The organism is Bradyrhizobium sp. HKCCYLS3077, from assembly GCF_051167555.1.
Classification (GTDB): Bacteria; Pseudomonadota; Alphaproteobacteria; order Rhizobiales; family Xanthobacteraceae; genus Bradyrhizobium.
On the sequence record NZ_JBNPTH010000010.1, the window covers coordinates 115344 to 212849 of the forward strand.

The window sequence follows — 97506 nt, forward strand, 5'->3', positions numbered from 1 at the left end:
TGCTCGAGAATGTCGCCGAGTTCGGGTGTACGAACCTGTCGCCGAGCAATTTCGTTCAACTCAGCGCAATGACGCGCAATATCGCAAGCAGCGAGGCGGCCTATCCTGCGCTTGTAGAAAAACATCTCACCGACCCGATCGCTCCGTACGCCACGCCGGCTCGCCGGAAGCGCTCACCCTTTCAGTTGCGAAGGCGCGGACCGAGCGATCGTCCCGATGACAGAGTCGTACATGGAAAACACGGCCAGCGTGGAAGCGCGGCAGCCCTCCGCTCCCGGAAACCGCGCGCTACGCGGCGGCGCGACGGCGGTCCCCTTTGCCATCGTGGTGCTGATCGCGGCGGCCGTGGCAGGCCTTTCCGTGTTCTACCTATTGAAGCCGCAGCCGCTGCTCGTTCAGGGCGAGGTCGACGCCACGCGGTTCGATATCGCGGCGCGCGTCGACGGCCGGGTGAAGGACGTGCCGGTCGCGCGCGGCGAGAACGTCGCCGCCGGAGCCGTTCTGGTCAGCATCGACAATCCGGAGACGGTCGCCAAGCGCGATCAGATGAAAGCGGGCAAGGCCGTCGCGGAAGCCCAGCTCGCCAACGTCATGGCGGGGACGCGGCCGGAAACCGTCGCGGCGCGGAAGGCCGAGCTGTCGCGGGCGCAGGCCAACAGGGTTCTCGCGCAGAAGACGTTCGATCGCGTCCACACGCTGACGGAGCAGGGCAATGCGCCACAGGCCCGTCTCGACCAGGCAACCGACTCTCTTCATGAGAGCGAGCGGGCCGTGGACCAGGCCCAGTCCGCCTACGAACAGGCCGTCAACGGCTATACCAAGGAAGAGCGCGACATCGCCAAGGCGAACGTGGAGAAGGCCGAGGCGGATATCAAGGCTGTCCAGTCGATCATCGACCAGCTCGTCGTCCAGGCGCCGATCGCCTCGCAGGTCTATCAGCGCAACGTCGAGCCTGGCGAATATGTTGCCCCCGGCGTGCCGCTGATGTCGCTGATCAATCTCGACGATCTCTGGATTCATTTCGATCTCCGCGAAGATCTCATGAAAGAGGTGAAGGTCGGCGACCGCTTCGATGTGCGGATCCCCGCGCTCGGGGACCGCAAGGTCACGGTGGCCGTCAAGCTGATCGCGTCGAAGGGAGAATATGTGAGCTGGCGCGCGACGCGGGCCACCGGTGACTTCGATCTCAGGACGTTCTCGGTCCGCGCCTATCCGGTGCAGCCGGTCCCCGAGCTGCGGCCGGGCATGAGCGCCTATCTGGATTGGCGGTCGCGCTGATGGCAACGTCATCCGCGTCCGGCTTCCTGCGCGTCGCCCGGCGCGAGTGCCGATGGCTGATTCATGATCGCGTCGCCCTGATCCTGATCTTCGGCGTCCCTCTGTTTGCGTTCCTGGTTCTCACGACCGTGTTCAGCCAGTCGGTCATTCGCGGGCTCGGCGTCACCGTCGTCGATGAAGACAGGTCGGATGCATCGGATGCACTCACCGAATATATCGCGGCATCGCCAAGTCTGCGCATCGTCGGCCGCTCTGCGTCCTTGTCGGACGCGGTGGAGGATCTGAGGTCCGGCAAGTCGATCTCCGCGGTGTATATCCCGCCCAATTTCGAACGCGACCTGAAGGCCCAGCGGCGGCCGCAGGTGGTCGGCTTCTACGACCAGCAATTCCTGACGGCGGCGGGCATCGCTTCCGCAGGAATTAGTGACAGCTTGTCGGCGGCGGCCGCCGCGGCCGCTCCCGCGGGGCGCGCCGCGCCACAGCCGACCGCGATGGGGACACTGGTCAGCGAGACCATCACGCTGGTCAATCCGCAGAAGAACTACGCCCAGTTCCTGCTGCGGACCTTGCTGCCGATGGTCATCCACGTCATCGTCGCCGTGGCCGGCGGCTACTCGGTCGGCTCCGAATTCCGCCGGCGAAATGCGCGGGAATGGATCGCGTGCGCGGGAGGAAATCCGCTCGTGGCCCTGGCCGGGAAGCTGGCGCCGCTGCTCGGCCTGTTCGCGGTGATGATGTTCGCGGTGCCGCTCTTGCTGGAAGGCGTGCTGGAGATTCCCTTCAGGGGCGATGTGCCGTTGATGGTGGCCTCGGGCATCCTTCTGATCGTCTCCTATCTCTCGCTTGGTGCGCTTCTGCAATTGCTGGCGCGTGACCTGGCGACCGGCCTGGGCCTGACGGGCCTGCTGGTCTCGCCCGCCTTCGGTTATGCCGGCGTCGGTTTCCCGATCAGCGGCATGAACATGTTTGCGCAGGGCCTGAGCGTGGTGCTGCCGTTGCGCTGGTACATGTCGGTGCTGCTGGGCCAGGCCGCGCGCGGTCTCCCGGTGGCGGAGGCCGCCGCCTCGTTTGCCATGCTCGCCGGCCTGACGGCGCTCTACGCCACGCTGGCTCTGTTGCTGATGCGGCGCGTAATCCGGAGCCTCCCGGCCGCCCCCGATGATGCCGGCGAGCCAACCAAGGACGACATGCGCACTTCCGGCGTCGGCGGCGCCTTTCTGGCGGAGTGGCGCCGCGTGCTCGGCAACCGCAGCGCCTTCATGGTCATCATCCTCGCGCCGATCATCTATGGCCTCTACTACCCGCAGCCCTATCTCAACCAGATCCTTCGCAAGCTGCCGATTGCCGTCGTCGACAACGACATGAGCGACGTCAGCCGCCGGCTGGCCGAGACGCTGGACGCAAGCGGCGCGTTGCACGTGGTGGCGCGGCCTCGAACCCTCGCAGAGGCTCGCGACGTCATCGATCGCGGACTGGCCTTCGCGGCCGTCGAGGTGCCGCCGGGCACGGAGCGTGATCTCCTCAAGGGGCTCAATGTCCACATTCCCGTCTATGCGGATGCGACTTATCTCTTCATCTTCCGGTCGACCGCGAGCGGTGTGGCGACCGCCATCGGCAGCTTGACGTCCGAGCTCGTGTCGAAAGGCGGCCGGTCCGAAGGCAGTCTCGTCAAGGCGAAGCTCGCCGCGACCAGCCCCGCCGATGTGCTGTTGCAGCCGATCTTCAACCCGGTCGGCGGCTATGCCAGCTATATCGTGCCCGCCGTCTTCATACTCATCCTGCAGCAGACCCTTCTGATCGGCGCCGCGATGCTGACGCGCGAGGCGTTGAGTCATGGCGGCAACGTCTTGGCCGGGGTGGCGGGCCGCGGCTGTGCGCACCTGACCCTCTGCCTGCCCTCGCTTGCGCTCTATCTGATCGTGCTTCCGCACGTCTATGGTTTCTCGACCCTCGGGCAGCTGCCGCAGCTGTTCGCTCTCGCGTCGCTGTTCGTGCTTGCGACCAGCTTTCTGGGACAGGCGATCGGTACGCTGATCACGCGGCCCGAGAATGCCACGCTCCTGCTGTTGGCGACGAGCTTGCCGCTGTTCTTCATGACCGGCTTCGCATGGCCGCGCGAGGCAATACCCGACATCGCACTCGCCTTCGGTCGGTTCTTTCCGGCTGATTTCGCGATCGACGGCCTGGTCCGCATCAATCAGCTCGGTGCGAATCTTTGGGACGTCGCATCCAGTTGGCTCGGCTTGTGGTGCCTGGCAATTTTGTATTTCGCACTTGCCGCAGGCCTGACCAGGAAGAGACTGGCACAATGAAGGTCAAATACGTCCTCACCGCTGCCCTTGTCGCTGTCATCGCCGCCGGCCTCGTGATCTACCAAACGGCGGCTGACGAGCCGGTGCCGCCCATCGTGGGTGTCGTTCGTGCGACCGAGATCGGCCTCGCCCCGGAGATCGGCGGCCAGTTGGCCTCGATGGAGGTCCGCAAAGGCATGCGCGTCCATGCCGGCGATGTGTTGGCGACATTGTCCGCGGTGGAGCTCACGGCACAGATCGACCAGGCCCGTGCCGCATTGGCGGCGGCGATCGCGAACCGAAACCATGTCTTCGCAGGCGTGCGGCGCGAGCAGGTCGATTCCTTGAGAAGCGGAATTTTGAAGGCCAATGCCCGGCTCGACTTCATGCAGATGCAACTGGCGCGGACGAGCTCGCTGACACGCCAGAACGTCGAATCGCTGCAGGCGCTCGATCAGGCGCAACACGACGCCGACACCGCCCTGATGGATGTCGCTCAAGCGCAGGCTCTTTACGATGCGGCGGTGGCCGGGCCGACGCCCCAGGAGCGCGCGATTGCGGAGGCTCAGGTCCAGGCCGCGTCGGCGGCGGTGGAGGTGCTCGCGCGCAAGCTGGACAAGACCGTGCTGCGCGCGCCGGCGGACGGCATCGTCAGCGTCGTCGTTGCGGAAGTGGGCGAGAACGTGCGAGCGGGGCAACCCGTTCTGACGCTCGAAGCGAGCGGCAGGACATGGCTGTCCTTCAACGTGCGCGAGGATCATCTCGAAGGACTTGCGGTCGGGCGCGGTGTCAGGGTCGGCCGTGCAGGAAGCCGTGAGATCGTCACCGGATCCGTCACCGAAATCCGCCGGCTTGGCGCGTTCGCGACATGGCAGGCCCGCAGGGTCGTCGGCGATCATGACCGAAACACCCTCAGGCTGCGCGTCGATCCTTCAAGCGACAGGGCCGACCTGGAGCCCGGAATGACGGTGTGGATCGAACGATGACGCCGACCTCCCGACATTCGCGCGAATCGTCCTTGCGCATCGATCCACGGTTGCAGCAAGGTTTCAGGCCGAATTGGCTTGCGGGCAACCGCTGTGGTAGCCGATCGCGTCCGATGGTGGCACGGCCGGCGCGCGCCGATCACTTCGCCCTTGGTTGCTCGTTCCTGATCTCGCTCGGCGTCTTGTTGGTCCAGCGCTGGAAGGCGCGCCGGAATGCCGCGGCATCGCTGAACCCCAAGGCCACCGCGATGTCGTCGTTGGTGAGGGCGGTGCCGCGCAGATATTCGAGCGCCAAGCGGCCTCTCAGTTCGTCCCGGAGAGCCCGGAACGACAGTCCTTGTTTCTCGAGCGCGCGGCGCAGCGACCGCTCATTCGTTCCGAGCCGACGCGCAACGGCCTCGAACGAGGGAGGATTGGCGATGTCGCGCAGCAGGATCTCGCGGATCTGGCCGGCCACGCCTGCGCGTACCGTGAGATCGGCGAGCAAATTGTTGCACATGTCGACCATGTGCGAGAACGTCGTCCGGTTGCCGAGTACCGCCTTGGAGTCCAGCCATTCGCTCTTGAAGATCATCCGGTTGGCGGTCTGCGAAAAGCGCACCTCGCAGCCGACGTCACCCGGGTTGATCCCGAAATCAGTCGCCTTGGCGTATGTCAGATGGATCGCTTCCGGAACAAAAGCCGTGCCCATGATGTCCCGCATCACCGAGATGTGGACTCCCATCTGCTTCTCCATCACGAAGCGATAAAGCGGGGAGTCATCGACCGTATGGGCGTTGGGTTCGAAGATCCAGGTGGCCAGGCCATCCTTCTCCGTCAGCCCGACCGAGGCGAGCGGCGTCGCGAGCACGTGGTAGCGGATCGTCACATCCACGGCCGTCCGGAAGTCCGGGCTGCAGAGGATGGCATAGCCATACATGCCATAGGCCGATATGTGGATGGTCTCGCCGATACGATAGGCAATATGCGGGTCGGCCGACAACCTGATGGCGTTCCGGTAGGCGGTCATCAGCTGACTCAGCGAGATCCGCGTGTCCGGCGAATGAACGTCTTCTGGTCTGAGGCCGATACCCTTCAAGGCGTCCGACGGTGAGTGACCTTCTTTCACCAACGCGTCGTAGACGGAGGCCAGCTTGGTAGGAGTGTATAGCCGCTCATGGAGCCCGACGGCCGGCGCTTCCATCGCGCCCGGTCCTATTGATCCGTTTCGACGCGAAGACGTGCCCGGCTGCTGCAATGATATTGGCCTCTCCAACTGAATCGGTTGCCCGCGCGACGACGCGCTGTCCCCTGGGCATAATTTGCCAAGGAGCCGGCAAAGCCCCCGCGGCCCGAATTGTTCTTAGTGGCGTGCCGGGCGACAATCAAGATGGTAACATGTGACAATCGGGATCGACGGAAGCTGTTGTTTTGGGCAGATGCCGGACGGCTCGCCACCAATTGCGACAGTGGCTGACGACCGAGATCGCCATCAGCCACGCTGGGAGCGCCGGCCGATCATGTTGGGACGACTGGTTAGTTGCATCGTCGGCAATTAGTTGACGAGAGCTGTACGATCGCGGGTCCCCTGATGGGAAAAGTCCCATCCTAACGCTTGGCCCGCCGTTTGCGTGGGGATCGTCGAGCGGGGCAGACTGAGTTGGCCGTGTCAGGAGAAAACTCATCTCTGGTCGAGGCGGATCTGACCGGTCGGGTATGCCAACTGTCCGCTACGAGCCTTCACAACAAAAGTCAGCCAGAGATAATCGCGCGGAGATCAACGAATTCGACGAACCTTGGAAGTCCGCGAAAATGCTCATGGATTATCGACGCGAGGATGATGGGGGCAGCGGCATCAATCTGGTGCGGCGCGAGCTTGGTGACCGCCCCCGCGTGGCGACGAGCGAAGGGCGGTGCTGGGACGGAATCTGGCTGGACGAATACGGTGCGTTTCACGCCGGCGGTACTGAGCCGATGCCGCCGCGTGATCATCATGTCGTCCTGGTCGCGCGGGAGCATTCGTCCTACGTCCTTCAGCAGCGTCTCGGCCAACGCTTCGAAAGCGCGTGCAGGCCTGGAGACCTGTCGATTGTGCCCGCGGGTCATGAAACGACGTTTCGCGGCCGCTTGCCGGCTCATTTGCGCATCGGTCTGTCGCTCGAACGCCTCAGGGAGGTTGCCGAAGAATTGGGCAGGAGCGGCGTCTATGCGCGGCCCGAACTGGCCAATGTCTTCCGCGCGCAGGACTGTGTCGTAGATCGCCTCGGGGCCATCATGTCTGCCGAGCTTCTGCGACCGGCGCATCCGGCGCAGGATCTTCTGATGGAGTCGGTCGCGACAGTGCTGTCGACGCATCTTCTCCGAAGCTTCGGCACTTCGATGGAACGGGAGGGACGCTCCGCCGCGAGCAACGTGGCGGCGATCCGCCGCGCTCTGGAGTTCATGCGGCAGCCGCTCGATATCAAGATCACCCTGGCTGAGCTCGCCGATGCGTCGGGCATCAGCCGCTTCCATCTCAGCCGCATCTTCAAGAAGCATTTCGGCCTGTCGCCCATCGCTTACCTCGAACGGACGCGGATCGAGCGGGCCAAGGACCTGATCCGGCGCGCCGAGATGTCGCTCGCCGAGGTGGCGCAGACGGTCGGTTTTGCCGATCAGAGCCATTTCACGCGCCGCTTCAAGCACTACACCGGACATACGCCGGGTGCGTATTCGCGAGAGCACGCACGCAAGCGACTGCCATCCTAGTCATCACGCCTCCATTCGTCGCGTAACCACTGCGCAACAGGGCACCTTCGAGGGACCGAGCCTTCCGGAGGTCGCCTCTCGTCGCGCATGGCCCAGTCACGACCATTCCTCATCACCCAGATTGCCAACACGACGAAGATTGAAGACGAGCCGTTCAAATGCCACCCGGACCTCAAAGATACATTGCACCCACCCACCAGAGCGTCAGAAGCCGAGCCACCGCCGGCTCGCGCAGACTGCTGATCTCAAGCCTTGCGGTGATAAGCCTGTTGTTGCCGCCTGCGGCGAGGGCCGATGTCGGGCGTGACCATCCCACAGCCGCGGCCGGCGAGCCTGCGCCGCGCGCGGAGCCCTCCGAGCAGGAGGCGACCGAAGCCGAAATCCGCCGGTTCAAAACGGCATCGATCTCGCTGCGCGATGCGCTCGGGATCGCGCGCGAGCGTCATAGCGGCTCCCGCGCGGTCGACGCGAGTTTCGACGGCGAGACCGGCGTGCCGATCTATCAGGTGCGGATGGTGAGGGGAAACCGCCTGTGGGAGACCACCATCGATGCCCGGACCGGCGCCACGATCAAGACCGAGGTGCTGTCCGCGATCCCCGATCTGGAGACGCACGATCGCGAGCTGCTCGTCCGGCTGCGCGCGGTGCGGCAGGACCTGCCGGACGCGATCGTGGTGGCCGAACGAAGCACGAATGGACGGGCGATCAGCGCCGGCCTGATGGTGGAGCAGGGCCGCCTGCAATTCGTGATCGTGTGTGTTGCCGGCAGTGATCTGAAGCAGGTTCTGCTCGAGCCGCCGGTGGCGGCCGGTGTGAAACGATGATCGGCCCGGAAGGTGATCGAGACATGACGGATGCACTGACAATCGAACGGCGTATTGCCCCGCGCAAAGGTGTGTCGGCCGGCCCGGGCTGGCGCGCGAGATGGACCTGTGCGGCCGCCTTCGTGGCGATCTGCGGCGTGCTGATCGGATGGGCAACGCCGCTGAGTGCGCAGGGAACGGCGGAGGAACGGGAGGCCTGCACCCCCGATGTCTTCCGCCTGTGCAGTTATTTCATCCCCGACCCGACCGCCATCGAGGCCTGCCTCAGGAGGAAGAAGCCGGAGCTGAGCGTTGCGTGCCGCAGGGTGGTGTTTCCGGCGACGCGACCGGACGAACTTGGCGCGAGCCCCGCCGTCCAGGGCGGCCGCTGAGCAAGATCAGTCAAATCACGGCGAGGGCGTGCAAGACGCGGCGAGCACAGCACGTGTAGTGCGCAGTTCGCCACCGCGCCGCGGACGGGTGTCTCTCCCGACAGAACTGGCACAGAGAGCGTTGATCCGATGTCTGACGAGAAGCATCACAACTCGGCTTGCCCGGCGGCGCCCCGCAGAAGGCAATCGTCGACGGCGTTCCTTGCGCTGAGCTGGCTGACGGCCGCCATGGCTGTGTTGCTGGGGGGGCTTTTGCCGTCCGCCACCGCGCAGACGGCGGCTCAACCGCCCGACACGATGGCGGCGCGCGTCGAGGCCTGCACGCCCTGTCATGGCAACCGGGGCGAGGGCACCAACGACGTCTATTTCCCGCGCCTCGCCGGCAAGCCGGCGGGCTATCTCCACAACCAGTTGCTCGCCTTCCGCAGCGGCCGCCGGAAGTATCCGCCGATGAACTATTTGCTGGAGTTTCTGCCGAACGATTATCTGCAGGACATGGCGGATTATTTTGCCAGCCAGCGTCCGCCGCTGCCGCAACCCGCCCCGACCGCTGTGAGCGCGGAGATCCTCAGCCGCGGCGAGGCGCTGGTGACCGGCGGCGATGCGGCCGCGCAAGTCCCGGCCTGTGCGAGCTGTCACGGTCCGGATCTGACCGGCATGGAGCCGGGCATTCCGGGGCTGCTCGGCTTGCGGCCCAACTATGTCAGCGCCCAGCTCGGCGCCTGGCGCTACGGCACGCGGACGGCGAAGTCGCCGGACTGCATGCAGCGGGTGGCGGCAAAGCTGACCGAGACCGACGTGACGGCGGTCGCGGCCTATCTCGCGACCCTGCCGGCATCGGAGAACGCAGCGCCCGCGCCGAAGGGCAGCTACGCCTTGCCGTTCGCCTGCGGCAGCGCGCCGAATTGAGGGGCAGGGTCATGCAAGGGACGCTCCGTCTGTTCTCCATCGTCGCGGGTCTTCTGGTTGCGACGCCGATCCTGCATGCGCAACCCGGCAGCGATGCGGCCGGCAGCGACATCATCGCGCGCGGCGAATATCTGGCGCGGGCCGGGGACTGCATCGCCTGCCACACCGCCCCGGAGGGACGGCCCTTCGCTGGCGGCCGTGCCATGAAAACCCCGTTCGGCGCGCTCTACACCTCCAACATCACGCCGGATCCGGCGACGGGCATCGGCCGGTGGAGCGCCGACGACTTCTACAAGACCATGCATACCGGGCGCTTTCCCGATGGCGGCCTGCTGTATCCGGCGATGCCGTTCGCCTCCTACACCAAGGTGACCCGCGGCGACAGTGATGCGATCTTCGCCTATCTCAGGTCGATCCCGGCCGTGAACCAGAAGAACCGCAACCACGAACTGCGCTTTCCCTACGACAATCGCGAACTGATCCTGGGCTGGCGCACGCTGTTCTTCCGCGAGGGCGAGTTCAAGAACGATCCGTCCAAATCGGCCGAGTGGAATCGCGGCGCCTATCTCGTCGAGGGACTCGGCCATTGCGGCATGTGCCATTCGCCGATCAATGCGCTCGGCGGTAGCTCGCAATCGGACGCGTTCAAGGGCGGCCTGATCCCGATGCAGAACTGGTACGCGCCGTCGCTGACGTCCAACCGCGAGGCGGGGCTCGGGGATTGGAGCATCAAGGATATCACTGATCTGCTCCAGACCGGCGTCTCCAACCGCGGCGTCGTGTTCGGCCCCATGGCCGAGGTCGTGCACAACAGCCTGCAATATCTCAGCGACGACGATGCACGCGCGATGGCGGTCTATCTGAAGGGCATCGCCGAGCCGTCGCCGAAGGCGCCGCCGGTGTCGAGCCTGCCGGGAACCGAGAGCAGCCTGCTGATCAGCCTCGGCAAGACCGTTTACGACGCGCGCTGCGCCAGCTGCCACGGCACGAACGGCGAGGGCAGGCCGCCGCACTGGCCGCCGCTGGCCAACAACCAGTCGATCAACATGGCATCCGCGGTCAATCCGATCCGTATGGTGCTCAATGGCGGCTATCCGCCGGGGACAAAGGGCAATCCCAGGCCGTACGGCATGCCGCCCTTCGCAGGCCTTTTGTCCGACAACGAGATCGCGGCGGTCGTGAGCTATATCCGCACCTCCTGGGGCAATCGCGGCACGCCCGTGAGCGCTCGCGAAGCCAACGAGCTGCGCTCCGCACCGCTCGACTGAGAGGCACCATGCTGAACACCGACTCTTCCGAGCGAGACGGCCCAGATGAGAAGGCGGTCGCGCTCGTCGTTGCCAGGGGGCCGCATGGCGCGCTGACCATCGCCGGCATCGCGACCGCAATCGTCGTCGCGCTCTGGCTTGCGTTTTATCTGTTCGTCTTTCTACCCCGGGGAGCCCTGCAATGAGCGTCGAGGAAAGGGGCGACGTGGCTGCGATCGCTGCGCGCACCGAGCGCAATTGGGCGATGATCTCGGTCGTCATCATCGTCGTGATGACGGGGCTCGCCGCCGGCGCCGGCCTGCATCGGGCGACCATGCCGCAGGCCCAGCTCCAGACCATCGATCCGGCGCGGCTGCATCTCGCCGGCGAGTTCGTCGAGTCCAATCTCGGCACAGAGCTCGGCGCCGATGGCGTGGTGACCGTGCGCGCGATCGGCCAGCAATATTCCTTCACGCCGGCCTGCATCCTGGTGCCGACGGACACGCCGATCACGTTGCGCGCCACCAGCGCCGACGTCGTGCACGGCATCCTGGTCCAGGGCACCAACGTCAACACCATGCTCGTGCCCGGCTACGTCTCGGAGCAGCCCATGCGCTTCACCAGGACCGGCGATTACCTGATGCCGTGCCAGGAATTCTGCAGCTTCGGCCATGAGGGCATGTGGGGCAAGGTGAGGGTGATCGACAAGGCCGCGTTTGCCGAGCGTGCAAAGGGCGGGGGGAGGCTCAGCTGTGTTGGCGAATAGGAAGCTCATCCTCGCTCATTTCTGGCTGGCATTCGGGGTGTTCTCGCTGGCGCTGCTGCTCGGCGCCTGGCAGATGTTCATCCGCAGTCCGCTGCACACCTGGCTGTCCAACCCCGAATGGTACTACCGCTCGCTGACCGCGCATGGCACCGTCATGGCCTATGTGTTTCCGACGCTGGTGGCGATGGGCTTCGGCTATGCGATCAGTGAATCAGCGCTGTCGCAGCGCCTGGTCGGCGCGCGCTGGGCGTGGGCGGGATTCGGCCTGGTGGCCGCGGGATCGGTCATAGCGATGGTTCCGGTTTCGCTCGGCCGCGCCTCGGTGCTCTACACCTTCTATCCGCCGCTGATCGGCAGTCCGCTTTACTACATCGGCCTCGTGCTGATCGTGGTCGGCTCCTGGATCTGGGTCGCGCTGATGGCGATCAACCTGCGGGTCTGGAAGAAGGCCAATCCGGGCGCGCCGGTGCCGCTGGCGATGTTCGCCAATGTTGCCGGCGCCTCGCTCTGGGCCTGGACGGCGGTGGGGGCCGCGCTCGAACTGCTGTTGCAGATCATTCCGGTGGCGCTCGGATTCAAGTCGACGATCGACGCCGGGCTCTCGCGCGTCTTCTTCTCCTGGACCCTGCATGCGATCGTCTATTTCTGGCTGATCCCGAGCTACATCGCCTATTACACCATCGTGCCGCGCGCCATCGGCGGACTGCTCTACAGCGACACCATGGCACGGATATCCTTCATCCTGTTCCTGGTGGTCGCGATGCCGATCGGCGTCCATCATGTGTTCGCGGATCCGATGGTGGGCGCCGGCTTCAAGTTCATCCATTCTGCCTTCACTGCGCTGGTGGCGCTGCCGACTCTTCTCACGGTGTTTACGATCTGCGCCTCGGTCGAGATCGCGGCGCGGCTGCGCGGCGGCCGCGGCCTGTTCGGCTGGGTGAGGGCGCTGCCCTGGGACAATCCGGTGATGCTGGCGGTCGCCTTTTCCTTCGTCATGCTCGGTTTCGGCGGCGCCGGCGGCATCATCAATATGAGCTACCAGCTCGATGCCTCCATCCACAACACGCAGTGGATCACCGGCCACTTCCATCTCATCTTCGGCGGCGCCATCGTCATCATGTATTTCGCGATCGCCTATGATCTCTGGCCGCATCTGACGGGGCGCGCGCTGGCCGATGTCGGGCTGATGCGGCTTCAGCTCTGGCTTTGGACCGCCGGCATGGTGGTGACGACGTTCCCCTGGCACTATGTCGGGATCCTCGGCATGCCCCGCCGCATGGCCTATTTCGAGTTCAGCCATCCCGCCCTGGCGCCGGAAGCGCTGTCGGTGATCATCTCGGTGATTGGGGCCCTCATCATCCTGGTCTCCGGCGCATTGTTCCTGGTGATCCTCGCGCGGGGCCAGATGACGCCGAAACAGGATGCCGGCGCCTATCGCTTCAGCCGGGCGCTGCATCCGCCGACGCGGCTTCCGGTGGTGCTCAACAGCCACGGGCTGTGGATCGCGCTGATGATCGTGCTGACCATCACCAATTATGGCGTTCCGATCCTCAACCTTGCGGTCCGGTCGGATACGGCCGTGCCTGCGGTCTATGTGGGAGCGCAGCGATGACGGAGCGTGAGGTGCTGTCGCTGCGCGATCGCCATGTCAGGATCAGCGTCGGGCTGACGCTGGGGCTGCTGGTGCTGACGGTGCTGGTCGGCTTCATCGTGCTGCCTTATGCGCAGCGCGAGTTCGAATTCGCCGGCCTGTGGGACGTGATCTGCCGCGCCGCCGGACTGCCGCGGGACACAGTGGCCGGCTCGGCCAAGCCGGCCGCGCCGACCTCCAAGGTGGTGCTGACCGCGGCGACGCTGGCCAAGCCAAGCCCGCAATCGATCGGCCGCGGCGCAACCCTGGCGCAGCGTTGCGCCATGTGCCACGGCCCGACCGGGATCAGCCGCGCTGATTTCCCCAATCTGGCGGGCCAATATGGCGCGGTGATCTACAAGCAGCTCGAGGACTTCCGCTCCGGCGCGCGGGTGAATGCGGTGATGTCGCCATTCGCGGCCCATCTGTCCGACCAGGACATCGTCGATCTCGCAGCCTACTATGCCTATCTGCCGCGATTGCCGGCCTATCACCCGGAGCCGCAGCGCCAGCCGACGCGCATCGTGGTCTATGGCGCGCCGACCCGCGGCATCGCACCCTGCGGTGCATGCCACGGGAGCCTCGACAACAAGACCGGCAGCCCGTGGCTCGAAGGGCAGTCGGCGGTCTATCTGAAAGCCCAGCTCGAGGCCTTCGCGTCCGGTCAGCGCCGCAACGACATCAGCTCCCAGATGCGCAACATCGCGCGGGCGATGACCTCCGAGGAGATCGACGAGGCCGCGGCCTACTACGCCTCGCAGCCGGTCGAAGCGGTGAATGTGGCCGAATAGGCCGGCCCGCCGCGCTACATTGACCGTCCATTCCTTTGCGTCATCAGGCGAAGAAATGGCCCGTTGACATCTTTCCCCTTTCGGGACCTGAGCTTCCAAAAGCTGACGTCCATTCGGGCGGCGTTTGCCACGCGGGTGCGCGATGGGGCCGGGACGCCGGAGAAATGCGTTGGGCCACGACGGAGAGGGTGTGCACATGGCGCCACCGGATGACTTGAAGCCGCTCGAATATTGCTGAAAATCGCCGTGACGCAGCGATCGCCAACGTCGTGTTTCCAAGCGGCTCGGCGTTGAGCGGGAACGTGTCGGCTTTCCCAGGGGCGGACGAGGCCGATGCCATGCCGCGGCAAGCCGGATCAGAAGAGAGGAGACGTGAGGTCGATGCGCAAGCAATCCTCGATCGGGACTTTCGGCAGTGCCGGCATGGGCCACAAGGCAACTCGGAGCGCAAACACCACGTGAACGTGGCGGTCGGTCTGGTTCAGCACCAACACAGGCGAGGAGATGGTGATGCAGCCGTTGCCGCACCAGAAACTCCCAGACGGCGCGCGACACGCAGCGGCAGCCTGGATCATCTCTCTCGGAATGCCTTGGAAAGCTGGTCCTCGAGCGGCTTGATGAGGTAGGACAGCGCCGTGCGGTCACCAGTGCGGATGTGAATCTCCGCGGGCATGCCCGGGACGAGTTTCTTGCCGTCGAGGCGGGCGAGTTCGAACTCGGGAATCTCGACGCGCACCGTGAAGTACGGCTCGCCCGACCGCTCGTCCTTGCTGAGGTCGGCCGCCACCGAATGCACGAGGCCTTCGAGCTCCGGCGTTCGGCGCTGGTTGAAGGCGGCGAAGCGGACCAAGGCCTGCTGGCTTTGCAGAACCTGATCGATGTCGTGCGGCGCGACCTTGGCCTCGATGACGAGCTTGTCGCCTTCCGGCACGATCAGCATCACCGGCTCGCCGGCATTGATGACCCCTCCGACCGTGTGCACACTGAGCTGGTGGACGATGCCGGATTGAGGCGCGCGGATGTCGATCCGCTTCAACTGATCCTCTGCGGCGATGCGGCGCTCGACAAGGCCGGCCTGCCTGGACTGGTTCTCGGTCAGCTCCTGGAGCACCTGTGACTTGAAATCCTGGTCGATCCGCAGAATTTGCAGCTCGATCTCGGCCACCTTGCCCTTGGTCTGCGCGGCCGAGGCCTTCAACTGCGCGTATTCCCCCTCGAGACGCGCGGCGTCGCGCCGAAGCGCGAGCATCTTTGCGCTGGTCACGAGCTTCTGCACTTCGAGGCCGGCCAGGCTTTCGAGCTCCTTGCCGATCAGCGCGATTTCCTTGGCCTTCGCGGTGATCTGGCCCGTGACTCCCCGAAACTCCTCATTGAGCTGGATCACGCGTTCCCTGAGCTGGGATTTCTGGCCTTCGCGCGAGTCGCGACGACTCGCGAACAGGCTTCGTTCCGCACTGCTCAGCTCGGCAATGGCAGGCTCACCTTTGCGCGCCTCCAATGCCGCAGCCAGCCTGACCTCGGCGAGACCATCCCGCTCCGCCTTCAATCGTGCTTCGCGCACCATGAGTTCGTCGAGCTGCTTGGTGACCGTCTCGAGGTTTGCACGCGTCACGGTCTCATCGAGGCGAAGAAGGAGCTCTCCCTCCTTCACCTTTGCGCCGTCCCGCACCTTGATGTCGCCGACGACGCCGCCGGTCGGATGCTGAACCTTCTTCACGCTGCTATCGACCACGACGAGGCCCGAGGCGATCACTGCGCCGGCGATGTCGGTGCTTGCCGCCCACACGCCGATCCCGCCGAAGAGCAGGAACAGGGCGGCAAGGCCCGACAGCATGTAGCCTTGCACCCGGCCGTTGGCGCTGATCGTGAGCCGTTCGCGCGGCTTCATGAAGCGGCCTCCGCTGTGACGTCGTTGACGACCTTGAGATTGGCGGCTCCGGCGGCCGCCGTGCGTTGAGCAGCAGGCGACGCAGGCTGCAGCATCCGCCGCAGGATCTCCTCCTTGGCACCGAAGGCCTGGACACGCCCGTCGATCAGGGCCAGCACCTTGTCGATCCCCGCGAGAGCCGAGGGCCGGTGGGCGATCACGACGACGATGCCGCCGCGCTCACGCACCGAGCGTATGGCATGCGTGAGCGCGACATCCCCTGCGTGGTCGAGATTCGCGTTGGGCTCGTCGAGAACGATGAGGAATGGGTCGCCGTAGAGCGCCCGCGCCAGGGCTACTCTCTGACGCTGGCCGGCCGATAGTGCACAGCCGCCTTCGCCGACCTCGGTCTCGTAGCCCGCCGGAAGATGCACGATGAGTTCATGGACGCCGGCGGCGCGTGCGGCTGCAATGATCCGTTCGCTCGTTGCGGCCTCATCGAAACGACAGATGTTCTCCGCCACGGTCCCTTCGAAGAGCTCGATCGACTGAGGCAGATATCCGATGTGCCGTCCGAGCTGCGCAGGCGCCCACTGGTCGAGCGCCGCCCCGTCGAGGCGCACGCAGCCGCCGACACCGCTGCCGCTCGATCTCAGCGGCTGCCAGACTCCGACCAAGGCCCGCGCGAGGCTCGACTTCCCCGAGGCGCTCGGTCCGATGATCCCAAGCGCCTCGCCGGCGCTGAGCGCAAAGCCCACGTTGAGGAGAACGGGCCTGGCCGCGCCGGGCGGTGCGACCGAGAGATTTTCGACGGTCAGCGAGGATCTGGGCGCCGTCAATTGGAGGCTCGCGATCGGCTCGGATGGCAGCGCCATGAAGAGCTCCGATAGCCGCCGGTAGCTCTGGCGCGCGGATACGAACCCGCGCCAATGCGCGATCGATGTCTCGATCGGGGCCAGCGATCGAGACATGATGATGGAGGCCGCGATGATCGAGCCGGCGGAGAGGCCGCCGATGATGACCAGATAGGCTCCGAGGCCCAGCATCCCGGATTGCAGGAGCAGCCTGAACACTTTCGAGACGGACGAGATGCCGCCGATTGCGTCGGACGCTTGCAGCTGATCGGCGATATGGACGGCATTCAACTCGTTCCAGCGGTGCGAAAGACGCTGCCCGAGGCCCATCGCCCGCACGACCTCCGAGTTGCGCCGCGCGGCCTCGCCGAAGGCGAGTCGGCGCGAGGCCGAATGTGCGGCGGCCTTCAACGGTCCCTTGCTCCTCATTTCCGTGACGAAGGTCAGCGCCACCAGGACGAGCCCGCCCGCGACACTGAACAGGCCGAGGAGGGGATGAAGCAGGAAGATCACGGCGAGATAGATCGGGATCCAGGGAAGATCGAACAGCGCGGTCGGCCCGAGACCGGAGAGATACGAACGGATCTGATCGAGGTCGCGCACCGGCTGCAGTCCGTCGCCGGACGGCCGTGATCTCAGCGGCAGCAGCTGGACGAGGGCAAACACCCGCTCTCTCAGCGCGTCGTCAATCCTGACGCCGACCCGGCTCATCACGCGTCCGCGGATGAAGTCGAGGTAGCCGTTGCCCAGATAGAGCCCGGCCATCAGCAGCGACAGGCCCACGAGGGTCGGCACGCTCCGCGACGGCAGAACGCGGTCATAGACCTGGAGCATGTAGAGCGAGCCGGTCAGTGCGAGCAGATTGATCGCGCCCGAGAACAGCGCAACGCCAGCAAAGATCGGGCTGCAGCGGGCAAGCGCCTGTTGCAGCGGCCCGCCGAACATGCCTGCCGCACGACGGTCATGCATCGACCATTTTCCGCGCCGGGGGCGGCTGCGGTGCGCCTGCCGCCGTTTGCTTCACCTCGAGATGGCCAACGGACAGCTTGCCGTCAGTTCCGCGCATCCGCATCTTGGGCTGGCGGCCCTCGAACGCGGCTTTGGGTAGCCTCTGGATCAGGCCGGCGAGCACCTTCGCGTCTCCGGCTGCGTGGATGATCCAGGGAACGTTCCCCGCTCGCCATTCGTCCGGTTTCAGGCGCAGCGGTGTCGAAAGATCTGACAGGCGCTGATCGACCTCCTCGGAGACGAGCGCCCACAGGACGGCTGCGACGGGAGCGGTGGCCCCCGTATCCTTCGACTGGGCATCGGCGAGCGCGTACTGCCCGCGCACGATCGCCGGCACCACCAGCCATTCGAGGTCAGCCAGCGATTGATGCTTGTCTCGCGGAGAGCGCATGAGAAGCGTGACGATCTCGCCGAAGGCCGTACCCATCTGTTTGGACGCGATCATCCGCTTCCTGATCTCCTCGGGGGGCAACGCCGCATGGACGGGCGGTGGCTTGCCTTCGTGCGCGGCCACGGATGCAGGCTCGGTCACGGAGGCTCCATTGATCCGCTCCGCGCTGGTGGGACGGGCGGCCGCGTCGTCGCCGCTGCTCCTTTTGCCGAACAACATTGCGATCTCTCCTCTTCCATGAGTTTTGCCACGTCCCTCGTCGCGCAGGAGGGCGATCGGCGGAGTCCTTGATCGGATGTGCTTCCGCGCCCGTCAGCTACACAAGGAGGAAATCCTCGTTGGTCATGGCGAGCCCCTTGGAGAGGATTGCGATCTCGACCGCGCCACCGGCCTTGCTGCCGTTCGCGTCATAGATCAGCACGCCGGTCTCCGCGTTGTAGATGATGTGGTCGTCGGCATCGAGCGCCTTCGACCCGATGCGGAATTCGCAGGCCGATAGGGTCTCGCCCTCCTTGCCGTGAAGCGCCGTGAAGATGTTGCGGTCGAGCCAGATCGTGTCGTCGGCAACGGAGAAATCCGTGATCGTGTCGCGGTTCTCCGCTCCGCGATGGCTCCAGCCGCCATCGTGACTCCAGGCGTTCCACTGACAGCCCGATGACAGCTTCGAGCTGAACACGAAGGCATCGGCGCCATCGCCTCCCGTGAGGACGTCATTGCCTGCCCCGCCGTCGATGAAATCATTGCCAGCGCCACCATCGATGACGTTTGCCTTGCGATCGCCCTCGAGATGATCGTCGAAGGCCGACCCCTTCAGGTTCTCGAAGCCTCGAAGCGTATCGACGCCGGTAGCTTCGCCGGTATCCTGCGCGTCTGTCAGCGCAAGGCTGACCGTGACGGCCGATGTCGCATGCTCGTAGGAGACGGTATCGAGGCCGGAGCCGCCGTCCATATGGTCATCGCCGGCACCGCCCTCGATGACGTCATTGCCCGCGCGGCCGGAGAGATAGTTGTCGCCGGCATTGCCGGTGATCTCGTTGGCCTCGGAGTTGCCGGTGCCGGTTTTGGCGCCGTCGAGCAGCACGAGGTTCTCGACATTGTGCGCAAGCGTATAGCTGATGGCCGCGCTTTTCACCGTGTCGGTGCCGTCGTGACAGCGTTCAATGACCTTATCGTTCCAGCTGTCGACAAGATAGGTGTCGTCCCCACCACGGCCGATGAAGGTGTCGCGCCCGCCACCGCCGTCGAACAGATCGTTGCCGTCGGTGCCAATGAGCCTGTCATTGCAGGAGGTGCCGTGGATGACGGGCGTCTCGTTCACATCGGCGATGGCGAGCGTGTAGGACGCCGAATCCTCATGCCCGCCGGGCAGCGACGCGTCGTCGACGACGACCGTCACATCGACGCTCTGCATCTGCTCGTAATCGAGCTGAACGCCGGCCTTCAGATAGAGCCCGGCGACGCCTGCAATGGTGAGGATCTCGAACATGGCGGCTTGGCTGCCGGACAGGGACAGCGTGTTCTGCCGGAAGGTGCTCGCCGTGTCGGGATCGTTCAGGACGATGTCGGCCACCTTGAGCGGGGTGGTGACGGTCGTATTCTCCGCAATCGACGCGAGCACCGGCGTCAGCGAGATCGAGGCCTTCTCGTTGACGTCGGCGACGTCGATCGCAATCGTCCTGTCGATGCTGAGTCCGCCCGCATCGGTCACCTTCACCGTGATCTCGTGCGATGCGTCCGTCTCGAAATCAAGCGCGTCACCCCGGGCCAGCACGAGCTCGCCGTCGACGATCGCGAAGCGCCCTCCGGCGTCATCGGTCAGCGCGTAGCTGATGACGTCGCCGCTGTCGGGATCAGTTGCCGACAGGACGCCGACCACCGTGCCTGCCGCCGCGTTCTCCGCGACCGGGTTGCTCGCGAGCGCGACCCCGGTCGGCGCCTCGTTCACGTTGGTGACCGCGATGGTCAAGGCGACGCTGGCGTCCGGCGTGGCTCCGACCGCGGCGTCGTCAACGGTGATGACGACGTCGAACTGCGTCTTTCCGCCTTCGAAGTCGAGCGCCGCCCCGGCCTTGAGATACAGCGCGTTGCCGTCGATCTCGAACGAGCCGCTGTCGTCGCCGGCAAGGCCGATCGCGTTCGTGCCCTTGCCGTCATCGGTGACCGCGATGTCGGCGACCTTGATCCGTACGTCGGTTGCCATGTCTTCGGCGATCGACGTCAATAGGTTTGCGAGGGAGATGCCGCTGGGCGCCTGGTTGGCGGCAGGGAGCCCGATGTCCTCGCCGGTCAGCGTTCCGTCGTCGAACTGGAACCGCTCGACGTCGGTGACGGTGTCGATGCTGCCGTCTTGGCGGTTTGCGACGCTCACGACGTTGCCGTCGACGCTGATGGTATAGTCGGAGATCTTGCCGGCGAACACTGCCGTGTCCGTCCCCGCGCCGCCATCGAGAACGTCGTTCCCACCGGCGCCACCCGCGAGCGTATCGTCGCCGGCATTGCCTGTGAGCGCGTCATTGCCCATGCCGCCGGTGAAAGTGACGGCCTCGCGGGTCTGTGCCATGGCCTTCACGGCGCCGATGGCACCTTCACCGGTGACGCCCGAGGCGTCGAGCGTCCGCAACTTGCCAATATCCGTGCCGTCGACCGTCAGATCCCAGCCGGTGTTTCCCGCGATCGTCAGCGTCGTCGTGGCGTCCAGATCGAGCACCTGCGCGAACGCATCCGTCGGCTGCTGGGACAGAGGCGGCTGGTCGATGTTCGGATCGAACGGCGCGTCGTGATAGGAAGCGTCGCGCGAATCCGTCGTGATGGCGACGGTTTCGGCATCGGCCACATGGATCGTGCCATAGTCCACCCCATCCGTCGCCAGTCCGATGAAGCGGAGCGTGATCGAATCGTTCCCTGCGTCGCCAGCGAGATCGAGGTTGAGCGTCCCGAACGCATTCCCGTAGCTCGTGAAGACATAGCCTCCGAGGCCGTCGACGTTTTGCGCTGGATCGGAGACGGAGCGAATGGTCACGTCCGCGTTGTTGACGAGGCCGACGACCGAGTTGTCGACATCGGCGTACGCACCGCCGATGAATCGCAGCTTGGCGAGACTGTCGAAGTCGGCAACGTCGACGACCTGGTTGGTCAGCGACGTCGCATCGAGCTGGAGGATCTCGAAATTCTGGATGCGGTCACTGATGTCGCCAATGGCCGCGGCCACTGCAAAGGTCATGCGCAGCGTGTCACCTGCCACTTCGGTCTCGACCGTCGTGGAGTCCGGCTGCGTGAATGTGGAGACGCCGCCATCGAGCATGCCGCCATTCTGGAACGCGCCACTTCCCAGAATACGGGCTTCATCGTCGCCCGCGCCGAGATCGATGCTGCCGCGCAGCCCGCGGCCGGCATTCGTGGCGGCCTCGTCACCTTGCGTGCCGTCATTCGACAGGTTGACGTCGCCGAGATTCCCGAAGCGGATCAACTCGCTCCCGAAACCGCCCGAGAACGAGTAGTTGGCATTGCCCCCTGCGGTGGCGAGTATGGCATCGTCCAGCGGCGTCTCGATGGTGAGAATTCCGGACTGGCCGTAATAGGAGAAGTGCTCGACCGGACTGAAGCCTGCGAACGGAGCGGCAATCGTCGTGACGTTCGGAATGTACCATTTGATGGCGCCTCCGGCGACATTCTGAAAGGTGAACGATGTCGCGGACGCAAATGACAGGTTGAAGTCGTTGACGGCGGCGCCGTTCCATTTGTCCGCCAGCAGGCCGGAGCCGACCGAGTCCGATATCAGATAGATGCTCGTTGCCGTGTCGTCGATGATCTTGGCGTCGGCGCCCATGTTCAGGCCGAACGACATCAATGTGAGATCGCGCGCGCCCTCCGCAGCGTGGACCGTCACGGTTTCCGTCATCTCCTGGCTGAGATAGTTGTCAATCTGCGCGTAGGATCCGAGCCAGGTCAGCTTCAGCAGCGTCAGCGCATCGCTCTCGATGTCGACTGAACCATAGGTGTGCTCGATGCCGACGGTCTGCAGCATGTCACGCCCGCCGTGCTCGGTTCCGAGGTCGGCAATGGTGACGTCCTGCGCCCAATCGATGACGGCGCCGATCTCGTAGCCGTCATATTGCCGCACGATCGGATCGTAGCTTGGCTGGAAGAACGCGTTCTGGATGACGTCGACGAGCGGGTGCGGAAGTTCCGTCGTCCGGTCCGCAAACTCGATCTTCTCGACATCGTCGAACTTGATGCCGGTGCGCTCGACGACGCCATCGACGACTCTCTCGAAATAGACCGTCTGATTGTTGAACCCAGGGTTGACCGCGTCGAGCATATAGAGGCGGTATTCGGATCGCGCGCCGGCGAGCACCAGCGTATCGATGCCCTCTCCGCCAGAGACGTAGTCGACGTCGCCGGTGCCCGGCAGCAGCCGGTCGTTGCCGTCGCCGCCGATGAGCTGATCGCTGCCGGAGCCGCCGACGATGAGGTCGTTCCCGTCACCGCCGACCAGGAGGTCATCGCCGCTCAAGCCATAGAGCTTGTCGTTGCCGGATCCGCCATTCAGGGTGTCGCCGTGGGCGCCGAGATATTTCCAGGTTTCGTCGTTGGTCTGATCGTCGCTGCCGATGATCAGGTCGTTGCCGCCGCCGCCGAAGATGGAGTCTCCCAGCAGCGGATAGGCGCCGCCGCCGATCAGCGTATCGTTGCCGTCGCCGGCGATGATGGTATCGAGACCTGCGCCGCCGTCGACGAAATTGTTGCCGCTGCCGGTGAAGATGATGTCTTCCCCGCCCAGACCGTAGATCTCATTGTCTCCAAAATCGCCCCTGAGCGTCTCGCTCGCGGCAGTGCCGGTGATGGTCCCGGCGCCCTGGCGGTCAGCCTCGGAGGTGGTGACCGTTGCTGTTGTATCGGCGGTTCGATCGCCGGCGCTGACGATAGGTTGCGGAGTGGACGAGACGACGACGATGTCGTCGAACGACAGGTCCGCCGGTGTCTGGGCGAGCAGCGCGAACTGCACGGCAGCGCTGCTGCCACTGCCGTCGGCATCGAAGAACAGGGCGCCGGTTGCCGCGTCGTAGATGATGCGGTCGGCAGCCGTCTCCGCGCCCTGGCCGATGACATAGAAGACATCGGCATCGAGCGTTCCGAGATTGAGCCCTGCGAAGATCGACGAGTCCAGCCAGATCGTATCGACGTGATGGGCGAAATCGAGAATGATGTCGAGATTGGTCGCAGCGTTCAGGGCGCGGTCGAACAGGAAGTGGTCGGCGCCCTCGTCACCCTCGAGAATATCATTGCCGGCACCGCCCGAGAGGGTGTCGCTGCCTTCGCCGCCGCTCAGCGTATCGCCGCCGCGCATGCCGTACAGCCGGTTGTCGAGGGCGTTGCCCGCGATATCGTCGTTGCCATCTCCGGTGACGGCGTTCTCGATCTCGGTGCCACCCGCCAGCGTCAGGAATGCGGCTCCGTTCACGGTCGAGGTGGCGCCTTCCGCAAGCGAGATGACGAGATTGCCGGACATCGCGGCCATGTCGAGCCAGTCTGCGCTGCCCCCATCGTCGCTCAACGTCTGGCGGGAGCCGTCCTTGGCCAATGTGGTCAGGATCTCGTTGGTATAGTGATAGACGTCGCTGTCGAGATCGTTGCCGCCGGAAGCGCCATCGCGGCCGTGCAGTGTGACCGTGGCCGCGCTGAGAAGGCCCGGATCGTTGCCGAACCAGGCGTCCGTGATGCGCAAGGTCCAGACGCCGTTGGCATCCTCTCCCCGGAAGGCGTTTGCGCCGAGTGCGAGATGCACCCCACCGGTCGCGTTGTCGAACAGGAAGTCCCGGTTGAAGTCGGCGAGCTCGACGACCGTCCCGTCGGGAGATATCAGCGAGATGCTGAGGTCTGCGAGATACTTCGTTCCGATACCCTCGACACCGCCGAAGATGTCGATCACGACCGAAGCCGTCGCCGAACTGTGGGCAATGTCGAGGTCGATGTTGACGAACTCGACGTCGAATTCATTGCCCGAGAAGTCGAATGTGATGTCGGTGTTGGTCAGGTCGTTGATCACCGCGCCCGTGGAGAACGTCGACGAGAACGACATTTCGTTGGCGCTGACCTGGGGAGCCGCAAACAAGCCCCACACCTCGGCCATGCGCACGGCGTTGTAGGCGTCGATGGCGCCAAAGCCGTAGTCGGCCGAAAAGTGCAGGCCGCCGCCGTTCCAATTGCCGGCATTGTTGTAGAACCAGCTGTTATCCTCGGACGCCGTGCGATTGCCGCCGATACCGCTTCCGATCTCCCGCGCCGAGTAGGCGAGGATGGTCTGCACGTCGCGCCAGCCGAGATCGGCGTTGGCATCCAGCATCAGGGCGACAGCGCCGGAGACGATGGGCGTTGCTCCGGAGGTGCCGCCGAACTGGTTCGTGTAGTCGGACGGCACGATGACATCGCCGCTCATGTTGTATCCGAGCTCGCCTTGCAGGTCGGTCGTGACGAGGCCGGGATCGATGTGTACGCCGGGCGGGTCGAGGAAGCCGCGGCGATCGCCGCTCGACGGCGCCGAGACGAGCAGATTGGCGCCGAAATTGGAGTACCAGGCGGCGTCGCCAGTCGCATCATAGGCGCCAACCACGATCGTCGCGCGTGATGTGTCCGCGGCGTCGCCGTTGGCGTTGAGATCGTCGTTGCCGGCCGCCTTGGTAATGATCGTTCCTAGTCCGCCGCGGCCGGACTCGACCGCCGCCATCCAGCCCGCAACGATCTGCGCGTTCGAGGCGCTGGCCGCCTGGTAGAAGATCGGCTGCGCGCCCCAGCTGTTGGAGATGATGTCGAACTGCCCGGCATGGCCAAGTGCCTCGATGAACCCCGTGAAATTGCTGTTGATGTCGGCGGCTCCGCCGAAGATCGGGACACCGGTGATGCTGCTGCCATAGGCCACGCCGACCGCGCCGAAGCCGTCGCGTGCAGCGGCGATCAATCCTGCGACCGCCGTGCCATGCGCACCGCCGTATCCCAGCGTGACAGGGAGGCTGGCGTCGAGATGCTCGCCGCCGACGACGACTTCCAGGCTGGCGTCGTAGTTCGATTCAAGGTCCGGATGTTGCGTCTCGATACCGTCGTCGTAGATGCCGACGTGGACACCGCTGCCCGTGAATTCTTCCCAGATCTTCTGAATGTCGCCGAGAAGGCCGAAATGCCATTGATCGTCGAACAGGTCATCGGTGGGAGGCGGCTCTGTGGATGACGTGGCGGTCGAGACCGCCGTCGTGACCGCGCTCGAGCCGTCGGAGGGCGGCTGTTTCGAGATGACCGGCGCTGGCAGCGTTGCGTAGACCGGGGCAGTCTCGCCGGAGGGAGACGACGGAGAGAGCGGAACGGTGCCGGTTGCCGAAAGCTCGCTGTCGACTGCGAGATCGATGCGCGGAGCATTCCGAGAGGCTGCGTCGGTCGTTGTCATCAGATCTTTCCCGTTCAAAGGCGTCATGTCGGGCCGACGTGATCCGGCCGTTGCGAAAAGCGCTCGGTCGTGTGGGGGGCGTTACCCACCGGTCGTGGTCACCGTCGTCTTACCGTCCAATCGCAGCGGTGGTTCTGCGCCGTAGCCTGATAGCCGAGCGTACGCTTGGAGAGAGTGCGCGCGCCCCGCAGCTCGTCCGTGGGTGTGCATGTCCCAAATGCGCTGCCTCCTTTGGTTCCGTTGTCGAACGTGCGTGACTGCAGCATTCGCGGCTTCACGTATTCCGGCTCTCGGCCGAAATACGTCGCAGCGCTCGTCAGAGCGCCAGTCGGTCTGATGACGGCGCATTGTTGCGACGTCTCGTCGATCAGTTAGTTCATCGACCTATGTGGCAAAAATTCGAGAGATGATTGCGATGTATGGCGTTCGAGGCGCGTTGCCGATCCGTCGATGAGATGTCTCTGATGATGAATGACGTGGCAAAGAAACAGCCGGACGTTCGAGAATGTCCTGTTCGCGCAGCTATTTGTAGCCGGGCACGAAGCAAGACTGATCGTAAAGTTTGGTGGGAAGCTTCACGCGAATAATAAAAATTAGAAAGCCTGAAGACTTGGCGTGATACGGGATCGTCGAAGATGGCCTGGGAAAACGACGTGGCACCGTCGGGAAGTGCATCGCCTGTTGATCGGGATAAATCTCACCAGCGGCGGGTGTGAGCTCCAGGTGAGAATGAACGCGCCGGCGATTCTCGCCGAAGCCGATTGGCGCGGTCCGAAATCAGAAAAGGCCCCGGCCACTTGGGGAGCCGGAGACCGGGGTGGGTTTTGGAAAGATGATGATTGAAGGAAGGATCGTCTGCCAGGACTCGCGCGTGAAGCCCGAAGTCGCGACTACATGTCAGGACAGAACACGCTATTCGAATCGGGAATTTCTCTATCTCAGTTCGGGAAGATGTTGGTGTGACGAAGTCCATCGCGAAACAATGAGCTGCTGAATGGCGTTGGGAGTAGCTGGCGCTGGGCCGCAAAACCGATCATCTGGCGCGGCAGATCGGCGTCCGGGGTCTTCTCCACCAGCGTGCGCAGGTTCATCATGCCGCCGGTCATCGGTGGTTCCTCGGCGAGGTCGGTCTTGGCGGTCATCCGCCGCGCGATATCGATGACCCGTTCGTCGGCGCCCGCTCGGCGGAGAAACGTCCCGTTGACATATTTTCCCTTTCGTCGGACTTGGGCTCTCCACGAGCCGGATTTCAGTCCGGTGAATGTTGCACGTGTGTGCGCTCCGTGTGCGCTGAGGCGGCGAAGAGCCGGAAAAAGCATCGCGCCGTGGCGTAGAATAGGGTGCACACAAGGCGGCCCAACGAACTGAACATGCTAAAAAATGAAGCGATATCAATCACATAGATTTTCCGTGGCGCCGATGATGGATTGGACGGATCGGCATTGCCGGGTGTTCCATCGGCTGCTGACGCGCCGGGCGCTGCTCTATACCGAGATGGTCACGACGGGCGCCGTCATTCACGGCGACCGCAAGCGGCTACTCGGCTTCGACGCCAGCGAGCATCCGGTGGCGCTGCAGCTTGGCGGCTCCGATCCGGCGGATCTCGCCACCTCGGCGAGGATCGGCGAGGACTTCGGCTATGACGAAATCAACCTCAATGTCGGCTGTCCGTCGGACCGGGTGAAGGACGGGCGCTTCGGCGCGTGCCTGATGGCCGAGCCTGCGCTGGTCGCGGCCTGCGTTGCGGCGATGAAGCGCGCGGTGACGATTCCCGTCACCGTGAAGTGCCGGATCGGCATCGACGATCAGGATCCGGAGATCGCGCTCGATGCGCTCGCCGATGCCGTGGTGGACGCCGGCGCCGACGCCCTGGTCGTGCATGCGCGCAAGGCCTGGCTGAACGGCCTGTCGCCGAAGGAGAACCGCGACATCCCGCCGCTCGACTACGACCGGGTGTACCGGTTGAAGGCGCGGCTGCCGCAGGTGCCGGTGATCATCAATGGAGGCATCACCAGCATCGAGGCCGCGCAACGGCATCTTGCGCATGTCGACGGCGTGATGCTCGGGCGCGCGGCCTATCAGGAGCCGTGGCGGCTGCTCGATGTCGATCCCGTGCTGTTTGGCGAGGCTGCGCCGCATGCGTCGATGAAGGAGGCGCTCGCCGCGCTCGAACCCTATATCGCGCGTCAGCTCGGGCAGGGCACGCGGCTGCACGCGATCACGCGGCATCTCGTTGGTGCCTATCACGCGGTGCCTGGCGCCCGCGGCTTCCGCCGTCATCTCGCCGAGCGCGGCGTCAAGCCCGAGGCCGGCATCGAGGTGCTGCGCGAGGCGGTGGCGATGGTCGAGGAGCGCACGCCAGCCGCCGCGCTCGCTTGAGTCAACGGTCGGCGGACAGCAACTCGGCCACGGCCTGCCGCGCGACCGCATTCTCTTCCGGCAGGCCGATCGAGATGCGCAGCCAGGTGTCGAAATGCGGCTGGGCGCGGCCGATGATGATGCCGCGAGCGGCGAGCGCCGCGGCAGCTTCGGCATGTGGACGGCCGCAATCGAAGAACACGAAGTTGGCCTGCGAGGCGCTGAAGCGACGGCCGTGCCCGCGCAGCAGCCCATGCCACGCCTCGCGCTCTGCGGCGACCTTGGCCCGGACATCGTCGACGTAGTTGCGATCATCCAGGCTGGCCATGGCGGCGACGAGGCTCAACCGGCTGAGGCCGAAGAAGGCGCCGATGCCCATCTGCTTCAGGCCTGCAGCCAGCGGCTTCGGCGCCAGCGTGGCGCCGATGGCGAGGCTCGCCAGTCCGTAGATCTTCGAGAATGTCCTGAACACGGCGACATTGGCGCCCTCGCGCAGCAGCGGCGCGACGGTGCGCGCGGCGAAGTCCGGCAGGAATTCGAGATAGGCCTCGTCGACGATCACGAGCGTGCGCGTCGACAAGGCGCGAACGGCTGCGATGAAGTCTGCGGCGTCGCTGACGGTGCCCGACGGATTGTGCGGGTTGACGAGATAGACCGCGCGCGTGGTGCTGTCGACGGCGGCCGCGATGGCCGGCAGGTCGTTCTCGAGCCGCGCGTTCAGCGGCACGCCGACCACGCGTCCGCCCGCCGGCGCCACCGCGTCGATCAGCGCGGTGTAGCCCGGCTCGGAATAGACGAAGCTGCCGCCGGGACCGTCCTGTGCGGCGAGGTAGAGGCCGAGCACGTTGAGATTCTCGCCGAGCACGATCTGATCCGCCGGGATGTTGTCGCGCGCGGCGATCGCAGCCGTGAGGTCGTCGACCTCGCGGCCGGTGTAGCGCGCCAGGCCGGCGAGATCGGCCCGGATGGCGTCGACAGCCGCGGGCGCGGGGCCGAACGGGTTTTCGTTCAGCGAAAGCTGGATCGGAGATCGGGGCAGGGTGTCGGCCATGGGATGCGACCCTAGGCCGACAGTCGCCGTCGCCGCAAGCCAATGGCCGTTGCGGACACACTCTCAGCTGCGATCGGGATAGCCGTGCAGCATCAGCCGGTCGGAGCGGACCTCGAAGCGCTCGAGCCGGTCGAGAAAGCTCATGCCGAGCAGGTTGGTCTTCATCTGGCCGTGCGGCACGACCAGCGCGGGAACGGAGCGCTCCACGAGCTTGCCGATCGCGAGCCGATCGAGCGTCAGCCGGGCCGCCTTGGTGTGGCCGCCCGCGGTCTCGACGTCGACGTCGTAGTTCAGCAATTCGAGCGGCAGTCCGGCGGCCTTGGCGGTCTCCCAGGTCAGCACCACCGAGGTCGCGCCGGTGTCGACCACCATCGGCGCGGTGACGCCATTGATCTTGGCGCGCAGCGCGAACTCGCCGCCCCTGGTCCGCTCGATCTCGACGGCGTTGGTCGGAGGGCTCGCCTTTGCCCTCAAGGCCCGGCTGCGCAGCATCTCCGAGACGGTGTCGCTGGCCAGCGCGGCCTGCTCGGGATCCTTGTAGACGATCACGGCGCTCGCGGTGACCACCATGGTGACGAGGACCAATGCGATCTTGTTCATGCCCGGCCTCCGACGGATGCGGAGGCGCTCAGCCGCGCTTGCGCGCCATGGCTGGCAGGCCGGCGTCGTTCATGCGCGAGGCAAGCCCGTCCATCACCGCGAGCCGTTCGTCGCGCGACATGCCGCCCCATCGCGCGATCTCCGGCAGCGTGCGGCCGCAGCCAAAGCACAGCTTGGTCGTCGGGTCGATCATGCAGACGGCGATGCAGGGCGTGTCCTGGCTCATCCCGCCAGTCAAAGAGGGTTTGGTCCGGCTTTGCAAGTGCCATCATCTCACAGTCCCGTTCCGGCATTCATGATCGGTTTGCGCAGCAGTCGCCGCTTCTCCTGGGCGGGCGCGGTGGCAGGGTCAGGTTGCAGCGGCGGCGCCTCGTCGGACAGCGGCGCCAGCGCCGACATCACCCGCTCCGGCGGGAAGGTGACGATCACCTCGGTGCCGATGCGGACCTTGGATTTCAGCGTGAAGGTGCCGCCATGCATCTCGATCAGGTTCTTGGCGATCGGCAGGCCCAGGCCCGCGCCCTGTTCGGCCGATTTGATCGAGTTCGAGCCCTGGCCGAACGAGGCGAGCACGATCGGAATTTCGTTCTCGGGGATGCCTGAGCCGGTGTCCCTGACGCTGAGATATTGCCCGCCCGACGCCGTCCAGCCGGCCTTCAGCCAGATCTCGCCGCCCTGCGGGGTGAACTTGATGGCGTTGGACAGCAGATTGAGAACGACCTGGCGGATGGCGCGCTCGTCCGCCCACAGCCGCGGCATCTTCTGCTCGAACACCTCGTGGATGGTGAGGCCACGGCTGGAGGCGCGCAGCTTGAGCAGGTGATGGCAGTCGGCGATGACGTGCACCAGCGCGACGGCTTCCTCGTTCAGCTCGTAGCGGCCGGCCTCGATGCGCGAGAGATCGAGGATCTCGTTGATCAGGTTGAGCAGGTGGACGCCGGAGTTGTGAATGTCGGCGGAATATTCCTTGTAGACCGGCACCGCATGCGCGCCGAAGATCTCGCTCTTCATCACCTCGGAGAAGCCGAGGATGGCGTTCAGCGGCGTGCGCAGCTCGTGGCTCATCTGCGCGAGGAAGCGCGACTTGGCGACGTTGGCGGCCTCGGCGCGGTAGCGCGCCTCGTCGGAGATCGCCTTGGCCTGTTCGAGCTCGCCGATCAGCGCGTCCTTCTCGGCGCGCGCCTCGAGCGTCGCGAGCGTCGTCGCGTGCAGCTGGTGCGCCAGCAGCACGAAATAGCCTTCGGCCGCGACAGCAAATCCGGCCAGGAGATAGTTGTCGAATGTGCCTGACAGCGCGAGGCTGAGCGTGATCGCGACCGTCACCGGCGCGGTGACCGCAACGGCTGCGATCGGCAGGTTGGCGGCGAGCATGCTGGAGACGGCGATCACCAGCAGCATCAGGAACATCATCAGCGTGCCCGACACCTCGGCAAGCGCGGGGTGGATGAGGATCGCCATCCAGCACACGCCATAGAGCAGGTCGAGCAGCACGAAGCGCGTGCGCCAGCGCCGCGTCGCCGCCAGCGACGGCTGGTCGGCGAGGAAGTTGTTGCAGTTGCGGACGATGGCGGCGTGGATGCAGAGCACGCCGAGCGTCCAGGCGCCGGCAGCGATCGTATGCAGCCAGACGCTCAGCATCAGGCCGGTGGCGACCACCAGCAGAATGACGATGTAGGACGCGGAGATGCGGGTCTGCGCGTATTGCCGCAGCAGCTCGCGATCGAAGGCGGGCCGCGTGCCCGAGGTCGACGTCAGCCGGTCGCGCGCCTCGCGCACCCGCTGCTGCGCGGCCCGGCGCTGGGCCGCCGGTGCAAGCGCCGGCGGATCGGCCGGAAGCTCGACGACTTCGGGCTTTTCAGCGGGTGTACTCATCAACAACACAAATCCTGCCCGGGGCCGCACGGGCTGCTTTCTGCATCCTCTATAACTGGCTCGAAATCCTTAAGACGGATTATAGACAACGAAAAATTTGCGTTAACCCGGCGTTAAAATTAACCATTGCGGCGAGCAACGGCGCCACGCACACGCAGCCGTCGCCAGCCGATCACGATGCCGGTGATGCTGAAGGCAAAGCCTGCCGCGCACAGACCGACGATGAGGACAGTGCGCAGCGTCCTGTGCGCGAGCAACGTCGGAAAGTTCAACGTATGCAGCGCCTGGTAGAGCCAGCGGTAGGCGCGTCGGGAGGGATCGAGCTTCTCGAGCACGGCGCCGGACGCGGCATCGATGTGATACCAAATGTTGCCGCACACCGCGCGATACACCGGCGCCCCCGGCACATTCGATGTGAACGGATAGTCGTCGCTGGCCTCGATCTCGGCGGACCGCGCGCAACCGGCGCCCAGTCGTGCCGTCGCTTCATTCACCTCGGCCGGCTGTAGAAATCGGCCGACGATCTGCGGCGAGTGGCCCTCGATCACCGCGATCTGCTGCTGCGTGGCAGCGCGCCGGATGCGCTGATGCAGGCGGCCGCCGAAGGCGAACCAGTCGACCTCGCGGACATCACCGTGCACCGCCGACAGCGTGTCCGGCATGAGGCTCTGCCAGTCCGGCGTGCCGACCAGGACGGCCTGTTCCGAGTCGGTCAGACGACCGGTCGTGAACAGCCGGCCGTGGTCCATCGACAGCCAGCCGCTGACGATCCAGGTCAAGACGAACTGCATGCAGACGAGGCCCGTCCAGTGATGCCACTGGTGCCAGCCACGGTAACGCGACGACAGCCGCGCCCGGCGCAGCTTCAGCCTGATCGGGCCGAGCAGGGCGCCGGTCAGGGCGGCCATCACGCCCGCCAGCGAGAGCCACCAGACGGTGACGTTCCACGCCGCCCAGTCCTTGCGCAGCACGGTCGGATAGATCCAGTGCACGACGCTGCCGACGTAGTTCCAGCCGCGTTCGTAGCGCGTCGTGTCGAGCATCACCTCGCCGGTCCGGGAGGAGACGTAGAGCTCGGTGCCCTCGGCATCGTTGAGCGCGACCCGGTAGAGCGGGCGGTGCGGATCGAACCGGTTCGGCACCGTCCATTGATCGTAGCCATCGCGTGCGACGACCGCGGCGCTCGTGGTGTCGAGCCCTCGGCGTTGCGCGGCCGCGCTGGCAACGGACAGCGCGAGATCGGGCGAGGTGACATCGGCCGCCGCAAGCGTGTCGGCATGAACGGCCATGCTGCGGCCGGCGGCGGAGATCACATAGATAGGGCCGTCCGGCCGTTGCGCCAGCCGGATGCGGTTGGGCTGGCCGATCCCGCTTGCAGCGAGCGCCTCTGCCGGGCTGCGCAGCGGTGCCGCGAGATCGAGCGGCGCCAGTCCGGCGAACCGCTCGCTCTCCGTCTGCGCCGGAAACGGCACGAAATGCATCACGATGCCGGTCGCGAACCACAGCACGAACAGCGGGCCGAGCGGAATGCTGAGCCAGCGATGCGTGAGGATCAGCGCCCGGATCATGCGCTAGAACTTGAACGAGGCTTCGACCTCGTAGGTGCGGGGCGCGCCCAGGAAGATCTGGTCGGGATAGAACGGATCGCTCCAGGCGGCGTAGCGCTTGTCGGTGACGTTGCGGACGCGGAAGGCGAGGCGGGTGCTGGTCGCGGTGGCGAACAGCGGCACCTTCGGCAGGTCGACGAAGGCGAACAGGTCGGCCGTGGTGTAGGCCAGCAGCTTCACGGTGTTGGCATCGGTGCTCCAGCGATCGCCGACATGGCGCACCGAGAAGCCGAGCTCGACCGGCCACCAGCCGGGATTGAGGAAGCGGTAGGAGCCGCCGCCGTTGACGATCACGGCGGGGATGTTTGGCGGCGTGTTGCCGGAGAACGAAGCGCTGCCGTCAGCCAGGTCATAGTCGGCATAGCGGGCGCGGACGTAGGCGACATTGCCCCACAATCTGCTCTCCGGCGTCGGCCGCACCGCGGCTGAGAACTCGACGCCCTGCGACTTGACCTTGCCGGCCAAGTTGAGCTGCTGGCCGGCCTGCGCGCTGTAGACATTGTTGCGCTCGATGTCGAACGCCGAGAAGGTCCATTCGGCGCGGCCGTTCCAGGCGAGCTGCTTGACGCCGGTCTCGTAGCTGCGCGAGTCCGACATGGTCAGGTTCTGCGTCGGGCTCAAGAGAAAGATGCTGTCGGCCGAAATATCGCTCGCCGTCGCGTATTGGCTGTAGAAGATGGTGCCCGGCAGCGCCTCCCAGGTATAGCCGATGCGGCCCGTGACCGGCTGCCAGCTCTTCGAATAGGGGAAGCCGGGCCGCTCGGCGCCGTTCCTGATCCAGTTGCGATCGAGCGTGAGCGGGTTGTAGCGCAGGCCGCCGACCAGGGCGAAGGTGTTCGTCAGCTTGAGCCGGTCCTCGAGATTGAGCGCGACGCTGTCGATCGTGGCCGTCTGCAACTGCGTTCTCAAGTCGCCATAAAAGCCGCGGTCGAAGCCGACCAGCGGAACGGGCTCGCCGGGAAAGTTTGCCGCGCCGGGGCGCGTAAAGTCGGTATGGGAGCTCTCGACCGAGCCGACCAGGCGGTTGTCAAGACCGAAGATGCTGCCGTTCCAGGTGACGTCAGTGATGTTGCCGACGATGTTGTGATTGTGGTGGACGAAGAAACGTTCCCGATCGACTTGTTTGGTGAGCGAGTTGTAGGCCGAGATCTCGTTATTGTACCAGTCGCGGCTCGCATTGTAGTTGTAGATCTGGCTCCGCAAGGTGACGGCATTGTTCAGGTCCCACTCGAAGCCGCTGCGGACCCACGACTCCTTGATCGTCTTGTGGCCGTCGACCACATTATAATTGGTCGACAGCGTGCGGCGGTCGATCGTCACGGCGTCGAGATTGCTGCTGTTGTAGGCGGATATCTTGCTGCCCGAGACGATGCCGGCGGTCGCATTGGTGCCGCTGTCGGCCGCCGGCACCAGCGGCGTGCCCTCATAGGGCTTGGCCTTGTAGTCCTTGAACTCGGCGGCGACGAACGTCCTGAAGCTGTCCGACAGGCGATAGTTCAGCTGGCCGGAAACGTGGACGTTCTTGAACTCGGTGTCGTCGATGAAGCCGACTTCCCTGGTCCGGCTGATGTCGAAACGATAGTCGAGCCCCGGGACGGTCGTGCTGCCGCCGGAGCCGAAGCCGCTGCGGAACGTGCCGCGCTGGTCGAAGCCGACGAACGCCTCGTTATGCACCGGGCCCGTGTGCGGCGCCTTGGTTACGAAGTTGATGGTGCCGCCGACCGCGCCCTGGCCCGAGATCAGCGAGGAGGGGCCCTTGAGGAACTCGACGCGGTCGAGGTTGTACGTCTCCATCGTCAGCGCGGTGAAGCCGGTCGGTCCGATATTGATGCCGTTGTAGAGGACGCTGATCTGGTTGCCCTGGAAGCCGCGCATCGCGAAGCCGACATCATTCGGCGCATCGCCCGCGCTGACGCCGGTCGCGCCTTTCACCGCGTCCACCGTCGTGTGGTAGCCCTGCTCGCGCAGCGTCTCGGCGCCAACCACTTCGACGGTCGCCGGCACCTCGCGCGCGGTGAGACCGAGGCGGCTGCCGGCGGCGGCCGGTGCATTGCCGTTGAGCGGCGTCGCCACCGCCGTGGCGGAGGAGGGGACGGTCGGTTGGGTAGCCTGCGACGGCGCCGTGACGCGCCGGGATGCCGCCCGGCGTACCGCTGGAGCGGTGTTCCTCGCCGGCGACGGGGTCCGGCCGGCGGTCGGCCGCTGTCGGGGAGCGTCAACGGTGACGTCCGGCAGCACCGTGTCGGCCGCTGCCCTGCGACCCGGCTCGAACGCCTGCTGCGCGCCGGCGCTAGTGGTCGCGGAGCAGCCCGCCGCCACCAGTGCCGCCAACGATACTGATCCCCACAAACTCCGCACGCTCATGTCGATTCCCATCGCGGCTCCCGATCGTGCCGGACGCCGCGTCCCCTTGCGTTCACGATGACAGTCCAAGCGTTAGCCCAACTCCGCCAATATGTAATGTTATAACATTACATATTTGGCATTCTGCTGCGGCGTGTCTCGATCTGGCAACACATGCGAACGGCTAGCGATTGGAACAGGTATCAGCGCGTTGTGGGGCGTGCAATCACGCGACACTGGCGGGAAGCGCGCGGACAGGTCGCGCGCGGGATCGGCGATGCCGGAGATCGTGGCGGGCAGCGATGATCCTGCCGCCGCCCGAAGCGGCGGCGACAGGGAGGGCCGTCGCGACGACGGTTTACTTCTCCAGCCGGGCCAGCAGGCTCGACGTGTCCCAGCGCTTGCCGCCGAGCTTCTCGACCTCGGAGTAGAACTGATCGACCAGCGCGGTCACCGGCAGATGGGCGCCGTTGCGGCGGGCTTCGGACAGGCAGATCGACAGGTCCTTGCGCATCCATTCCACCGCAAAACCAAAGTCATATTTGCCGTCGTTCATGGTCTTGTAGCGGTTCTCCATCTGCCAGGACTGGGCGGCGCCCTTGGAGATGGTCTCGATCACGGCGGGAACATCGAGGCCCGACTTCTTGGCGAAATGGATGCCTTCGGACAGGCCCTGCACGAGGCCGGCGATGCAGATCTGGTTGACCATCTTGGTCAGCTGGCCGGAGCCGGCCGGTCCCAGCAGCTTGCACATGCGGGCATAGGCGGCGATGACCGGCTCGGCGCCGGCATAGGCGTCGGCCGTGCCGCCGCACATCACGGTCAGCACACCGTTCTCAGCGCCCGCCTGACCGCCGGAGACTGGTGCGTCGATGAATTTGAAGCCGGCCTTGGTGGCTGCGGCGTCGAGTTCACGTGCCACTTCAGCCGACGCGGTGGTGTGGTCGACGAAGGTCGCGCCCTTGGTCATGCCAGCGAAGGCGCCATCCGGGCCGATGGTGACCGAGCGCAGGTCGTTGTCGTTGCCGACGCAGCACATCACGAAATCCTGGCCCTCGGCGGCCTGCTTCGGCGTCGCGGCGGTCTTGCCGCCGAACTTGTCGGCCCATTCCTTCGCCTTGGCCGCGGTGCGGTTGTAGACCGTGACCTCGTGACCACCCTTCTTCACGAGATGTCCCGCCATGGGGAAACCCATGACGCCGAGACCGATGAAAGCGACTTTAGCCATGTGAGCTACCTTGACCTTGGGGTTCTGCCGACGGCCTTGAACGGGCCGGGCTGTTCTTGGAAGGAACACATCAGCATCCGGCGCGGATCGCGGCGGCCTGCTGGACGCCGCACCATAACGGCTTGTCGGGCAGGGGCAACGGCTTCGTGACGGATGCGAAAGCGCGCGGCCGTGCTAAAGAGGCATCATCATGACGGCTTGCAAAGCCGTCATCGGGCAACGAAATCCGAAGATATCAACCAGCCAGGGAGTGTCTCGCATGGGCGTCAGCGTCGGCGTGCTCGATCATTTCAACATCCGGACCCGCAACCTCCAGGAGACGGTGCGCTTCTATCAAGACGTGCTCGGGCTGGAGAACGGCGCCCGGCCGAACTTCGCCTTTCCCGGCGCCTGGATGTACAGCGAGGGCCGCCCCGTGGTGCATCTCGTCGATATCTCGCCGACATCGGAGGCCCAGAAGCCGGACTCCGGCGTCGTCCATCACGTCGCCTTCGTCAGCCGCGGCTTTGCGGGGATGAAGGCCCGGCTTGCGGCCAAGGGCATGCCGTTCGAGGCGCGGCAGGTGCCGGGCGGCGAGCTGTGGCAGATCTTCGTCCGCGACCCTAACGGCGTGATGATCGAGCTCAATTACGAGGCAGCGAAAGAGCAGGCCGAAGATGCGCCGGACGAGACCGCTGCGGATATCGGAACCATGGTGGCGTTTTGAGCCGGCCGGGCTTATGAAGCAGCGCAACAGAAGGCTGGAGCGATCCCTTTCGCTCGTGCGGAAGATCGCGTCCGGCCAAGACGATAGGACGCGATGATGTGGCGCGTTCTGAACTTATTCAGGAGACGCGCCGTGAGCGTGACGCAAGAGCAGGTTGTCGAGGCACTCAAGCGGGTCCGCTCGCCGCGCGGCGTGGCGCTGCCCGATTCCGGCGTGCTGTCGCCGATCACCGCCAATGACGGCAAGGTGTTCTTCTCAATCAATGTCGAGGCCAGCGAAGCCCGCGCCTGGGAGACCACCCGGGCGCAGGCCGAGGCCGCCGTGCGCGCCATTCCCGGCGTGACCATGGCGATGATCGCGCTGACCGCCGAGCGCAAGGCCGGCGCAGCGCCGGCCCCCGCGCCGCGGCAGGGCGGCGTGCAGCCGGTCTCGGCGCATCGTCCGCATCAGCACCAGCATCCTTCCGATTCGCCGATGTCCCGGCAGGCGCCGATTCCCGGCATCGCGGCCGTCATCGCCGTGGCCTCGGGCAAGGGCGGCGTCGGCAAGTCGACCACCGCGATCAATCTGGCGCTGGGCTTGCGCGATCTCGGCCTCAAGGTCGGGCTGCTCGATGCCGACATCTACGGTCCCTCGGTGCCGCGCCTGACGGGCCTGCAGGAGAAGCCGCAGCTCACGCCCGAGAAGAAGATGATCCCGCTGACGCGCTTCGGCCTGTCGATCATGTCGATCGGCTTCCTGGTCGAGGAGGACTCGGCGCTGGTCTGGCGCGGGCCGATGGTGATGTCGGCGATCAACCAGATGCTGCGCGACGTCGCCTGGGGCACGCTCGACGTCCTCGTCGTCGACATGCCGCCCGGCACCGGCGATGCCCAACTGACTCTCGCGCAGAACGTCCCGCTGAAGGGCGCCGTGATCGTCTCGACGCCGCAGGATCTCTCGCTGATCGACGCCCGCCGCGGGCTTGCGATGTTCCGCAAGGTGAATGTCCCCGTGCTCGGCATCATCGAGAACATGAGCTACTTCCAGTGCCCGCAATGCGGCACGCGTTCCGACATCTTCGGCCATGGCGGCGCGCGCCACGAGGCCGAGCGTCTCGGCGTGCCGTTCCTCGGCGAGATCCCGCTGCACATGGACATCCGCTCGACCTCGGATGCCGGCAATCCGGTCGTCGAGAGCGAGCCGAACGGACCTCACGCCGCGATCTACCGGACCATCGCGTCCGCCGTCCGCGACCAGCTCAAGGGCGCCATCGCTGCGGCTTGATGCGCTGCAGCATTTTGCGTGCGACCATTCGGCTGTTCGTCATCCCAACGTCGCGTTTTCGCTTAACCGGTTCCGTGCTAAGCCCGCCGCGGATCGCCTTCGACCTGACGCGGCCAATCGCGTCGGCGGATAAAGTTTTCAACGGGAAACGCCCCCAACAAGGAGATGCCTTAATATGAAGCGTCGTGATTTTCTGAAGGTTTCGGCTGCGGGTGCCGCGGCGTCGGCCGCAGTGGCCTCGCCTGCGATTGCGCAGTCGATGCCTGAGATCAAGTGGCGGTTGACCTCGAGCTTCCCGAAGTCGCTCGACACGATCTATGGCGGCGCCGAGTACATGGCGAAGCAGGTCGCCGAGATGACCGACAACAAGTTCCAGATCCAGGTCTTCCAGGCCGGCGAGCTCGTCCCCGGCCTGCAGGCGCTCGACGCAACCTCCAAGAACACCGTCGAGATGTGCCACACGGTGTCTTACTACTACGTCGGCAAGGACCCGACCTTCGCGATCTTCGCCTCGGTGCCGTTCGGTCTCAATGCCCGGCAGCAGAACTCCTGGCTCTACCAGGGCGGCGGCAACGAGCTCGCCAACGAGTTCTACAAGAAGTCCAACGTCATCGGCTTCCCCTGCGGCAACACCGGCACCCAGATGGGCGGCTGGTTCCGCAAGGAGATCAAGACCGTCGCCGATCTGTCGGGTTTGAAATTCCGCATCGGCGGCATCGCCGGCCAGGTCCTGCAGAAGCTCGGCGTCGTGCCGCAGCAGCTCGCGGGCGGCGACATCTATCCGTCGCTGGAAAAGGGCACCATCGACGCCGCCGAGTGGGTCGGCCCGTATGACGACGAGAAGCTCGGCTTCCAGAAGGTGGCGAAGTACTACTACTACCCGGGCTTCTGGGAAGGCGGTCCGACCGTTCACGCCTTCGCCAATCTCGACAAGTGGAACGAGTTGCCGAAGCACTACCAGTCGATCCTCACCAACGCGACGGTCAACGCCAACACCTGGATGGCCGCGCGCTACGATCAGGTGAACCCGGCGGCACTGAAGCGCCTCGTTGCTGGCGGCACCCAGCTTCGTCCGTTCACCAACGAAGTGCTCGAGGCCTGCCTCAAGGCGACCAATGAGCTGTGGGGCGAGATCTCGGCCAAGAACGCCGACTTCAAGAAGGTGATCGACGCGATGCAGGCCTACCGCTCGGATGAATATCTGTGGTGGCAGGTGGCCGAATACACCTACGACAGCTTCATGATCCGCTCGCGCACCCGCGGCTGATCGCAAACGTCAGATCGGCGGATCGACATCAAGCCCGGCCTCGCAAGAGGCCGGGCTTTTTGCATTGCGTTGCGACAACGTTTCGCAATGGCACTCTGACGCACTTTGATCCACACTGGAACTGAAGCCTCACAAAGAAGGCGGCTCGGAGAACGAACAAACATCACCCTAGGGAGGGAAAATCATGAAGCGGAGAGACTTCATCAAGGTCACCGGGCTCGGCGCGGCCGGTGCGGCGGCGATCGCGGCGCCGGCCATTGCGCAGTCCATGCCGGAGCTGAAATGGCGCATGCCGACGAGCTGGCCGAAATCGCTCGACACGCTGTATGGCGGCGCCGAGATGATGGCCAAGATCGTCGGTGAGGCCACCGACAACAAATTCCAGATCCAGCCGTTCGCGGCCGGCGAGATCGTCCCCGGCCTGCAGGTGCTCGACGCCGTGCAGAACGGCACCGTGGAGATCGGCCATACCGCCTCGTACTACTATTTCGGCAAGGATCCGACCTTCACCTTCGGCTCGTCGGTGCCGTTCGGCCCGAACATGCGCATCAACCAGGCCTGGTACATGCTCGGCGGCGGTCGCGAGATCCTCAACGAGTTCTACGCCAAGTACAATGTGGTCTCTCTGCTCGCCGGTAATACCGGCTGCCAGATGGGCGGCTGGTTTCGCAAGGAGCTCACTGGCGTCAACGATCTCAAGGGCCTCAAATTCCGCGTCGGCGGCTTCGCCGGACGCGTGCTGCAGAAGCTCGGCGCGGTGCCGCAGCAGATCGCCGGTGGCGACATCTACCCGGCGCTGGAGAAGGGCACGATCGATGCGGCCGAGTGGGTCGGCCCGTATGACGACGAGAAGCTCGGCTTCGTCAAGGTCGCGCCGCACTACTACTATCCGGGCTGGTGGGAGGGCGGGCCGATGCTGCTCTCCTTCGTCAACCAGGATCGCTGGAATGCGCTGCCCAAGCACTACCAGAAGATCCTGGAGCAGGCCGGTCACTACGCCAACAACTGGATGATGGCGAAGTACGACCAGAGCAATCCGGCGGCGCTCCGCCGTCTGCTCGCCGCCGGCGCCAAGCTGCATGCCTTCTCGCCCGAGATCATGCAGGCCTGCCTGAAGGCGGCGCGCGAGCTGCACGGCGAGGTCGCGGCCAGCAACCCCGATTTCAAGAAGACCTACGAATCGCTGTCGGCTTTCGCCGGCAATGGCTACTCCTGGTTCCAGGTCGCGGAGATCGGCTACGACGCCTTCATGGCGCGCAATCCGCTGAGCTGACCCGTCCGTCCTTCGGGGCGATCGGACGCAAAACAAAACCCCGGCGCGTTGCGCCGGGGTTTTTCGTTGTCTCGCGCGAGCGCCGCATCACTGCTTCGGCGGATCGGTGTCGAATTTCGGCGGCCCGAAGTCGAGCGGCGGGGCGTCGATCTGCGGGATGTCGATCTTGATCGAGTTCGGATCGACGGTCGAGGCGGTGCCCTTGTAGTGCATGACCATCGAGGGGAAGATGATCACCAGCATCACCATGATCAGCTGGATCACCACGAACGGCACCGCGCCCCAGTAGATCTGGCCCGTCGTGACCGGCTCCATCCGCTTGCCGGTGACGCGGTCGAGATAGGAGTCCTTCGGCGCCACCGAGCGCAGATAGAACAGCGCGAAGCCGAACGGCGGATGCATGAACGAGGTCTGCATGTTGACGCCGAGGATGACGCCGAACCAGATCAGGTCGATGCCGAGCTTCTCGGCCGCGGGTCCGAGCAGCGGGATGATGATGAAGGCCAGCTCGAAGAAGTCGAGGAAGAAGGCCAGCACGAACACGAAGGCGTTGACAAAGATCAGGAAGCCGATCTGGCCGCCGGGCAGGGAGGTCAGGAGGTGCTCGACCCAGACATGGCCGTTGACGCCGTAGAAGGTCAGCGAGAACACGCGCGCGCCGACCAGGATGAAGACCACGAAGGCCGACAGCTTGGCGGTGGACTCGACCGCCTGGCGGACCAGGTCGAAGCTCAGCCGCCGCTTGATCGCGCCGAGAATGATCGCGCCGGCCGCGCCCATCGCACCGCCTTCGGTCGGCGTTGCCAGGCCGATGAAGATCGTGCCGAGCACCAGGAAGATCAGGAACAGCGGCGGCACCATGACGAAGGTGGTTTGCTGCGCCATGCGCGACAGGAAGCGGTATCCTGTGGTGCGCTCGAGCACCCAATTCACCACCGCGACCGCGAAGGCGAACACGATGCCGGAGAACATGCAGAGCACGACGAAATCCGCGCCGTGATACGTGGAGCCGCGCATCACGTACCAGCCGAACACGCAACTCGCCAGGAACAGCACGCCGAGCGAGCCGAGGCCGCGGCTGCCGGAATCCTCGCGGAAGCCGATCGCCTCGGGCGGCAGGCCCGGCGCGGCCTTCGGGAAGATCATGCTGACCAGGAAGGCGTAGCCGGCGTAGAGCGCTGACAGCACGAGGCCGGGAATGAAGGCGCCCTCATACATGTCGCCGACCGACTTGCCGAGCTGGTCGGCCATCACGATCAGCACCAGCGACGGCGGAATGATCTGCGCCAGCGTGCCGGAGGCGGCGATGACGCCCGAGGCGAGGCGGCGGTCATAGCCGTAGCGCAGCATGATCGGCAGCGAGATCAGGCCCATCGAGATCACGGAGGCCGCGACGACACCGGTGGTGGCGGCGAGCAGCGCGCCGACGAAGATGACCGCGTAGGCGAGGCCGCCCCGGATGGTGCCGAACAGCTGCCCGATGGTGTCGAGCAGGTCCTCCGCCATGCCGGATCGTTCCAGGATCAGGCCCATGAAGGTGAAGAACGGAATCGCCAGCAGCGTGTCGTTGTTCATCACGCCGTAGACGCGTTCGGGGAGTGCCTGCAGGAAGTCAGGCCGGAATTCACCGAGCTCGATGCCGACGAGGGCATAGAACAGCCCGACGGCTCCCAGCGAGAATGCCGCCGGATAGCCGAGCAGCAGCATGACGACCAGCGAGCCGAACATGATCGGCGCCATATTGGCGATCAGAAACGCAGTCATTGAAGTATCCCCCCAGCCCGCCGTTTATTTCTTTTCGATCGCTTCGACGAGGTGCTCGACCTCGGCCTCGATCCCGTGGGACTTCGAAGCGTGGGGATCTGGGATGAGCCCGCGCATCACCGCGATGCGCTTGATCAGCTCGGAGATGGCCTGCACGAGCAGGAAGACGAACCCGATCATGATCAGCGATTTCGCCGGCCATTGCGGCAGGCCGCCGGCATTGCTGGACTGCTCGTTGATCTCGACCGAGCGCAGGAAGAACGGCACGCTGGTGATGATCATCACGATGCAGAGCGGGATCAGGAACAGCACGTGACCGACGACGTCGATGGTGTCACGCAGCCATTTCGGCAACATGGCGTTCACGATGTCGATGCGGATGTGCTCGTTGTCGAGCAGGGTCCAGGGCGAGCACAGCAGGAAAACCGCCGCGAACAGCACCCATTGCAGCTCGAGCCATGAGTTGGACGAGGTATCGAGTGTCTTGCGGACAATGGCGTTGACGGTCGAGATGATCACCGCCAGCAGGATCAGCCACGCCAGCCGCTTGCCGGTCCAGCTCGTGAACGCATCGATCCCGCGGCTCAATTTCAGCAACGCTTGCAACGCAATCCTCCCCCAATGTCTTGCGACGTCCCGCATGGCCCGCTATTGGCTGCGCGGCATGCGGCACAGCGGCCTATCCCCGGCAGGCGCCAAGCCGGATCACCATTCCAGCGCGTGGTGGTACCGTCAATCGGAAAGTAGAGGAATTGACTGCGGAACCAATGACTTGTAAGGCGTAGATAGCATCCGAATGTCGCAGCGCAGCTGCTTCGGACGGTCCCCGAGCAGCTTGGCTGCCTTCCACCAGCTTTGGCGTTCCGTTCGCACGTCCAGATTGTCCTATCGTTCATTTCTGCTGACCATGCAACGCTGGCCTCGCGGCGCTGTCAGCGTCCGAGTTTTGCCGATGAGCGTGCCCTTTTTCCCGAAGAGGGCACGGGGAATGCCGGGCGCTGGCCGCACCCATGGCCCGCCTGCGAAAAAAATGCAGGCGGCAGGTACCACAGGTTCAGCCGAGACATCCCGGCATTCCCCGCGCGATGGTTTGACGGCTTATACGTACTCTCCCCGGGGACCGGCTTGTTTGCCCCCGTCACGGACGGATCATCATTACCGTCCACTTGACCTCAGCATCGGGAGGCCAGGACCATACGACTTCACCGGCGCATCAGCCCGTTCGTCCGCATGAACGATCACGCTGCGATCCGACGCGCCCACCGCATCCCACATCCAACGTCTCGTGACGGTCGCGAAGCGCCCCTCGGCGGATACAGGATGGCGACAGTCAATCACAAATTCCGATAAAGCGAAACAGAAATTTCGCCGCGGATGGCGGCGGAAACAGACAGTCGATTGGACAAGCTGACGAAATTAGTTTTTTGGCGCGGCTCAGATTCGCTGCGACCGCGTCCTGCGCGGCTCCGCGACGTCTCACGGGTGGGAGATTCCGTTCCGCGATTTGCCCGACGAGTAGACCGCATTAGGCGTCGGCGGAGTGAGGGGCATAGATTCCGCGCGCGGCGGTGTCGGTCGATATGGCGCCTGCGCGTGTTCTACTTAGCCGAGTAGATTGATGCAGGTAGCCCGCCTTCATTGTGGAAGGTGTGGCGGAATCGGCAACCTGTCGGACGATTCCTGCGCTGCTCAGCGATGGCTGCGACAACATGTCCACTTTTGGGTTGACGCGGTTCCAGCGCTTTGCCATGCAACGTCCTTCCACGCTTGCGGCCTGCAAAGGCAGCGACACCCGCTGATGTCGTCAAGACGAGCTGGATACGCCGCCGCAGCACTGGGCAGCGTGGTGAGGTCGGCGTGAGCTTCGTGTCGCGCGCCGGCCATCGCCGAGAATACGATAGGGGGAGGCATGCGCGCATTGCTGGCGGTCAGCGCCGCGATCGATTGGCTGAACGAGAAGATCGGCTACGTCTGCAACTTGCTGGTGCTCGCGGCCTGCATCGTGAGCGCGGTGAACGCGATGATCCGGTACGCCTTCAGCTACAGCTCGAATGGCTGGCTCGAAGCGCAGTGGTATATGTTTGCCATCATCGTGATGCTCGGCGCCGCCTATACGTTCAAGCGCAACGAGCATGTGCGCGTCGAGATCTTCTATTTGATGCTCTCTGAGCGTGGGCAGCTCTGGCTCGATCTGGTCGGCACGCTGTGCTTTCTGATCCCAGTCTGTCTGCTGTTGGCCTATTTGTCATGGCCGGTGTTCTACAACTCCTACATCATCGGCGAGTATTCGGGAAACGCGGGAGGGCTGCTGCGCTGGCCGATCAAGGCGGTGCTCCCCGCCGGCTTTTTCCTGCTCGCTCTCCAGGGTGTCTCTGAAGTGATCAAGCGTATCGCCGCACTGAAGGGCGAGCTTACCATCGACGCAAAATACGAGCGGCCGACCCAATGATCACCATCGAGATGATGCCGCCGCTGATGTTCGGCGGCCTGGTTGTCGCCATGCTGATCGGCTTTCCGGTCGCTTTCACACTCGCTGCTGTCGGCTTGTCATTTGGCTTCCTGGCGATCCACGAAGGCTTCTTCGGGCTAAGCTTTCTGCAGGCCATTCCGGAGCGCGTCTACGGCAACGTGCTGGGGAATGAGCTGCTGCTGGCGATCCCGTTTTTCACGTTCATGGGCTCGATCCTCGAACGCTGCGGGCTCGCCGAGGACATGCTGGACTCGATGGGACAGCTGTTCGGTCCGATCCGTGGCGGACTCGGCTATTCCGTGATCATCGTCGGATTCATCCTGGGAGCGATCACGGGCACTGTCGCGGCGCAAGTCATCGCCATGGCGTTGATCTCGATGCCGGTGATGATTCGCTACGGCTACAACATGCGCTACATCACCGGTGTCCTGGCGGCGTCGGGCACCATCACCCAGCTGGTGCCGCCCTCTCTGGTGCTGATCGTCCTTGCCGACCAGCTCGGCAAGTCCGTCGGTGACATGTATCTCGGCGCCTGGGGGCCCTCGATCTTCCAGATCGTGCTGTTCGCCGGCTACACATTCGTTCTCGGCCTGATCAAGCCCGAACATGTCCCGCCCGTTCCGAAAGAGGCGCGGACGCTCACCGGCTGGCCGCTTTGGCGCAAATGTCTGCTCGGCATCATTCCTTCGGCCGTTCTGATCTTCGTGGTGCTCGGCACCATGATGCTCGGCCTTGCGACCCCGACCGAAGCAGGCGCCATGGGTGCGGTTGGCGCGATTGTCCTTGCGGTCATTCACCACAAGGATTTCAGCTCCTACGGGCGCAACATCCTCATCATTGGAGTGGTTGCCGGAGGGATCGGTACCATCGTCGCGATCTTCGTCGCCGAGAATCTGGTTTTCCGGCTGAGCTTCGCGATCGCCTACCTCGCTTTGGCGTGGGTCTGTGTCGAGGCGGCCAAGATCACGGATCTTCGCGGCTTGATCAGGCAGGGTTACGAGACCACGATGCGTATCACGTGCATGGTCACGTTCATTCTGATTGGTTCGACCTGCTTCTCGGTCGTGTTCCTCGGCTGCAATGGCGGTGTCTGGCTCGAGCATCTGCTGACTTCGCTCCCGGGCGGCGTCTGGGGCTTCCTCATCTTCATCAATATTTTCATTTTCTTCCTGGCCTTCTTCCTCGATTTCTTCGAGATCGCCTTCATCATCCTGCCGATGATTGCGCCCATCGCCCAGAAGATCCTGGCGCCGGTGGTCGGAGCGGATGCTGCGCTGATCTGGTTCGGCGTCATGTTGTGCGTGAACATGCAGACCTCCTTCCTGCATCCACCCTTCGGCTTTGCCCTGTTCTATCTGCGCGGCGTCGCCCCCAAGGAGGTCAAGAGCTCCGACATCTATTGGGGAGCCATGCCGTGGATCGGCCTGCAGATGGTCATGGTCGCTCTCGTGATTGCATTTCCGATCACGGTGACAGGGCTGTTGGATGGACCGAGCAAGGTGGATATCGACAAGGTCAAGATCGAGGTGCCGCAGATCGACCTGCCACCGCTCAACTTCGATTCGCCGAAGAACTAGCTGGGAAATCCACGAGATGAGCAAGCCGGGCAAGTCCGAAGCCGAGCTGATTGCGATGGCGCGCGCTGAGCTGAAGGCTCACGTGGATTGCCCCGAGGGAATTGAGATCTTCATTGTGCGCGACGGGAACTCCTGGGAGTTTCGCGCCAGCGCGGACAGGGCCACGATCAGCAAGCCCGGCTACCCGGAATGTGTGGCCATGCTGGTGCAGATCGGGGATCACCTTTCGAAGCAGTACGCCGTCCAGGATTAAAAGGGGCGTATAGCCGCGGCGATGCGGGTCCGGGTTCGACACTCGTCCCGCGGCGGTGCTTCTCAGCATCCGCCCATCGTGCGGCCCGCAACGCTTCCTCCCGTGGGCATGCCGGAGCGTGCCCGGTATCGGGTTCCAACCATATTGGATCGCCGTACTCGTGCTCGGCCGGGCTACAGTACGACCACGCCGGAATGCTTGGCCTTGTCCTCCGGCTCGACGTGGATGGTGATCCAGCTATGCTCGTCGTCCTCGCGTAGCGCGGCTTCGATCCGGTCGCAGATGTCGTGTGCCTGACGGACGGACATCTCGCCGGGCACGACGAGATGAAACTCGATGAAAGTCAGCTTGCCGGCATGGCGTGTCCGCACGTCATGAGCCTCCAGCGCGCCGCCGGCATGCTGGCCGATGATCTGGCGGATGCGCGCCAGCGTCGCCTCCGGCACGGCCTCGTCCATCAGCCCGCTGGTCGATTCCTTCAGCACCTGCCAGCCCGACCACAGGATGTTGACGGCGACCAGCAGCGCCAGCGCCGGATCGAGCACGGGCAGTTGCAGTATCACCGCGAGGCCCAGGCCGATCACGACGCCGCCGGAGGAAATGACATCCGTCAGCAGATGCCGTCCGTCCGCGACCAGCGCCGGCGACCGCAGCCGCTTGCCGCGGCTGATCAGCATCCAGCACCAGACGGCATTGAGCGCGCTCGCCCCTCCGTTCACGACGAGGCCTTCGAGCGGCGCCGAGAACGGCCGCGGGTTGAGGAAATTGCCGTAGGCCTCGTGGATGATGAGCAGCGCCGCGACGACGATCATGACGCCTTCGATGACCGCGCTGAAATATTCGACCTTGTGGTGACCGAACGGATGGTTGGCGTCGGCGGGCTTGGCGGAGATCCGCACCGCCAGCAGCGCGACCGCCGCCGTCACGACGTTCACGATGCTCTCCACCGCATCGGAATAGAGCGCGACCGAGCCGGTGATCCAGTAGGCCAGATATTTGAGGCCCAGGACGATCGTCCCGACAACGAGGCTGCCGATGGCGAGCGTGATGGATTGTGAGGGCATGTTGTCCTGATCCCGGCGAAACGATGGGGTACTCAAGACAGGGGTGGAACGCAACGCCCGTTGCTGCGAGCGGATGGCAGGAGGAACCATCGCGGCCGCGCCGTCGCGCGGGGATCGCGACCTCACTGGAGCGGTCGAGCGAAGGGCCGCGCCCATTGCGATGAGCACGGCCCCCGGGCCTTGGCGGCGTCCCGCCTGAACGTCTGGCGCCGGCTACTTCTCGCGGATGATCGTGGTGGTGCTGGTGCCGGTGCTTCCGACCGTCCCTGCATCCTCGCAGACCTTGGTCTGCCTGATGCGATCCTCGGCCTCTACGCGGCTCGTAAACGCCATCGGGCCGATCTGCGTGACCACCTCGCGATCCGCGGGGCGGGTGGTGGTGATGGTGCAGCGATGGCTCGGTCCCTGCACGACGTAGTACTCGTCAGCGAGCGCCGGAGCGATGGATCCGACGATCACCGCGCCGGCAAGAAGAAGGGATGCTTTCATTGTCGCCTCCGTCTATCTGATAGATGCATGCTCGAAGTCAGGACGACGCGATGCCAATGCCATCACGGTGTCCTCTCAGCGGCTGAGCAACTCGCTCGCGCGGCGGCAGTTCCGGGCTAGCCGGAGAAGCTGCGTGTTGATGCGATGCACTGTCCGCCGCGATGGACGCCAGCGCGCGTCAGGTGATGAGGACGATGTGCGCCGTCGATGACGATGAAACCTGGGACGGCCTTCGCAGGAGGCGGCGCGCCATTGTTAGGGCAACGCCGGCGGCCTCGACCAGTCGGAGGACGCATCGTAGGTGTTGAGCGATGAGGGCGCGGAGGTGAGGAGTCATGATGAACAAGGTCGCCAGGCTGCTGGCATCTGTGCCGACATTCGGTCTGGCCGCCGCCCTCGGCGGATGCCTCGCCAGCGCGCAAGGTGTCGAGCGGCCGGCGGTCGCGCCGGCGACGCCGCCGGATCTGGCGCAGACCGGTCGCGCTGGTCCGGCCACCTACGATCCGGCTGTGTGGTTCAAGAACGACTTTTGGGGCCGCGAATGGCCGGACGGGTTCACCGTGGACAAGGACATCACGCTCGCCGTCCGAACGGAGCCCGAGATCGGCGCGCCGAAATCAGTTTCCTGCCTGCTCAGGAGAGGCGCGACCTATCATCCCTGGAATACCAAACGGGTCAAAGCGGACCGCTTGCGCTTCGTGACGTTCAGCCGGATCAGGACGTATCAGCTCACACGCGATTACTCGTCCGAGCTGCCGAGATGGCCGAAGGGCGAGGAGGTCAAGGTTACGTTGAAGGCCGGCGACCGGTGGTCTGCGGTCGGTCCGGGAGCGGAAGGCTTCTTCCTGATGCGCATCGGCACCGAGGTCTATCAGGGCTATCAGGACATCTTCGACGCGTCGACGGAGGTCGCTGGCGAGCCGGCCGCCCGCCCGGAGGACGACGACCACGAGTGGCTCCAGCTCAGATGCGCCAACGGCATGACGGGCTGGATCTTCTACGCCGACGTCAAGGATGCACCGGGCTTTTCCAGAACCAAGGAGTGCGGCTTCGGCTGCGCCGAGGATCGCAAGCCGGCGCGGCGGGGGTTGTCGCGATCGCCATCGGACGCCAATCGTTAGGTCGGACGTGCGGCTGGACCCGCTTTGCCGGAGACGACGAACGTCTCGATGAGGTGCGGCGCCAACGGTGTCGCGGGGGCGAAGCGGGGCTGCTGCGGCTGGCCTTCCCGGTATTGCAGGTTCTCCCGCCACTCGTGGCGGTCAGGCACGCGGTCGAGGCCGATGGCGTGGACCTGGACATCGTCGCCTTCGATGCGCAGCCGCAGGAAATTGTTATAGTGGCCGATGCGCAGCGCGCTGAAGGCGTCGTTGCGGTTCATGCGCAGCCAGCCGCATGTGATCAGCATGTTGAGGCCGAAATAGGTGCTGCCGAGCACGAAGCCGACCGCGCCCATCTCCAACGCGAGCCGGCCGAGCCAGGTCCAGACGCTGTACCAGGGATGGCCGGCGGGGAAGGGGTCGCCGTTCATCTGGCTGAAGACGGTGGCGGCGCCGAGCGCCGTGCAGACATGGGCGGCCGTGTGAATCACGCTGGTGCCGATGACGACCAGCGCCTTCTTGAACTGGATCGGCACGTTTTCGCGATCGATGTCGTCGAACTCCGTCCTGATGTGGCGGCGTCGCCATTTGTTGAAGATGTCGGTGAGCGAGACGTGCTCCTGCCGGGTGGTATAGCCGATGATGCCGGCGCCGAACGCCACCGCCACGAGGATGGCAATGTCGGGCTCGTTGCGCAGGCCGACCAGGACGCCGACGACGAAATACACCAGCCCCATGAAGATCGAGAAATCCCAGTTCGTGACCGCGAACCACAGATTGCGCCAGAGCAATTCGCGGCTGATTGGCATCGAAGGGTAGGCCGCGGGCTCCCTGCCGCCCTCCTTGTCGGCGAGCGTCAGCGGCAGCTTCGTGCCGGTCCAGCGCACGCTGACGGTCTTCTCCAATTGGTGGGTCGGGTGCAGGAAGGCGCCACCGCCGCCCGAGGTCACGAACTGCGTGCCGTCCTCGGCCTGGTAGCGGCTGTAGTGATGGGTGTCGCCGGACAGCAGCAAGGGGATCGTCAGGGCCTTGTCCGCCTTCTTCGCGATGCCGAGGACGTAGTCGACGATCTCCCACGATCTCATGTTGGTGTCGGTATAGAGCCAGCCGGGCTCCGCGGTGCAGAGGATGATCTTCGACCCCGGCTTGAGCTGGTCCGACTGGGCGACGAGCTTGAAATAGTCCGCCTGCGGCTGGTCCATGTTCTCGGCGAGCTGGATATCCATTCCCCACAGCCACCAGCTTTCGGTGAGCTGGATCGCGAAATAGCTGCGCTTCTGCTGCGTCCGCCACGAGCCGAAATGGGTCGGCGCCGGCCGGGTGAAATAGGCGAGGAACTGCACCAGCCCGTCATACCAATCATGGTTGCCGGGAATCGCGAACAGCGGCACTCCGCCATCATCCGTCTTGTCGTGATCGGGAGAGGCCCATTGATACGGCCGCCGCAACTGATTCCTGTAGGTCTGCGCATTGGCGAGCGGGTAGACCTCGTCGCCGCCCATGATCAGCATCTCGCCGCGTGGCAGGGCTTGGCCGTCGAGCTCCAGCGTCTCGCGGGCGAGCAGGCAGGCGACCGCATAGGTGCTGTCAAAACCGTCGCCGAGATCGGCGACGAAGTCGATCCAGACCGGCCCCTTCGTCGCAGGGCTTTGGCTCCGGGCGAACGCCGTCGCGCGCGTCATGTGCTCGTCTGACGTCACCGTGTCCAGCGCGGCGACCATCAGCCGCCGGTCGGCATACTGCCCGAACATCGCCGACGTGACGACGTTGTTGAGCAGCTTGATCAGCAGCAGCGGATTGAACCAGCGCGTCATCCGCGGATAGGTCTTGGTGTCCTTCAAGAGATCGACGGTCATGTCGGCAGGTCTCGTCCAATGGCGCAGGAGAAGAGAACGGTTTCGGCTGGCCCAGCAGCGCTACAGCAGCTTCACGGTCACCTTCGCCTTGCCGGCGTTGTTCGGATAGAAGGCGTCGTACACCCAGGGCAGGCCGATCACCGCGTCGTTGACATAGAGGAACAGTTCGCCGCCTCGACTGGCCTTGAACGTCGCCTTGTAGGCTTGCGGCGTCGTGCTGGGGACCGGAATGGGATCGAGAAAATACTCGTCGACGCCGGTCTCTCCGATCCGGGCGATCAGGCGATACCAGGGGCGGAAGAGAACGCGGCGCAGCAGGATGGCGGCATAGAACTTCAAGCGTGCAAAACCCTGAACTGTGGATGTGCGATATCCGGCCGGCGTGACCGGATGCCCGGCATCGTCCCATGGCTCGCTCATCGTGACGATGATCTCGTACCTGAAACCGGAGCGGACACTCAATCCGGTGGGAGCGCAGATGGCGTTCGTCGAGAACTCCTTGGCGTCCTGCGGAATGCCTTTGTCGACGGCAACGAGCTCCTGCCGCGGTGTGCCATGGCAGAAGGCGCCCGTGGAGTCTGCGGCGTTGAACAGGAAGTGGCTCGTCAGCGTGGCGGCGAACCATACGGTCAACAGCGCAAGGAAGACGGGCAGGACGTGCCGTTTGCCGGTCTTGATGACGAACAGATAGGCGGGATGGTTTCGAAAGGCATAGATGGCGCGGTGCAGGGGGCCGGACAGAACCGGCGGTGAGGCCCGTTCGCGCCAGATCACGCGCATGGCGTCGCTGATGCGGGCGCTGAGCATCGAGCCGAGGAGCATCAGCAGCACCACGGCGATGATGCCGCCGGCGAACCATTCGGGATTGGCCGCGTACCAGTCCGTCCACCAATGCAGCGATTGCGGCAGGAACGATTCGACCAGGCGGACCGCTTCGGAGACCATCCGGATGCGGGACTCGTATTCATGCGCGCGATTGAGGTCGTGAAACAGCCAGAACGCGGCGAGGTGGAGGGAGGCGGCCAGGGTCGCGAAGTAGAGCAGCCGCCGCATCCAGACGAAATTCCACAGCTTCTCCTGCGCGGCGAAGCGTGCGGCTGCTCCGTCCGGCGTCTCGAAGCTCGTCGGACCGAGCGGCGTCAGCGCGCCGCTTCGCCGCACGATGAGGTAGTTGGCGGGCAGCCCGATGGGAGCGTAGGCATTGCAGCCGCTGTCGATGCGGTCGAAAACGCTCTCGTGAATCTTGGCCACGCCGACGTGGACGCCCACCGCCGGATCGTTGCACAGATCCGACACCTTGCGCGGGCCATAGCGATAGTACGAGCCGAGCCCGGCGCGCGAATCGTAGAGGCGCCCGTCCTTGTCCTGCGAGGTGACGATCGACTTGATCGAATCCGGATCGGCCACCGGCGCGGATTTGAAGATCAGGCCGCGCTTGACCGCCTCGTCCACGAGCCAGGTCAGCGGCACATAGGAGACCGAATCGTCCGGATAGCCGCCGCCGACATTGGCGTGCATGCCGACGAACCAGACCTGCACCAGCCGTTCGTCGTCGATCGTCTTGGGATCGTCCGGCTTGGTCTCTCCCTCTTCGGTCCAGAGCACCGGATGGAACGTGGTTCTCTCATCGTCCAGCGCGAGTGCGTGGCGCGCGCAGTTGACGCGCGGGTTGAGAACGCGGTTCGGAAGCTCGAGCGGCCAGACCCAGCTGGAGATGCCCCGCGTCATCTCGTCGATGGGAAGTCCATAGGCCGCGACGGTGTCCCAGACGCCAATGAATTCGATCGACGGAATGTCCTTTCGCGCGATGCGAGCGTACGGCTTCCTGCCGCGGATGCGGTCCATCAGCGGCGTGAGCACATGGTCGCGCAAGGCGCGGAACGGCACCTCGATCCGCCACACCGAATGATATCCCTTGGCCCGATAGGCCCGGTACGCCTTGGCCGCGCCGTCATGCAATTCCGCTTCGGTGCCGGCCACGACCAGCCCCTGATCGAGAATCAACGCCGCGAGAACACGGACCGTGAAGGCGCCGCGGCTGAAGCCGAACAGATAGATCTTCGAGCCGTTGTCGTGATCGTAGTTGCGGCAGATGAACTTGTAGGTGTCCAGGATATTGCGCTTGAGGCCGAAGCCGAAGACGCCGCCGAGGATCGCCAGCGGGACGAAGGAGGAGGTGCCGACGCCGTCGTCATATTTGGCGGCCTGGGTGTTGCCTTGCAGGTCCAGCGCCTGAAACATGCGCCAGACATTGGTGCGCCACACGCTCGAGGCGGCGTTGCCGGTGCCATCCGACAGGATGATGATCTTCGGACTCGCCATGAATACGCCCCCGCTCGAAATTCATGATTGAAAGCGGAGAGGGTAGTGCGTGGGATGCAGAAAGCAATCTGAGATAGCGGCCGATCAGTCGGAAGTAGCGGCAGGTGTTGCGGGACGGCTCAGCGGTCGAGGTTCTCCGGGAAGAGCCTGCATGCCGGACTGAGATGCCGGCCGGTCAGGCCGGCCGCGTCGCGATCCAGATCACGTGACGCGCGCCCCCGCCACCGCGGCCGGTGGCGCGGATCTTGATCTCCTCGGCGGTGAAGCCGGCCTTGCGCAACCGCGGCGCGAAGCGGTCGTCGGGGTGGGAGGACCACACGGCCAGCAGGCCGCCGGGGCGTAGCGCGGTGAAGGCGGCGCGCAGGCCGGAGGGATCGTACAGCGCGTCGTTGGACTCCCGGGTCAGCCCCTGCGGGCCGTTGTCGACATCGAGCAGGATCGCATCATAGCTGCCGCGCGCGGCCGTGATCAGCCGCACCACGTCGTCCTCGCGGATCTCGACGCGCGGATCGGCCAGGCTGTCGCCGGAGAGTTCGGCCATCGGCCCGCGCGCCCAGGCGATCACGGCCGGCACCAGCTCGGCGACGGTGACGCGCGCCTGCGGCCCCAGCACCTTCAGGGCCGCGCGCAGGGTAAAGCCCATGCCGAGGCCGCCGATCAGCAGAGTCGGGGCGGGGCGGTCCTTGAGGCGGGCGCAGCTCAGGGTCGCCAGCGCTTCTTCCGAGCCGTAGAGGCGACTGCTCATCAGCTCGTTCTGGCCGAGCTTGATGCTGAACTCCTTGCCACGCTGCATCAACCGCAGCGGCTCGCCGCCGCCGGGCACGTCTGCGGTGTCGATCAGCTTCCAGGGAATCACGCGGGTCTCATCTCGTCTTGAAAGCGGGGTCCGGCAGGCGTTCGGCGGACCGACGGAGGTCATGATCGCCGCTGTCCTGCCGACAACGGATTCGCCTGCTTACCACAATGACGGAGGACGTTCTGCCCGACGGTGCGGCCGATGGCAGCGCGACGCTCGCGGAACCCATCAGTCCCCTGGTGATTGAGGAGGGGGCGCGGCATCAAAGGCGATTGCGGATTACCGATGAAACTATCTCTTCTTTCGCAAACGCGGCTCTCGGTCGTCGCCATCCCTGCCCAGAACGAAGCATCCGAAATCGCCGGCTGTCTTGCGGCCCTGGCCATGCAGCGGGACGAAGAGGGAGCCCCGATCGCACGGGGCAGCCTGGAGATCCTCGTCTTCGCCAACAGCTGCACCGACGACACCGCCGCAATCGCCCGGCAGGCGGCGCGTTCGATCCCGCACCCGGTCGTGGTGGTCGAAGAGGATCTGCCCGAGGGGCAGCGAAATGCCGGGTGGGCGCGCAAGCGCGCGATGGACCTGGCTGCAATCCGGCTTGCCGAGGCGGCTCCGCTGCACGGCCTGATCATGACCACCGATGCCGACAGCCGGGTGTCGCCGACATGGTTTGCCGCCACGCTTCGCGCCTTCGACGAGGGTGTCGACTGCGTCGCCGGCTACATCGATGCGATCCCGAGCGAGTATGTCGCCCTCGGTGATCAGTTCGTGGCGCGCGGCCGGCTCGAAGATACCTATCTGCGCTACATCGCCGAAATCAACGCGCGCTGCGACCCGCGGCCGCACGATCCCTGGCCGACCCATCGGGTCTCGTCCGGGGCCAGCCTGGCGGTGACAGCCGCCGCCTATGCCGCGATCGGCGGCCTGCCGCCGCGCCCGGTCGGGGAGGACGTCGCGCTGACGGCGGCGCTCGACCGTGCCGGGCTGAAGGTGCGCCACGCCATGGACGTGTGCGTGGCCACCTCCTGCCGGTTCGAAGGGCGGGCGAGCGGCGGCGCTGCCAACACGATGCGCCATCGCCACGGACATCCCGATGCGCCCTGCGACGATGATCTCGAGCCCGCGCTGCAGGCCACGCGACGCGCGCTCTGCAAGGGGATGTTGCGCGATCGCTGGAGCCGAGGGCCGGCCGCGCGCCGCTGGCCTGCCGCTCTGGGACCGTCGCATGAGATCATCCGCGCCTTCGACGGGTTGGCCACTTGCTCGTTCGAAGACGCCTGGGATGCGGTGTGCGGCATGAGCCAGGCATTGAAGCGCGGCGCACCGCTGCGCCCGTCTGACCTGCCGCGCCAGATCGCCATCGCCAGGATGATCGTGCGGCATCTGAGACCGCCGGTCAGGCCGGCGAGAAGCGCTCCAGGCGATATGTCTCATCGTGAAGGATCGTGCGAACCGGCAGTGCCGGCTTGATGCCATCGGCAAACAGCTCGCTGGCCTCGATGCCGGTGAGCGGATAGTTCGTCTCGCCGAGCCAGTGGCACAGCACGATCTCGCCGCCAGGCGCGATCTCCGCGATGCATTCCTGCGTGACGCGCTGCAGGTCGGGCTTGGCGAAATAGTACAGAACCTCCGACAGCACGATCAGGTCGAATGGCCCCTTGGGAAAGTCGGCCGGAATGGTCGCGACGCGAAAGCTGACGTTCGACCCGCTGACCGACCTTGCGACCTCGAGCGCCGTGGCGGATGCGTCGATGGCGAGCAGCTGAGCACAATGCGCGCTGAGAAGTTGTGTCAATACGCCGATCGAGCAGCCGACTTCGAGCGCCTGCGCGTAGGGCGCCCGGGTGAGAGAGGCGATCGTGGCCTGATACTTGTCCTGCTCGTAGCGGCTGCTTCGAAACCGCCAGGGGTCGATGTCAGCCTTGTATTTGGCTTCGAAATAGTCCGGGGGAAGGGTTGCAGCTTTTCGGGTCACGACGGCACCTCGATGAAATACTCATAGGGTCCGAGGAACGGCGCCAGGGACGCGTCGTCGAAACGGAAGCCATCCGGATCGTCGCTGATGAGGTCTGTCATCTGGGACGCGTGGGCATCGATCGCCGCCCGCTTGCGACCACGCTGCGATGAGATGTCGATCCGGACCGCGCTCGGCGGCGGCTGCTGCGTCTCGACATCAGCCGCGAGGTGCCATCCCCAAACCGGATACGCCCAGAGCTTCAGGCCGGGGCTCGCTCGGCGAACGGCCTTCGCCAGCGCCGCGGAGGCCTGGTGATCGCAATGCGGATCGCCCTCCCATGTGACGAACAGGGCGCCGGCTCCGGACCGTCGGACCACCTTCAGCGTCGTCTCCACGGCCGCATCGAAGTCCGGGCCCGACATCGGCGCCCTCGTATCCGGCAGTCCGAGGAACGTGACATGGTCCGGCGGCACCCCGAGAACCCGGCCGGCTGCATGCACCTCGGCGTATCTCAGCGCGACCAGTTTCTGTCGCGGATACTGCCTGGAACGGGGATGCGAGCCCGAGCCGTCGGTCACGACGATGACATTGACCTCATGTCCTGCAGCACGGGATTCCGCAATCAGGCCTCCCGCGCCAAGCGACTCGTCGTCCGGATGGGGCGAGAGCACCACCAACGGGCGTCCTTGGACGAGCTCATCCACCGTGACCACCGGACTGGTGCTGAGCGCGTCGAGAAAACGATCGGCGCGCACGTCAGAAATCTCCGACGGGATGGGACGAGCCGAGGAATGCTCTCGCAGCGTCGCTCATCGCGAGGTCGGGCACGGGTTGGCGCAGATAGGTCGCGAGGTCGCGCGACACGCGCTCGATCGGATGCGGGCGAACGAACGAGGTCAAGCCGACGCCCCGCTGCACGGTCTCCATGACGTCGAGCGCGCAGCGCTCGGTGACCATGCGCGTCAAATTGGCGAAGCCCACGACCTGGTCGCCAGGCATCTCGTCCGAGGCAAGCCGCCGCGCGGCGTCCTCGACGAAATAGCGCGCGGTCTTGGCGGCTGCCATCGCCTGCGCGAGGCGCTGCAGCTGATACGGATCTTCGCCGCGTTTCGTCGTCAGGAGATGGGTCTTGAACAGATCGACGAGACGTTCGGTCGCGCCGCAATGGGCTGCGCAGAACCGCCATGCGCCGCCCGAGAAGAACGGCTGGCGCATGAAGTCGCCGGGCTCGCCGATCATGTTCTCTGACGTCACGACAGTCCCGGAGAAATCGATCGCGCCGGTGGCCGTCGACCGCATGCCCTGCGCCTGCCAGCCCGACAGATCGATCGGCTCGTCCATGGTCAGGCGCAACAGGCAGAGAACCTGACCCTCCGGCGCCGTCGCGGTCACGAGGGGATCGGTGACGAAGCCCGCGCCGGACGACAGGACCTTCCGGCCCTGCAAGGTGCCGCCACCTTCGCCGGCGACGTGCAGACCCCTGGCATCATTGGCGCCCCACACGGCCGAGAGGCCACCGGCGGCGATGCGCGCGGCCAGCGCGCGCAGCTGATCCCGCTCGCCGTAGCGAGTGACCAGGGACACCGCATTGACGTGACCTTCGAATAGCCGGGCGATCGACAGATCCGCAGATCCGAGCAGGCGCAGCACCGTGCACAGCTCGCCGCTGCGCTCGGGCCTGCAGAGGTCGTCGCCGCCGAGATCCCGGGGGAATGGCGACATCGCGAGGCCGGACCGGCGAAACGCCGTCCACAGGTGATCACCGATGAAGGCGTGCTCGTCCGTCTCGGCGGCGGCATCGAACATCAGGCCAGCGAACCGCTGCGCGCGATCGAGCATAGTTCGGTTGTCGTGACGCGCAGGATCGTTACGGGCTAGAATGGCTCGCTCTCCGGTGCATGGGGCTGACAGCAATGGTGTGAAGTCAGCGAACGGCCAATGGTTCCCGACACCGTAGGAACGTTGCCGTCGTCAGGTCATTGACGGTGAGTTCGCGAACTGATCGGGGCAGGGCATGGCGACCATTCGACTCGATCCGGACAACGTTCACGGTCACATCCGGTGGCTGAAATGGGTCGAGCAGGATCAGGTCATCGGCCGGATCATTCGTGATTTCAGCGGCCGCTGCGAGATCGCGCCGGAGGGGCCACATTGGAGCCCGATGAAGAGTTTTGCCGGCTTTTCCTTCGAGACCCCGGAACAGGCCCTCGCCGAAGTGCAGCTTTATTTTCGCGGCCGCTGATAGCTGGACGTCTTGCGCCCTAGTCTCTGATCGATCAGCAAGGCCATCCGCTGCACACTGAGCGTAACGTCCAGTTCGTCGGCAGAGGATCAGCCGCCGGTCACGCTCATGTGCCGGCTGACGCTCGGGCGGTTGTGGCGGCGGTCGATGATGAAGTCGTGGCCCTTCGGCTTCAGGCCGATGGCGCGGTCGATCGCATCGCTGAGCTGCTCGTCGCTGGCCGAGGCTCGCAACGGCTTGCGCAGATCGGAAGCATCCTCGTGGCCGAGGCAGGTGTGCAAGGTGCCGGTGCAGGTGACGCGGACGCGGTTGCAGCTCTCGCAGAAATTATGCGTCATCGGCGTGATGAAGCCGATCGTGCCGCCGGTCTCGGCGACGCGGACGTAGCGAGCGGGGCCGCCGGTGGTCTCGTCGAGATCGGTCATCGTGTACTTCTGCGCCAAGCGGCTGCGCAGCAGCGACAGCGGCAGATACTGGTCGATGCGGCCTTCGCCGATCTCGCCCATCGGCATCACCTCGATGAGCGTCAGCGCCATGCCCTTGCCATGCGCCCAGTCGATCAGCGACGGGATCTCGTCCTCGTTCATGTTCTTGAGCGCGACCGCGTTGATCTTCACCGCGATCCCTGCGGCCTGCGCCGCCTCGATGCCGGCGAGCACGCGGTCGAGATCGCCCCATCTGGTGATGGTGCGGAACTTGTCGGCGTCGAGCGTGTCGAGCGAGACGTTGATGCGGCGGACGCCGCAATCGGCGAGCTCGGAGGCATATTTCGCGAGCTGCGTCGCGTTGGTGGTCATCGTCAGCTCATTGAGCGCGCCGCTCTTCAGGTGCCGCGACAGCGAGCGCACCAGGCCCATGACGTTGCGGCGGACCAGCGGCTCGCCGCCGGTGAGCCGGAGCTTCTTCACGCCCTTGTGGATGAAGGCCGAGCACAGCCGGTCGAGCTCCTCCAGGGTCAGCAGGTCGGCCTTGGGCAGGAACGTCATGTCCTCCGCCATGCAATAGAAGCAGCGGAGGTCGCAGCGGTCGGTCACCGAGACGCGCAGATAGCTGATGCGACGGCCGAACGGGTCGGTCATCGGGCGCGTCAGGGCGGTTTCACTCAACGTCTCAGCGGTCATGGAAGGCCTTGTCACGACGGTCATGTCACGGCGGTCATGGCGGCGGTGCCATGAGCGGCTGCGCCAGACAGTGGCCGCGCGAGACGCGGCCGGCTGCCGGTTCAAAGCAATCTAATCACGATCGGCGCGGCTCACAATCGCCGAGCACTCATACTGAGGAATGGTGACCTGACGAGGCGTCGATGCTGCATCGCAGCTTCGCTGCTGCGAGAGGCGATGGTCGTTGCGATTCCATTATTGCCGCGGCGGTGGGGCCGGGAAGGCGGAACCGGTGGTCGCGGGCGCCGGCGCGGCGGCAGAAGCGGCCGATTTCTGCGGCTTCGGCTTTTTCGGGCGCATGTGCTTCACCGCCTTCGGCGGCGCGCCCGGCATCGGCTGCAGCTCGGCGACCACAGGGCTCGGGTCCATCACGACCGGGGGCGAGCTGTTGAAATCGCCGGAGTTGCGGATGACCTGCACCGGGATGGTCTGCGGCTGGTACTTGTCCATCGAGAAGGTGACGCTGAAGCCGGCGTCCGGCGCGGGCACCGACACGGTGCATGGCGTCCGGCAGCCCGGTCCGAGCGAGGTCTTGGCGTCGGCGCCCGGCGGCACCGATTCGAGCTGCACGGGCACCTCCGGCGCCGACATCTTGAAGCTGTCCATGGAGAAGGACGAGCAGCCGGCCAGACCGGCTCCCGTAAGCGCAATCGCGATGACCCGCCGAATCATGATGTCCGCCCCACAACCCCTGCGGCCATCGGCCGCAATCCCAGCGCGACCATAGGAGTGTCAGGACAGCGGCGCAACTGCGGTCAACCCCATTCTCAACAGAACCTTCGGGTTTCGTTCGTTGAGGATTCAGGCGATCGGGCAGGGGGTTAGGCCGCAATCCCGCGAGTGGATCATAGCGCTGTCAGGCATTCTTGAGGGCGGGGCCGAGCGCCAGCACCGCGGCCGGCAGCTCGCGCATGTGATCGATCAGGTGGTCCGGATTGAGCTCCGCGATCGGCACGTCGGTATAGCCGAAGGTGCAGCCGATGACGGGAACGCCGGCGCGACGGGCGGCGCCGACATCGGTGCCGGCATCGCCGACCATGATCGCGGCTCCGATCTCGCCGCCGGCCTGCGCGATGGTCTGGCGCAGGATCGCCGGGTCCGGCTTGGCGACGCCGAAGGTGTCGGCGCCGCAGATCGCGGCAAAGCGCGAGGACAGGCCGAGCTGGTCGAGCAGCCGCTTCGACAGCCATTCCAGCTTGTTGGTGCACACGGCGAACTGGCAGCCGCGTCCGGCGAGCTCGTCGAGCGCCGCCTCCAGCCCCTCGAAGGGGCGCGATTCCACCGCGATGTTCTCGGCGTAGAAATCGATGAAATCGACCGTGAGCTGCTCCATCTCCGCCGGGCTGGCAAAGCGGCCCTCCGCTTCCAGCCCGCGCTCGAGCAGCCTGCGGGCGCCATGCCCGATCATCTTGCGCGCCGAGGCCAGCGGCAGTGGCCGCAGCCCCTCGCGCTTGAGGATGTGGTTGAGCGCGTTGATGAGATCCGGCGCCGTGTCGACCAGGGTGCCGTCGAGATCGAAGACGATGGTGCTGGAGATGGCCATCGGTATTGGCTACCGGCAGGCCCGCGCCCCCGCAAGGGGCTCGCCACGGCTTTTTGTCCGATTTCGTGACCGGTCAGAGCTAGGCCCCGCGTCAAAACACCGCTAGATATGCGCCGGTTTTCGGCCCCTAGGGGCCTGGGGGTGAGGACGGTTCCTTGGTCGACATGGAAGCATTGAAGCGGCAGGCGGCGGCGCGGGCGCTGGAAGAGGTCGAGAGCGGGATGAAGCTCGGCCTCGGCACCGGCTCGACGGCCAAGCATTTCGTCGATCTGCTGGCTGAGAAGGTCCGCGCCGGCCTCAAGGTCGTGGGCGTGCCGACCTCGGAGGCGACACGGGCGCAGGCGCAGGCCTGCGGTGTGCCGCTGACCACGCTCGACGAGATCGACCATCTCGACCTCACCATCGACGGTGCCGACGAGATCAACCCGGCGCTCGACCTGATCAAGGGCGGCGGCGGCGCGCTGCTGCGCGAGAAGATCGTCGCCAGCGCCTCGGATCGCATGATCGTGATCGCCGACGAGAGCAAATGGGTCGGAAAGCTCGGCCGCTTTCCGCTGCCGATCGAGGTGATCCCGTTCGGGCTCGCCGCGACGCAGCGCGAGATCGGCAAGGCGTTCGCCAAGGCCGGCGTCTCCGGAGCGATGGGCTTGCGTAAGTCCGCAGATGGCCACGTTTTCGTCACCGATGGCGGCCACTGGATTGTCGATGTCCGCCTTGGGGAGATCGAGGATCCCCCGCGCCTGGCGGGTCTTTTGAGCGCAATTCCGGGAGTGGTCGAGCACGGGCTGTTCATTGGCCTCGGCAGCACGGCGATCCTGGCAGGCGCACAGGGTATTCGCGTTATCCAGCGGCCTTGAGCGCAGCACGATCTGCGCTTTGGGCCGCAATCTCACAGGAGACTTGGAATGAAGAGCGTGTTCAGAATCTTGCCGGCCGCCGGAATCGTGCTGGCCCTGGCTTCGGCCAGCCCCGCTGCCGCGCAGGGCCAGGCGCCGGCGCTGAAGCCGGCCTCGCCGGCCTGCATGGCCGGCGCGCGCGAGATTCTGTCGATGAAGAACGCGGCTGCGATGTACGCCAATGCCGTCCCGGGCATCGTGCAGCAGACCAAGCAGGCGCTGCTGCAGTCCAACCTCAACTACCAGAAGGACCTCGACGAGGTCGCCGTCTCCGTCGCGCAGACCTATGCCGGCAAGGAGAAGGAGATCGGCGAGAAGATGGCGCAGATCTACTGCAACGAGTTCTCCGACCAGGAGATCGCCAACCTCGTCACTTTCTACAAGTCTGCCATCGGCCAGAAGCTGCTTGCGGCCGAGCCGAAGGCGATCCAGATGAGCATGCAGGCGATGAACGGGTGGGCGGCGGAGTTCTCCGACACGGTCACCGCGCAGTTCCGCGCCGAGATGCGCAAGCGCAACAAGCCGATCTGAGGCGGGTTGCAAGGACAGGTCGGGGGAGAGATGGCTGAATTCGACGTCGACCTGTTCGTGATCGGTGGCGGCTCGGGGGGCGTGCGCGCCGCCCGCATCGCGGCGGGCTATGGCGCCCGCGTGATGGTCGCCGAGGAATACCGCATGGGCGGCACCTGCGTGATCCGCGGCTGCGTGCCCAAGAAGTTGTTCGTCATCGGCTCGCATGTCCGCCAGGAGATCGCTGATGCCGAAGGCTTCGGCTGGACGATCCCGACCGCGACGTTCGACTGGAAGACGCTGATCGCCAACAAGGACAAGGAGATCGCGCGTCTGGAGGCGGCCTACGCCACCAATGTCGAGAAGTCCGGCGCCAGGATCGTCAAAACCCGCGCCGTGCTGGAGGACGCCCATACCGTGCGCCTCGGCACAGGCGAGAAGGTCACCGCCAAATACATCCTGATCGCGACCGGCGGCGCGCCCAATCACGGCACCCCGATTCCCGGCATCGAGCACGTCATCTCCTCCAACGAGGCGTTTCACCTGGAGGAGCTGCCGCGCCGCATCGTGATCCAGGGCGGCGGCTATATCGCGCTGGAATTCGCCTGCATCTTCGCCAATTTCGGCTCCGACGTCACCGTCGTCTATCGCGGCGACAACATCCTGCGCGGCTTCGACGAGGACGTCCGCAAGCACGTCCGCTCGGAGATGGAGAAGGAAGGCATCACCATCCTGACCGGCTGCACGATCAAGAGTGTCGACAAGCACGGCAAGGACTACACGACCCATCTGTCGAACGGCTCCAGCATCGCCTCCGACAAGGTGATGTTCGCGATCGGCCGCCATCCGGCGGTGGCCAATCTCGGCCTGGAAAAGGCCGGTGTCGCCATCAATCCGCGCAATGGCGGCATCGCGGTCGATGCGTTCTCGCAGAGCTCGGTGCCGAGCATCTACGCCGTCGGCGACGTCACCCATCGCTTCAACCTGACGCCGGTCGCGATCCGCGAGGGTCATGCCTTTGCCGACAATGTGTTCGGCGGCAAGAGCGTGCGCGTCGATCACGCCGACATTCCGACCGCCGTGTTCTGCCAGCCCGAGGTCGGCACGGTGGGTCTCACCGAGACCCAGGCGCGCGAGATGTATGACCGCGTCGACATCTACAAGACTACGTTCCGCCCGATCAAGGCGACGATGTCCGGCCGCGACACCCGCGTCCTGATGAAGCTCGTCGTCGATGGCACCAGCGACCGCGTGCTCGGCTGCCATATCGTTGGCGACATGGCCGCCGAGATCACCCAGGCCGTCGCCATCGCCATCAAGATGAAGGCCACCAAGGCCGATTTCGACGCCACCGTCGCGCTGCATCCGTCTGCGGCGGAAGAGTTGGTGACGATGCGCACGGTGACCGAGCGCCACGTGCGGCAGGCCGCGGAGTAGGGCGCTGCGCCTTTCCGCTTCGTCCGGCCGCGTATAGACTTCCGCCGTCAAGCAAGGACGGGGAGAGTCGATGCGGCGATGGATGATGCTGGCGCTGGCCGGATGGAGCCTGCTCGGCTTTTTCAGCCCGGCGCTCGCCGATGCCCGCATCGCGCTCGTCATCGGCAACTCGGCCTATCGCAGCGTCAGCCGCCTCGAGAATCCCAAGCATGACGCGGCGCTGATGGCCGAGACCCTTCAGGGGCTCGGCTTCGATCTCGTCGGCGGCAGTGCGCGGCTCGATCTCGACGAGGCCACGATGCGCCGCGCGGTACAGGAGTTCGGCGCCAAGGCGCGCGGCGCCGACGTCGCGCTGGTCTATTATGCCGGCCACGGCGTGCAGGTGCGCGGCGCCAACTATCTCGTGCCGGTCGATGCCAACCCCGCGCGCGAGGCCGATGTCGATTTCCAGATGCTCGACGTCAACGTCGTGCTGCGCCAGATGGAGAGTGCCGGCACCAAGCTCAATCTCGTGATCCTCGACGCCTGCCGCAACAATCCGTTCGGCGGCCGCGGCCTGCGCGACGGCGGCAGCGGCCTCGCGCAGATGCGCGCGCCGGAGGGCACGCTGATCTCGTTCGCGACCCAGCCCGGCAACGTCGCGCTCGACGGCCGCGACGGCAACAGCCCGTTCACGAAGGCGCTCGCCGACACGATCAAGCGGCCTGGCCTCGACATCTTCAAGACCTTCAACCAGGTCGGCCTGGAGGTGAAGCGCGCCACCGGCGGCACCCAGCAGCCCTGGGTGTCGAGCTCGCCGGTCGACGGCGACTTCTTCTTCGCCGGCCAGCCGGTCGCGCCGGCTTCGACAGCGCCGCTGGCCTCCGCGGCATCACCCGATCCCGCCGAGCGCGCCTGGGCCGTGACGCAGAACACCACCAGCATCGCGGTGCTCGAGGATTTCGTGCGACAGTTCGGCGGCACGCCCTATGGCTCGATGGCGCGGGCGCGGATCGAGGAGCTGAAGACAAGTCAGACCGCGGCGCGTCCGGCTGAAACGCCGATCGAGCGTGCGCAGGCGATCCTTCCCAACCCGCATCTCGTGCCGCGCACGGTCAAGCGCAACGTCTCGCAGGGCTATCTCAATCTGCGCCGGGAGCCCGGGCAGAAGTCGGAGATCCTCACCCGCATCCCCGCCGGCGAGACCGCGATGGTCGGCGGCTGCGTGATGCCCGGCGACGGTGTCAGCCGGTTCACGTCATGCCGCGCAGTGTGGAACGGCGTCGTCGGCTGGGTGTCGTCGAACGGGCTGGAGTAGGCGGCCTCGCGCGCTCAGAGTGTAGAATGCAGGTAGGGACCGTCCACCAACCCGCCGTCATTGCGAGCGCAGCGAAGCAATCCAGAGTCCTTGGCTTGGCCCTGGATTGCTTCGCTGCGCTCGCAATGACGAAGAAGTCTGGAGCTCGAGCGTCACCTCAACTCACATGCTGTGCGCTGCGCCGTCTTGCGAGGTACGGCAACGCGAACATGTAAAGCCCCGTGGCGAGCAGCACGATCAGCGGGAGCAGCGCCAGCAGACCGACCCAGGCGGCGGGCTGCTGCGTCTGCGTCATCGCCGCGATGTTGATGATGACACCGACCGTGAAGGCGATCGAGACCCATCGGTGGACTTGTCGGATCGTATTGGACCAGTTCATTGGCTCCTCCCCATGTGACAATGCCGATGAAAGTGCGGAAATCTCTCCGCCGTCATTCCGGGGCGTGCGAAGCACGAGCCCGGAATCCATTGCGCGGCAGTTCTCGCGGCCGGATGGATTCCGGGCTCGCCGCGCTTTGCGCGCCGCCCCGGAATGACAACCGAGCGCAGCAGAGGCCCAGCTCAGTCGAGCCGCGCCAAGGTCTGCTCCAACCCGTCAAAGAATTTCGGCCAGCCGTAGCGTGCGCCCTGATAGGCGCGGGTCTGGTCGGCGGCGAAGCCGGTCTGCTCCATGCGCAGATGGGTTCCTGTCGCGGTCGGCGTCAGCGTCCAGGTCACGACGCTGTCGAGACCGAGCGCGGCCCAGCTGTAGGACAGCGTCCTGTGCGGCTCGATCGTCAGCACCTGGCAGTCGACGACGCCCCAGTCCGCCTTCAGCTTGAAGCGATGGTCGAGCGACGGCAGGAAGTCGTTGGCCATCAGCCACTCCGCGATCAGATGCGGCTGCGTCAGCGCGCGCCAGAGTTTTTCCGGCGGATGCGCGAACTCGCGTTCGACGACGACGGTGCGGGTCTCCGGCGCAATGTCTGTCATTGGTCCATCCTGTTGAGCAGATTGTCGAGGTCGTCGAAGCGGCTCTCCCAGAATGCGGCCATGCGGCTGGTCCAGTCGAGCAAGGGTGCGAGCGCCTTCGGCTGGGCGCGATAATGCGTCAGGCGGCCTTCGTGACGCTCGCGTACCAGGCCTGCCTGCTTGAGCAGGCCGAGATGCTTCGACACCGCCGGCTGCGACACGCCGGCCTTGGCGGTCAGCGCGCCGACGGTCTGCTCGCCGTGGCGGCACAGCCCCTCGAAGATCGCGCGCCGGGTCGGATCGGCAAGCGTGCGGAACAGCAGGTCGGGAGAGCGGGGCATTCAATCCATAACTCGATGGTTATGGGTATATCCATAGCCTCATGGTTATGAATTGGCAAGGGCAGCGCTGCCGATCCGGCGCCAGCGCGATGATCAGCCCCTCGGCGCTGTGCGTGATCCGGACGGCGGCGCCGTCCGGATCACCTGTCGTGGACCGCGGATCAGGGCGTCAACGTCCATTGCTGCGAGCGGGCGGCCGAGGCGGTCGCGGTCAGCAGCTGATTGCCGAGGGAGGTGCCGTTCTGGCTCATCACTTCGACCGGATAGCTGCGCAGCGCGATCGTGCCGGCCGCAGCGTCATAGCGGAAGCGCTGGTTGTTGTTGCCGGTGCAGGTCCAGATGATCAGCTGCGCGCCGTCGCCATAGGTGCCGTTGTTGTCCAGGCAGTAGTGCGGGTCCTGCATGCTGCGGATCATGCCGGTCGTCTCGTCGTAGCTCCAGGTCTGGTTGGTGGTGCCGGTGCAGTTCCACTGGATCACGGCCGTGCCGTCGGCCATGGTGCCGCCGCTGACGTCCATGCACAGCGCCGACGTGCGGTTGACGATGCGGACCGGCTGGCGCGATGGTGCCGCGCTCGTGGAGACCGGCGCGTAGACGACGCCGAGCTTGTCGATGCCGTCGCCGGAGCGGCCGTGGAAGCCGGTGATCTGCCAGCCGCTCGGGGCGGTGTAGCTGGTGCAGCTCGCCGTCGACGTGCCGCCCGACAGGGTACGGCCCGCGCTGGTGCCGAACGCGATCCGGAAGATGCGCGTGTGGCCCTGATACTGGTCGCTGCACAGATTGACCGAGGTGAGATATTCGCCGCCGCCGAGCGTCAGGCTCTGGGCCGAGCCGCCGCTGCCGCCATGGCTGTAGACAAAGCCGTTCGAGAGCGTCAGCTCGACGGCGTCGACTCGGTTGCCGGTGCGGATGGTCAGCTTGCTGACCACGGGATTGGCGGGCAGCGCGGAGACGTCGTTGTAGCTCGTGCCGTGCGGGCCGCCGAACTGGTCGCTGAGCTTGCGGTTCGATGCCGTGGCCCAGCTCCAGTCGACCTCGACGGGGTGGTGATCGGAGAGCTGCGCGCCGTTCGAGTCCAGCGCATCCTGGCGGTCGACATAGCCAGACGCCTGCAGGGTCAAAAAGCCGTTGTTGCGCCACAGCACCTTGTCGACGATCTCGCAGTCCGGCCGGGCCGTCTGCGTATCGCCGCAGACCAGGGGAGCGCCGATCGGCGGCACGCTGCCGCCGCGCACCGTCTCGACCCAGGCGTCGTTGAAGCCGTGATGCAGGAACTCCCACATGTTCTGGCCGGCCCGCGTGTAGCGCGTGTTGGTGTCGCCCATCACCATGACGGCGTTGCCGGCGGAATTCGCCTCGATGTAGCTCAGGATCTGCGCCACGTCGGACTCGCTGTCGGCGAGATCGGTGGAGGACGTGCCGGACTGGGCGTGCAGGTTGTAGAAGTCGAGATAGACGCCCTCGGCCAGCCGCGTGCGGACCAGCGAGAAGCCTTTCGGCGTCAGCGCGTCGGAATCCGCGCGCTTGGTCCAGGTCACACGGTCGAGATCATCGAACGAATAGGTGCTGAGCGTGTTGAGGCCGTCGCCGATTCCGGCCGTGCCCGAGGTCGGCGTGCGATAGGGATGGTTGTCGCAGGTGTCGTAGAGCGCGGCGTGCCAGAGAAAGTCCTCCTGCACGTTGACGATGCCGAACTGGCGCAGATAGCAGCTGATCACGCGCGAATGCGCGTCGCTGCCGCCGTTATAGGCGGTCGGCGTTTCCGCGACGTTATAGGTCAGCGTGTTGAAGGTGCCGCTGTCCGCATGCAGCGGGCCGGCCAGCAGAGCGGCGCAGCCGGCTGCGATCGCGCCGGCGATGTGGTGAAGTCTCATTGTCGATCCCCTCGATCGTGTCCGAAAGCGGCGGCGCGATAGCATCTGCCGCGTGTCGCCGTGATGACGGATCGATGGATGTTCTGCGTGGCACGTGTCGTGCGGACGCGTGCCAGCCCAGGTTGTCACGGCCCCGCATCGAAGATCGACGTCACGCAGCGTGCGGCGGCGGCCATTCGTCCGCGTGAGCGCGATCACGGGCGTGACCCGCACTTGCGTCGTACACGGAACGAGGCAGCGGAGGCTGGCCGAGGCGTCGGGCGGCGCTCCTATTGATGCCGCGCCATACTCCTATCGGGGGACGCTGAGGGGACGCTGGGCTGCTAGCAATCCGATACTTTGCTGGAGACACCGGACATGCATGCCCATCAGGTTCCGCCGCGGCTCGCGCCCATCACATCGCAGCCAGTCACGTCGAAGCCATTCACCTCGAAGCCATTTGTTTCGAAGGAATGCCTCGGCGCCGTCGTTCTCGCATTCTTCCTGATCCTGCACATCGTCGCGATCGCGATTCTGCGAAAGGCGGACACGCCCGACCGCGTGGAGGCAAGTCCGGTTACGACGTTCCAGACCACTGATTGACGATCACTCATTTCCATTTTCTTCAGCCGGAGAATTATCATGCCCGGGCTCGGATCATTTTTGCTGCTCAGCGCCGCCGTTTTCTTCGGCGCCTTCGTGTCCGGTCTTGCAGGGTTCGCATTTTCAGCGGTCGCCGGCGCCATCCTCCTGCACATGCTGCAGCCCCTGGAAGCCGTGCCGCTGATGATGGCGTGCAGCGTCGGCGTGCAGGCAACGAACCTCTGGGCGCTGCGCGCCAGCATCCGCTGGAAGGAGAGCGTCGTCCTGATCATCGGCGGGCTGCTCGGCGTGCCCCTGGCGCTGTGGCTGCTGCACAATGCAGAGACACGTGTGTTCCAGCAGATCTTCGGCCTCACCATCGCGATCTACGCCGGCACCATGCTGTGCAAGCCGGCGCTGGGCAGTCTTCAACCGATGAGCCGAAGCCGCACCGCCATCATCGGCTTCGGTGGCGGCCTGATCGGCGGCCTCACCGCGATGCCCGGCGCGCTGCCGACGATCTGGTGCGAGATGCACGGCCTGCCGAAGACCGAGCAGCGCGGCCTCGTTCAGCCCTTCATCGCCGTCATGCAGATCGCCTCGCTCACGATGATGCTGGCGCGTCAGGACCTGTCGTCCAAGGTGGTCATCGATCTCGCTTTGAGCATCCCGGCGCTGCTCGCGGGGACGGCGCTCGGCGTGTTCGCCTTCCGCAAGGTCAATGATGCGCTGTTCAGGAAGATCATTTTGGGGATTCTGCTGCTGTCGGGATTGCTGCTGGTGGTCTGACCCGGAGTTCGCCGAGCGGTCCCGGCGGCGTCGTCCAGCCGCAGTCGTCATGTTCGGATATTCAAAAATTCCACTTTACGAATACCAGAATCTGTGATCTACTCTCCGCATCCCGCCTCACTCGGAAGGGGCGTTGCGCGCGATCGTCACGACACGCGAGGCGGGGAGCGATGGCCGCGATCAAGCCGCAGCGTGTCCGAAAGGGCGCGCGGACGAACGGCGGGGCCGCGGACGTGAAGTCGCAGCGTGCTGGCACCCCGATGCTGGTGCTACGTTCGTGATGGCGCTTGTGCGCCGCGCGGGCAATGGTGGCCAACAAGCCCGGCGCACCAGGCAGACTGCGTATAAGCGTTAAGACCGTCGCGCAGGGAATGCCGGAATGATCGGCTGAACCTGTGGTACCTGCCGCCTGCATTTTTTCAGCAGGCGGGCCATGGGCGAGGCCATCGTCCGGCATTCCCTGCGCCCTCCGATTGTTCGCGAGGGCGAGCCGCTCCATGAGACCTCGGGCATTCGTGTCGCGGGATCGAGAACGCGTGCCGGACGACCGGCGCCGTCGCGTCCCACTCCGCTGTCGTCCCGGGCCAGCCGCGACGGCGCGAAGCGGCGGCGGGGCGCCGACCCGGGATCCATACTCCGCGGCAGCCATTGGTTGGCGCAAGTCCATCCACCTCGTTTCACGACATGGGACGGGTGGCTATGGATCCCGGCGTTCGCCGGGATGACGGCGGTGGGTGTGGAGGCGCCGAGCGCAGCAACGGAAGGGAGAGCAGGGAGCTCGATCTGGAGTCTCAAGCCAGGCCTGAAATCCCTCGCAGCCGCAACGGCTTGGCCGGACAACCTAAATTCCGGATGGCAGTTGCCGGGCAGGCTGTGTATAAGGCGCGCGCCGCGGCGGGGGAACAGGCGTGCGGTTGCCGAGAGGGAGTAGAGAGCCATGACGGAGCGCTGGAGCCCGGAGAGCTGGCGGTCCAAGCCGGTGCAGCAGGTGCCTGATTATCCCGACCAGAAGGCGCTGGCCGAGGTCGAGGCGCAGCTGTCGACCTTCCCGCCGCTGGTGTTCGCCGGCGAGGCGCGCAACCTGAAGAAATCGCTGGCGCGGGTCGCGGCCGGCGAAGCCTTCCTGCTGCAGGGCGGCGACTGCGCCGAGAGCTTCGCCGAGCATGGCGCCAACAATATCCGCGACTTCTTCCGCGTTCTGCTGCAGATGGCCGTGGTCATGACCTATGCCGGCGCGGTGCCGGTGGTGAAGGTCGGCCGCATCGCCGGCCAGTTCGCCAAGCCGCGCTCGTCGCCGACCGAGAAGGTCAACGGCGTCGAGCTGCCGAGCTATCGCGGCGACATCGTCAACGACACCGCCTTCACGCCCGAGGCGCGCATCCCCAACCCGCAGCGCCAGCTCGACGCCTACCGGCAGTCGGCGGCGACGTTGAACCTGCTGCGCGCGTTTGCCACCGGCGGCTTCGCCAATCTCGGCAGCGTGCACCAGTGGATGCTCGGCTTCGTCAAGGACTCACCGCAGTCGAGGCGCTACAAGGAGCTGGCCGACCGCATCTCGGAGGCGCTCAACTTCATGCGCGCCTGCGGCCTCGATCTCGAGAGCCATCCCGAGCTGCGCGCCACCGACTTCTACACCAGCCACGAGGCGCTGCTGCTCGGCTACGAGCAGGCCTTCACCCGCGTCGATTCGACGACGGGCGACTGGTACGCCACGTCAGGCCATTTCATCTGGATCGGCGACCGCACCCGCCAGCTCGATCATGGCCATGTCGAATATTTCCGCGGCATCAAGAACCCGATCGGCCTGAAATGCGGCCCGTCGCTGAAGCCGGACGAGCTGATCAAGCTGATCGACATTCTCAACCCCAACAATGAGCCGGGACGGCTGACCCTGATCAACCGCTTCGGCGCCGACAAGGTCGGCGATCACCTGCCGGGGCTGATCCGCGCGGTGCAGCGGGAAGGGCGCAAGGTGGTGTGGTCGTGCGATCCGATGCACGGCAACACCATCACCTCGAATTCGGGCTACAAGACCCGGCCGTTCGACCGCATCATCTCCGAGGTGCGGGCGTTCTTCGCCGTGCATGCCGCCGAGGGCACCCATGCCGGCGGCATCCACCTGGAGATGACCGGCAAGGACGTCACCGAATGCATCGGCGGCGCGCGCGCGATTTCGGACGAGGATCTCAACGACCGCTATCACACGGTGTGCGATCCCCGGCTGAACGCCGAGCAGTCGATCGACATGGCGTTCCTGATCGCCGAGCTGCTGAAGCAGCAGCGCGGCGGCAAATCCACCCCGATGCCGGCGGTCGCGGGCTTCTGATGCTGCGCTTCTGGCGCGCGACGCTCAACTCGCGCAATGGCCTCGCCTTCGCGCTCCGCTCCGAGCAGGCGGTGCGCGAGGAGGTGATCGCGCTGATCCTGTCACTGCCGCTCGCCTATGTGATCGGCGCGACGCCGATGCGCAGCGTCGAACTGGTCTGCGCCATGCTGCTGGTGCTCGTGGTCGAGCTCTTGAACACCGCGATCGAGAAGCTCGCCGACCGCCTCACCACCGACCACGATCCGAAGATCGGCCAGGTCAAGGATCTCGGCTCGGCCGCGGTCGGCGTCGCGCTGCTGATGTCCGGCAGCTTCTGGCTGTTCGCGATCGCCGAGCGGCTCGGATGGTTGTGAACGGCGTGAGCGATGGCCGCTGATATCTTCCGGATCACGCTGGCCCAGCTCAATCCCACGGTGGGGGACATCGCGGGTAACGTCGCGAAGGCCCGGGAGGCGCGAGCGAGGGCGGCGGCGGATGGCGCCGATCTCGTGGTGCTGCCTGAGCTGTTCATTGCGGGTGGTCTCACACGAGACGCGATGCCGAGCGTGCGGGCCGACAGCCGCGCCGCGATCGAGACGCTGGCGCGCGAGACCGCCGATGGCGGGCCGGCGGTGCTGATCGGCACGCCGTGGGACGAGAGCGGCAAGCTCTCCAATGCCGTCGCACTGCTCGACGGCGGGCGCATCGCCGCGACGCGCTTCAAGACCAATTTGCCGGGTGATCAGCAGCGCCTGTTCACGCGCGGCCCCGCGGCCGGCCCGGTCAGCGTGCGCGGCATGCGCATCGGCGTTGCGATCGGCGAGGACATCTGGCCCGAGCAGCCTGCAGACGAGAACGTCGTCGAGACGCTGGCGGAGACCGGCGCTGAGCTGATCGTGGTCGCGGCCGCCGCGCGCTACATCCGCGGCGAAGGTGACCGGCGGCTGTCGGCGGCCGTAGCGCGCGTCACCGAAAGCGACCTGCCGCTGCTCTGGCTCAATCAGACCGGCGGTCACGACGGCGAGGTGTTCGACGGCGCATCCTTTGCGCTCAACGCCGATCTCTCGATCGCGGCGCAGTTGCCGGGCTTCGTCGAGGATGTGACCACGCTGACATGGCACAGGGGAGATGACGGCTGGCAGTGCAGCGGGCCGGTCGCCAAGCCGACCGAGGGCGACGAGGCGGACTACGCCGCTCATATGCTCCGCCTGCGCGACCGCGTCGGCAAGGCAGGCTTGAACGGCGCGGTATTCGGTCTGGCGGCAGGCATCGAGCCCGCGCTGTCACTGGGCCTGGCTGTCGATGCTCTCGGCGCCGACAAGGTTCGCGCCGTGCTGCTGTCCGGGCCGGACACGCGGCTGCCGGACGAGGCGATGGCATCCGCGGCACGGCTCGGCGTCCCCGCCGAGATCGTGCCGATTGCGGCGGCCATCGAAGGTGTCGAAAAGATCCTGCCCGGCCCGCTGCCGGACGACGCCCATCGTGATCTGCTGGCGCGGGTTCGCAGCACGTTGCTGACGGCGCTGGCGAATCATGCGGGCGCGCTTGCCGTTGATGCCAGCGGCGAGATCGCCGGCCGAGGCGGCATCGTCGCTGCGCTCGGCGGCATCACCCCGGCGCAGATGGTTCGTCTGGCCGCGCTGCGCAATCGCTGGACTCCCGCGGGCGCGTTCGGCCGATCAGGCGAGGTGATCTCGCCCGATCTCATCGCCCGCGCCGGGATGGAAGGATGATGCAGATGTCCCGGCGAGATTGCTCAACGCGCCGGGATGAAGGTCGGTCCGACCGTGCGGATCTGCTTGTCGCCGCCCGCGCCGGTCGTGGTGTCGGCGGTCGTGGTCTGCGGCGCGGTCTCGGCAGGAGCGGCGCCCTTCTTGGCAGCGGTGGCCGGCGGCTTGCCGCTCTGGCGCTGCTGCATCCGCTTGGCGCTCTCCTCGGTGACGATGATGTCGCCCTGTTCGGCCGCCGAGGCTCGCTCGTCGATCGACTTCAGTGCGTCGGCCCAGGTCTGACCCGGCGCCTTGCAGGAGCAGGTCGGGTTGAACTCGGTGCGATATTTGAACGCGTTCGGCAGGGCGGTGTACGACTGGCCATTGACCGAGACCGCCTGGTTCATGTCCTCGCCGGGATTGCGATAGGTGAACAAGGTCGCCTCGGCGGCGGGGCATTGCGCCTTGCAGGCGCGCTCGTCATCGGCGAAGCGGCCGGGAACGGTGGCGAACGAGATCGGGAAATAGGCGCCGTCGCAGGTGCGCACGCAGACGGTCCGGTAGGTGCCCTGCGGTGCGGCGAGATCGGCGCTGGGGGGCGGCAGCGAGGCGGCCGGGTTGGTCTCGCCGCCGCCGCCGAACAGATTGGTCAGGAAGTTGCCGCCGCCACCTCCGCCGCCGCGATTCGCATATTGCTGATACTGCGGGCCGCAATTGTTCTGGCCGAGCGCGGCCAGCACCGAGCGGCGCTGGTTGTCGCGCTCACCGCCGAAACCGCCGCCGCGCAGCCGCTCCAGGCTGCCGGTGATCTGGTCGAGATTGGCGCGCATCTGCTGCAGCTGGTTGTTGACCGGCTGGCACTCGGCCGCGCGGCCGTTGAAGATCGAGAAGAAGCCGGGGCTGTCGCAGCCCATCCGCTTGGCCTGCGTGCTGACGCGATCGAGTTCGGCCTGCTGCTTGGCGGCCGCGTCCTGATAGCGCCGGATCTGGTCCTCGCGTCCGGGATCGCCGCCACCGCCGCCGCGCTCGATCGAGGCGAGCTGCGCCTCGAGCCGGGGGCAGATCGGGTTCACGCCGGCCTGTGCAACAGGCGGTCCGGGCGGCATCTGCGCATAGGAATCGGAACTGGATTGCGCCAGGGCGTGCGAGCCGGTCAGGGACAGTCCGAGCAGCGCAGTGAAGGCCAGCAGGCGCGGAGACAGGGATGCGATCAAGATGCGGTATTCCGGTCCATGGGTGCTGCCGCGGAGCTAGCACAGAATTCGGAAAAATCGCGGCAGCGGCGGGCTTCCCATAGCCGCTTTGTCGGGCAGCGTCACGTCGATTCCGGGGCGGGCGGAAGGCGGAAGCGGCTGTTCCCGCGGGCCTCAGCGCTGGCAGGTGATCGCGACATAGTCGCTGCAGGCGCCGCGGGCGCAATTTCCAGCCGCTTTCGGCACCGATCCGGTGATTTCCTCGGGGTCGACACGACGGTAGGAGGAGGCCTGCGCAAAATCGCGTGATTGGCAGTAGGAGCGCGCCGCCGAGGCGCCGCATCTGTCGCCCTTGGCCAGGCACTGGTCGACGCCGTAGCCGTCGGATTCGTTGGCGATGATGAAGATGCGGCTCTCCGCGCGAGCGGTGCTCGCGACGGCAAGGAGGACAGAGCAGGCGAGCAGCGCCGAAGAGATTCGCATGGTGCACCGGTCGATGGAGGAGACAACCCATGGTTAGGCCAAAAAGGTTAACAATGATTAACCAAGAGGCAGGGCGCGTGGATTTGGGCGGCGAAAGCGGCCGTTTTGCGGCTCTTGACGGCAACATCCCGCTGCATCATGGTGAAACCCATGAACGGTTTCCTCGCCATCTGCTGCATTTGCCGCGAGATTATTCGCTAGCGATTCGCTGGCTGAGGCCGTCTTTTCTCAACAGAGATGATCAGGACGCCCGGCCGGCAGGTCGGAGGCGTGAATTTGCCGTGGCTGGTCCGCCTGCGGACCGTCGGCTGGCGTAGGGCATCCGTGACGTCTCGCCTTGGCGGGACGCGAGCAAGGGCATTCGGGGACGGACCATGGAATTGCGTTTGTACGACACCGCATCGCGAGAGAAGCGCCCCTTCGTGCCGCTCGATCCCGACAATGTCCGCATGTATGTCTGCGGACCGACGGTCTATGACTTCGCCCATATCGGCAATGCGCGCCCGGTGATCGTCTTCGACGTGCTGTTCCGGCTGCTGCGGCACATCTACGGCAAGGATCACGTCACCTACGTCCGCAACATCACGGACGTCGATGACAAGATTAATGCGCGCGCGGCGCGCGACTTTCCCGGGCTGCCGCTGAACGAGGCGATCCGCAAGGTCACCGAGGTGACCGCGAACCAGTTCCACAGCGACGCGGCTGCGCTCGGCAGCCTGCCGCCGACCTTCGAGCCGCGGGCGACGGAGTTCGTGCTGCCGCGCCCCGACGGCAAGGCGGACATGGTGACGCTGATCCGGCAACTGATCGCGCGCGGCCACGCCTATGAGGCCGGCGGCGAGGTGCTGTTCGACACGTCGTCAATGCCGGATTACGGCGCGCTGTCGGGCCGCAAGCTCGACGAGCAGCTCGCCGGCGCGCGTGTCGCGGTTGACGCGCACAAGAAGAACCCGGCCGACTTCGTGCTGTGGAAGCAGTCCTCGGCCGACGAGCCGGGCTGGGATAGCCCGTGGGGCCGCGGCCGCCCCGGATGGCACATCGAGTGCTCGGCGATGAGCGCCGCCTATCTCGGCGAGGTCTTTGACATCCATGGCGGCGGGCTCGACCTGATCTTCCCGCATCATGAGAACGAGATCGCGCAGTCGCGCTGCGCCCACGGCACGTCTGTCATGGCGAACTACTGGCTGCACAACGAATTCGTGCAGGTCGAGGGCGCCAAGATGTCGAAGAGTCTCGGCAACTTCGTGACCATCCGTGACCTGCTCGCGGATTGGCCCGGCGAGGTGCTGCGCCTCAACATGCTCAAGATGCACTACCGCTCGCCGGCCGACTGGACGCTCAAGAACCTCGAGGAGAGCGCCAAGACGCTCGACGACTGGTACCGCGTCGCGGCCGACGCACCGGGCGAGCAGCCGGACCCCGCGGTGGTCGCCGCGCTGCTCGACGATCTCAACACGCCGCTGATGATCGCCGAACTGCATGCGTTGCGTTCGCGGGCGGCTGCGGGCAGCGAAGCCGAACGCGCGGCGTTCTCGGGCTCACTGCGCTTTGCCGGTTTCCTGTCCGACACGGCTGCGCAGTGGGAAGCCCGCAAGCAGCAGGCCAAGGGCGTCGATGCCGCCAAAGTTGAAGGGCTGATTGCCGAGCGCGCTGCGGCGCGTGGGCGCAAGGACTTCAAGGAATCCGACCGCATCCGTGACGAACTCGCCGCGATGGGCGTGGTGCTGAAGGATGGCAAAAGCGCCGACGGCAAGCCGGTGACGACCTGGGAGATCGCGCGATGAGCAGGCCCGACACGCCATTCCCCAGACACTGGCTGTACTACATCGGACTGAAGCTGGTGCTGATCGCCGGCGCGGTGGCGCTGGTCACGAAGCTCTACGGCATGTGGTGACGGACATGGGACAGGCAATTCCGAAGGCCGCGCTGCGGCCGTTTCTCCCCACCGACACGCCGCTGCTCGCCGCGATCTTCGTCGCCAGCATCCAGGAGCTGACCTCGGACGACTACAGCGAGGAGCAGCAGGAGGCCTGGGCCGCCGCCGCCGAGAACGAGGCGAGCTTCGGCAAGAAGCTGGCGTCGGAGCTGACTCTGATCGCGACCTTGCAGGGCTCGCCGGTCGGCTTCGCTGCGCTCAAGGGCAATGACCATATCGATATGCTCTACGTGCATCCGAGCGCGGTCGGGCAGGGCGTCGGCGCCATGCTGTGCGACGCGCTGGAGAAGCTGGCGGGGGCGCGCGGCACGACAGGCCTCTCCGTCGATGCCAGCGACACCGCGGTCGATTTCTTCCGCAAGCGCGGCTACGTCGCGCAGCAGCGCAACAGCGTCTCGATCAATGGCGAGTGGCTCGCCAACACCACGATGAAGAAGGCGCTCGGCGAAGGGGCGCAGGCATGAGCAGAGAGCGTCTCTATCTGTTCGACACCACCTTGCGCGACGGCGCGCAGACCAACGGCGTCGACTTCACGCTCGCCGACAAGCAGGTCATCGCGCGCCTGCTCGACGATCTCGGCATCGACTATGTCGAGGGCGGCTATCCCGGCGCCAATCCGCTCGACACGGAATTCTTCGCCGAGCGGCCGAAGCTGGGACACGCCCGGTTCACCGCGTTCGGCATGACCCGCCGCGCGGGGCGCTCGGTCTCCAATGATCCGGGTGTCGCGGCGCTGCTGGATGCCAAGGCGGATGCGATCTGCTTCGTCGCAAAATCCTCGGCCTATCAGGTGCGCGTGGCGCTGGAGACCACCAACGAGGAGAACCTCGCCTCAATCCGCGACAGCGTCGGGGCGGCCAAGGCCGCGGGGCGCGAGGTGATGCTCGACTGCGAGCACTTCTTCGACGGCTACAAGGAGAACGCCGAGTTCGCGCTGGCCTGTGCCCGCACTGCCTATGAGGCCGGCGCGCGCTGGGTCGTGCTGTGCGACACCAATGGCGGGACCATGCCGCATGAGATCGAGGCCATTGTCGGCGAGGTCGTCAAGCATGTACCGGGCGATCACCTCGGCATTCACGCCCATAACGACACCGAGCAGGCGGTGGCGAATTCGCTCGCGGCGGTGCGGGCCGGCGTTCGCCAGATCCAGGGCACTTTGAACGGCCTCGGCGAGCGCTGCGGTAACGCCAATCTGTGCTCGATGATCCCGACGTTGAAGCTGAAGACCGAGTTTTCCGATCGCTTCGAGATCGGCGTCTCCGACCAGCAGCTCGGCGGGCTGATGAAGGTGTCGCGTACGCTCGATGACATGCTGAACCGCGCTCCGAACCGCCACGCGCCTTACGTCGGCGAGAGCGCCTTCGTCACCAAGACCGGCATCCATGCCTCCGCCGTGCTGAAGGACCCACACACCTACGAGCATGTGCTGCCCGAGAGCGTTGGCAATCATCGCAAGGTGCTGGTATCTGACCAGGCCGGCCGCTCCAACGTGATCGCGGCGCTCGAGCGCGGCGGCATTCCCTTCAACAAGACTGATCCGAAGCTGACGCGGCTCGTCGAAGAGCTGAAGGAGCGCGAGGCCATGGGCTATGCCTATGAGTCCGCCAACGCCTCGTTCGAGCTGCTGGCGCGGCGCACCCTGGGCTCGGTGCCGGAGTATTTCCGGGTCGAGCAGTTCGACGTCAATGTCGAGCAGCGCTATAACGCGCTCGGCGAGCGCGTCACGGTGGCGCTCGCCGTGGTCAAGGTCGACGTCGCCGGCGAGCGGCTGATCTCGGCCGCCGAAGGCAACGGTCCGGTGAACGCGCTCGACGTCGCCTTGCGCAAGGATCTCGGCAAGTACCAGGGCTTCATCGACGGATTGAAGCTGATCGACTACCGCGTCCGCATCCTCAATGGCGGCACCGAGGCGGTGACGCGCGTGCTGATCGAGAGCGAGGACGAGACCGGCGAGCGCTGGACCACGGTCGGCGTATCGCCCAACATCATCGACGCCTCGTTCCAGGCGCTGATGGATTCGGTGTTCTACAAGCTGGTGAAGTCAGGCGCGGCGGGATGAGATGATGCTTCGTCATTGCGAGCGAAGCAATCCAGGGCGGCATGCGCGACCCTGGATTGCTTCGTCGCTTCGCTCCTCGCAATGACGTGGAGAGGCCGAGGGCAAACGCATGATCGACCACATCTCTGTCGGCGTCAGTGATCTCGCCCGCAGTGCGCGCTTCTACGAATTGGCGCTGGCGCAGTTGGGCATGACCCGGCTCGTCGAACGGCCGACGAATATCGGCTTCGGCAAGACTTATCCGGAACTCTGGATCAATCTCCGCCCCAGCATGGCGCGCGTTCCGGCTGATACCGGGTCGCATCTCTGCTTCAGAGCAAAGACCACCGGCCAGGTCGATGCATTCCATGCGGCGGCGGTGGAGGCGGGCGGTATCTCCGATGGCGCGCCGGGGCTGCGGCCGCATGATCGCGTGCGCTACTATGCCGCCTTCGTGCTCGATCCCGATGGCAACCGGATCGAGGCCGTCACATTTCCGAGCGAGTAGGAGTCAGAGCCGCTTGGCGATCTCCGGTACCATCTCGGTCTCTTCCTTGGCGACGCGGGCGGCCGCCTCGCGCAGGCGCGGCAGGATGTCCTCGGCGCGGTCGGCCTTGAGCAGTTCGATCTGGAAGCCCGGCCGGATGAACTCGGTCTCGCGCATGTGGGCGAGCAACGAAAACAGCGGCTCCCAGAAGCCGTCGATATTGGCCATCAGCACCGGCTTGGCGTGGCGCCCGAGCTGCTTCCAGGTGAGCTGCTCGACCAGTTCCTCGAGCGTGCCGATACCGCCGGGCAGGGCGACGAACGCGTCGGAGTGCTCGAACATCAGCCGCTTGCGCTCATGCATGTCGGGCGTGACGATGAGGTCCTTGAGCGGCATCATGACCTCCTTCTTCACCAGGAAGTCCGGAATGATGCCCGTGACGTCGCCGCCATGGTCGAGCACGGCCTTGGCGACTGCGCCCATCATGCCGATGGAGCCGCCGCCATAGACGAGCCTGACGCCGTTCTCGGCGAGCGCCTTGCCGAGGGTTTTCGCCGATTCGATGAAGCTGGGATTGGTGCCCGGGCCGGAGCCGCAATAGACACAGACGGTGCGGATTTCAGTCATATGATGGATGTGACACTGCAGCTGAAAGGCGTCAAGACGAGGGCGGACCGGGTGGTTCGCGGGGATTTACGGGCAATCCAACCGATCTGAATCAAGTTATGCAATTACTGCGCCGCCGCAACGGATTCCGTCGACGCACGGGTGCATCTGGCGGTCGAACACTCTATATGGAGCGGGCTGCCCCGCCTCATAACAGGCCAACATCGCCGCTGTTCCAGATCGTTTGATGCCTCCCGATTCGTCTCCTCATCACGGTGCCGCCGAGTCTCCCGCCTCCCTGGAGCAGGGAACGCTGGCCGGCACGCTGCGGCACCTGTGGCCCTTCATCTGGCCGAGTGATCGCGCCGATCTGAAGATGCGCGTGCTGTGGTCGGTGGTGCTGCTGCTCGCCGCCAAGGTCGCGACCCTGGTGCTGCCCTTCACCTTCAAATGGGCCACCGACGCGCTGACGGGCGCCAACACCGCACCGGTCCAACCCGACAATTGGGCGTTCTGGCTGGTGGCCTCGCCAATCGTGATGACCGCGAGCTATGGCGGCATGCGCGTGCTGATGGCAGTGCTGACGCAATGGCGCGACGGCATCTTTGCCCGCGTCGCCATGCATGCGGTGCGCAAGCTCGCGACCATCACCTTCGTCCACATGCACGAATTGTCACTGCGCTTCCACCTGGAGCGCAAGACCGGCGGGCTGACCCGGGTGCTCGAACGGGGGCGGAACGCGATCGAGACCATCGTCCGCATGGTGATCCTGCAGCTGATCCCGACCATCGTCGAGGTGTCGCTGCTGACGGCCGTGCTGCTGTGGCAGTTCGACTGGCGCTACGTGCTGGTCACGCTGACGATGGTCGCGGCCTATCTGTACTACACCTATATCGCGACCGAGTGGCGGATCGAGATCCGTCGGCGGATGAACGATTCCGATACCGAGGCCAATACCAAGGCGATCGACTCGCTGCTCAACTATGAGACCGTGAAATATTTCGGCGCCGAGGCGCGCGAGGCCGATCGCTACGACCGCTCGATGGAGCGTTACGAGCGTGCCAGCGTGAAGACCTATACCTCGCTCGCGGTGCTCAATGCCGGGCAGGCGGTGATCTTCACGATCGGGCTGACGGTCGCCATGCTGATGTGCGCCCATGGCGTCCGCGAAGGCCGCAACACGGTCGGCGACTTCGTCATGATCAACAGCATGATGATCCAGCTCTACCAGCCCTTGAATTTCATGGGCATGGTGTATCGCGAGATCAAGCAGGCGATCATCGACATCGAGAAGATGTTCGGCGTGCTCACGCGGGATGCCGAGGTGAAGGACGCGCCGGGCGCCAGGCCGCTGGTCGTGAGCTCGGGCGCGGTGCGCTTCGAGGACGTCCGTTTCGCCTATGAGCCGGATCGGCCGATCCTGCAGGGGCTGAGCTTCGAGGTGCCGGCCGGCAAGACGGTCGCCATCGTCGGCCCTTCCGGCGCCGGCAAGTCGACGATTTCCCGGCTGCTGTTCCGGCTTTACGACGTCTCCGGCGGCCGCATCCTGATCGACGGGCAGGACATCCGCGCGGTCAGCCAGGTGTCCCTGCGCGCGCAGATCGGCATGGTCCCGCAGGATACCGTGCTGTTCAACGACACCATCCGCTACAACATCCGCTACGGGCGCTGGGACGCGGACGATGCCGCCGTCGAGGAAGCGGCGCGCCTCGCTCAGATCGACGGGCTGATCAAGATGGCGCCGAAGGGCTACGAAACCCAGGTCGGCGAGCGCGGTCTCAAGCTGTCCGGCGGCGAGAAGCAGCGCGTGGCCATCGCCCGCACCATCCTCAAGGGGCCGCCGATCCTGGTGCTCGATGAGGCAACCTCGGCGCTCGACAGCCATACCGAGCAGGAGATCCAGGATGCGCTCGACCGCGTGTCGCGCAACCGCACCTCCCTCGTCATCGCGCACCGGCTCTCGACCATCGTCGCGGCCGATGAGATCATTGTGCTCGACCGCGGCCGGATCGCCGAGCGCGGCACCCACGGCGAGCTGCTGGCCAGAGGCGGGCTGTATGCCAGCATGTGGAACCGGCAGCGCGAGGCCGAGGAGGCGCGCGAAAAGCTGGCCAAGATCGGCGACGACGCCGCTGCGCCCAACCGCAATCCGCCGGCGCGGGGCGAGCCCGACATGAGCGGACCCGAACTGCCCGGGTCCGTTGCCAGTGCGGCCGAGTGAATTCTCGGCGGTTGCCGTGATCCGAACGCAAGGACTCGTTAAGGATTCATTTTGACCTTCGGCGTCCGGCGACCTAGTCAAGGCGGCGGTCCGCTCTGAGGTCAGAGGGACATCATCTCAACGAAGCAGGCCATGTCGATCAGCAATTCCATCCGTGCCCAGATCCCGCCGATCCACCCCGAAGGTTATCCCTTCATCGGCGGATTTGCCCTCGTCAGCCTGATCCTGTTCTGGATCTTCACCCCGCTCGGCTGGATCGGCACGCTGCTCACCGTCTGGTGCGCGCTGTTCTTCCGCGACCCCATCCGCGTGACGCCACAGCGGGAAGGGCTGGTGGTGGCGCCGGCCGATGGGAAGATCTCGATGATCACCCGCGCGCTGCCGCCGGCGGAGCTCGGCCTCGGCGATCGCCCGCTGCTGCGGGTCTCGATCTTCATGAGCGTGTTCAACGTCCATGTGAACCGGGCTCCGGTGGCCGGTCGGATCGAGAAGATTGCCTATCGCCCGGGGGCCTTCATCAATGCCGAGCTCGACAAGGCGAGCGAGGACAATGAGCGCAACTCGCTCGCGATCTCGACGCCGCATGGCCGGATCGGCGTGGTCCAGATCGCCGGCCTCGTGGCGCGCCGGATCGTATCGTTCGTACGGGAAGGGCAGACGATCGGCGCAGGCGAGCGCTTCGGGCTGATCCGCTTCGGGTCGCGGCTCGACGTCTATTTCCCCGATGGCACCGAGGTTCTGGTCTCGGAAGGACAGACGGCCATCGCCGGTGAAACCATCCTGGCCGATTTCGACGTTCCGGTGCCCGGCCTGACGTTCAGGAGCCAGTGAACCGTCCTCGCCCGATGACGACCCATTAAGGGGGCCTTGAGCCAAGTTCAGGCACAAGGTCCCGGCAAAACCATCCCTGGTGTGATCATGAGCTTCGATCCGAACTCTCCCGAACTGCGCCGCCGGCGTTTCCGGCCGATTCCGGTGCGGTTGCTGGTCCCGAACATGATCACGCTGCTGGCGATCTGTGCCGGCCTGACCGCGATCCGGCTGTCGACCGAGGGCCGGATGGAGCTCGCGGTCGGTGCGATCGTGTTTGCCGCCTTCCTCGACGGCATCGACGGCCGCATCGCCCGCATGATCAAGGGGCAGTCGAAGTTCGGCGCGGAGCTCGACAGCCTCGCCGATTTCGTCAATTTCGGCGTCGCGCCCGGCCTGATCCTGTATTTCTGGCAGTTGCACGAGCTGCGCGACGGCGGCTGGATCGCGGCCATGATGTACGCCATCAGCGGCGGCCTGCGGCTGGCGCGCTTCAATGCCAGCATCGACGATCCCAACAAGCCGCCGTTCGCCGCGAACTTCTTCACCGGCGTGCCGGCGCCGCTCGGCGCCATCACGGTGCTGCTGCCGGTCTATCTCGCCTTCCTCGATCTGCCCAAGCCGCCCGCCCTGGTGACGGCCTTCTACACGCTGCTGATCGCCTTCCTGATGGTGTCACGGCTGCCGGTGTTCTCCGGCAAGACCACGCGGATGCGCGTCTCGCCCGAGCTGGTGCTGCCGGTGTTCGCCTCGGTGGTGTTCTTCGTGGCGCTGCTGGTGGTCTATCCCTGGCACATCCTGTCGGCGGGCTCGATCCTCTACATCCTGAGCCTGCCGTTCGGCTGGCGGCTGTATCGCCAGCAGGCCGCGCGGCATGCCGCGGCGCTTGGCGCCTCGGCGGCGCCTCGGGCCGCTGCTACGTCGAGCCCCGCCTTTGCGCCGCCGCCTTCTGCCGAGCAGGAGCAGCATCCGCCTGAGCGGCTGCATTGACCTCAGCACATGGCCCCGCGCTTTGCCGGCTCGGGGCGCGTCAGTTATACCGGGTGCAAGGACGGACGTGAGATCCGTCCCTCACATCCGGAGACAACGCCTTGACCAATTCCGCCGCGCCGGTCGCTCCATCCGTTCTCGAGGCGCTCGCGCGCTATGACACGCCGACCATCTGCAACGCCATGGAGATCGTGGCGCCTGATCGCCGCCTGATCGGCTACACCACCAAGCCGCTGGTCTGTCCGTTTCCCGATCTGCCGCCCATGGTCGGCTATGCGCGGACCGCGACGATCCGCTCCGTGGTCAAGTCCGGCCTGCCGGCCGAAGAGCAGGCACGGCGGCGCACCGACTATTACGAATATGTCGGCACCGGTCACGGTCCGCGTATCGTGGTGATCCAGGACATCGACGGCCCCGATATCGGCTATGGCGCCTTTTGGGGCGAGGTGCAGAGCAATGTGCACAAGGCGCTCGGCTGCCTCGGCGTGATCACCGACGGCTCGATCCGCGACATCCCGCAATGGGCACCGGGTTTCCAGACGCTGGCCGGCTCGATCGGCCCGTCGCATGCCTGGGTGCATGCCGAGAGCTTTGGCGGCGAGGTCCGTGTCGCCGGCATGACGGTGCGTTCGGATGACCTGATCCACTCCGACCGCCACGGCGCGATCGTGATCCCCCACGACATCGCCGCCAGCCTGCCAGAGGCGGCCGAACTGTGTGCCCGGCGCGAGACGCCGATCCTGGAGATCGCGCGCGCGGCGGATTTCTCCCTCGAGAAGCTCAAGGACGCGCTGAAGCGCTCGGCGGAAATCCACTGAGCGCGGCTCACCCGATGAACTCCCTGAGCCGCTCCGTCGCGACGGCGCGGCTCAGGGCTCATCCGGACGACTACGGGGGCGCGCGAGAAGCACGTCGGACTGATGAATGGCGGTGATTGATTACCCGTCGACGCGCAAGACCGGACTTGAGTTGAAGCGGTCCGCGCGCGTTCAGAAGATTTTATCCATCAAGCTTTACCTGATGGCGAGCCTGGACGGATAGGCATGTCGCTCGAGGGCGAAAGACATGCGCAGGCTGATCTCCAAATCGATGCCGTTGTTCGAGTGGCTCGACCAGACCGTCGACAGGATCGTGCGGCTGGTTGGACATTTCGGCAGCGCCGTCATCGGCCTGTCGGCGATCGCGGTGGTCTGGGCCGGCATCTTCTACACGGTTTCCGAAGAGTATTCACGCACCGAGCAGTCGGCCTTGAAGAACGGCGCCAATCTCGCGCGCGCGTTCGAGGAGCAGATCATCCGCTCGATCCGCGCCGCGGATCAAACGCTGCTCTATGTGCGGGATACCTACGCCAAGGACCCGCAAAATTTCGACATGTCGCTGTGGGCGAAGCACAGTCAGTTCCTGTCCGATTTCTCGTTCCAGGTGGTCGTGATCGGCAGGGACGGCATCATGCTGTCCAGCAACATCGATCCGAAGATGCGCGGTCTCGACCTGCATGACCGCGAACACTTCCGCGTCCATGCTGACGGCAAGGACGACGTCCTGTTCATCAGCAAGCCGATCTTCGGACGCGTCTCGAATAAATGGTCGATCCAGCTGACGCGCCGGATCATCATGCCGGACAACTCGTTCGGAGGCGTCGTCGTCGTATCGCTCGATCCCGCCTATCTCTCGAGCTTCTACAATTCGGTCGATCTCGGCAAGCAGGGCAATGTGACGCTTGCGGGTCTGGATGGCATCATCCGCGCGCGGGCCTCGGCCGCCTCGAGCGGCGTAGGCACCTCTCTTGCCGGCAGCCCGATCATGTCGGCCATTCAGAACAAGAGCAGCGGCTCCTACACGGCGCGCAGCCAGGTCGACGGCATCGCCAGGATCTATTCGTTTCAGCGGGTGAAGGGTCACCCGCTGGTCGTCGTCGTCGGTCAGGCCACCGAGGAGGTCTTCGCCGCGTTCAAGCGCGATCGCGATCGTGATTTCCTGGTCGGGGCGCTGTTGACGGTGATCATCGGGATCGTCACGATCCTCATCGCGCGCTATCAGGCAGGCCTCGCCGCCTCGCGCGACGCGGCCGAGGCGGGCACGCGGGCGCGGTCGGAATTTCTGGCGATGATGAGCCACGAAATTCGCACGCCGATGAACGGCGTCATCGGCCTGGCAGATCTGCTGCTGTCTGCCGATCTGGCGCCGGAGCAGCGCAAGATCGCCATGACCTTGCGTGAATCGGCGGACTATCTGCTGCAACTCCTCAATGACGTCCTCGATTTTTCCAAGCTCGATGCCGATCGCCTGGAGATCGAGCACATCGAGTTCGATCTGCATCGTTCGGTGACCGCCACCGCCGAACTGCTGGTGTCGCGGGCCAAGGAGAAGGGCCTGCAGCTCACCACCTCGATCGCGCCCGACGTGCCGAACTATGTGGTCGGCGATCCCGCGCGACTGCGTCAGGTGCTGTTCAACCTCGTCGGCAATGCGCTCAAATTCACCGAGGCCGGCAGCGTGCATGTCGACGTGCGGGCCGAGGGCCTGACCGGCCAAAATCTCACGTTGGTGTTTTCGGTGGCGGATACCGGCGTCGGCATCCCTGCGGAGGCCGTCGGCCGCCTGTTCAAGCAGTTCTCGCAGGTCGACAATTCCATCTCGCGCCGGTTCGGCGGCACGGGCCTTGGGCTCGCGATCTGCAAGCGCCTGGTCACCTGCATGGGCGGCGACATCAAGGTGCAGAGCAAGGTGGGCGAGGGCAGTACCTTCACCTTCTCCATCGAGGTGCAGCCGCAGCCGCACCCCGATGTCGAGCATGTGAGCGCTCCCGAGGCGACGATCGCGCCGGCTAGCGCGGCGACCATCTCCGAGGAGCGGCCGGCCGGCGCCGAGCCGCTGAAGGTCCTCGTGGCCGAGGACAATCTGACCAATCAGTTCGTGATCAAGAAGCTGCTGGACAAGCTCGGCCACGCCTACGACATCGTCGAGAACGGCACCCAGGCCATCGCGGCGGTGCAGAAGCAGACCTACGATCTCATCCTGATGGACATGATGATGCCGGAGATGGACGGCCTCACCGCGACGCGGATGATCCGCTCGCTGCCGCCGCCCGCCCAGGACATCTACATCATCGCTCTGACGGCCAACGCCACCAGCCAGGATCACCTGGCTTGCACCGATGCCGGCATGAACGACTTCGTGACCAAGCCGGTCACGCGGGATCGACTGAACGCCGCTCTGCTCCGCGCGGCCGCTGCCACGAACAAGGAAAGGCTTGTCGCATGACCGACCTGGTGCAATTCGATGAAACCGTCTACCAGATCCTGATCTCCGAGCTCGGTGAGGAAGACGCGCTCGAGGTGCTCAGGACCTTCCTGGACGACACCTCCAGCAAGTTCGGCAAGCTGGCCTCCAAGTTCGAGGATCGCCAGGAGCTCAGGCGCGAGGCGCATTCCATCAAGAGTTCGTCGGCGACGTTCGGCTTCTCGGCGCTGTCGCGGCTGTCGCGCGAGCTCGAAGCGGGCTCGGCGACGATGGAGCCGGCGCAGATGCTGGAGATGGTGCATAAGATGGAAAAATCGTTCGAACAGGCGGTCCTGTTCGCCGAGGCAAATCTGCTCAAGTCGGGCGCGGCCGCGGCCTGAGTGCAGCGCGCGTAGAGATGCGCATCGCTTCTCTTCGTCTGTTTACCTCTCATTATGCCTACCAAATTCGGTAACCCGTCCTTAATGGCGCGCATCTAATCTAAATTGCGCGTGGGGCAGGGCCGCGCGCCCGTCCAGGATGGCCGGTTGTTCGCGTATGCGGGTGGAGTAAGCTCATGGATATCATGACGGGCGCAGGGCTCGTGGTCGGCGTGATCGTCATCGCCGTGATGATGCTGCTGGGCGGCGATTTCGGCATGTTCGTCAGCGATCACGCTGCGATCATCATCTTCGGCGGCTCCACCGCCGCCACCATGATCCGCTTTCCGCTCGGTGCGATCGCCCATGGCGTCCCGCTCGGCATGAAGTTCGTGTTCACGATGAGCCGGCTGTCGGCTCGCGAGCTCGTCGACGAACTCGCCCGCATCGCCGAGATCGCCCGCAAGCAGGGCCCGGTCGGCCTGGAAAAGGTCGAGACCGACGAGCCATTCCTCGCCAAAGGCATCCGCTACGTGGCCGACGGCTACGACCTCGAATTTATCCGCGACAATCTCGAGCGTGACCGCGACAATTTCCTGATGCATCTCGACGAGGGCAGCAAGATCTATCGCGCCGTCGGCGACTGCGCCCCGGCCTTCGGCATGATCGGCACGCTCATCGGCATGGTGCAGATGTTCGCCAACATGACCGACCCCTCGAAGCTCGGCCCGTTCATGGCGACCGCGCTGCTCGCGACGCTGTACGGCGCGCTGGTCGCCAACCTGATCTGTCTGCCGATCGCCGACAAGCTGCACGGCAAGCTGCTCGACGAAGAGACCAACCGCACGCTGATCATCGACGGCATCCTGATGATCCGCGACTCCAAGAGCCCGGCGCTCGTGCGCGAAATGCTGCTGGCCTATCTGCCGGAGAAGCATCGCCATGCCGAAGGCGAGCCCGTGCCGGCCTGATCGGCGGGCAGGGGGCGTTCCGGGGCGGGGTGAACGATGGCCAAGAAGAAACGAGGCGATGCGCATGGTGGCGGTCACGGCTGGTTCGTGACCTTCGCCGACCTGATGGGGCTGCTGCTCGCCTTCTTCGTCATGCTGGTCGCGTTCTCGACCATGGACAACAACAAGCTGAAAGTCGTCGCCGGTTCGATGCGCGACGCCTTCGGCATGCAGACCGAGTCGCGCTACTCGGGCATCGTTGAATCCGACGGCTTGCCGACGCGTCCGAAGCTGAAGAACGCCGCCCATATCTCGCCGGAGGAAACCGCGCGCGATCCGAGCCCCGAGCAGGAGGAGCGCCAGCATACCAACGGCGCCAGGCTCAAGACCGACCGGCAGTTCGCGCTGGCCTCCGCCTCGCTGCGCCAGGCGCTGCAGGACATGCCGGAGATGACCGAAATCTCCAAGCACATCATGTTCGAGGAGACCAAGCAGGGTCTGAACCTCGAGATCGTCGACCAGGATGGCCGCTCGATGTTCGCCGACGGCTCCAAGGTGCCGTATGATCGCACCCGGCGCTTGATCGAGAAGCTGGCGGCGCCGCTCAAGGCAACGCCGCTGCGTGTGCAGATTACCGGGCATACCGCTGCCGGCTTCGTCCCGTCCCGCAGCGATTACGGCGGCTTCGACCTGTCGGCCGATCGTGCCAATGCCGTCCGCCAGATCCTGGAGCGGGAAGGGCTGCCGCCGAGCCACATCTATGCGGTGTCCGGCAAGTCGGACACCCAGCCGCTGTTCCCTGACGACCCCTCGCTGGCCGCCAATCGTCGGGTCACGATCACCTTGATGCGGGAAGACCCGCCGTTGCCGCCGGACCTCAAGCCGTAGCCGCACCGCGCCCGGCCGGGCAGCCGGGACAGACAGCCGGCCGGCGCGCCCTTGATTCGCCGCCAGCGGACCCGACATTGGCTCCGGCAACCTTGTCCTGCCGATCAACAGGCCGCGCTGCGTCAAAAGACATCTGTGTAGCGGTCGCTTCGCGTGCGGCCCTGGAACGAAGGTCTGCTACGGTAGAGACTTGACCTGCGGTCGGTCTGCGTCCACACGCGCCGGGCCAAACGGGAAAGATGCGTTCCAAGCGACATGACGGCCACCACGACACCGACCGAAGGACAGGAAACCGCGAGCACGTCGGGGTTCTGGGGGCTGACGCTGGGCAGCATCGGCGTCGTCTTCGGTGACATCGGCACCTCGCCGCTCTACGCGTTCCGCGAGGCGGCACATGGCGCTGCTCACGGGCAGCCGGTGTCGCGCATGATCGTGCTCGGCGTGCTCTCCCTGATCCTCTGGTCCCTCTTCATCGTTGTGACCGCGAAATATGTGCTGCTGCTGTTGCGGGCGGACAACAATGGCGAGGGCGGAACGCTGTCGCTGATGGCGCTCGGCCAGCGCGCGCTTGGCAGGCGCAGCCTGTTCCTGCTGTCGCTCGGCGTCGTGGGCGCCTCGATGTTCATCGGCGATTCGATGATCACGCCTGCGATCTCGGTGCTGTCAGCGGTGGAAGGCCTCAAGCTCGCGGCGCCGGCGCTCGAGCACTATGTCGTGCCGCTCACCGTCATGATCCTGGTCGTGCTGTTCGCGGTGCAGAGCAAGGGGACGGCGCGGGTGGCCTCCGCCTTCGGTCCCGTCATGGTCACGTGGTTCACGTGCCTTGCGGTGATGGGTCTCGTCCACATCAGCGATGACCCGTCCGTGCTCGCCGCGATCAATCCCTACTACGCGGTGCAGTTCCTGCTTTCGCATGGCACCGTCGGCCTGGTCACGCTGGGGGCGGTCTTTCTCGCCGTCACCGGTGGCGAAGCGCTGTATGCCGATCTCGGTCATTTCGGCCGCAAGCCGATCCAGTCGGCCTGGTTGTTCTTCGTCTTGCCGGCCCTGCTGATCAATTATTTCGGGCAGGGCGCGCTGGTGCTGTCGGATCCCAGCGCGATCGAGAACTCCTTCTATCGCATGGTGCCCGAGATCCTGCTGCTGCCGCTGGTGGTGCTCGCCACCGCCGCGACGGTCATCGCGAGCCAGGCCGTCATCACTGGCGCCTATTCGCTGGTGAGCCAGGCGGTCCAGCTCGGCCTGCTGCCCCGCTTCGAAGTGCGCTACACCTCCGAGAGCCACGCCGGGCAGATCTATCTGCCGCGCGTCAACCGGCTGCTGCTGATCGGCGTGATGTTGCTGGTGCTGCTGTTCAGGACGTCCAGCAATCTCGCCTCCGCCTATGGCATCGCGGTCTCCACCACCATGGTGGCCGACGGCATCATGGGCTTCGTCGTGATCTGGAAGCTGTGGAACCTGCGCGCCGCCGTTGCGGCTGCGATCATCGTCCCCTTCGTCGTGGTCGACACCAGCTTCTTCGCCGCGAACCTGCTCAAGCTCTTTGAAGGCGCCTGGGTGCCGTTGCTGTTCGGAGTCGTGATGGCGGTGACGATCTGGACCTGGCGGCGCGGCTCGGCGATCCTGATCCAGAAAACCCGCAAGATCGAGGTCCCGCTCGACGACCTCGTTGCGAGCCTGGAGAAGCGGCCGCCGCACATCGTCAAGGGCACGGCGGTGTTCCTCACCAGCGACCCGACCTCCGTGCCGACCGCCTTGCTGCACAACCTCAAGCACAACAAGGTGCTGCATGAGCACAACGTGATCCTGACCATCGAGACCGCCCAGACGCCGCGAGTCGACGTGTCGGAGCGGGTGCGCATGGAGAAGATCAGCGAGAAGTTCTCCAAGGTGCGGCTGCGCTTCGGCTTCATGGAGTCGCCGAACGTGCCGCGCGCGCTCGCGGTGGCGCGCAAGCTCGGCTGGCAGTTCGACATCATGTCGACGTCGTTCTTCGTCTCGCGCCGTTCGCTGAAGCCGTCATCGCAATCCGGCATGCCGGCATGGCAGGATCACCTGTTCATCGGATTGAGCCGCTCCGCCAACGATGCCACGGACTACTTCCAGATCCCGACGGGACGGGTGGTGGAGGTTGGTACTCAGGTAACGATCTGAGCGGTTGGCGCATGGGCTTCGGACAATGTATGCTGGATTGCATGGCTGATCCGCAATCTCGTCCGGTCCGCTGTCAAAGCTTGTCGCTATAAGCCGCGCGCTCTGCCAGTTGTGCAGTGAAGCATTAACAAGTCCTCGAGGGGGCTACCCATGACAGTTGAAGCCGCAGCTACGCCCGCGGAAACGCCGGCGACCAACGGTCATGGCGAGACCCATTCGACCGCCAGCTTCAGCGCACTCACGCTTGGCAGCATCGGCGTCGTCTATGGCGATATTGGAACCAGCCCGCTCTACGCGCTCCGCGAGGCCGTTGCGGCAGCCAGCAGCAGCGGCGATCCGGCGCCGCACGCCGTCATGGGCGTGATCTCGCTGATCCTGTGGGCGCTCGTGGTGGTGGTGACGCTCAAATACGTGGTCATTCTGTTGCGGGCGGACAACAATGGCGAGGGCGGTACGCTGGCGCTGATGGCTTTGGCCCAGCGTGGCGTCGCGCGCGGCGCCAGTGTCATCGTGCTGCTCGGCATCATCAGTGGCGCATTGTTCTATGGCGACGCCGTCATCACGCCGGCCCTGTCCGTCCTGTCGGCCATCGAAGGCATCAAGCTCGTCACCGCGGCGTTCGATCCTTACGTCGTGCCCCTGACCATCGTCATCCTGGTCGCGCTGTTCGCCGTCCAGGTGCGCGGCACCGCCAAGGTGGCGGCGTTCTTCGGCCCGATCATGCTGGCCTGGTTCCTGATCATCGGCATCGCCGCCTTGCCGCCGATCATGCGCCATCCCGAAGTGCTCTGGGCGATCAACCCGCTCAACGCCGTGACCTTCATGCTGCATCACGGCGTCATCGGCTTCATCACACTCGGCGCAGTCTTCCTGGCTGTCACCGGCGCCGAGGCGCTCTATGCCGACCTCGGCCATTTCGGCAAGCGGCCGATCCAGACAGCCTGGCTGTTTGTCGTGCTGCCGTCGCTGGCGCTGAACTATCTGGGGCAGGGCGCGCTGGTGATCGCCGATTCCAAGGCGATCGAGAATCCGTTCTTCCTGATGTTCCCGGACTGGGCCCTGATCCCGATGGTGGCGCTCGCGACGGTGGCGACCGTCATCGCCAGCCAGGCCGTGATCACCGGCGCCTATTCGCTGACCCGGCAGGCGATCCAGCTCGGCCTGCTGCCGCGCTTCGAGATCCGCCACACCTCGGAGGCGCATTCCGGCCAGATCTACATCCCCCGCATCAACAAGCTGCTGCTGCTGTCGGTGGTGCTGCTGGTGCTGCTGTTCAAATCGTCGAGCGCGCTGGCCTCCGCCTACGGCATCTCGGTCACCGGCACCATGGTGGTGACGGCGATGATGGGCTTCGTCGTGATCTGGAAGGTCTGGAAATGGTCGCCATTCGCGGCGGCCGCGCTGATCGCGCCATTCCTGTTCCTGGATCTGACGTTTCTGTCGGCGAACCTTCTGAAGGTGTTCGAAGGCGGCTGGGTGCCGCTGGCGCTCGGCGGTTTCGTGATGACCTTGATGTATACGTGGCGTCGCGGCAGCCGGCTGCTGTTCGACAAGTCGCGCAAGCTGGAATTCCCGCTCGCCGACCTGGTCGCGATGCTCGAGAAGCGCCCGCCGCAGCGCGTGCCCGGCACTGCCGTGTTCCTGACCTCCGATCCGCTGAGCGCGCCGACCGCGCTGATGCACAGCCTGAAGCACTACAAGGTGCTGCACGAGAAAAACGTGATCCTGACGATCGAGACCGCGCCGACGCCGCGCATCGATCCCTCGGAGCGGGTCCGCCTGGAGCAGATCAGCCCGACCTTCTCCAAGGTGACCCTGCGCTTCGGCTTCATGGAGTCGCCGAACGTGCCGCGGGCGCTGGCGATCGCGCGCAAGCTCGGCTGGCAGTTCGACATCATGTCGACCTCGTTCTTCCTGTCGCGCCGCGCGCTGAAGCCGGCGGCGCATTCCGGCATGCCGCGCTGGCAGGATCACCTGTTCATCTCGATGAGCCGTTCCGCCAACGACGCGACGGACTATTTCCAGATCCCGAGCGGGCGCGTGGTCGAGGTCGGCACCCAGGTCACGATCTGACAGGTCACGATCTGACCGGATCGCTCCCGGCTCGGCGGCTGGCGCGTGCGCGGGACGGCTGCCGAACCGCTTGATTTTCGCGGCGTCTGGGGTGAGTTTGGCGCCTGTTCGGAGCCGTGTGCGGCTCCCTCGAAGGCTTGGAGGATGGGCGTGGCTGTTGTGCACGATTTGACCCCGCAGGACGTGGCCAAGGGGATCGCCGAAGGGCGAATTCTTCTGGTCGACGTGCGCGAGCCGAACGAAGTTGCTGCGGAAGCCTATCCCGACGGTGTCGTCGTTCCCCTGTCGGCCTTCGACCCGAAGCTCATCCCGGACCCCCAAGGCAAGGACGTCGTGTTCGCCTGCCGCTCGGGCAAGCGCTCGGTGACAGCCTCGCTCGCCGCGCAGGCGGCCGGGCTGCCCTATGACAAGCACCTGCAGGGCGGGATGCTGGGCTGGAAGGCGGCCGGTCTGCCAAGCAAGACCGGCGGCTGACGCGCGATCATGGTCTCGCAGAACAAGGTCTTCGCCGACCTGCCGGTCACCATTTTCGAGCAGATGTCGCAGCTCGCGCGCGACAACAACGCCATCAATCTGGGGCAGGGCTTTCCCGACGATCCGGGCCCGGAGGACATCCGCCGCGCCGCCGCGGACGCCGTCCTGAACGGCTACAACCAGTACCCGTCGATGATGGGCCTGCCGGAGCTGCGCCAGGCCATCGCCGCGCACTACAAGCACTGGCACAAGCTCGATCTCGACCCGATGAGCGAGGTCATGGTCACCTCGGGCGGGACCGAGGCGCTGACCTCCGCGATCCTGTCGGTGGTGGAGCCGGGCGACGAAGTCATCTGCTTCCAGCCGGTGTACGACTCGTATCTGCCGATCATCCGGCAGGCCGGCGGCATTCCAAAACTGCTGCGGCTCGAGCCGCCGCATTGGCGGCTGTCGGAGGAGATGCTGCGCTCCGCGTTCTCGCCGAAGACCAAGGCAGTGCTGTTCAACAACCCGCTGAATCCGGCGGCGGTGGTCTATCCGCGCGAGGACCTCGAACTGCTGGCGCGCTTCTGCCAGGAATTCGACGCGGTCGCGATCTGCGACGAGGTCTGGGAGCACGTGGTGTTCGACGGCCGCGAGCACATCCCGCTGATCACGATTCCCGGCATGCGCGACCGCACCATCAAGGTCGGCTCGGCGGGCAAGATCTTCTCGCTCACGGGGTGGAAGATCGGCTTCGTCTGCGCCGCGCCGCAGCTGCTGCGCGTTGCCGCCAAGGTGCATCAGTTCCTGACCTTCACGACCGCGCCGAACCTGCAGATGGCGGTGGCCTATGGCCTCGGCAAGTCCGACGACTACTTCGTCAACATGCGCGCCGAGCTGTCGCGCAGCCGCGACCGGCTCACGGCCGGGCTCGAGAGCCTCGGCTTTCCCGTGCTGAAGGCGCAAGGCACGTACTTCCTCACGGTCGACCTGTCGCCGCTCGGCCTCAACGAAACCGACGAGCAATTCTGCCGACGTATCGTTCACGACTACAAGGTGGCGGCGATTCCTGTGTCGGCGTTCTACGAGAAGGATGCGGTCACCTCCGTCGTCCGGTTCTGCTTCGCCAAGAAGGATGCCACGCTCGACACGGCGCTGGAGCGCCTGTCCGACGCCATTCACCGCCGCTAGGAGACAAGCTACATGATGCGCGGCCGCATTCGTATCGTGTTGGCTCTGGCCGCGCTGACGTTTTCGGTTGCGGCCAGCCGCGCCGAAGAGCGCGTCGTCAACTTCTACAACTGGTCGAACTACATGGCGCCGGGGGTCCTCGACGCCTTCACCAAAGAGACCGGGATCAAGGTCGTCTACGACACGTTCGATGCCAACGAGACCCTGGAGACGCGGCTGCTCGCCGGCAAGTCCGGCTACGACGTGGTCGTTCCCACCGCGTATTTCCTGCAGCGCCAGATCAAGGCCAAGATCTTCCAGCCGCTCGACAAGTCGAAGCTGCCGAACCTCGCCAATGCCTGGCCGGTCGTCACCGAGCGTCTGGCCGTCTACGATCCCGGCAACCAGTTCGCCGCCAACTACATGTGGGGCACGACCGGCATCGGCTACAACGTCAAGACGATCGAGAAGATCCTAGGACCTGGCGCGCGGATCGACAGCTGGGACATGGTGTTCAAGCCGGAGAACCTCGCCAAGTTCAAGGATTGCGGCGTCCACATGCTGGACTCTGCCGACGACATCTTTCCGGCGGCCCTGAACTACCTCGGTTTCGACCCGAACTCGACCAAGCAGGCGGATCTGGAAAAGGCGGCCGAGGTGGTCGGCAAGGTCGCGTCCTCCGTGCGGAAGTTTCATTCGTCGGAATACTTAAGCGCGCTCGCCACCGGCGAGATCTGCCTGGTCGTCGGCTGGTCCGGCGACATCATGCAGGCCAGGAGCCGCGCCGAGGAAGCGAAGAACGGCATCGAGATCGGCTACGCGATCCCGAGAGAGGGCGCGCAGATGTTCTTCGACAATTTTGCGATCCCCGCCGACGCCCAGCACGTGCCCGAAGCCTATGCGCTGATCAACTATCTCTACCGGCCGGAGGTCGCCGCCAAGAACTCGGATTTCCTGTCCTACGCCAACGGCAATCTGGCCAGCCAGAAGCTGATCGACCCGAAGATCCTCGGCGACAAGAACATCTATCCGGACGAGGCGACCTTGAAGAAGCTGTTCGTCATCACTGCCCGCGAGCCGGCCACGCAGCGGATCATCAATCGGCTCTGGACCAAGGTGAAGACGGGACGGTAGTCGTCACTATCGTCATTGCGAGCGAAGCGGTAACTGCCCAGGTGTCCGTCTGTATCGCTTGACTGGCCACATGTGTTTGTGAGTCAAGGTATGGATGAAGCTGCCG

General features: G+C 65.3%; 82 protein-coding genes. 49 read left to right on the forward strand and 33 right to left on the reverse strand.

Annotated features, from left to right (window positions below):
* The first annotated feature begins 216 nt into the window (after nt 1-216).
* From ACQR0Z_RS31940 to ACQR0Z_RS31950, 3 genes are read left to right on the forward strand one after another with little or no spacing between them, the layout of a single operon-like run.
* On the forward strand, nt 217-1278 hold the full coding sequence (locus ACQR0Z_RS31940) for an HlyD family secretion protein (RefSeq protein WP_434921296.1): 1062 nt from the start codon (nt 217-219) through the stop codon (nt 1276-1278).
* Nucleotides 1278-3590, forward strand: coding sequence for an ABC transporter permease (locus ACQR0Z_RS31945; protein WP_434921297.1), 2313 nt, complete (start codon nt 1278-1280; stop codon nt 3588-3590). The genes ACQR0Z_RS31940 and ACQR0Z_RS31945 overlap by 1 nt, the downstream gene beginning before the upstream one ends.
* Nucleotides 3587-4555 carry an HlyD family secretion protein gene (locus ACQR0Z_RS31950; RefSeq protein ID WP_434921298.1) on the forward strand — a complete coding sequence of 323 codons (969 nt, stop codon included), beginning with the start codon at nt 3587-3589 and terminating at the stop codon, nt 4553-4555. Before ACQR0Z_RS31945 ends, ACQR0Z_RS31950 begins: the two co-directional genes overlap by 4 nt.
* Before the next feature lie 139 nt (nt 4556-4694).
* Here ACQR0Z_RS31950 and ACQR0Z_RS31955 read toward each other — a convergent pair whose 3' ends face one another.
* On the reverse strand, nt 4695-5738 hold the full coding sequence (locus tag ACQR0Z_RS31955) for an AraC family transcriptional regulator (protein ID WP_434921299.1): 1044 nt from the start codon (nt 5736-5738) through the stop codon (nt 4695-4697).
* Between the two features lie 512 nt (nt 5739-6250).
* Between ACQR0Z_RS31955 and ACQR0Z_RS31960 the strand changes: the two genes are divergently transcribed.
* The 9 genes from ACQR0Z_RS31960 to ACQR0Z_RS32000 all read left to right on the forward strand — a co-directional run bounded on the left by ACQR0Z_RS31960 (nt 6251) and on the right by ACQR0Z_RS32000 (nt 13820).
* Nucleotides 6251-7282 (forward strand): helix-turn-helix domain-containing protein, encoded by a 1032-nt coding sequence (locus tag ACQR0Z_RS31960; protein ID WP_434921300.1) that lies wholly within the window; start codon nt 6251-6253, stop codon nt 7280-7282.
* 269 nt (nt 7283-7551) lie between these two features.
* A complete protein-coding gene (locus ACQR0Z_RS31965; protein ID WP_434857691.1) occupies nt 7552-8106 on the forward strand; it encodes a PepSY domain-containing protein in 555 nt (184 codons plus the stop codon).
* 23 nt (nt 8107-8129) lie between these two features.
* Nucleotides 8130-8477 (forward strand): hypothetical protein, encoded by a 348-nt coding sequence (locus ACQR0Z_RS31970; RefSeq protein ID WP_434921301.1) that lies wholly within the window; start codon nt 8130-8132, stop codon nt 8475-8477.
* A gap of 228 nt (nt 8478-8705) precedes the next feature.
* The gene (locus tag ACQR0Z_RS31975; protein ID WP_434857811.1) at nt 8706-9386 is read left to right on the forward strand and encodes a c-type cytochrome; all 681 of its coding nucleotides are present in this window, start codon (nt 8706-8708) and stop codon (nt 9384-9386) included.
* 11 nt (nt 9387-9397) lie between these two features.
* Nucleotides 9398-10654 carry a c-type cytochrome gene (locus ACQR0Z_RS31980; protein ID WP_434876746.1) on the forward strand — a complete coding sequence of 419 codons (1257 nt, stop codon included), beginning with the start codon at nt 9398-9400 and terminating at the stop codon, nt 10652-10654.
* A gap of 8 nt (nt 10655-10662) precedes the next feature.
* Nucleotides 10663-10839: a hypothetical protein gene (locus ACQR0Z_RS31985; protein WP_434857688.1), complete on the forward strand. Its 177-nt coding sequence runs from the start codon at nt 10663-10665 to the stop codon at nt 10837-10839.
* Complete coding sequence (locus ACQR0Z_RS31990; RefSeq protein ID WP_434921302.1) at nt 10836-11399, forward strand: cytochrome C oxidase subunit II; 564 nt, start codon at nt 10836-10838, stop codon at nt 11397-11399. The genes ACQR0Z_RS31985 and ACQR0Z_RS31990 overlap by 4 nt, the downstream gene beginning before the upstream one ends.
* Entirely contained in the window at nt 11386-13011 is a 1626-nt protein-coding gene (locus ACQR0Z_RS31995; protein ID WP_434876748.1) for a b(o/a)3-type cytochrome-c oxidase subunit 1, read from the forward strand. Before ACQR0Z_RS31990 ends, ACQR0Z_RS31995 begins: the two co-directional genes overlap by 14 nt.
* Entirely contained in the window at nt 13008-13820 is an 813-nt protein-coding gene (locus tag ACQR0Z_RS32000; protein WP_434876749.1) for a c-type cytochrome, read from the forward strand. The genes ACQR0Z_RS31995 and ACQR0Z_RS32000 overlap by 4 nt, the downstream gene beginning before the upstream one ends.
* 571 nt (nt 13821-14391) lie before the next feature.
* Here the strand turns inward: ACQR0Z_RS32000 and ACQR0Z_RS32005 are convergent.
* The 5 genes from ACQR0Z_RS32005 to ACQR0Z_RS32025 all read right to left on the reverse strand — a co-directional run bounded on the left by ACQR0Z_RS32005 (nt 14392) and on the right by ACQR0Z_RS32025 (nt 26517).
* Complete coding sequence (locus ACQR0Z_RS32005; RefSeq protein WP_434857684.1) at nt 14392-15708, reverse strand: HlyD family type I secretion periplasmic adaptor subunit; 1317 nt, start codon at nt 15706-15708, stop codon at nt 14392-14394.
* Nucleotides 15705-17510, reverse strand: coding sequence for a type I secretion system permease/ATPase (locus tag ACQR0Z_RS32010; RefSeq protein WP_434921303.1), 1806 nt, complete (start codon nt 17508-17510; stop codon nt 15705-15707). Before ACQR0Z_RS32010 ends, ACQR0Z_RS32005 begins: the two co-directional genes overlap by 4 nt.
* On the reverse strand, nt 17503-18159 hold the full coding sequence (locus ACQR0Z_RS32015; protein WP_434921304.1) for a toxin-activating lysine-acyltransferase: 657 nt from the start codon (nt 18157-18159) through the stop codon (nt 17503-17505). The genes ACQR0Z_RS32010 and ACQR0Z_RS32015 overlap by 8 nt, the downstream gene beginning before the upstream one ends.
* 97 nt (nt 18160-18256) lie before the next feature.
* Nucleotides 18257-25375 carry a S8 family serine peptidase gene (locus ACQR0Z_RS32020; protein WP_434921305.1) on the reverse strand — a complete coding sequence of 2373 codons (7119 nt, stop codon included), beginning with the start codon at nt 25373-25375 and terminating at the stop codon, nt 18257-18259.
* 938 nt (nt 25376-26313) lie between these two features.
* Nucleotides 26314-26517, reverse strand: a complete 204-nt coding sequence (locus ACQR0Z_RS32025) for a hypothetical protein (RefSeq protein ID WP_434921337.1) — start codon at nt 26515-26517, stop codon at nt 26314-26316.
* Nucleotides 26518-26755: 238 nt separating this feature from the next.
* Between ACQR0Z_RS32025 and dusA the strand changes: the two genes are divergently transcribed.
* Complete coding sequence (gene dusA / locus ACQR0Z_RS32030) at nt 26756-27754, forward strand: tRNA dihydrouridine(20/20a) synthase DusA (protein WP_434857680.1); 999 nt, start codon at nt 26756-26758, stop codon at nt 27752-27754.
* 1 nt (nt 27755) lies between these two features.
* Here the strand turns inward: dusA and ACQR0Z_RS32035 are convergent, their stop codons facing one another.
* The 7 genes from ACQR0Z_RS32035 to ACQR0Z_RS32065 all read right to left on the reverse strand — a co-directional run bounded on the left by ACQR0Z_RS32035 (nt 27756) and on the right by ACQR0Z_RS32065 (nt 36434).
* Nucleotides 27756-28784, reverse strand: a complete 1029-nt coding sequence (locus ACQR0Z_RS32035; protein WP_434921306.1) for a pyridoxal phosphate-dependent aminotransferase — start codon at nt 28782-28784, stop codon at nt 27756-27758.
* A 63-nt stretch (nt 28785-28847) separates the two neighbouring features.
* Entirely contained in the window at nt 28848-29384 is a 537-nt protein-coding gene (locus tag ACQR0Z_RS32040; protein ID WP_434921307.1) for a TIGR02281 family clan AA aspartic protease, read from the reverse strand.
* A gap of 28 nt (nt 29385-29412) precedes the next feature.
* Nucleotides 29413-29610 (reverse strand): DUF1289 domain-containing protein, encoded by a 198-nt coding sequence (locus ACQR0Z_RS32045; RefSeq protein ID WP_434921308.1) that lies wholly within the window; start codon nt 29608-29610, stop codon nt 29413-29415.
* A gap of 47 nt (nt 29611-29657) precedes the next feature.
* Nucleotides 29658-31256 carry a sensor histidine kinase gene (locus ACQR0Z_RS32050; protein ID WP_434857676.1) on the reverse strand — a complete coding sequence of 533 codons (1599 nt, stop codon included), beginning with the start codon at nt 31254-31256 and terminating at the stop codon, nt 29658-29660.
* A 119-nt stretch (nt 31257-31375) separates the two neighbouring features.
* Nucleotides 31376-32824, reverse strand: a complete 1449-nt coding sequence (locus ACQR0Z_RS32055) for a PepSY domain-containing protein (protein ID WP_434921309.1) — start codon at nt 32822-32824, stop codon at nt 31376-31378.
* A 3-nt stretch (nt 32825-32827) separates the two neighbouring features.
* A complete protein-coding gene (locus ACQR0Z_RS32060) occupies nt 32828-35227 on the reverse strand; it encodes a TonB-dependent receptor domain-containing protein (protein WP_434857674.1) in 2400 nt (799 codons plus the stop codon).
* A gap of 337 nt (nt 35228-35564) precedes the next feature.
* A complete protein-coding gene (locus tag ACQR0Z_RS32065) occupies nt 35565-36434 on the reverse strand; it encodes an NAD(P)-dependent oxidoreductase (protein WP_434857673.1) in 870 nt (289 codons plus the stop codon).
* Between the two features lie 259 nt (nt 36435-36693).
* On the opposite strand from ACQR0Z_RS32065, the gene ACQR0Z_RS32070 reads away from it, so the two are divergent.
* From ACQR0Z_RS32070 to ACQR0Z_RS32085, 4 genes are all read left to right on the forward strand, one after another.
* Complete coding sequence (locus ACQR0Z_RS32070; RefSeq protein WP_434921310.1) at nt 36694-37140, forward strand: VOC family protein; 447 nt, start codon at nt 36694-36696, stop codon at nt 37138-37140.
* A 132-nt stretch (nt 37141-37272) separates the two neighbouring features.
* A complete protein-coding gene (locus ACQR0Z_RS32075) occupies nt 37273-38406 on the forward strand; it encodes an Mrp/NBP35 family ATP-binding protein (RefSeq protein ID WP_434876760.1) in 1134 nt (377 codons plus the stop codon).
* Nucleotides 38407-38581: 175 nt separating this feature from the next.
* Nucleotides 38582-39673 carry a TRAP transporter substrate-binding protein gene (locus ACQR0Z_RS32080; RefSeq protein ID WP_434857670.1) on the forward strand — a complete coding sequence of 364 codons (1092 nt, stop codon included), beginning with the start codon at nt 38582-38584 and terminating at the stop codon, nt 39671-39673.
* Between the two features lie 184 nt (nt 39674-39857).
* Nucleotides 39858-40946: a TRAP transporter substrate-binding protein gene (locus tag ACQR0Z_RS32085; protein WP_434857669.1), complete on the forward strand. Its 1089-nt coding sequence runs from the start codon at nt 39858-39860 to the stop codon at nt 40944-40946.
* An 87-nt stretch (nt 40947-41033) separates the two neighbouring features.
* Here the strand turns inward: ACQR0Z_RS32085 and ACQR0Z_RS32090 are convergent, their stop codons facing one another.
* Together ACQR0Z_RS32090 and ACQR0Z_RS32095 are read right to left on the reverse strand one after the other, a co-directional pair.
* Nucleotides 41034-42710, reverse strand: coding sequence for a TRAP transporter large permease (locus ACQR0Z_RS32090; protein ID WP_434857668.1), 1677 nt, complete (start codon nt 42708-42710; stop codon nt 41034-41036).
* Between the two features lie 24 nt (nt 42711-42734).
* Entirely contained in the window at nt 42735-43316 is a 582-nt protein-coding gene (locus ACQR0Z_RS32095) for a TRAP transporter small permease subunit (protein WP_434857667.1), read from the reverse strand.
* 1303 nt (nt 43317-44619) lie between these two features.
* On the opposite strand from ACQR0Z_RS32095, the gene ACQR0Z_RS32100 reads away from it, so the two are divergent.
* The 3 genes from ACQR0Z_RS32100 to ACQR0Z_RS32110 are packed head-to-tail and all read left to right on the forward strand — an operon-like array spanning nt 44620 to nt 47010.
* Nucleotides 44620-45159, forward strand: a complete 540-nt coding sequence (locus tag ACQR0Z_RS32100; protein WP_434857666.1) for a TRAP transporter small permease subunit — start codon at nt 44620-44622, stop codon at nt 45157-45159.
* Nucleotides 45156-46757 carry a TRAP transporter large permease gene (locus tag ACQR0Z_RS32105; protein WP_434857665.1) on the forward strand — a complete coding sequence of 534 codons (1602 nt, stop codon included), beginning with the start codon at nt 45156-45158 and terminating at the stop codon, nt 46755-46757. Before ACQR0Z_RS32100 ends, ACQR0Z_RS32105 begins: the two co-directional genes overlap by 4 nt.
* 16 nt (nt 46758-46773) lie before the next feature.
* Nucleotides 46774-47010 carry a hypothetical protein gene (locus tag ACQR0Z_RS32110; RefSeq protein WP_434857664.1) on the forward strand — a complete coding sequence of 79 codons (237 nt, stop codon included), beginning with the start codon at nt 46774-46776 and terminating at the stop codon, nt 47008-47010.
* A 173-nt stretch (nt 47011-47183) separates the two neighbouring features.
* On the opposite strand, the gene ACQR0Z_RS32115 is transcribed toward ACQR0Z_RS32110, so the two are convergent.
* Nucleotides 47184-48074, reverse strand: coding sequence for a cation diffusion facilitator family transporter (locus tag ACQR0Z_RS32115; protein ID WP_434857663.1), 891 nt, complete (start codon nt 48072-48074; stop codon nt 47184-47186).
* 213 nt (nt 48075-48287) lie between these two features.
* A complete protein-coding gene (locus ACQR0Z_RS32120; protein WP_434857662.1) occupies nt 48288-48563 on the reverse strand; it encodes a hypothetical protein in 276 nt (91 codons plus the stop codon).
* A gap of 335 nt (nt 48564-48898) precedes the next feature.
* On the opposite strand from ACQR0Z_RS32120, the gene ACQR0Z_RS32125 reads away from it, so the two are divergent.
* Nucleotides 48899-49684, forward strand: coding sequence for a hypothetical protein (locus ACQR0Z_RS32125; RefSeq protein WP_434921311.1), 786 nt, complete (start codon nt 48899-48901; stop codon nt 49682-49684).
* Here ACQR0Z_RS32125 and ACQR0Z_RS32130 read toward each other — a convergent pair.
* The 3 genes from ACQR0Z_RS32130 to ACQR0Z_RS32140 form a co-directional block, all read right to left on the reverse strand.
* A complete protein-coding gene (locus ACQR0Z_RS32130) occupies nt 49681-51519 on the reverse strand; it encodes a metallophosphoesterase (RefSeq protein WP_434921312.1) in 1839 nt (612 codons plus the stop codon). The two genes, ACQR0Z_RS32125 and ACQR0Z_RS32130, sit on opposite strands and share 4 nt — an antisense overlap.
* Nucleotides 51520-51579: 60 nt before the next feature.
* Entirely contained in the window at nt 51580-53841 is a 2262-nt protein-coding gene (locus tag ACQR0Z_RS32135; protein WP_434921313.1) for a DUF2235 domain-containing protein, read from the reverse strand.
* Nucleotides 53842-54016: 175 nt separating this feature from the next.
* Nucleotides 54017-54697 (reverse strand): spermidine synthase, encoded by a 681-nt coding sequence (locus tag ACQR0Z_RS32140; protein WP_434921314.1) that lies wholly within the window; start codon nt 54695-54697, stop codon nt 54017-54019.
* 183 nt (nt 54698-54880) lie between these two features.
* On the opposite strand from ACQR0Z_RS32140, the gene ACQR0Z_RS32145 reads away from it, so the two are divergent.
* Nucleotides 54881-56107 (forward strand): glycosyltransferase, encoded by a 1227-nt coding sequence (locus ACQR0Z_RS32145; protein ID WP_434921315.1) that lies wholly within the window; start codon nt 54881-54883, stop codon nt 56105-56107.
* Here ACQR0Z_RS32145 and ACQR0Z_RS32150 read toward each other — a convergent pair.
* The 3 genes from ACQR0Z_RS32150 to ACQR0Z_RS32160 are packed head-to-tail and all read right to left on the reverse strand — an operon-like array spanning nt 56034 to nt 58433.
* Nucleotides 56034-56612, reverse strand: coding sequence for a class I SAM-dependent methyltransferase (locus ACQR0Z_RS32150; protein ID WP_434876768.1), 579 nt, complete (start codon nt 56610-56612; stop codon nt 56034-56036). The genes ACQR0Z_RS32145 and ACQR0Z_RS32150 overlap by 74 nt on opposite strands.
* Entirely contained in the window at nt 56609-57349 is a 741-nt protein-coding gene (locus tag ACQR0Z_RS32155) for a PIG-L deacetylase family protein (RefSeq protein WP_434921316.1), read from the reverse strand. The genes ACQR0Z_RS32150 and ACQR0Z_RS32155 overlap by 4 nt, the downstream gene beginning before the upstream one ends.
* A 1-nt stretch (nt 57350) precedes the next feature.
* Nucleotides 57351-58433: an acyl-CoA dehydrogenase family protein gene (locus ACQR0Z_RS32160; RefSeq protein ID WP_434921317.1), complete on the reverse strand. Its 1083-nt coding sequence runs from the start codon at nt 58431-58433 to the stop codon at nt 57351-57353.
* 175 nt (nt 58434-58608) lie between these two features.
* Between ACQR0Z_RS32160 and ACQR0Z_RS32165 the strand changes: the two genes are divergently transcribed.
* Nucleotides 58609-58836 carry a hypothetical protein gene (locus tag ACQR0Z_RS32165; RefSeq protein ID WP_434876770.1) on the forward strand — a complete coding sequence of 76 codons (228 nt, stop codon included), beginning with the start codon at nt 58609-58611 and terminating at the stop codon, nt 58834-58836.
* Between the two features lie 89 nt (nt 58837-58925).
* On the opposite strand, the gene moaA is transcribed toward ACQR0Z_RS32165, so the two are convergent.
* The 3 genes from moaA to ACQR0Z_RS32180 all read right to left on the reverse strand — a co-directional run bounded on the left by moaA (nt 58926) and on the right by ACQR0Z_RS32180 (nt 61539).
* Nucleotides 58926-59957, reverse strand: coding sequence for a GTP 3',8-cyclase MoaA (moaA, locus tag ACQR0Z_RS32170; protein WP_434876771.1), 1032 nt, complete (start codon nt 59955-59957; stop codon nt 58926-58928).
* Nucleotides 59958-60191: 234 nt separating this feature from the next.
* On the reverse strand, nt 60192-60587 hold the full coding sequence (locus ACQR0Z_RS32175) for a hypothetical protein (protein WP_434921335.1): 396 nt from the start codon (nt 60585-60587) through the stop codon (nt 60192-60194).
* Nucleotides 60588-60852: 265 nt separating this feature from the next.
* Nucleotides 60853-61539, reverse strand: a complete 687-nt coding sequence (locus ACQR0Z_RS32180) for an HAD family hydrolase (protein ID WP_434921318.1) — start codon at nt 61537-61539, stop codon at nt 60853-60855.
* Between the two features lie 164 nt (nt 61540-61703).
* On the opposite strand from ACQR0Z_RS32180, the gene rpiA reads away from it, so the two are divergent.
* The 4 genes from rpiA to ACQR0Z_RS32200 all read left to right on the forward strand — a co-directional run bounded on the left by rpiA (nt 61704) and on the right by ACQR0Z_RS32200 (nt 65679).
* Nucleotides 61704-62396: a ribose-5-phosphate isomerase RpiA gene (gene rpiA / locus ACQR0Z_RS32185; RefSeq protein ID WP_434857808.1), complete on the forward strand. Its 693-nt coding sequence runs from the start codon at nt 61704-61706 to the stop codon at nt 62394-62396.
* 48 nt (nt 62397-62444) lie between these two features.
* Nucleotides 62445-62966: a DUF2059 domain-containing protein gene (locus tag ACQR0Z_RS32190; RefSeq protein WP_434857651.1), complete on the forward strand. Its 522-nt coding sequence runs from the start codon at nt 62445-62447 to the stop codon at nt 62964-62966.
* 30 nt (nt 62967-62996) lie between these two features.
* Nucleotides 62997-64382, forward strand: a complete 1386-nt coding sequence (gene gor, locus ACQR0Z_RS32195; protein WP_434857650.1) for a glutathione-disulfide reductase — start codon at nt 62997-62999, stop codon at nt 64380-64382.
* A 70-nt stretch (nt 64383-64452) separates the two neighbouring features.
* Nucleotides 64453-65679 carry a caspase family protein gene (locus ACQR0Z_RS32200; protein ID WP_434921319.1) on the forward strand — a complete coding sequence of 409 codons (1227 nt, stop codon included), beginning with the start codon at nt 64453-64455 and terminating at the stop codon, nt 65677-65679.
* Between the two features lie 157 nt (nt 65680-65836).
* On the opposite strand, the gene ACQR0Z_RS32205 is transcribed toward ACQR0Z_RS32200, so the two are convergent.
* The 4 genes from ACQR0Z_RS32205 to ACQR0Z_RS32220 form a co-directional block, all read right to left on the reverse strand.
* The gene (locus tag ACQR0Z_RS32205; RefSeq protein ID WP_434857648.1) at nt 65837-66058 is read right to left on the reverse strand and encodes a hypothetical protein; all 222 of its coding nucleotides are present in this window, start codon (nt 66056-66058) and stop codon (nt 65837-65839) included.
* A 182-nt stretch (nt 66059-66240) separates the two neighbouring features.
* Nucleotides 66241-66651: an SRPBCC family protein gene (locus tag ACQR0Z_RS32210; protein WP_434876774.1), complete on the reverse strand. Its 411-nt coding sequence runs from the start codon at nt 66649-66651 to the stop codon at nt 66241-66243.
* Entirely contained in the window at nt 66648-66971 is a 324-nt protein-coding gene (locus ACQR0Z_RS32215; RefSeq protein ID WP_434857646.1) for an ArsR/SmtB family transcription factor, read from the reverse strand. Before ACQR0Z_RS32215 ends, ACQR0Z_RS32210 begins: the two co-directional genes overlap by 4 nt.
* 161 nt (nt 66972-67132) lie before the next feature.
* Complete coding sequence (locus tag ACQR0Z_RS32220; protein WP_434921320.1) at nt 67133-68845, reverse strand: jacalin-like lectin; 1713 nt, start codon at nt 68843-68845, stop codon at nt 67133-67135.
* Nucleotides 68846-69202: 357 nt separating this feature from the next.
* Here ACQR0Z_RS32220 and ACQR0Z_RS32225 point away from each other — a divergent pair, with 357 nt between their 5' ends.
* The 5 genes from ACQR0Z_RS32225 to ACQR0Z_RS32245 all read left to right on the forward strand — a co-directional run bounded on the left by ACQR0Z_RS32225 (nt 69203) and on the right by ACQR0Z_RS32245 (nt 74233).
* Nucleotides 69203-69427 carry a hypothetical protein gene (locus tag ACQR0Z_RS32225; protein WP_434876776.1) on the forward strand — a complete coding sequence of 75 codons (225 nt, stop codon included), beginning with the start codon at nt 69203-69205 and terminating at the stop codon, nt 69425-69427.
* Between the two features lie 39 nt (nt 69428-69466).
* Nucleotides 69467-70195, forward strand: coding sequence for a sulfite exporter TauE/SafE family protein (locus tag ACQR0Z_RS32230; RefSeq protein ID WP_434857643.1), 729 nt, complete (start codon nt 69467-69469; stop codon nt 70193-70195).
* 937 nt (nt 70196-71132) lie between these two features.
* The gene (locus ACQR0Z_RS32235; RefSeq protein WP_434921321.1) at nt 71133-72521 is read left to right on the forward strand and encodes a class II 3-deoxy-7-phosphoheptulonate synthase; all 1389 of its coding nucleotides are present in this window, start codon (nt 71133-71135) and stop codon (nt 72519-72521) included.
* On the forward strand, nt 72521-72874 hold the full coding sequence (locus ACQR0Z_RS32240; protein WP_434921322.1) for a diacylglycerol kinase: 354 nt from the start codon (nt 72521-72523) through the stop codon (nt 72872-72874). Before ACQR0Z_RS32235 ends, ACQR0Z_RS32240 begins: the two co-directional genes overlap by 1 nt.
* A 12-nt stretch (nt 72875-72886) precedes the next feature.
* Entirely contained in the window at nt 72887-74233 is a 1347-nt protein-coding gene (locus ACQR0Z_RS32245) for a nitrilase-related carbon-nitrogen hydrolase (protein WP_434921323.1), read from the forward strand.
* Nucleotides 74234-74256: 23 nt separating this feature from the next.
* Here ACQR0Z_RS32245 and ACQR0Z_RS32250 read toward each other — a convergent pair whose 3' ends face one another.
* Nucleotides 74257-75423 carry a DUF2865 domain-containing protein gene (locus ACQR0Z_RS32250; RefSeq protein WP_434921324.1) on the reverse strand — a complete coding sequence of 389 codons (1167 nt, stop codon included), beginning with the start codon at nt 75421-75423 and terminating at the stop codon, nt 74257-74259.
* Nucleotides 75424-75576: 153 nt separating this feature from the next.
* A complete protein-coding gene (locus ACQR0Z_RS32255; protein WP_434921325.1) occupies nt 75577-75885 on the reverse strand; it encodes a hypothetical protein in 309 nt (102 codons plus the stop codon).
* 374 nt (nt 75886-76259) lie between these two features.
* Between ACQR0Z_RS32255 and cysS the strand changes: the two genes are divergently transcribed.
* The 4 genes from cysS (at nt 76260) to ACQR0Z_RS32275 (ending at nt 80367) form a co-directional block, all read left to right on the forward strand.
* On the forward strand, nt 76260-77669 hold the full coding sequence (gene cysS, locus ACQR0Z_RS32260) for a cysteine--tRNA ligase (protein WP_434921326.1): 1410 nt from the start codon (nt 76260-76262) through the stop codon (nt 77667-77669).
* A 115-nt stretch (nt 77670-77784) separates the two neighbouring features.
* Nucleotides 77785-78285 (forward strand): GNAT family N-acetyltransferase, encoded by a 501-nt coding sequence (locus ACQR0Z_RS32265; protein ID WP_434921327.1) that lies wholly within the window; start codon nt 77785-77787, stop codon nt 78283-78285.
* Entirely contained in the window at nt 78282-79880 is a 1599-nt protein-coding gene (gene cimA / locus ACQR0Z_RS32270; protein WP_434921328.1) for a citramalate synthase, read from the forward strand. Before ACQR0Z_RS32265 ends, cimA begins: the two co-directional genes overlap by 4 nt.
* A 109-nt stretch (nt 79881-79989) precedes the next feature.
* Entirely contained in the window at nt 79990-80367 is a 378-nt protein-coding gene (locus ACQR0Z_RS32275) for a VOC family protein (RefSeq protein ID WP_434921329.1), read from the forward strand.
* A 3-nt stretch (nt 80368-80370) separates the two neighbouring features.
* On the opposite strand, the gene ACQR0Z_RS32280 is transcribed toward ACQR0Z_RS32275, so the two are convergent.
* Complete coding sequence (locus ACQR0Z_RS32280; protein ID WP_434857633.1) at nt 80371-80973, reverse strand: TIGR00730 family Rossman fold protein; 603 nt, start codon at nt 80971-80973, stop codon at nt 80371-80373.
* 226 nt (nt 80974-81199) lie between these two features.
* Between ACQR0Z_RS32280 and ACQR0Z_RS32285 the strand changes: the two genes are divergently transcribed.
* The 13 genes from ACQR0Z_RS32285 to ACQR0Z_RS32345 all read left to right on the forward strand — a co-directional run bounded on the left by ACQR0Z_RS32285 (nt 81200) and on the right by ACQR0Z_RS32345 (nt 97400).
* Nucleotides 81200-83173 carry an ABCB family ABC transporter ATP-binding protein/permease gene (locus tag ACQR0Z_RS32285; protein ID WP_434921330.1) on the forward strand — a complete coding sequence of 658 codons (1974 nt, stop codon included), beginning with the start codon at nt 81200-81202 and terminating at the stop codon, nt 83171-83173.
* A 132-nt stretch (nt 83174-83305) separates the two neighbouring features.
* Complete coding sequence (locus ACQR0Z_RS32290) at nt 83306-84004, forward strand: phosphatidylserine decarboxylase (RefSeq protein WP_434857631.1); 699 nt, start codon at nt 83306-83308, stop codon at nt 84002-84004.
* 87 nt (nt 84005-84091) lie between these two features.
* Entirely contained in the window at nt 84092-84973 is an 882-nt protein-coding gene (locus tag ACQR0Z_RS32295; protein ID WP_434921331.1) for a CDP-alcohol phosphatidyltransferase family protein, read from the forward strand.
* 182 nt (nt 84974-85155) lie between these two features.
* Nucleotides 85156-85791 carry an RraA family protein gene (locus tag ACQR0Z_RS32300; RefSeq protein WP_434921336.1) on the forward strand — a complete coding sequence of 212 codons (636 nt, stop codon included), beginning with the start codon at nt 85156-85158 and terminating at the stop codon, nt 85789-85791.
* Between the two features lie 247 nt (nt 85792-86038).
* The gene (locus ACQR0Z_RS32305; RefSeq protein WP_434921332.1) at nt 86039-88237 is read left to right on the forward strand and encodes an ATP-binding protein; all 2199 of its coding nucleotides are present in this window, start codon (nt 86039-86041) and stop codon (nt 88235-88237) included.
* Nucleotides 88234-88596, forward strand: coding sequence for an Hpt domain-containing protein (locus ACQR0Z_RS32310; protein WP_434857627.1), 363 nt, complete (start codon nt 88234-88236; stop codon nt 88594-88596). Before ACQR0Z_RS32305 ends, ACQR0Z_RS32310 begins: the two co-directional genes overlap by 4 nt.
* A gap of 176 nt (nt 88597-88772) precedes the next feature.
* Nucleotides 88773-89546, forward strand: a complete 774-nt coding sequence (locus ACQR0Z_RS32315) for a motility protein A (protein WP_009028798.1) — start codon at nt 88773-88775, stop codon at nt 89544-89546.
* 36 nt (nt 89547-89582) lie between these two features.
* Entirely contained in the window at nt 89583-90413 is an 831-nt protein-coding gene (locus ACQR0Z_RS32320; protein WP_434857626.1) for a flagellar motor protein MotB, read from the forward strand.
* A 255-nt stretch (nt 90414-90668) separates the two neighbouring features.
* Nucleotides 90669-92567 (forward strand): potassium transporter Kup, encoded by a 1899-nt coding sequence (locus ACQR0Z_RS32325; RefSeq protein WP_434857625.1) that lies wholly within the window; start codon nt 90669-90671, stop codon nt 92565-92567.
* A gap of 150 nt (nt 92568-92717) precedes the next feature.
* Complete coding sequence (locus ACQR0Z_RS32330; RefSeq protein WP_434876790.1) at nt 92718-94640, forward strand: potassium transporter Kup; 1923 nt, start codon at nt 92718-92720, stop codon at nt 94638-94640.
* A gap of 144 nt (nt 94641-94784) precedes the next feature.
* Nucleotides 94785-95114, forward strand: coding sequence for a rhodanese-like domain-containing protein (locus ACQR0Z_RS32335; protein WP_315720728.1), 330 nt, complete (start codon nt 94785-94787; stop codon nt 95112-95114).
* A 9-nt stretch (nt 95115-95123) separates the two neighbouring features.
* A complete protein-coding gene (locus ACQR0Z_RS32340; RefSeq protein WP_434921333.1) occupies nt 95124-96287 on the forward strand; it encodes an aminotransferase in 1164 nt (387 codons plus the stop codon).
* A gap of 12 nt (nt 96288-96299) precedes the next feature.
* The gene (locus ACQR0Z_RS32345) at nt 96300-97400 is read left to right on the forward strand and encodes a polyamine ABC transporter substrate-binding protein (RefSeq protein WP_434857622.1); all 1101 of its coding nucleotides are present in this window, start codon (nt 96300-96302) and stop codon (nt 97398-97400) included.
* The last annotated feature ends 106 nt before the right edge of the window (nt 97401-97506 follow it).

Coding starts and splice junctions, on each gene's coding strand:
- ACQR0Z_RS32100 (WP_434857666.1), top strand. CDS start 44,620: ATGCGCGCATTGCTGGCGGTCAGCGCCGCGATCGATTGGCTGAACGAG.
- ACQR0Z_RS32110 (WP_434857664.1), top strand. CDS start 46,774: ATGAGCAAGCCGGGCAAGTCCGAAGCCGAGCTGATTGCGATGGCGCGC.
- ACQR0Z_RS32205 (WP_434857648.1), bottom strand. CDS start 66,058: ATGAACTGGTCCAATACGATCCGACAAGTCCACCGATGGGTCTCGATC.
- ACQR0Z_RS32220 (WP_434921320.1), bottom strand. CDS start 68,845: ATGAGACTTCACCACATCGCCGGCGCGATCGCAGCCGGCTGCGCCGCT.
- ACQR0Z_RS32165 (WP_434876770.1), top strand. CDS start 58,609: ATGGCGACCATTCGACTCGATCCGGACAACGTTCACGGTCACATCCGG.
- ACQR0Z_RS32215 (WP_434857646.1), bottom strand. CDS start 66,971: ATGCCCCGCTCTCCCGACCTGCTGTTCCGCACGCTTGCCGATCCGACC.
- moaA (WP_434876771.1), bottom strand. CDS start 59,957: ATGACCGCTGAGACGTTGAGTGAAACCGCCCTGACGCGCCCGATGACC.
- ACQR0Z_RS32280 (WP_434857633.1), bottom strand. CDS start 80,973: ATGACTGAAATCCGCACCGTCTGTGTCTATTGCGGCTCCGGCCCGGGC.
- ACQR0Z_RS32175 (WP_434921335.1), bottom strand. CDS start 60,587: ATGTCGGCGCCGGAGGTGCCCGTGCAGCTCGAATCGGTGCCGCCGGGC.
- ACQR0Z_RS32035 (WP_434921306.1), bottom strand. CDS start 28,784: ATGGCCGACACCCTGCCCCGATCTCCGATCCAGCTTTCGCTGAACGAA.
- ACQR0Z_RS32310 (WP_434857627.1), top strand. CDS start 88,234: ATGACCGACCTGGTGCAATTCGATGAAACCGTCTACCAGATCCTGATC.
- ACQR0Z_RS32020 (WP_434921305.1), bottom strand. CDS start 25,375: ATGACAACGACCGACGCAGCCTCTCGGAATGCTCCGCGCATCGATCTC.
- ACQR0Z_RS32285 (WP_434921330.1), top strand. CDS start 81,200: ATGCCTCCCGATTCGTCTCCTCATCACGGTGCCGCCGAGTCTCCCGCC.
- ACQR0Z_RS32320 (WP_434857626.1), top strand. CDS start 89,583: ATGGCCAAGAAGAAACGAGGCGATGCGCATGGTGGCGGTCACGGCTGG.
- ACQR0Z_RS32115 (WP_434857663.1), bottom strand. CDS start 48,074: ATGCCCTCACAATCCATCACGCTCGCCATCGGCAGCCTCGTTGTCGGG.
- ACQR0Z_RS32345 (WP_434857622.1), top strand. CDS start 96,300: ATGATGCGCGGCCGCATTCGTATCGTGTTGGCTCTGGCCGCGCTGACG.
- ACQR0Z_RS32130 (WP_434921312.1), bottom strand. CDS start 51,519: ATGACCGTCGATCTCTTGAAGGACACCAAGACCTATCCGCGGATGACG.
- ACQR0Z_RS32330 (WP_434876790.1), top strand. CDS start 92,718: ATGACAGTTGAAGCCGCAGCTACGCCCGCGGAAACGCCGGCGACCAAC.
- ACQR0Z_RS32245 (WP_434921323.1), top strand. CDS start 72,887: ATGGCCGCTGATATCTTCCGGATCACGCTGGCCCAGCTCAATCCCACG.
- ACQR0Z_RS32125 (WP_434921311.1), top strand. CDS start 48,899: ATGATGAACAAGGTCGCCAGGCTGCTGGCATCTGTGCCGACATTCGGT.
- ACQR0Z_RS32080 (WP_434857670.1), top strand. CDS start 38,582: ATGAAGCGTCGTGATTTTCTGAAGGTTTCGGCTGCGGGTGCCGCGGCG.
- ACQR0Z_RS32010 (WP_434921303.1), bottom strand. CDS start 17,510: ATGCATGACCGTCGTGCGGCAGGCATGTTCGGCGGGCCGCTGCAACAG.
- ACQR0Z_RS32305 (WP_434921332.1), top strand. CDS start 86,039: ATGCGCAGGCTGATCTCCAAATCGATGCCGTTGTTCGAGTGGCTCGAC.
- ACQR0Z_RS32060 (WP_434857674.1), bottom strand. CDS start 35,227: ATGAGCGTGCGGAGTTTGTGGGGATCAGTATCGTTGGCGGCACTGGTG.
- ACQR0Z_RS32160 (WP_434921317.1), bottom strand. CDS start 58,433: ATGCTCGATCGCGCGCAGCGGTTCGCTGGCCTGATGTTCGATGCCGCC.
- ACQR0Z_RS32040 (WP_434921307.1), bottom strand. CDS start 29,384: ATGAACAAGATCGCATTGGTCCTCGTCACCATGGTGGTCACCGCGAGC.
- dusA (WP_434857680.1), top strand. CDS start 26,756: ATGAAGCGATATCAATCACATAGATTTTCCGTGGCGCCGATGATGGAT.
- ACQR0Z_RS32085 (WP_434857669.1), top strand. CDS start 39,858: ATGAAGCGGAGAGACTTCATCAAGGTCACCGGGCTCGGCGCGGCCGGT.
- ACQR0Z_RS32230 (WP_434857643.1), top strand. CDS start 69,467: ATGCCCGGGCTCGGATCATTTTTGCTGCTCAGCGCCGCCGTTTTCTTC.
- ACQR0Z_RS32325 (WP_434857625.1), top strand. CDS start 90,669: ATGACGGCCACCACGACACCGACCGAAGGACAGGAAACCGCGAGCACG.
- ACQR0Z_RS31945 (WP_434921297.1), top strand. CDS start 1,278: ATGGCAACGTCATCCGCGTCCGGCTTCCTGCGCGTCGCCCGGCGCGAG.
- ACQR0Z_RS32000 (WP_434876749.1), top strand. CDS start 13,008: ATGACGGAGCGTGAGGTGCTGTCGCTGCGCGATCGCCATGTCAGGATC.
- ACQR0Z_RS32210 (WP_434876774.1), bottom strand. CDS start 66,651: ATGACAGACATTGCGCCGGAGACCCGCACCGTCGTCGTCGAACGCGAG.
- ACQR0Z_RS31955 (WP_434921299.1), bottom strand. CDS start 5,738: ATGGAAGCGCCGGCCGTCGGGCTCCATGAGCGGCTATACACTCCTACC.
- cimA (WP_434921328.1), top strand. CDS start 78,282: ATGAGCAGAGAGCGTCTCTATCTGTTCGACACCACCTTGCGCGACGGC.
- ACQR0Z_RS32180 (WP_434921318.1), bottom strand. CDS start 61,539: ATGGCCATCTCCAGCACCATCGTCTTCGATCTCGACGGCACCCTGGTC.
- ACQR0Z_RS32340 (WP_434921333.1), top strand. CDS start 95,124: ATGGTCTCGCAGAACAAGGTCTTCGCCGACCTGCCGGTCACCATTTTC.
- ACQR0Z_RS31940 (WP_434921296.1), top strand. CDS start 217: ATGACAGAGTCGTACATGGAAAACACGGCCAGCGTGGAAGCGCGGCAG.
- ACQR0Z_RS32300 (WP_434921336.1), top strand. CDS start 85,156: ATGGAGATCGTGGCGCCTGATCGCCGCCTGATCGGCTACACCACCAAG.
- ACQR0Z_RS32240 (WP_434921322.1), top strand. CDS start 72,521: ATGCTGCGCTTCTGGCGCGCGACGCTCAACTCGCGCAATGGCCTCGCC.
- ACQR0Z_RS32025 (WP_434921337.1), bottom strand. CDS start 26,517: ATGACCGCCAAGACCGACCTCGCCGAGGAACCACCGATGACCGGCGGC.
- ACQR0Z_RS31990 (WP_434921302.1), top strand. CDS start 10,836: ATGAGCGTCGAGGAAAGGGGCGACGTGGCTGCGATCGCTGCGCGCACC.
- ACQR0Z_RS32335 (WP_315720728.1), top strand. CDS start 94,785: ATGGGCGTGGCTGTTGTGCACGATTTGACCCCGCAGGACGTGGCCAAG.
- ACQR0Z_RS31970 (WP_434921301.1), top strand. CDS start 8,130: ATGACGGATGCACTGACAATCGAACGGCGTATTGCCCCGCGCAAAGGT.
- ACQR0Z_RS31950 (WP_434921298.1), top strand. CDS start 3,587: ATGAAGGTCAAATACGTCCTCACCGCTGCCCTTGTCGCTGTCATCGCC.
- ACQR0Z_RS32265 (WP_434921327.1), top strand. CDS start 77,785: ATGGGACAGGCAATTCCGAAGGCCGCGCTGCGGCCGTTTCTCCCCACC.
- ACQR0Z_RS32015 (WP_434921304.1), bottom strand. CDS start 18,159: ATGTTGTTCGGCAAAAGGAGCAGCGGCGACGACGCGGCCGCCCGTCCC.
- ACQR0Z_RS32055 (WP_434921309.1), bottom strand. CDS start 32,824: ATGATCCGGGCGCTGATCCTCACGCATCGCTGGCTCAGCATTCCGCTC.
- ACQR0Z_RS32065 (WP_434857673.1), bottom strand. CDS start 36,434: ATGGCTAAAGTCGCTTTCATCGGTCTCGGCGTCATGGGTTTCCCCATG.
- ACQR0Z_RS32235 (WP_434921321.1), top strand. CDS start 71,133: ATGACGGAGCGCTGGAGCCCGGAGAGCTGGCGGTCCAAGCCGGTGCAG.
- cysS (WP_434921326.1), top strand. CDS start 76,260: ATGGAATTGCGTTTGTACGACACCGCATCGCGAGAGAAGCGCCCCTTC.
- ACQR0Z_RS32190 (WP_434857651.1), top strand. CDS start 62,445: ATGAAGAGCGTGTTCAGAATCTTGCCGGCCGCCGGAATCGTGCTGGCC.
- ACQR0Z_RS32315 (WP_009028798.1), top strand. CDS start 88,773: ATGGATATCATGACGGGCGCAGGGCTCGTGGTCGGCGTGATCGTCATC.
- ACQR0Z_RS32275 (WP_434921329.1), top strand. CDS start 79,990: ATGATCGACCACATCTCTGTCGGCGTCAGTGATCTCGCCCGCAGTGCG.
- ACQR0Z_RS31980 (WP_434876746.1), top strand. CDS start 9,398: ATGCAAGGGACGCTCCGTCTGTTCTCCATCGTCGCGGGTCTTCTGGTT.
- ACQR0Z_RS32070 (WP_434921310.1), top strand. CDS start 36,694: ATGGGCGTCAGCGTCGGCGTGCTCGATCATTTCAACATCCGGACCCGC.
- gor (WP_434857650.1), top strand. CDS start 62,997: ATGGCTGAATTCGACGTCGACCTGTTCGTGATCGGTGGCGGCTCGGGG.
- ACQR0Z_RS32135 (WP_434921313.1), bottom strand. CDS start 53,841: ATGGCGAGTCCGAAGATCATCATCCTGTCGGATGGCACCGGCAACGCC.
- ACQR0Z_RS32005 (WP_434857684.1), bottom strand. CDS start 15,708: ATGAAGCCGCGCGAACGGCTCACGATCAGCGCCAACGGCCGGGTGCAA.
- ACQR0Z_RS31985 (WP_434857688.1), top strand. CDS start 10,663: ATGCTGAACACCGACTCTTCCGAGCGAGACGGCCCAGATGAGAAGGCG.
- ACQR0Z_RS32225 (WP_434876776.1), top strand. CDS start 69,203: ATGCATGCCCATCAGGTTCCGCCGCGGCTCGCGCCCATCACATCGCAG.
- ACQR0Z_RS31975 (WP_434857811.1), top strand. CDS start 8,706: ATGGCTGTGTTGCTGGGGGGGCTTTTGCCGTCCGCCACCGCGCAGACG.
- ACQR0Z_RS32050 (WP_434857676.1), bottom strand. CDS start 31,256: ATGAGTACACCCGCTGAAAAGCCCGAAGTCGTCGAGCTTCCGGCCGAT.
- ACQR0Z_RS32295 (WP_434921331.1), top strand. CDS start 84,092: ATGAGCTTCGATCCGAACTCTCCCGAACTGCGCCGCCGGCGTTTCCGG.
- ACQR0Z_RS32105 (WP_434857665.1), top strand. CDS start 45,156: ATGATCACCATCGAGATGATGCCGCCGCTGATGTTCGGCGGCCTGGTT.
- ACQR0Z_RS32120 (WP_434857662.1), bottom strand. CDS start 48,563: ATGAAAGCATCCCTTCTTCTTGCCGGCGCGGTGATCGTCGGATCCATC.
- ACQR0Z_RS32255 (WP_434921325.1), bottom strand. CDS start 75,885: ATGCGAATCTCTTCGGCGCTGCTCGCCTGCTCTGTCCTCCTTGCCGTC.
- ACQR0Z_RS32045 (WP_434921308.1), bottom strand. CDS start 29,610: ATGAGCCAGGACACGCCCTGCATCGCCGTCTGCATGATCGACCCGACG.
- ACQR0Z_RS32290 (WP_434857631.1), top strand. CDS start 83,306: ATGTCGATCAGCAATTCCATCCGTGCCCAGATCCCGCCGATCCACCCC.
- ACQR0Z_RS32200 (WP_434921319.1), top strand. CDS start 64,453: ATGCGGCGATGGATGATGCTGGCGCTGGCCGGATGGAGCCTGCTCGGC.
- ACQR0Z_RS31960 (WP_434921300.1), top strand. CDS start 6,251: ATGCCAACTGTCCGCTACGAGCCTTCACAACAAAAGTCAGCCAGAGAT.
- ACQR0Z_RS32090 (WP_434857668.1), bottom strand. CDS start 42,710: ATGACTGCGTTTCTGATCGCCAATATGGCGCCGATCATGTTCGGCTCG.
- rpiA (WP_434857808.1), top strand. CDS start 61,704: ATGGAAGCATTGAAGCGGCAGGCGGCGGCGCGGGCGCTGGAAGAGGTC.